Source organism: Enterobacter sp. GD03975 (assembly GCF_029838645.1).
Lineage (GTDB): Bacteria > Pseudomonadota > Gammaproteobacteria > Enterobacterales > Enterobacteriaceae > Enterobacter > Enterobacter quasihormaechei.
The window spans coordinates 113,310-226,311 of sequence record NZ_JAOBZC010000005.1 but is presented as its reverse complement, the minus strand read 5'-3'; the positions used below and the strand labels follow the sequence as shown (position 1 = coordinate 226,311).

112 protein-coding genes, 4 tRNA genes and 1 pseudogene (2 of these 117 only partly in view) are annotated in these 113,002 nt (G+C 56.2%); 51 read left to right on the top strand and 66 right to left on the bottom strand.

Going from position 1 to position 113,002, the window contains the following annotated elements; all coding sequences use genetic code 11:
* On the bottom strand, positions 1–69 hold the 5' end (the start) of the coding sequence (locus tag N5C09_RS12010) for a lipase (RefSeq protein ID WP_279749113.1). 474 nt of this gene lie to the left of the window's left edge; only the first 69 of its 543 coding nucleotides appear in the window; the start codon lies at positions 67–69; its stop codon lies off the left edge, out of view.
* Positions 70–229: 160 nt separating this feature from the next.
* On the opposite strand from N5C09_RS12010, the gene tag reads away from it, so the two are divergent.
* A complete protein-coding gene (gene tag, locus N5C09_RS12005) occupies positions 230–811 on the top strand; it encodes a DNA-3-methyladenine glycosylase I (protein WP_193032465.1) in 582 nt (193 codons plus the stop codon).
* Complete coding sequence (locus N5C09_RS12000) at positions 789–1,229, top strand: N-acetyltransferase (RefSeq protein WP_279749112.1); 441 nt, start codon at positions 789–791, stop codon at positions 1,227–1,229. Before tag ends, N5C09_RS12000 begins: the two co-directional genes overlap by 23 nt.
* On the opposite strand, the gene N5C09_RS11995 is transcribed toward N5C09_RS12000, so the two are convergent.
* Positions 1,198–3,525, bottom strand: a complete 2,328-nt coding sequence (locus N5C09_RS11995; RefSeq protein ID WP_279749111.1) for a molybdopterin guanine dinucleotide-containing S/N-oxide reductase — start codon at positions 3,523–3,525, stop codon at positions 1,198–1,200. The genes N5C09_RS12000 and N5C09_RS11995 overlap by 32 nt on opposite strands.
* Positions 3,526–3,689: 164 nt before the next feature.
* Here N5C09_RS11995 and N5C09_RS11990 point away from each other — a divergent pair, with 164 nt between their 5' ends.
* The 6 genes from N5C09_RS11990 to ghrB all read left to right on the top strand — a co-directional run bounded on the left by N5C09_RS11990 (position 3,690) and on the right by ghrB (position 9,677).
* On the top strand, positions 3,690–4,352 hold the full coding sequence (locus N5C09_RS11990; RefSeq protein WP_063868886.1) for an OmpA family lipoprotein: 663 nt from the start codon (positions 3,690–3,692) through the stop codon (positions 4,350–4,352).
* 114 nt (positions 4,353–4,466) lie between these two features.
* Positions 4,467–5,483, top strand: a complete 1,017-nt coding sequence (locus N5C09_RS11985; RefSeq protein ID WP_279749110.1) for a LacI family DNA-binding transcriptional regulator — start codon at positions 4,467–4,469, stop codon at positions 5,481–5,483.
* Positions 5,484–5,585: 102 nt separating this feature from the next.
* Positions 5,586–6,335: a xylose isomerase gene (locus tag N5C09_RS11980; protein ID WP_107534439.1), complete on the top strand. Its 750-nt coding sequence runs from the start codon at positions 5,586–5,588 to the stop codon at positions 6,333–6,335.
* Between the two features lie 3 nt (positions 6,336–6,338).
* Positions 6,339–7,277: a sugar kinase gene (locus N5C09_RS11975; RefSeq protein ID WP_279749109.1), complete on the top strand. Its 939-nt coding sequence runs from the start codon at positions 6,339–6,341 to the stop codon at positions 7,275–7,277.
* Between the two features lie 117 nt (positions 7,278–7,394).
* Positions 7,395–8,675 (top strand): MFS transporter, encoded by a 1,281-nt coding sequence (locus N5C09_RS11970; protein WP_001089079.1) that lies wholly within the window; start codon positions 7,395–7,397, stop codon positions 8,673–8,675.
* Between the two features lie 27 nt (positions 8,676–8,702).
* A complete protein-coding gene (gene ghrB, locus N5C09_RS11965) occupies positions 8,703–9,677 on the top strand; it encodes a glyoxylate/hydroxypyruvate reductase GhrB (protein WP_279749108.1) in 975 nt (324 codons plus the stop codon).
* Between the two features lie 58 nt (positions 9,678–9,735).
* Here the strand turns inward: ghrB and cspA are convergent, their stop codons facing one another.
* Positions 9,736–9,948, bottom strand: coding sequence for an RNA chaperone/antiterminator CspA (gene cspA, locus N5C09_RS11960; RefSeq protein ID WP_003860775.1), 213 nt, complete (start codon positions 9,946–9,948; stop codon positions 9,736–9,738).
* A gap of 244 nt (positions 9,949–10,192) precedes the next feature.
* A complete protein-coding gene (locus N5C09_RS11955; RefSeq protein ID WP_063452198.1) occupies positions 10,193–10,903 on the bottom strand; it encodes a DUF3053 domain-containing protein in 711 nt (236 codons plus the stop codon).
* Between the two features lie 331 nt (positions 10,904–11,234).
* Between N5C09_RS11955 and N5C09_RS11950 the strand changes: the two genes are divergently transcribed.
* The gene (locus N5C09_RS11950; RefSeq protein WP_063452196.1) at positions 11,235–11,522 is read left to right on the top strand and encodes an HTH-type transcriptional regulator; all 288 of its coding nucleotides are present in this window, start codon (positions 11,235–11,237) and stop codon (positions 11,520–11,522) included.
* 38 nt (positions 11,523–11,560) lie between these two features.
* On the opposite strand, the gene N5C09_RS11945 is transcribed toward N5C09_RS11950, so the two are convergent.
* The 3 genes from N5C09_RS11945 to ubiD all read right to left on the bottom strand — a co-directional run bounded on the left by N5C09_RS11945 (position 11,561) and on the right by ubiD (position 15,622).
* On the bottom strand, positions 11,561–13,180 hold the full coding sequence (locus N5C09_RS11945) for an ABC-F family ATP-binding cassette domain-containing protein (RefSeq protein ID WP_279749107.1): 1,620 nt from the start codon (positions 13,178–13,180) through the stop codon (positions 11,561–11,563).
* A 216-nt stretch (positions 13,181–13,396) separates the two neighbouring features.
* Complete coding sequence (gene fre, locus N5C09_RS11940) at positions 13,397–14,098, bottom strand: NAD(P)H-flavin reductase (protein WP_006812340.1); 702 nt, start codon at positions 14,096–14,098, stop codon at positions 13,397–13,399.
* Between the two features lie 39 nt (positions 14,099–14,137).
* Positions 14,138–15,622, bottom strand: coding sequence for a 4-hydroxy-3-polyprenylbenzoate decarboxylase (ubiD, locus tag N5C09_RS11935; RefSeq protein WP_279749106.1), 1,485 nt, complete (start codon positions 15,620–15,622; stop codon positions 14,138–14,140).
* Positions 15,623–15,803: 181 nt separating this feature from the next.
* On the opposite strand from ubiD, the gene rfaH reads away from it, so the two are divergent.
* Complete coding sequence (gene rfaH, locus N5C09_RS11930; RefSeq protein WP_063452193.1) at positions 15,804–16,295, top strand: transcription/translation regulatory transformer protein RfaH; 492 nt, start codon at positions 15,804–15,806, stop codon at positions 16,293–16,295.
* Here rfaH and tatD read toward each other — a convergent pair.
* The 9 genes from tatD to udp form a co-directional block, all read right to left on the bottom strand.
* Entirely contained in the window at positions 16,292–17,074 is a 783-nt protein-coding gene (gene tatD / locus N5C09_RS11925; RefSeq protein WP_279749105.1) for a 3'-5' ssDNA/RNA exonuclease TatD, read from the bottom strand. The two genes, rfaH and tatD, sit on opposite strands and share 4 nt — an antisense overlap.
* 41 nt (positions 17,075–17,115) lie before the next feature.
* On the bottom strand, positions 17,116–17,886 hold the full coding sequence (gene tatC, locus N5C09_RS11920) for a Sec-independent protein translocase subunit TatC (protein ID WP_063452191.1): 771 nt from the start codon (positions 17,884–17,886) through the stop codon (positions 17,116–17,118).
* Positions 17,887–17,888: 2 nt separating this feature from the next.
* Positions 17,889–18,431, bottom strand: a complete 543-nt coding sequence (tatB, locus tag N5C09_RS11915) for a Sec-independent protein translocase protein TatB (protein WP_003860783.1) — start codon at positions 18,429–18,431, stop codon at positions 17,889–17,891.
* A 3-nt stretch (positions 18,432–18,434) separates the two neighbouring features.
* Positions 18,435–18,689 carry a Sec-independent protein translocase subunit TatA gene (gene tatA / locus N5C09_RS11910; RefSeq protein WP_063452190.1) on the bottom strand — a complete coding sequence of 85 codons (255 nt, stop codon included), beginning with the start codon at positions 18,687–18,689 and terminating at the stop codon, positions 18,435–18,437.
* A 76-nt stretch (positions 18,690–18,765) separates the two neighbouring features.
* The gene (gene ubiB, locus N5C09_RS11905; protein WP_063452189.1) at positions 18,766–20,406 is read right to left on the bottom strand and encodes a ubiquinone biosynthesis regulatory protein kinase UbiB; all 1,641 of its coding nucleotides are present in this window, start codon (positions 20,404–20,406) and stop codon (positions 18,766–18,768) included.
* A complete protein-coding gene (locus N5C09_RS11900; protein WP_107534433.1) occupies positions 20,403–21,008 on the bottom strand; it encodes an SCP2 domain-containing protein in 606 nt (201 codons plus the stop codon). The genes ubiB and N5C09_RS11900 overlap by 4 nt, the downstream gene beginning before the upstream one ends.
* A 13-nt stretch (positions 21,009–21,021) precedes the next feature.
* Positions 21,022–21,777: a bifunctional demethylmenaquinone methyltransferase/2-methoxy-6-polyprenyl-1,4-benzoquinol methylase UbiE gene (gene ubiE, locus N5C09_RS11895; RefSeq protein ID WP_063452187.1), complete on the bottom strand. Its 756-nt coding sequence runs from the start codon at positions 21,775–21,777 to the stop codon at positions 21,022–21,024.
* Between the two features lie 66 nt (positions 21,778–21,843).
* Positions 21,844–23,301 carry a DNA recombination protein RmuC gene (gene rmuC, locus N5C09_RS11890; RefSeq protein ID WP_279749103.1) on the bottom strand — a complete coding sequence of 486 codons (1,458 nt, stop codon included), beginning with the start codon at positions 23,299–23,301 and terminating at the stop codon, positions 21,844–21,846.
* 140 nt (positions 23,302–23,441) lie between these two features.
* Positions 23,442–24,203: a uridine phosphorylase gene (gene udp, locus N5C09_RS11885; protein ID WP_045417628.1), complete on the bottom strand. Its 762-nt coding sequence runs from the start codon at positions 24,201–24,203 to the stop codon at positions 23,442–23,444.
* 259 nt (positions 24,204–24,462) lie between these two features.
* On the opposite strand from udp, the gene N5C09_RS11880 reads away from it, so the two are divergent.
* Positions 24,463–25,269, top strand: a complete 807-nt coding sequence (locus N5C09_RS11880) for a dienelactone hydrolase family protein (RefSeq protein WP_279749102.1) — start codon at positions 24,463–24,465, stop codon at positions 25,267–25,269.
* 81 nt (positions 25,270–25,350) lie between these two features.
* Here the strand turns inward: N5C09_RS11880 and metE are convergent, their stop codons facing one another.
* The gene (gene metE / locus N5C09_RS11875) at positions 25,351–27,612 is read right to left on the bottom strand and encodes a 5-methyltetrahydropteroyltriglutamate--homocysteine S-methyltransferase (protein WP_279749101.1); all 2,262 of its coding nucleotides are present in this window, start codon (positions 27,610–27,612) and stop codon (positions 25,351–25,353) included.
* 116 nt (positions 27,613–27,728) lie between these two features.
* Between metE and metR the strand changes: the two genes are divergently transcribed.
* Positions 27,729–28,682 carry an HTH-type transcriptional regulator MetR gene (gene metR, locus N5C09_RS11870; RefSeq protein ID WP_063868862.1) on the top strand — a complete coding sequence of 318 codons (954 nt, stop codon included), beginning with the start codon at positions 27,729–27,731 and terminating at the stop codon, positions 28,680–28,682.
* On the opposite strand, the gene N5C09_RS11865 is transcribed toward metR, so the two are convergent.
* The 3 genes from N5C09_RS11865 to pldB all read right to left on the bottom strand — a co-directional run bounded on the left by N5C09_RS11865 (position 28,570) and on the right by pldB (position 31,375).
* Complete coding sequence (locus N5C09_RS11865) at positions 28,570–29,469, bottom strand: carboxylate/amino acid/amine transporter (protein ID WP_107534428.1); 900 nt, start codon at positions 29,467–29,469, stop codon at positions 28,570–28,572. The two genes, metR and N5C09_RS11865, sit on opposite strands and share 113 nt — an antisense overlap.
* Positions 29,470–29,551: 82 nt before the next feature.
* Positions 29,552–30,352 carry a sugar/pyridoxal phosphate phosphatase YigL gene (gene yigL, locus N5C09_RS11860; protein ID WP_279749100.1) on the bottom strand — a complete coding sequence of 267 codons (801 nt, stop codon included), beginning with the start codon at positions 30,350–30,352 and terminating at the stop codon, positions 29,552–29,554.
* Between the two features lie 30 nt (positions 30,353–30,382).
* A complete protein-coding gene (pldB, locus tag N5C09_RS11855) occupies positions 30,383–31,375 on the bottom strand; it encodes a lysophospholipase L2 (protein ID WP_063452180.1) in 993 nt (330 codons plus the stop codon).
* Positions 31,376–31,486: 111 nt separating this feature from the next.
* On the opposite strand from pldB, the gene rhtB reads away from it, so the two are divergent.
* Positions 31,487–32,107, top strand: coding sequence for a homoserine/homoserine lactone efflux protein (rhtB, locus tag N5C09_RS11850; RefSeq protein ID WP_028014786.1), 621 nt, complete (start codon positions 31,487–31,489; stop codon positions 32,105–32,107).
* Here rhtB and rhtC read toward each other — a convergent pair.
* From rhtC to pldA, 3 genes are all read right to left on the bottom strand, one after another.
* Entirely contained in the window at positions 32,104–32,724 is a 621-nt protein-coding gene (rhtC, locus tag N5C09_RS11845) for a threonine export protein RhtC (RefSeq protein ID WP_010426287.1), read from the bottom strand. The two genes, rhtB and rhtC, sit on opposite strands and share 4 nt — an antisense overlap.
* A gap of 61 nt (positions 32,725–32,785) precedes the next feature.
* Complete coding sequence (gene recQ / locus N5C09_RS11840) at positions 32,786–34,615, bottom strand: ATP-dependent DNA helicase RecQ (RefSeq protein WP_063868856.1); 1,830 nt, start codon at positions 34,613–34,615, stop codon at positions 32,786–32,788.
* Between the two features lie 90 nt (positions 34,616–34,705).
* Positions 34,706–35,575, bottom strand: coding sequence for a phospholipase A (pldA, locus tag N5C09_RS11835; protein ID WP_063452178.1), 870 nt, complete (start codon positions 35,573–35,575; stop codon positions 34,706–34,708).
* 160 nt (positions 35,576–35,735) lie between these two features.
* Here pldA and yigI point away from each other — a divergent pair, with 160 nt between their 5' ends.
* Positions 35,736–36,203, top strand: a complete 468-nt coding sequence (yigI, locus tag N5C09_RS11830) for an acyl-CoA thioesterase YigI (RefSeq protein WP_006812366.1) — start codon at positions 35,736–35,738, stop codon at positions 36,201–36,203.
* A 51-nt stretch (positions 36,204–36,254) separates the two neighbouring features.
* Complete coding sequence (gene rarD, locus N5C09_RS11825; protein WP_193037142.1) at positions 36,255–37,151, top strand: EamA family transporter RarD; 897 nt, start codon at positions 36,255–36,257, stop codon at positions 37,149–37,151.
* A gap of 83 nt (positions 37,152–37,234) precedes the next feature.
* On the opposite strand, the gene corA is transcribed toward rarD, so the two are convergent.
* From corA to N5C09_RS11785, 8 genes are all read right to left on the bottom strand, one after another.
* Complete coding sequence (gene corA / locus N5C09_RS11820; RefSeq protein WP_063868853.1) at positions 37,235–38,185, bottom strand: magnesium/cobalt transporter CorA; 951 nt, start codon at positions 38,183–38,185, stop codon at positions 37,235–37,237.
* 150 nt (positions 38,186–38,335) lie between these two features.
* Positions 38,336–38,392, bottom strand: coding sequence for a YsgD/CorL family protein (ysgD, locus tag N5C09_RS11815; RefSeq protein WP_212743980.1), 57 nt, complete (start codon positions 38,390–38,392; stop codon positions 38,336–38,338).
* Positions 38,393–38,541: 149 nt separating this feature from the next.
* The gene (gene uvrD / locus N5C09_RS11810; protein ID WP_063868850.1) at positions 38,542–40,704 is read right to left on the bottom strand and encodes a DNA helicase II; all 2,163 of its coding nucleotides are present in this window, start codon (positions 40,702–40,704) and stop codon (positions 38,542–38,544) included.
* 79 nt (positions 40,705–40,783) lie between these two features.
* A complete protein-coding gene (yigB, locus tag N5C09_RS11805; RefSeq protein WP_279749099.1) occupies positions 40,784–41,500 on the bottom strand; it encodes a 5-amino-6-(5-phospho-D-ribitylamino)uracil phosphatase YigB in 717 nt (238 codons plus the stop codon).
* Positions 41,500–42,402 carry a tyrosine recombinase XerC gene (xerC, locus tag N5C09_RS11800; RefSeq protein ID WP_063868846.1) on the bottom strand — a complete coding sequence of 301 codons (903 nt, stop codon included), beginning with the start codon at positions 42,400–42,402 and terminating at the stop codon, positions 41,500–41,502. Before xerC ends, yigB begins: the two co-directional genes overlap by 1 nt.
* Positions 42,399–43,106: a DUF484 domain-containing protein gene (locus N5C09_RS11795; RefSeq protein ID WP_063868844.1), complete on the bottom strand. Its 708-nt coding sequence runs from the start codon at positions 43,104–43,106 to the stop codon at positions 42,399–42,401. The genes xerC and N5C09_RS11795 overlap by 4 nt, the downstream gene beginning before the upstream one ends.
* On the bottom strand, positions 43,103–43,927 hold the full coding sequence (gene dapF / locus N5C09_RS11790; protein ID WP_022646661.1) for a diaminopimelate epimerase: 825 nt from the start codon (positions 43,925–43,927) through the stop codon (positions 43,103–43,105). Before dapF ends, N5C09_RS11795 begins: the two co-directional genes overlap by 4 nt.
* 35 nt (positions 43,928–43,962) lie before the next feature.
* The gene (locus N5C09_RS11785; protein ID WP_006812373.1) at positions 43,963–44,166 is read right to left on the bottom strand and encodes a lipoprotein; all 204 of its coding nucleotides are present in this window, start codon (positions 44,164–44,166) and stop codon (positions 43,963–43,965) included.
* A 135-nt stretch (positions 44,167–44,301) separates the two neighbouring features.
* On the opposite strand from N5C09_RS11785, the gene cyaY reads away from it, so the two are divergent.
* Positions 44,302–44,622, top strand: coding sequence for an iron donor protein CyaY (gene cyaY, locus N5C09_RS11780; protein ID WP_279749097.1), 321 nt, complete (start codon positions 44,302–44,304; stop codon positions 44,620–44,622).
* A 128-nt stretch (positions 44,623–44,750) separates the two neighbouring features.
* Here cyaY and cyaA read toward each other — a convergent pair whose 3' ends face one another.
* Positions 44,751–47,294 (bottom strand): class I adenylate cyclase, encoded by a 2,544-nt coding sequence (gene cyaA, locus N5C09_RS11775; RefSeq protein ID WP_063452171.1) that lies wholly within the window; start codon positions 47,292–47,294, stop codon positions 44,751–44,753.
* Positions 47,295–47,644: 350 nt separating this feature from the next.
* Here cyaA and hemC point away from each other — a divergent pair, with 350 nt between their 5' ends.
* The 4 genes from hemC to hemY are packed head-to-tail and all read left to right on the top strand — an operon-like array spanning position 47,645 to position 51,739.
* Positions 47,645–48,586 (top strand): hydroxymethylbilane synthase, encoded by a 942-nt coding sequence (hemC, locus tag N5C09_RS11770; protein WP_279749096.1) that lies wholly within the window; start codon positions 47,645–47,647, stop codon positions 48,584–48,586.
* On the top strand, positions 48,583–49,323 hold the full coding sequence (hemD, locus tag N5C09_RS11765) for a uroporphyrinogen-III synthase (protein WP_279749095.1): 741 nt from the start codon (positions 48,583–48,585) through the stop codon (positions 49,321–49,323). Before hemC ends, hemD begins: the two co-directional genes overlap by 4 nt.
* Positions 49,324–49,343: 20 nt before the next feature.
* Entirely contained in the window at positions 49,344–50,537 is a 1,194-nt protein-coding gene (hemX, locus tag N5C09_RS11760) for a uroporphyrinogen-III C-methyltransferase (protein ID WP_112792052.1), read from the top strand.
* 2 nt (positions 50,538–50,539) lie between these two features.
* On the top strand, positions 50,540–51,739 hold the full coding sequence (gene hemY, locus N5C09_RS11755; protein ID WP_063452167.1) for a protoheme IX biogenesis protein HemY: 1,200 nt from the start codon (positions 50,540–50,542) through the stop codon (positions 51,737–51,739).
* Between the two features lie 538 nt (positions 51,740–52,277).
* Here hemY and N5C09_RS11750 read toward each other — a convergent pair.
* From N5C09_RS11750 to trxA, 17 genes are all read right to left on the bottom strand, one after another.
* A tRNA-Pro gene (locus N5C09_RS11750) sits at positions 52,278–52,354 on the bottom strand.
* A 44-nt stretch (positions 52,355–52,398) separates the two neighbouring features.
* Positions 52,399–52,485: transfer RNA gene (locus tag N5C09_RS11745), tRNA-Leu, on the bottom strand.
* A gap of 21 nt (positions 52,486–52,506) precedes the next feature.
* Positions 52,507–52,582: transfer RNA gene (locus tag N5C09_RS11740), tRNA-His, on the bottom strand.
* Between the two features lie 67 nt (positions 52,583–52,649).
* Positions 52,650–52,726 (bottom strand) — tRNA-Arg (locus N5C09_RS11735).
* 102 nt (positions 52,727–52,828) lie between these two features.
* Positions 52,829–54,214: an amino acid permease gene (locus N5C09_RS11730; protein ID WP_279749094.1), complete on the bottom strand. Its 1,386-nt coding sequence runs from the start codon at positions 54,212–54,214 to the stop codon at positions 52,829–52,831.
* A 198-nt stretch (positions 54,215–54,412) separates the two neighbouring features.
* Complete coding sequence (gene wecG / locus N5C09_RS11725) at positions 54,413–55,153, bottom strand: lipopolysaccharide N-acetylmannosaminouronosyltransferase (protein WP_063868829.1); 741 nt, start codon at positions 55,151–55,153, stop codon at positions 54,413–54,415.
* A gap of 12 nt (positions 55,154–55,165) precedes the next feature.
* Entirely contained in the window at positions 55,166–56,518 is a 1,353-nt protein-coding gene (wzyE, locus tag N5C09_RS11720) for an ECA oligosaccharide polymerase (protein WP_063868827.1), read from the bottom strand.
* On the bottom strand, positions 56,515–57,594 hold the full coding sequence (locus N5C09_RS11715) for a TDP-N-acetylfucosamine:lipid II N-acetylfucosaminyltransferase (RefSeq protein ID WP_279749093.1): 1,080 nt from the start codon (positions 57,592–57,594) through the stop codon (positions 56,515–56,517). Before N5C09_RS11715 ends, wzyE begins: the two co-directional genes overlap by 4 nt.
* On the bottom strand, positions 57,591–58,841 hold the full coding sequence (wzxE, locus tag N5C09_RS11710) for a lipid III flippase WzxE (RefSeq protein WP_102750778.1): 1,251 nt from the start codon (positions 58,839–58,841) through the stop codon (positions 57,591–57,593). Before wzxE ends, N5C09_RS11715 begins: the two co-directional genes overlap by 4 nt.
* 1 nt (position 58,842) lies before the next feature.
* Positions 58,843–59,973: a dTDP-4-amino-4,6-dideoxygalactose transaminase gene (gene rffA, locus N5C09_RS11705; RefSeq protein WP_063452161.1), complete on the bottom strand. Its 1,131-nt coding sequence runs from the start codon at positions 59,971–59,973 to the stop codon at positions 58,843–58,845.
* 4 nt (positions 59,974–59,977) lie between these two features.
* A complete protein-coding gene (gene rffC, locus N5C09_RS11700; protein WP_204643720.1) occupies positions 59,978–60,655 on the bottom strand; it encodes a dTDP-4-amino-4,6-dideoxy-D-galactose acyltransferase in 678 nt (225 codons plus the stop codon).
* On the bottom strand, positions 60,652–61,914 hold the full coding sequence (gene wecC, locus N5C09_RS11695) for a UDP-N-acetyl-D-mannosamine dehydrogenase (protein ID WP_279749091.1): 1,263 nt from the start codon (positions 61,912–61,914) through the stop codon (positions 60,652–60,654). Before wecC ends, rffC begins: the two co-directional genes overlap by 4 nt.
* A complete protein-coding gene (wecB, locus tag N5C09_RS11690; RefSeq protein ID WP_063452158.1) occupies positions 61,911–63,041 on the bottom strand; it encodes a UDP-N-acetylglucosamine 2-epimerase (non-hydrolyzing) in 1,131 nt (376 codons plus the stop codon). The genes wecC and wecB overlap by 4 nt, the downstream gene beginning before the upstream one ends.
* Positions 63,042–63,097: 56 nt before the next feature.
* Complete coding sequence (wzzE, locus tag N5C09_RS11685) at positions 63,098–64,144, bottom strand: ECA polysaccharide chain length modulation protein (RefSeq protein ID WP_063868815.1); 1,047 nt, start codon at positions 64,142–64,144, stop codon at positions 63,098–63,100.
* A 13-nt stretch (positions 64,145–64,157) separates the two neighbouring features.
* Positions 64,158–65,261, bottom strand: a complete 1,104-nt coding sequence (gene wecA / locus N5C09_RS11680; RefSeq protein ID WP_001050933.1) for a UDP-N-acetylglucosamine--undecaprenyl-phosphate N-acetylglucosaminephosphotransferase — start codon at positions 65,259–65,261, stop codon at positions 64,158–64,160.
* 242 nt (positions 65,262–65,503) lie between these two features.
* Positions 65,504–66,763, bottom strand: a complete 1,260-nt coding sequence (gene rho, locus N5C09_RS11675; protein ID WP_001054528.1) for a transcription termination factor Rho — start codon at positions 66,761–66,763, stop codon at positions 65,504–65,506.
* 341 nt (positions 66,764–67,104) lie between these two features.
* Entirely contained in the window at positions 67,105–67,434 is a 330-nt protein-coding gene (trxA, locus tag N5C09_RS11670) for a thioredoxin TrxA (protein ID WP_006812392.1), read from the bottom strand.
* Between the two features lie 144 nt (positions 67,435–67,578).
* Here trxA and rhlB point away from each other — a divergent pair, with 144 nt between their 5' ends.
* Together rhlB and gppA are read left to right on the top strand one after the other, a co-directional pair.
* Complete coding sequence (rhlB, locus tag N5C09_RS11665) at positions 67,579–68,847, top strand: ATP-dependent RNA helicase RhlB (protein WP_063452156.1); 1,269 nt, start codon at positions 67,579–67,581, stop codon at positions 68,845–68,847.
* 6 nt (positions 68,848–68,853) lie between these two features.
* Positions 68,854–70,338 carry a guanosine-5'-triphosphate,3'-diphosphate diphosphatase gene (gene gppA / locus N5C09_RS11660; RefSeq protein WP_203465469.1) on the top strand — a complete coding sequence of 495 codons (1,485 nt, stop codon included), beginning with the start codon at positions 68,854–68,856 and terminating at the stop codon, positions 70,336–70,338.
* Between the two features lie 51 nt (positions 70,339–70,389).
* Here gppA and rep read toward each other — a convergent pair whose 3' ends face one another.
* Positions 70,390–72,414, bottom strand: a complete 2,025-nt coding sequence (gene rep / locus N5C09_RS11655; RefSeq protein ID WP_279749090.1) for a DNA helicase Rep — start codon at positions 72,412–72,414, stop codon at positions 70,390–70,392.
* An 85-nt stretch (positions 72,415–72,499) separates the two neighbouring features.
* On the opposite strand from rep, the gene ppiC reads away from it, so the two are divergent.
* Positions 72,500–72,781, top strand: a complete 282-nt coding sequence (ppiC, locus tag N5C09_RS11650) for a peptidylprolyl isomerase PpiC (RefSeq protein ID WP_006812396.1) — start codon at positions 72,500–72,502, stop codon at positions 72,779–72,781.
* 54 nt (positions 72,782–72,835) lie between these two features.
* Here ppiC and cysE read toward each other — a convergent pair whose 3' ends face one another.
* From cysE to N5C09_RS11625, 5 genes are all read right to left on the bottom strand, one after another.
* Positions 72,836–73,657 (bottom strand): serine O-acetyltransferase, encoded by an 822-nt coding sequence (gene cysE, locus N5C09_RS11645; protein WP_008502718.1) that lies wholly within the window; start codon positions 73,655–73,657, stop codon positions 72,836–72,838.
* 75 nt (positions 73,658–73,732) lie between these two features.
* Positions 73,733–74,752, bottom strand: coding sequence for an NAD(P)H-dependent glycerol-3-phosphate dehydrogenase (gene gpsA / locus N5C09_RS11640; protein WP_006812398.1), 1,020 nt, complete (start codon positions 74,750–74,752; stop codon positions 73,733–73,735).
* Positions 74,752–75,219 carry a protein-export chaperone SecB gene (gene secB / locus N5C09_RS11635; protein WP_003860835.1) on the bottom strand — a complete coding sequence of 156 codons (468 nt, stop codon included), beginning with the start codon at positions 75,217–75,219 and terminating at the stop codon, positions 74,752–74,754. Before secB ends, gpsA begins: the two co-directional genes overlap by 1 nt.
* Positions 75,220–75,250: 31 nt before the next feature.
* Positions 75,251–75,502 carry a glutaredoxin 3 gene (grxC, locus tag N5C09_RS11630; protein ID WP_003860837.1) on the bottom strand — a complete coding sequence of 84 codons (252 nt, stop codon included), beginning with the start codon at positions 75,500–75,502 and terminating at the stop codon, positions 75,251–75,253.
* Between the two features lie 11 nt (positions 75,503–75,513).
* Entirely contained in the window at positions 75,514–75,945 is a 432-nt protein-coding gene (locus N5C09_RS11625; protein ID WP_003860840.1) for a rhodanese-like domain-containing protein, read from the bottom strand.
* Between the two features lie 248 nt (positions 75,946–76,193).
* Between N5C09_RS11625 and gpmM the strand changes: the two genes are divergently transcribed.
* The 5 genes from gpmM to N5C09_RS11600 are packed head-to-tail and all read left to right on the top strand — an operon-like array spanning position 76,194 to position 82,141.
* Positions 76,194–77,738, top strand: a complete 1,545-nt coding sequence (gpmM, locus tag N5C09_RS11620; RefSeq protein WP_063868806.1) for a 2,3-bisphosphoglycerate-independent phosphoglycerate mutase — start codon at positions 76,194–76,196, stop codon at positions 77,736–77,738.
* A 33-nt stretch (positions 77,739–77,771) separates the two neighbouring features.
* Positions 77,772–79,031, top strand: coding sequence for a murein hydrolase activator EnvC (gene envC, locus N5C09_RS11615; RefSeq protein WP_230373043.1), 1,260 nt, complete (start codon positions 77,772–77,774; stop codon positions 79,029–79,031).
* A gap of 3 nt (positions 79,032–79,034) precedes the next feature.
* The gene (locus tag N5C09_RS11610) at positions 79,035–79,985 is read left to right on the top strand and encodes a divergent polysaccharide deacetylase family protein (RefSeq protein WP_279749088.1); all 951 of its coding nucleotides are present in this window, start codon (positions 79,035–79,037) and stop codon (positions 79,983–79,985) included.
* A 20-nt stretch (positions 79,986–80,005) separates the two neighbouring features.
* Positions 80,006–81,211, top strand: coding sequence for a glycosyltransferase (locus N5C09_RS11605; RefSeq protein WP_279749087.1), 1,206 nt, complete (start codon positions 80,006–80,008; stop codon positions 81,209–81,211).
* A gap of 15 nt (positions 81,212–81,226) precedes the next feature.
* Complete coding sequence (locus N5C09_RS11600; RefSeq protein ID WP_279749085.1) at positions 81,227–82,141, top strand: hypothetical protein; 915 nt, start codon at positions 81,227–81,229, stop codon at positions 82,139–82,141.
* Positions 82,142–82,168: 27 nt separating this feature from the next.
* Here the strand turns inward: N5C09_RS11600 and tdh are convergent, their stop codons facing one another.
* Both tdh and kbl read right to left on the bottom strand, forming a co-directional pair.
* Complete coding sequence (gene tdh, locus N5C09_RS11595; protein ID WP_006812404.1) at positions 82,169–83,197, bottom strand: L-threonine 3-dehydrogenase; 1,029 nt, start codon at positions 83,195–83,197, stop codon at positions 82,169–82,171.
* Between the two features lie 9 nt (positions 83,198–83,206).
* Entirely contained in the window at positions 83,207–84,403 is a 1,197-nt protein-coding gene (gene kbl / locus N5C09_RS11590) for a glycine C-acetyltransferase (protein WP_279749084.1), read from the bottom strand.
* A 215-nt stretch (positions 84,404–84,618) separates the two neighbouring features.
* Between kbl and rfaD the strand changes: the two genes are divergently transcribed.
* The 6 genes from rfaD to N5C09_RS11560 are packed head-to-tail and all read left to right on the top strand — an operon-like array spanning position 84,619 to position 90,804.
* On the top strand, positions 84,619–85,551 hold the full coding sequence (gene rfaD / locus N5C09_RS11585; protein WP_041911658.1) for an ADP-glyceromanno-heptose 6-epimerase: 933 nt from the start codon (positions 84,619–84,621) through the stop codon (positions 85,549–85,551).
* Between the two features lie 2 nt (positions 85,552–85,553).
* Positions 85,554–86,600 (top strand): ADP-heptose--LPS heptosyltransferase RfaF, encoded by a 1,047-nt coding sequence (rfaF, locus tag N5C09_RS11580; protein ID WP_279749083.1) that lies wholly within the window; start codon positions 85,554–85,556, stop codon positions 86,598–86,600.
* Positions 86,601–86,603: 3 nt separating this feature from the next.
* The gene (gene rfaC, locus N5C09_RS11575) at positions 86,604–87,587 is read left to right on the top strand and encodes a lipopolysaccharide heptosyltransferase RfaC (protein WP_063868798.1); all 984 of its coding nucleotides are present in this window, start codon (positions 86,604–86,606) and stop codon (positions 87,585–87,587) included.
* Positions 87,588–87,590: 3 nt separating this feature from the next.
* Positions 87,591–88,700, top strand: coding sequence for a glycosyltransferase family 9 protein (locus N5C09_RS11570; RefSeq protein ID WP_279749082.1), 1,110 nt, complete (start codon positions 87,591–87,593; stop codon positions 88,698–88,700).
* A 5-nt stretch (positions 88,701–88,705) separates the two neighbouring features.
* On the top strand, positions 88,706–89,605 hold the full coding sequence (locus tag N5C09_RS11565; protein WP_131637240.1) for a glycosyltransferase family 2 protein: 900 nt from the start codon (positions 88,706–88,708) through the stop codon (positions 89,603–89,605).
* Entirely contained in the window at positions 89,593–90,804 is a 1,212-nt protein-coding gene (locus tag N5C09_RS11560) for an O-antigen ligase family protein (protein ID WP_279749081.1), read from the top strand. The genes N5C09_RS11565 and N5C09_RS11560 overlap by 13 nt, the downstream gene beginning before the upstream one ends.
* 23 nt (positions 90,805–90,827) lie before the next feature.
* On the opposite strand, the gene N5C09_RS11555 is transcribed toward N5C09_RS11560, so the two are convergent.
* Positions 90,828–91,784, bottom strand: coding sequence for a polysaccharide deacetylase family protein (locus N5C09_RS11555; RefSeq protein WP_279749080.1), 957 nt, complete (start codon positions 91,782–91,784; stop codon positions 90,828–90,830).
* Positions 91,785–91,934: 150 nt separating this feature from the next.
* Between N5C09_RS11555 and rfaQ the strand changes: the two genes are divergently transcribed.
* The 7 genes from rfaQ (at position 91,935) to coaD (ending at position 98,827) form a co-directional block, all read left to right on the top strand.
* On the top strand, positions 91,935–93,005 hold the full coding sequence (rfaQ, locus tag N5C09_RS11550; RefSeq protein WP_279749079.1) for a putative lipopolysaccharide heptosyltransferase III: 1,071 nt from the start codon (positions 91,935–91,937) through the stop codon (positions 93,003–93,005).
* Positions 93,002–94,129 carry a glycosyltransferase family 4 protein gene (locus tag N5C09_RS11545; RefSeq protein WP_107534404.1) on the top strand — a complete coding sequence of 376 codons (1,128 nt, stop codon included), beginning with the start codon at positions 93,002–93,004 and terminating at the stop codon, positions 94,127–94,129. The genes rfaQ and N5C09_RS11545 overlap by 4 nt, the downstream gene beginning before the upstream one ends.
* Before the next feature lie 2 nt (positions 94,130–94,131).
* Positions 94,132–95,232 (top strand): glycosyltransferase, encoded by a 1,101-nt coding sequence (locus N5C09_RS11540; protein WP_064910019.1) that lies wholly within the window; start codon positions 94,132–94,134, stop codon positions 95,230–95,232.
* A gap of 11 nt (positions 95,233–95,243) precedes the next feature.
* Positions 95,244–96,233 carry a glycosyltransferase gene (locus tag N5C09_RS11535; protein WP_279749078.1) on the top strand — a complete coding sequence of 330 codons (990 nt, stop codon included), beginning with the start codon at positions 95,244–95,246 and terminating at the stop codon, positions 96,231–96,233.
* A 66-nt stretch (positions 96,234–96,299) separates the two neighbouring features.
* The gene (gene waaA, locus N5C09_RS11530) at positions 96,300–97,574 is read left to right on the top strand and encodes a lipid IV(A) 3-deoxy-D-manno-octulosonic acid transferase (protein WP_003860874.1); all 1,275 of its coding nucleotides are present in this window, start codon (positions 96,300–96,302) and stop codon (positions 97,572–97,574) included.
* Entirely contained in the window at positions 97,574–98,344 is a 771-nt protein-coding gene (locus N5C09_RS11525) for a glycosyltransferase family 2 protein (RefSeq protein ID WP_107534403.1), read from the top strand. The genes waaA and N5C09_RS11525 overlap by 1 nt, the downstream gene beginning before the upstream one ends.
* A 3-nt stretch (positions 98,345–98,347) precedes the next feature.
* Complete coding sequence (gene coaD / locus N5C09_RS11520; RefSeq protein WP_279749077.1) at positions 98,348–98,827, top strand: pantetheine-phosphate adenylyltransferase; 480 nt, start codon at positions 98,348–98,350, stop codon at positions 98,825–98,827.
* Positions 98,828–98,829: 2 nt separating this feature from the next.
* Here the strand turns inward: coaD and mutM are convergent, their stop codons facing one another.
* The 4 genes from mutM to radC form a co-directional block, all read right to left on the bottom strand.
* Positions 98,830–99,639 (bottom strand): bifunctional DNA-formamidopyrimidine glycosylase/DNA-(apurinic or apyrimidinic site) lyase, encoded by an 810-nt coding sequence (gene mutM / locus N5C09_RS11515; protein WP_003860879.1) that lies wholly within the window; start codon positions 99,637–99,639, stop codon positions 98,830–98,832.
* Positions 99,640–99,711: 72 nt separating this feature from the next.
* Positions 99,712–99,879 carry a 50S ribosomal protein L33 gene (gene rpmG / locus N5C09_RS11510; RefSeq protein WP_003024094.1) on the bottom strand — a complete coding sequence of 56 codons (168 nt, stop codon included), beginning with the start codon at positions 99,877–99,879 and terminating at the stop codon, positions 99,712–99,714.
* Between the two features lie 22 nt (positions 99,880–99,901).
* Entirely contained in the window at positions 99,902–100,138 is a 237-nt protein-coding gene (gene rpmB, locus N5C09_RS11505) for a 50S ribosomal protein L28 (RefSeq protein ID WP_002436699.1), read from the bottom strand.
* A 217-nt stretch (positions 100,139–100,355) separates the two neighbouring features.
* Positions 100,356–101,021 carry a DNA repair protein RadC gene (gene radC / locus N5C09_RS11500; protein ID WP_279749076.1) on the bottom strand — a complete coding sequence of 222 codons (666 nt, stop codon included), beginning with the start codon at positions 101,019–101,021 and terminating at the stop codon, positions 100,356–100,358.
* A gap of 172 nt (positions 101,022–101,193) precedes the next feature.
* On the opposite strand from radC, the gene coaBC reads away from it, so the two are divergent.
* From coaBC to slmA, 3 genes are all read left to right on the top strand, one after another.
* Positions 101,194–102,405, top strand: coding sequence for a bifunctional phosphopantothenoylcysteine decarboxylase/phosphopantothenate--cysteine ligase CoaBC (coaBC, locus tag N5C09_RS11495; RefSeq protein WP_102750810.1), 1,212 nt, complete (start codon positions 101,194–101,196; stop codon positions 102,403–102,405).
* A complete protein-coding gene (gene dut, locus N5C09_RS11490; RefSeq protein WP_015570042.1) occupies positions 102,383–102,841 on the top strand; it encodes a dUTP diphosphatase in 459 nt (152 codons plus the stop codon). The genes coaBC and dut overlap by 23 nt, the downstream gene beginning before the upstream one ends.
* A gap of 121 nt (positions 102,842–102,962) precedes the next feature.
* Positions 102,963–103,559: a nucleoid occlusion factor SlmA gene (slmA, locus tag N5C09_RS11485; RefSeq protein WP_063868771.1), complete on the top strand. Its 597-nt coding sequence runs from the start codon at positions 102,963–102,965 to the stop codon at positions 103,557–103,559.
* Positions 103,560–103,641: 82 nt separating this feature from the next.
* Here slmA and pyrE read toward each other — a convergent pair whose 3' ends face one another.
* Positions 103,642–104,283: an orotate phosphoribosyltransferase gene (pyrE, locus tag N5C09_RS11480; RefSeq protein WP_193527510.1), complete on the bottom strand. Its 642-nt coding sequence runs from the start codon at positions 104,281–104,283 to the stop codon at positions 103,642–103,644.
* Between the two features lie 67 nt (positions 104,284–104,350).
* Entirely contained in the window at positions 104,351–105,067 is a 717-nt protein-coding gene (gene rph / locus N5C09_RS11475) for a ribonuclease PH (RefSeq protein ID WP_013094888.1), read from the bottom strand.
* Positions 105,068–105,192: 125 nt separating this feature from the next.
* On the opposite strand from rph, the gene N5C09_RS11470 reads away from it, so the two are divergent.
* Entirely contained in the window at positions 105,193–106,056 is an 864-nt protein-coding gene (locus N5C09_RS11470; RefSeq protein ID WP_003860907.1) for a YicC/YloC family endoribonuclease, read from the top strand.
* Positions 106,057–106,264: 208 nt separating this feature from the next.
* Positions 106,265–106,882: a trimeric intracellular cation channel family protein gene (locus N5C09_RS11465; RefSeq protein WP_063868767.1), complete on the top strand. Its 618-nt coding sequence runs from the start codon at positions 106,265–106,267 to the stop codon at positions 106,880–106,882.
* Between the two features lie 26 nt (positions 106,883–106,908).
* Here N5C09_RS11465 and N5C09_RS11460 read toward each other — a convergent pair.
* Positions 106,909–107,040 (bottom strand): annotated as a pseudogene (locus N5C09_RS11460) (hypothetical protein); the annotation flags it as partial.
* Positions 107,040–108,710, bottom strand: a complete 1,671-nt coding sequence (gene ligB / locus N5C09_RS11455) for an NAD-dependent DNA ligase LigB (protein WP_279749075.1) — start codon at positions 108,708–108,710, stop codon at positions 107,040–107,042. The gene ligB and the pseudogene N5C09_RS11460, both read right to left, overlap by 1 nt.
* A 249-nt stretch (positions 108,711–108,959) precedes the next feature.
* On the opposite strand from ligB, the gene gmk reads away from it, so the two are divergent.
* The 5 genes in view from gmk to recG are tightly spaced (at most 54 nt apart) and all read left to right on the top strand, a layout consistent with a single transcriptional unit that may run on beyond the window.
* Positions 108,960–109,583, top strand: a complete 624-nt coding sequence (gene gmk, locus N5C09_RS11450) for a guanylate kinase (RefSeq protein WP_006177710.1) — start codon at positions 108,960–108,962, stop codon at positions 109,581–109,583.
* Positions 109,584–109,637: 54 nt separating this feature from the next.
* Positions 109,638–109,913, top strand: a complete 276-nt coding sequence (rpoZ, locus tag N5C09_RS11445) for a DNA-directed RNA polymerase subunit omega (RefSeq protein WP_000135058.1) — start codon at positions 109,638–109,640, stop codon at positions 109,911–109,913.
* Positions 109,914–109,932: 19 nt separating this feature from the next.
* Positions 109,933–112,047, top strand: coding sequence for a bifunctional GTP diphosphokinase/guanosine-3',5'-bis pyrophosphate 3'-pyrophosphohydrolase (gene spoT, locus N5C09_RS11440; RefSeq protein WP_279749074.1), 2,115 nt, complete (start codon positions 109,933–109,935; stop codon positions 112,045–112,047).
* A 4-nt stretch (positions 112,048–112,051) separates the two neighbouring features.
* Complete coding sequence (gene trmH / locus N5C09_RS11435) at positions 112,052–112,741, top strand: tRNA (guanosine(18)-2'-O)-methyltransferase TrmH (RefSeq protein WP_063868761.1); 690 nt, start codon at positions 112,052–112,054, stop codon at positions 112,739–112,741.
* A gap of 3 nt (positions 112,742–112,744) precedes the next feature.
* Positions 112,745–113,002, top strand: the 5' portion of a protein-coding gene (gene recG, locus N5C09_RS11430; protein ID WP_279749072.1) for an ATP-dependent DNA helicase RecG. Its footprint extends 1,824 nt past the window's final position; the window shows 258 of its 2,082 coding nt (coding positions 1–258); it begins with the start codon at positions 112,745–112,747; the stop codon falls past the right edge of the window.

Sequence of the window (113,002 nt, the reverse complement as noted above, 5' to 3'; positions counted from 1 at the left end):
AAGCAGGCAGGCTGAGACACTCACCAGGCCAGAAGCAGCATGGCGACCACTGATTTTTTTTATCATCATCAAAGCGACTCCAGAAAGAGCCGAGTTCGGCGATATATGTCATTGTTCGAAGAGGTATTAGGGCGTATAGCCCTGTATTAACTATTGTCTCTTTAGCAGACACGTCAAGCCGGGCAGATTGAAATTTTTGCGTTTACCGTATCAGGAAGGGAGATGACCTATGCAACGTTGCGGCTGGGTAAGCCAGGATCAGCTTTATATCGATTATCACGACAAGGAATGGGGCGTACCGGAAACCGACGGTAAAAAACTGTTTGAAATGATTTGCCTTGAAGGCCAGCAGGCCGGGCTGTCGTGGATCACCGTTCTGAAAAAGCGTGAGAACTACCGCAATGCCTTCCACCGGTTCGATCCGGCTGCGGTGGCCGCCATGACCGAAGACGACGTGGAAAGGCTGGTTCTGGACCCCGGTATCATCCGCCATCGCGGTAAAATTCAGGCCATTATTGGTAACGCGCGCGCTTATCTGGCGATGGCGCAAAACGGCGAACCCTTCTCAGCATTTGTCTGGTCGTTTGTGGATAACGAGCCAAAGGTGACGCGGGCCGCCACGCTTGCGGAGATCCCAACCTCGACCCCCGCCTCGGATGCCCTGTCGAAAGCGCTGAAAAAACGCGGCTTTAAGTTTGTGGGCACCACCATCTGTTACTCCTTTATGCAGGCCTGCGGGCTAGTCAACGACCATATTACGGGCTGCATCTGCCACCCGGAGGGCCACCATGATCCGCAAATGGCACAGTGAGAATACCACTCAGCTCCTGAAACTGTGGCTTGAGAGCACTACCGAGGCGCATCCGTTTATCGACGCTGGCTACTGGAAAGCGAACGAAGCGCTGGTGCGGGATGAATACCTTCCCGCCGCCGAAACCTGGGTCTGGGAGGAGAACGGCACGCTGCGCGGCTTTATCAGCGTCATGCAGTCCCAGTTCGTGGGGGCGTTGTTTGTCGCCCCGGCGTTCATCGGAAAGGGGATCGGGCGTGCGCTGCTGAACCACGTTCAGCAGCACTACCCGTATTTAACTCTGGAGGTGTATCAGAAAAACGTGCGGGCGGTGAATTTCTATCATGCTCAGGGTTTTCGCATTGAAGACAGCGCCTGGCAGGATGATACCCAACACCCGACGTGGATCATGAGCTGGCAGGCGGATCAAACGCCGTAAGGGTAAGCGCCGGCCCCTCATATTTCTCCACCCATGCCAGCGCCGTATTCCCCGCGCAGCCATTCCCCAGCTTCGAGCTGGGGAGATCTTTGGTCAGCACGTTTACGGCACCGTTCTTACAAATACCGCCCTCGTCCAGCGCCAGATCCGGCCATGCGCCCTGATGAATGCAGAACACGCCAGGGCGGATCCCGTCGCTCACCACGGCGCCAGCCAGCACCTGCCCGCGCGCGTTCCAGACGCGCACGAGATCGCCGTCGTTAATTCCCCGCGCCTTTGCGTCATCGCTATTCAGCGCGATCGGCTCGCGTCCAGCCACCGCATACTGCTCGCGCAGAGCCGAATAGTTAAGCTGGCTGTGCAGGCGATGGGCAGGATGGGCAGACAGCAACTGAAGCTGCCCCGGCTGCGCATTGCCATGCCATTCGTCCGGCTCCAGCCACGCCGGGTGCGGCGGGCAGTCCGCGTAGCCAAAGCTGGCGATACGTTCGCTGTAGATCACAATCTTCCCGCTCTCGGTCTTAAGCGGGTGATTTTCCGGGTCGCGACGGAAGTCAGCAAAGCGCACAAACCGCGCGTTCTGCTCGCTTTCCGGCATTTCGAAGAGTTGATTCGCCTCCCAGAATTCAGCAAATGGCGGCAGCGTCACGCCCTGCGCAGCCCCGCGCTGGCTGGCTATCTGGTAAAACGTTTCGAGCCATTGCAGATCCGTTTTGCCCTCGGTGAAACGCTCGCGCCCGCCCGCTTCCCATAATTCACTCAGGTCAGCAAAGACGTCAAAATCATCACGCGCTTCATCCCGGGGGGCCACGACGCGCTTCATCGGCACCATGTGCTGGTTGCTGTAATCCCCGGTCATGGTGAGATCGTTACGCTCGAACGAGGTCGTGGCGGGCAACACGATGTCGGCATGTTTCGCTGACGCGGTCCAGAAGCACTCCGAGATCACCACCAGCTCCGGCTTCTGCCAGGCGCGGATCAGGCGGTTGGTATCCTGGTGATGGGTGAAGTTGGCCCCGCCCGCCCACCAGACAAACTTAATATCCGGAAAATGGCGATCCTGACCGTTGTGCTGATAAAACCCGCCCGGATTCTCCAGAGCCTCAACAATGCGCGCCACGGGAATTTTATCCACCGCGTCCACGCCACCCTGCACTGAGCCCTGCATGGACGCCAGCACCGCCGCTTTACGCGTTGGGTTACCGCCGTTGGCAAAGTGATAGGAAAGCCCAAAACCGCCGCCGGGCGTGCCAATCTGCCCAAGCATCGCGGCGAGCGTCACCAGCATCCAGTGTTTTTGCTCGCCAAACTGCTGGCGCTGCATTCCCCAGCCGGACATCAGCATCGTGACGTTGCTATGGAATAACGCCGCCAGATCGCGGATTTTAGCGGCATCAACGCCGCAAACCGCAGCGGCCCACTCTGCGGTTTTGGCGACACCGTCGGTTTGGCCCGTCAGGTAGTCGGCAAATCTATCGAAGCCCGTGGTGCAGCGCGTAAGGAATTCCGTATCGTGCCAGCCGTTCTCCACAAGGGTATGGGCGATACCCAGCATCATCGCCACGTCGGTGCCCATATGGGGCGCGATCCACTCGGCGCTGTCGCCGAAGAAATCCAGGGTTTCAGAACGCATCGGATCGATACAGATGATGCGCTTGCCGCTTTTGCGCAGCGCGTCGAAGTAGGAAACGCCCTGCTCGTCGGACGCATTCCAGGCAATTTTCAGGGTGTTGAGCGGGTTGGCGCTCCACAGCACCACCACGTCGGTATGCTCCAGCACCAGCGGCCAGCTGGTCTGCTGCTGATAAACCTCATTGCCGCCCACGACGTAAGGCATGATCGCCTGCGCTGCGCCGGTTGAGTAATCACCCAGATGGCCGGTATAGCCCCCGGCCAGGCTCATGTAGCGTTGCAGCAGGGTTGCGGCCTTATGCAGCACGCCGTTCGAGCGCCAGCCATAGGAGCCGGCAAAAATGGACGACGGGCCATAGCTGTCGCGGATGCGTTTATGCTGCGTATGGATCAGCGCCAGCGCATCGTCCCAGCTCACGCGAACGAACTCATCCTGCCCGCGCACACCCTGCGGTTTATCCGGTGACGCCAGAAAGCCTTTACGCACCATCGGCCAGCGTACGCGGGTTTTGCTGTGTACCTGATCGCGAACGACGGTCTGTAAAGAGTTGAGATGGCGCGAAGGCAAAGCCCCGCGAGACGACAGCACTGTGTCGCCATCAATTTCGACCAGCATCGGCCCCCAGTGGGCGGCGGTCAGAATGGTTTTTGTTGAGGTGCTCAAAGCGTGCGCTCCTGGTTGCGTGCAGGTATGACGGCCTTTCGTTGAGGCAGTTTATCGTTTGTGACAAATTTCAGAGTTATACACTGAATTTTCTCCGTATTCGGACGTCATAATCCACTGCCACGTCCGTCGTGGCAAAGAATAAAAAGGATTAAGGAAATAAGATGAAAAAACGCGTACTCGTAATTGCCGCTCTGGTAAGCGGCGCACTGGCTGTTTCAGGCTGCACAACCAACCCTTATACCGGCGAACGCGAAGCGGGTAAATCCGGTATTGGCGCGGGTATTGGTTCCCTTGTCGGCGCTGGCGTTGGCGCGCTCTCCTCCTCCAAGAAGGATCGCGGCAAAGGCGCGCTGATTGGCGCAGCGGCAGGCGCAGCCCTGGGCGGTGGCGTAGGGTATTACATGGATGTGCAGGAAGCGAAGCTGCGTGACAAAATGAAAGGTACGGGCGTGAGCGTGACGCGCAGCGGTGACAATATCATCCTGAACATGCCAAACAACGTGACCTTTGACAGCAGCAGCGCGACGCTGAAACCCGCGGGCGCGAACACCCTCACCGGTGTGGCCGCGGTGCTGAAAGAGTACAGTAAAACTGCCGTGAACGTGATTGGCTACACCGACAGCACCGGTAGCCAGGATCTGAACATGCGTCTGTCACAGCAGCGCGCTGATTCCGTGGCCAGCTCGCTGATCGCCCAGGGCGTAGAAGCGAACCGCATCCGCACCAGCGGCATGGGCCCTGCCAACCCTATCGCCAGCAACAGCACGGCGGAAGGTAAAGCGCAAAACCGTCGCGTAGAGATTACGTTGAGCCCGATTCAGTAATCCCCGAGGGAGAGGGCCGGGGTGAGGGCAACAGACCGCACACCCCGGCATGAACCACTTGCCATCGTTGATTTTCCCGCTAAGGTATTCTCACTAAATTCAGGGAAATCAGCGATGAGCAAACCAGCCCGGGCCACCATCAGCGACGTGGCGAAAGCCGCCAAAACCGGTAAAACCAGCATTTCGCGCTACCTCAACGGCGAGAAACACCTGCTTTCCAATGCGCTGCTGGCGCGGATCGAACAGGCCATTGCCGATCTCGACTACCGTCCCAGCCTGATGGCGCGCGGCCTCAAGCGTGGTCGCACCCGCCTGATTGGGCTTATCATCGCCGATATCACTAACCCCTACTCCGTTAACGTACTCAGCGGCATCGAAGCGGCGTGCCGGGAAAAAGGCTTTACCCCGCTGGTCTGTAACACCAATAACGAAGTTGATCAGGAGCTGCATTACCTTGATCTGCTGCGCAGCTACCAGGTGGAAGGGATCGTGGTCAATGCCGTCGGGATGCGCGAAGAGGGGCTAAATCGTCTGCAACAATCGTCTCTCCCGATGGTGCTTATTGACCGCAAAATCCCGGAATTTGCCTGCGATGTGGTCGGGCTGGATAACACCCAGGCCGCCACCACCGCCACCGAGCACCTTATCGAACAGGGTTTCGAAGCCATTCTGTTCCTGAGCGAACCGCTTGGCATGGTTAACACCCGTCGCGACCGCCTGGCTGCATTTCGCGCTACGCTGGCGCGATATCCCGGCGCGATCGCCGAAAATGCCGAAATTCCCCTGCACGAAGCCGGGCTGCTGGATAACACCCTGCGCCAGTTCCATACCCGCCATCGGGGAATGCGTAAGGCGGTGATCTCCGCGAACGGGGCGCTCACGCTACAGGTTGCCCGCTCGCTTCAACGCATCGGCCTGCACTGGGGCAGCGACATCGGCTTACTCGGCTTTGATGAACTGGAGTGGGCAGAACTTGCAGGCGTGGGCATTACCACCCTCAAACAACCCACCTGGCAAATCGGCTATGCCGCGGTTGAGCAAGTGGTTCGCCGTATTGAAGGCACCCGCGATGCCGTACGCGAACAGGTTTTTTCCGGCGAGCTGATCGTTCGCGGCTCTACCGCTCGCTAAATTCCCCTTCGTGACAGCGATCATAAATTCAACATCCCATTCTTTTCTTTGGAACCGGTTCCATCTAGCGTAATACTATCGATTACGCGTTGGAGTCAGGAAATGAGCAGGAAAATAATGGTGGTCACCGCCGCGTATGGCGCGGATCGGGTGCGACAGGCAGGCGGGCAACGGGCGATGCTTCCCGTTATTGCTGGCGCAGGGGCTGATGGCGTTGAAATCCGCCGCGAGCTCTTCAGCAGCGACGAGTTAATGGCGCTGCCTGCGCTCGGCGAGTCCATTGAGCTGCTGGGTTTACTGGCATGCTACTCCGCCCCGGCCCCCCTGTTTATGCCCGACGGCACGCTCAACCCGGATCTCCCCCGCTACCTCCGCGAAGCCAGCATCCTGAACGCGCTATGGCTTAAGGTCTCGCTGGGTCATTTCAGCGACAAACACCCCCTTGAAGATCTGCGGACATTGCTGGATGAAAGCGGCATGACGCTGGTGGTGGAAAACGACCAGACCGACTGCGGGCAGCTCGCCCCGATGCAGCGTTTCAAAGCCGCCTGTCGGGTGATGGCGCTGCCGGTAACGCTGACGTTCGATATGGGCAACTGGCTGTGGGTCGGGGACTCCCCGGAAGAGGCTGCGCGTCAGCTGGCACCCGCCGTGAGCTATATTCACGTGAAAGCCGCGGTCCCGCATAAGGCGCAGTTCCGCGCCGTCGCGCCGGATCAAACCGATTCTCGCTGGCAGGATCTGCTTAATCAACTGCCTGCCGACGCGCCGCGCGGTATCGAATTTCCGCTCGAAGGGACGGATCTCACCGCCGTCACCCGCCATTACGTCAACCTGCTGCGCGAGGAGTAAACCATGCACAAGACGCTGGACGTTATCACCATCGGCGAGGCCATGGCGATGTTTGTCGCCACCGAAACGGGCGAGCTGAGCGCAGTAGAACACTTTATCAAACGCGTGGCAGGCGCCGAGCTGAATGTCGCTACCGGCCTTGCGCGGCTGGGGCTGAATGTCGGCTGGGTGAGCCGCGTGGGCAATGACAGCTTTGGCCATTTCGTTCTCGACTCGCTGAAAAAAGAGGGCATTGATGCCGCAGGCGTCACGCTCGACGGACGCTTCCCGACGGGCTTTCAGCTGAAATCGAAAGTTGAAAATGGAACCGATCCCACCGTTGAGTATTTCCGCAAAGGCTCAGCAGCAAGCCATCTCTCCGTCGATGATTATCATGCCCCTTATTTCTCCTCCGCGCGCCATCTGCACCTGAGCGGCGTGGCGGCGGCGCTTTCGGCCGGTTCGTACGATTTACTGGATCATGCTGCGTCGGCGATGAAAGCGCAGGGCAAAACGATCTCCTTTGATCCGAACCTTCGTCCGGTGCTGTGGAAAAGCGAAGCGGAGATGGTTGAGAAACTCAACCGACTGGCGTTTCAGGCGGACTGGGTACTGCCGGGCGTAAAAGAGGGAATGATCCTCACTGGCGAGACCACACCGGAAGGCATTGCGGATTTTTACCTCAACCGAGGGGTAAAAGCTGTAGTGCTGAAAACCGGTGCCGACGGCGCGTGGTTTAAAACCGCCGACGGTGAGCAAGGCGCTGTCGCAGCGGTAAAAGTCGACAACGTGGTCGATACCGTGGGCGCGGGCGATGGGTTTGCCGTCGGAGTCATTAGCGCCCTGCTGGAAGGCGAACCGCTGTCGCAGGCCGTGGCGCGGGGCAACAAAATTGGTTCGCTGGCGATCCAGGTGCAGGGCGATAGCGAAGGATTACCGACACGAGCAGAGCTCGGCGTCTGAATTCCCTCTCCCGGTGGGAGAGGTCCAGGGTGAGGGCAGCAATCCGCACCAGATAATTAAGCCACCGTGTACCCTACAGACAACGGCGGTAACAACCTCAACAACAGAGGCAAGCCTATGAACAGTTCGACCAATGCAGTCAAACGCTGGTGGTACATCATGCCCATCGTGTTTATCACGTACAGCCTGGCGTACCTTGATCGTGCCAACTTCAGTTTTGCATCCGCCGCCGGGATCAACGAAGACCTCGGGATCACCAAAGGGGTTTCCTCCCTGCTAGGCGCCCTCTTCTTCCTGGGCTATTTCTTCTTCCAGATCCCCGGCGCGATTTACGCTGAACGCCGCAGCGTGCGAAAGCTCATTTTCATCTGCCTGATCTTATGGGGTGCCTGCGCCTCCCTCACCGGCGTGGTGAATAACATTCCTGCACTGGCTGCCATTCGCTTTATTCTCGGCGTGGTGGAAGCGGCAGTGATGCCGGCAATGCTGATTTACATCAGCAACTGGTTCACAAAATCTGAGCGTTCACGTGCCAATACTTTCCTGATACTCGGTAACCCGGTCACGGTGCTGTGGATGTCGGTGGTGTCCGGCTACCTGATCCAGTCCTTCGGCTGGCGCGAGATGTTCATCATCGAAGGGGTTCCCGCAATCATCTGGGCCTTCTGCTGGTGGGTGCTGGTGAAAGATAAGCCAGCCCAGGCGAAATGGCTTTCAGAGGACGAAAAGGCTGCACTTCAGGCACAGCTGGATAAAGAACAGCAGGGGCTGAAAGCGGTGCGTAACTACGGTGAAGCCTTCCGCTCCCGCAACGTGATCCTGCTGTGCGCGCAGTATTTTACCTGGAGTATTGGCGTGTACGGCTTTGTGCTGTGGCTGCCGTCAATTATCCGCAGCGGCGGTGAAAACCTTGGCATGGTGGAAGTGGGCTGGCTGTCATCGGTGCCTTATCTGGCTGCGACCATCGCAATGATTATCGTCTCCTGGGCATCGGACAAGCTGCAAAACCGTAAGCTGTTCGTCTGGCCGCTGCTGCTGATCGCTGCTTTTGCCTTCATTGGCTCCTGGGCCGTGGGCGCGAACCACTTCTGGGCCTCGTATACCCTGCTGGTGATTGCGGGTGCAGCCATGTATGCCCCGTATGGTCCGTTCTTTGCCATCATTCCGGAAATGCTGCCGCGTAACGTCGCAGGGGGCGCGATGGCCTTGATCAACAGTATGGGCGCGCTGGGTTCGTTCTTCGGCTCGTGGTTTGTTGGCTATCTGAACGGCGCAACCGGCAGCCCGTCGGCCTCTTACATCTTTATGGGGGTGGCGCTTTTTGCCTCGGTATGGCTTACTCTGATCGTTAAGCCTGCTAATAATCAACAGCTACCCGTCGGCGCACGCCACGCCTGAATCCTTTTAAAATCAACGGAGATTAGCATGAAGCCGTCCGTCATTTTGTACAAAGCACTGCCTGAAGATCTGCAAAAACGCCTGGAGGAACACTTTACCGTTACCCGGGTGAAGAACCTCAGCCCGGAAACCGTGGCACAGCACGCCGACGCGTTTGCCAGCGCCGAAGGCCTGCTGGGTTCAAGCGAAAAGGTGGATGCAGCGCTGCTGGAGAAAATGCCGAAACTTCGTGCCACCTCAACCGTTTCTGTGGGATACGATAATTTCGACGTGGATGCGCTTAACGCGCGCAACATTCTGCTGATGCACACGCCTCATGCCCTGACGGAAACCGTCGCCGACACGCTGATGGCGCTGGCGCTCAGCACCGCCCGTCGCGTGGTGGAGGTGGCCGAGCGCGTGAAAGCGGGCGAATGGACGAAAAGCATTGGCCCGGACTGGTTCGGCGTGGACGTACATGGCAAAACGCTGGGGATTGTGGGGATGGGGCGTATCGGCCTGGCGCTGGCACAGCGCGCCCATTTCGGCTTCAGCATGCCCATTCTGTATAACGCACGCCGTCATCACGCTGAAGCTGAAGAACGTTTCAACGCCCGCTACTGCGAGCTTGATACGCTGTTGCAGGAAGCCGACTTTGTCTGCCTGATCCTGCCGCTGACGGATGAAACGCGTCATCTCATCGGCAAAGCGGCGTTTGAAAAGATGAAGAAATCGGCCATTTTCATCAACGCGGGTCGCGGCCCGGTGGTAGATGAAAAGGCGCTGATTGAGGCACTGCAAAACGGTGAGATCCACGCCGCCGGGCTGGACGTGTTTGAACAGGAGCCGCTGCCGGTGGATTCACCGCTGCTGACCATGCCCAACGTCGTTGCCCTGCCTCACATCGGCTCTGCGACACACGAAACACGCTACAACATGGCGGCGACCGCAGTGGAAAACCTGATTGCCGCGCTTAGCGGTAAAGTGGATAAGAACTGCGTTAACCCACAGATACAACAGTAGAAACGAAAAAACCCGCCAGAAGGCGGGTTTTTGAATTTTGTGCTACTGGGTTGGAAGCTTACAGGCTTACAACGTTACCAGCTGCTGGGCCTTTAGCGCCGCTTTCGATGGTGAAGGAAACTTTCTGACCTTCATCCAGAGATTTGTAGCCATCGTTCTGGATAGCAGAGAAGTGTACGAACACGTCTTTAGAGCCATCGTCAGGAGTGATGAAGCCGAAACCTTTATCAGCGTTGAACCATTTTACCAGACCAGTCATTTTAGCAGACATAGAAATTACCTTATTAACAAATATATTGTGCCTTCCGGCTTGATGGATTGCGTTACAGATTTTTAAGCGATGAAGGAAGGGTCACTACGAAGGGTATCTATGGATAACAATCTGGACTGCTTTACTAAACTGCTTTAGGTCTGTGTAACAAACCGACGAACATAGTTATACCGATGTGGTAGATGAATGACAAGCGTTATTTTCATTAAGCATAAAAAAACCCCGCCAGAAGCGGGGATTTTTCTTATTCGGTTGCAGCGACCGCTGCGCTCCACGCCTGGCTAAAGGCCTGGTGCTGGGACGCGAGCGGCCCGATCAGCGTATTGTACTGGCTCGCCTGCTGGGAGGTCGGGAACTGAATACCGTTAGAGACGAAGCTCACCTGCGTACCCTGCTCACTGATAAAGTCACCCACCTGAACCAGCTGCTGAGTAAAGACCTGCGCCGCTGGGATCAACGGCTGCAAGGCGTTTGACGGTTTAGTCACCACTTTCTCATACACCTGGTCATAAACCGGCTTCAGATCTTCACCCTGCTTCAACGCGGAACGCGAGGCATCAGCCTGCATTTTGGCATTTTGCAGCTGCTGGCTCAGCACCCCGAGCGCGCCGTTGGACTGGCGCAGCGGTTCACGCTGGGTCACATAATCCTGTGGAACGCGGATGGCGTTCACGCTATCCACTACCGGGCGGATACCGGAATCCATCGCCTGGCTTACCTGCTGTGAATAGCCATACAGAATGGCGTAATCCGACACGAATGGACCAAACTGTTTTTTCTGATCCGCAGTCAGCGTTGGTAAACGCTCGCCGCTACGCATCACTGTATTCTGTAGAAAATCGATAAACGCTTTGCGCTGATCGCCTTCTTTATCGAAACACCCACTCAGGCTAACAACCATCAACAACGCCGCAATAGGCGCAAACCAGCGAGAGCAGGACTTTCCTGTCGCCATTTTATTACTCCTTTCACCCAAAAAAGCGCACACCGGCACACGCGTGCCCAACGCTGACAAGGATAGTCCAGGTCAGCCTTGCAAGATAGAGTTTTCATGCAAAACGGGTATTCCCGTTTTTGTACTGACTATTTACAAAAAAATACCTGTTCATTCCTACATATGACTAATCAGGTAATTAGCATAACTATCCATATAGCTGAAACGGGTAAAGCGATCGTGATCGCACAATTAATCACAGCCGTGACGATCCTGTGTTTGGTTTAGGGACTATTCTTAACATGCTCTCTGATGTTCATGATCCCGATGTGTGATTTATGAGGAGTTCTCAATGGAATTAAAAGATCCTGAGTTTGAGCTGCTGAGCAGCCTGGAACAGATTATTTTTAAAGATGTACCGCCGACGATTACCCTGAATCAAAAGTCCAATCCTTTTAGTGAATTTGAGCGTTTACGTAAAGGGTCGGGCCTGAAAACAGATGAATTCGCAAGAGCGATGGGTGTCAGCGTAGCGATGGTGCTGGAGTGGGAGTCAAAACGTGAAAAACCTACCCCAGCCGAGCTAAAGCTGATGCGCCTGATCCAGGCAAACCCTGACCTTCGCAAGCAGTTAGCCTGATTAAGTTTGTTTGCCCCCGCCCTTGCGGGGGCTTGTGTTTAGAGCCTTTCACATCGCCATCCCGACTCCTCCCACACCAGCTCATGCGTCAGCTTTAATCCTGCCAAAAACGCTTCATCATGGGACACTACCAGCAGCGCGCCGGGGAAATCGGCCAGGGCCGCTTCAATGGCCTGCACGGAGGCCAGATCGAGGTGATTGGTCGGTTCATCCAGCAGCAACAGCTGCGCCGCCTCTTCACGCCACAGCGCGCAGGCCAGCGCGGCCTTCAGGCGCTCGCCCCCGCTTAGCGCGGCCAGAGGCAGCGTCACTTTCTCCGCGCCCAGCTGAAGCTGCGCTAAACGGGTACGCAGCGCCCCCTCTTCGAGCGGCGTATTGCTAAGGCTGAGGTGCGTCATTACCGACTGCGACAGATCCAGCCGGGAAAGATGCTGATCGAGACAGGCGTGCCTGACGGAGACCTTACAGGTTCCCGCAACAGGGGCGGTTTCGCCCAGGATCACTTTCAACAGCGTGGATTTTCCACAGCCGTTCGGCCCGCGTAGCGCCACACGCATCGGGCCATCCATTCGCCAGCCGATCGGGGGGACAGGCACGTGCGGAAGCACCAGTTCTTCCAGCACCAGCACCTGTTTCCCTTCCGGAATTTGACTGCCCGGCAGGGTAAACATCACCGCGTTATCCTCTTCAACCCGCTCGCGTGCCTGGTTAACCGCAGCGTTCAGGGCATGATTTTGATCGCTATGCTGTTTTTTCCAGGAACCAATACGCTCTTTCGCCGCTGCTTTGTATTTGACCCGTTCAAACGAGGCAATGTTAAGGCTGTCGACCTTACGAAGCGTTTTGGCTGAACGCCGCTGGCTGTCGTCATGCTCTTTATGCATGCGGGCTCGGGTACGTTTGCGCTCGGTGGCAGCATGCTCCAGCGCGGCGCGGGCGGCCTGCTGCTCGGCATCACGCTGGGTTCGATAGTCAGCATAATTCCCGCCGTAGCTGCGCAAGCCCGAAGCACTCAGTTCAAGTATACGCGGCACCTGCGCCAGCAATTCCCGATCGTGAGAGGCCACCAGCACCCCGCCCTGATACCGGGCAAGCTGCTCGTAGAACCACATGCGGCCTTGCCTGTCGAGGTGGTTGGTCGGTTCGTCCAGCAACAGGTAATCAGCATCTGCGGTGAATGCACCGCACAGCAAGGCACGAATGCGCTCGCCACCGCTCAGCTCTGCTGCGGGTTTATTCGGGTCAAAAGGTGGAAGCGAGGCCGCGATAAAAGCCTGGCTCAGCCGTTCAGCCAGATCCCAGTGCCCGTCGAGCGTGTCCAGATCGTCGGGTTCATAATGACCGCTGTCGATGCGCGTGCGCGCCGCAAAGATCGCGCCGTAGCCAAGCAGTTCGGCAAGCGTGGTATTCGCAGAAATATCCTGCTGCTGCGCCACACAGGCGTGTGTAGCAAAGCGCTCAATGTGACCGCTGGCGGGCTCATCAATACCTGCCAGCAGCCGCAGAAGGCGCGTTTTGCCGCTGCCGTTGCGGCCAACCAGCGCGCACACTGACGCATCCAGAGAAAGAGACAGAGGGCCAAAAAGGATATCGCCCGTCGCAAACTGACAGGTGACCTGATGCAAAATAAAAGAGGGGGACTGCGCAAAATGAGCCATAAGCACTCCTGAATGAAATCAAAACATCCCCTGCCGACGCGGTGCGTTTAGCAAGGATCGAAATTCATCAGTCGTGTTTGTTCATTTTTGGGGGCGCTCCTGAGGGCGAAAGTTAACGGGAACAAGAATAACGGCAATGCGCCGCCCGTTTCAAGGTTAAATTTTCACCAACACGATTGTCAGCGTGAAAAAAACCCGCCGAAGCGGGTCTCTCAATCAGATAAACGCAAACGCATCGCCGAACAGACGATCTTCCCGCGCGTCACGCTCGTTGCAGAACAGGTCGCGGGCAATTTTCGCCATTTCGAAGCGACCGGCGATGTAGATATCGTGCCCCGCCAGCGTCCCGTGATCCTGCAATACCGCGGTCAGCACCGTACCGCTGCGCCCGCGCCAGCCCTCTTCCGGCTGCTCGACAACCGGCTCGATGCGCAGGTTTGGATGATTGACGCTCAGCGCTTCCAGCTCAGACAGATCGTAAAGATGCTTCTCTTCACGGCCGCCCCAGTAGATGGTGATATCGCGATTTGGATTACGCGCCAGCGCCGTTAACAGAATAGAACGGACATAGGAGAAGCCCGTACCGCCGGCAATCAGGATCAGCGGACGGTCTTCGTCTTCACGCAGCCAGGCCTCACCGTGAGGAATGTCGACCACGATTTCACGCTCTTTCAGGATGCGGTCCATCACGGCCATCGCGTACAGGTTAAGCTCAGACGCACCAATATGCAGCTCAATAAATTCCTGCTCTGCTGGCGTTGAGGCCATAGAGAAAGGACGCTTATCACGCTCGTCCATCACGACCATCAGGTACTGACCGGCACGGAATGAAAATGCCGCTTCAGGAACCAAACGGACGCGATATACGGTGTCGGTAATAGCATCTACCGACGTCACTTTACAGCTTAAGGTTGTCATTCGCTCTCTCTGTCGGGAAGTCTATAGGGCTAAACGGTCTTATTCTGCCTTACCGTTACTCATTATGGCCAGCTCGTCCCAGATCGCGTCAATTCGCGCGGTCACGGCAGGATCTTTTACGATCGGGCGACCCCATTCACGGTCGGTTTCGCCAGGCCATTTGTTCGTGGCATCCAGTCCCATTTTTGAGCCAAGGCCGGAAACCGGCGAGGCAAAGTCCAGATAATCAATCGGCGTGTTTTCCACTAACACTGTGTCACGCGCCGGATCCATACGCGTGGTGATGGCCCAGATCACGTCATTCCAGTCGCGGGCATTGACGTCATCATCGCAGACAATCACAAACTTGGTATACATAAACTGGCGCAGGAAGGACCATACGCCCATCATTACGCGCTTAGCGTGACCGGCATACTGCTTCTTCATCGTCACCACCGCCAGGCGATACGAACACCCTTCCGGCGGCAGATAGAAATCCACTATTTCCGGGAACTGCTTTTGCAGGATCGGCACGAACACTTCGTTCAGCGCCACTCCCAGCACCGCCGGTTCGTCGGGTGGACGGCCGGTGTAGGTGGAGTGATAGATGGCATCTTCACGCTGGGTAATGTGCGTGACGGTGAATACCGGGAAGTTATCCACTTCGTTGTAATAGCCGGTGTGGTCGCCGTACGGCCCTTCGGGTGCCAGCTCGCCCTGTTCAATGTAACCTTCCAGCACGATCTCCGCGCTGGCGGGCACTTCCAGGTCATTGGAGATGCACTTCACCACTTCGGTTTTGGTGCCGCGCAGCAGCCCGGCAAAGGCATATTCAGACAGCGTATCCGGAACGGGCGTCACTGCGCCCAGAATCGTTGCCGGATCGGCACCCAGCGCGACGGATACCGGGAAGCGTTCGCCCGGACGGGCCGCGCACCACTCCTGGAAATCCAGCGCGCCGCCGCGGTGGGACAACCAGCGCATGATGAGCTTGTTCTTGCCAATCAGCTGCTGACGATAAATGCCGAGGTTTTGACGCTCTTTATGCGGCCCGCGCGTCACGGTGAGGCCCCAGGTGATCAGCGGTGCGGCATCTTCAGGCCAGCACTGCATGATCGGAATTTTGGTCAGATCAACCGCATCGCCTTCCAGCACTTTTTGCTGGCACGGCGCACCGCGCAGGCGCTTAGTTGGCATGTTCAGCACCTGCTTAAACTGCGGCAGCTTGTCGAACAGGTCGCGGAACCCTTTTGGCGGCTCCGGCTCTTTCAGAAAGGCCAGCAGTTTGCCCACTTCACGCAGCGCCGTGACATCTTCCTGCCCCATGCCCATCGCCACGCGGCGAGGTGTGCCAAACAGGTTGCACAGTACCGGCATGACGTAGCCTTTTGGGTTTTCAAACAGCAACGCCGGGCCGCCCGCGCGCAGGGTACGGTCGGCGATCTCTGTCATTTCCAGATACGGATCAACAGGAAGCGTAATGCGTTTGAGTTCGCCCTGCTTTTCCAGCAGCGCCAGGAAGTCGCGTAGATCGTGGTATTTCATGCAGTTAATCATGGCCTCTCTGTAAGCGCTTCATTATACGGCGTAAGACCGCGTGATGCTGTAATTTTGTTAAATTAGCGTGAACTTCCACGACTTACTCTCTTTTTCGCCATTATAATCACCTTAGCGATCCCGCCAGGGTTTTGGTATGCTTGCGCCCCGAACAATGGGAAGAGTGATTATGCAGGCCTGGTATTTACTGTATTGCAAACGCGGGCAACTTCAGCGCGCGCAGGAACATCTTGAACGTCAGTCTGTTAACTGCCTGACGCCCGTGATCACGCTTGAAAAAATGCAGCGTGGAAGACGCACGACCGTCAGTGAGCCTCTGTTCCCGAACTACCTGTTCGTTGAGTTCGACCCCGAAGTGATCCACACCACGACGATCAGCGCTACCCGCGGCGTCAGCCATTTTGTGCGTTTTGGCGCCCATCCGGCAAGAGTACCGTCATCGGTTATTCATCAGCTTTCTGTCTATCAGCAGCCTGACGATATTACCGATCCTGAAACCCCGTACGCCGGAGACAGCGTGGTGATCACCGAAGGTGCCTTTGAAGGGTTACAGGCCATCTTCTCTGAGCCGGACGGTGAAGCGCGTTCCATGCTGCTGCTCAACCTGCTCAACAAAGAGGTGTTGCAGAGCGTTAAAAACACCGATTTCCGCAAAGTTTAGAACTGCACGCCGAACAGACGACGCACGTTATCATCGGTTTGTGCTGCCAGCCACTGCGCATCTTCTCCGCGCCAGTGCGCCACTCGCTCAGCAATATGCCCCAGATAAGCCGGTTCATTACGTCGTGATGCCGGTTTGGGCTGCATATCCCGGGGCAACAGATACGGCGCATCCGTTTCCAGCAGCAAACGATCGGCCGGGATAACGGGCAACAGCTCGCGCAACTCCAGCCCACGCCGCTCATCGCAAACCCAGCCCGTGATACCCAAATAAAGCCCGCAGTTCAGGCAATCCAGCGCCTCCTGACGGGAGCCCGTAAAGCAGTGCAATACCGCACCGGGCAGCTTCTCCAGCCAAGGTTCCAGCAGCGCCAGAAAACGTTCATGCGCATCGCGACAGTGCATAAACACCGGCATCCCCAGCTCTGCGGCCAGCGCGAGTTGGGCGGTAAATGCCCTCTCCTGGTCTTCAGGCGTCGAGAAATTACGGTTGAAATCAAGCCCGCATTCGCCAATGGCAACCACTTCTGGCGTTTGTGCCAGACGATGAAGCACCTCAGCGCTTTCATGCGTCCACTGGCTGCTGTCATGCGGATGCACGCCGGCGGTGGACCAGCAGTGTTGATAGCGATGCGCCAGCTGCCGTGCCTGCTCGCTCTCATGCAGGTTCGTTCCCGTCAGTAACAGCCCGTTCACGCCGGCGGCAAAGGCGCGCGCCACCACCTCATCGCGGTCTTTCGCAAACTGCGCACTGGTCAGGTTAAGCCCGATATCAAACATACGTATCCCCATATGACAACCGCCCTGACGGGCGGTTGGTTTTATTCTTTGGTGGTCTCTTCAGACGGCTCGTCTTCTTCGTCCCCGGTACGTCCCTTTCCTACGTAGAAACGTGCGAAGAACACGCCGACCTCAAACAGGCAGTACATGGGTATCGCCAGTAAGGTTTGCGAGAAAACGTCCGGTGGCGTCAACAGCATACCTACGACAAACGCACCCACCAGGATATAAGGACGCTTCTTGCGCAGGTCGTCAGGCGTGGTCACGCCCACCCAGCAGAGCAGGACAATCGCGACGGGCACCTCGAAGGCGACACCAAAGGCCATAAACAGCGCCATGACGAAGCTGAGGTAGCTGGCGATGTCCGTCGAAACCTGTACCCCTTCCGGCGCGGTATGCGTCAGGAAGCCAAAGGCCAGCGGGAAGACCACGAAGTAGGCGAACGCCATGCCGATGTAAAACAGCAGCGAGCTGGATACCAGCAGCGGAATAACCAGCTTACGTTCATGCCTGTACAGCGCGGGCGCCACAAATGCCCAGACCTGATACAAAATGACCGGTGCAGATGCAATCAACGATACCCAGAAGGTCAGCTTGATGGGGGTAAAGAACGGTGAAGCAACGTCCGTTGCAATCATCGTCGCGCCCAGCGGCATCTGTTTAATCAGCGGCGCAGAAACCACCTGATAGATATCGTTGGCGAAATAGACCAGACATAAAAAAATGAGGAAAACCGCAATAATGCAGTTTAACAGGCGCTTACGCAGCTCAATGAGGTGCGCAATCAGCGGTTGAGTATCATCTACTGCCATGTTTACGCTTTATCACTCGACGAGGGGGATGATTCGGAAACAGGCGCGGCGGGTTTTACCTCAGCCGTTTTGACCACGGGCTCTTCCGGCGGCACCTGCTTTTTCACTTCGGGCTCCTGCGGCGATTGCTCTGGCGAAGCGGCCTGATGCTCCGCGCTGGAAGGCGTCACACCCTCGCGCTGCTCTTCGCTGCCCTTCACCACCGGATTATGGATGGTGTTTGCTTCATCGCTCGCCTTCTCAGGATCGTTAATGCTGTATGAGCGCTTCATGGATTCAGCCGCTTCGCGCAGCTCATCCATCGACGCTTTCAGCTCCGGCGTCAGGTTGTCCATGCTCGCCTTTTCAACCTTTTTCAGGCTGTCCTGAAATTCCTGAAGCTTCAATTCCTGCGCCAGCTCGTTCTGCACGGTCGTTGCCAGCGAGCGGAGCGCCCGCACCCAGCCCACGACGGTTTTCACCGCAACGGGTAAACGCTGCGGCCCCAGCACGATCAGACCAATCACAAAGACCAGCAGTAACTCACCAAAACCAATGTCGAACACGAATTACACCTGCTCTTTATCGTGACGTTTGGCCTCTTCCTTTTTGGCTTCGTCCTGCTTATCGGCGATAGATTTAGCGGTAAAATCAGCATCCTGACCGGTTTTTTCCTGCTTATTCTCATCATCGCTCATGGCTTTCTTGAAGCCTTTGATTGACGCGCCCAGGTCGGAACCAATCGATCCCAGTTTTTTCGTGCCGAACAGCAGCACAACGATGACGGCAATGATCACTAACTGCCAGATACTGATACCACCCATGCGTGTTCCCCAGTGATAGACGATTAATTAGTCAGATCGCATTATACGTATGCAATCCATCGATAGCGACGCTAATTCAGCGCGTTTTTCGCCAGCCAGCAAGCCAGACAACCACGCCGGCAGCCATAATCCAGGCTGGCATCATTTCCCAGTCCGGACGATTGATCAACAGCAACGTGCCGCTTATCAGCAGCGTCGCGCCAATTCCGAAGAGATAGCGGGACTGCCCCTGACGCACGCGACTGGATTGAAGCTCGTGCGCGATTTTATCCATGCTGTGCTGAAGGTTCTTGCTCTGACGCAAACTGTCGTAAACCAGTTCAGGAATTTCAGGCATTTTTTCAATCCAGAACGGGCCTTTCTCTTTAAGCGAACGAACCAGCGCAGGAATACCGACCTGATCCTTAATCCAGGACTCAAGGAACGGTTTCGCGGTTTTCCACAAGTCTAACTGAGGATAGAGCTGGCGGCCTACGCCCTCAACGTAAAGTAATGTTTTCTGAAGTAAAACTAATTGTGGCTGCACTTCCATATTGAAACGGCGTGCGGTGTTGAACAGGTTCAGTAAAACGTGACCGAAGGAGATCTCCGACAGCGGCTTTTCAAAAATCGGCTCGCAGACGGTACGGATCGCAAACTCAAACTCTTCCACGTTGGTATCTGGCGGAACCCAGCCTGAATCCACATGCAGCTCGGCCACCTTACGGTAGTCGCGGTTGAAGAAAGCGATAAAGTTCTCGGCGAGATAACGCTTGTCCTCTTTATTCAGCGAGCCAACAATTCCGCAGTCGATGCCGATGTATTTCGGATCTTCCGGGTGCTCGTAGCTGACGAAAATATTGCCCGGATGCATGTCAGCGTGGAAGAAGCTGTCGCGGAAAACCTGCGTGAAGAAGACCTGCACGCCGCGCTCGGCCAGCAGCTTCATGTTGGTGCCCTGCTTTTCCAGCGCCGCCACGTCCGAGACCGGAATGCCGTAGATACGTTCCATCACCATCATGTTCTGGCTGCAATAGTCAGAGTAGACTTCAGGAACATACAGCATCGGGCTGTCTTCAAAGTTACGACGCAGCTGAATGGCGTTCGCCGATTCACGCAGCAGGTTAAGCTCGTCAATCAGCGTTTTTTCGTATTCACGCACCACTTCCAGCGGACGCAAACGGCGGCCATCCGGCAACAGACGCGGCACCCAGCGGGCCAGACGATAGATCAGCTTCATGTCCGCTCTGATAACCGGCAGGATATCCGGGCGAATCACCTTAATGACCACCTCTTTGCCATTTTCCTTCAGGCGCGCGGTGTGAACCTGCGCAATAGACGCTGAGGCCAGAGGCTGGATGTCGAAATCATCAAACCAGGTGTCGATGGGAATATTACCCATCGCCTCTTCGATTTGTTGCTTTGCTCTCTCCCCGTCAAACGGGGCGACGCGGTCCTGTAACAGCGCGAGCTGATCGGCAATCTGCGGCGGGAAAAGGTCGCGACGCGTTGAGAGCATCTGCCCAAACTTGATCCAGACAGGACCGAGCTCCTGCAACGCAAGACGCAGGCGTGCGCCCAGCTCCTGATCCTTATGGCGATTCGGCATCCAGAACAGCGTGCGCCGCCAAAGCCGAAGCGGCAGGGTGATACGCATTCTGGGGATAAGCTCGTCGAGCCCGTAGCTCAAAAAGGTGCGAACGATAAAGTAGAGGCGCCGAATTTCACCAGGCGTCATTTGCCCTCCAGTTTTTCCAGCCGTTTGGTTAACGCATCAACTGCGCGCTCAACTGCCGCGGTCTCTTCAGCAAACCAGGCGACCTCTAAAGGCCCCGGCGCCATACGCCACTCTTCGGTCAGCACCTCGGCAGCATAGCGCTGTTGACGGAGCAGACCTTTGCGCAGGAAAGCGGAGCCCGTGCGCAGCGTTTTGCTTATCCCTTCGGCCGCGATGTCGCCGATATAGGGTGCCAGAAGTTCCGCCGGGTCGAATTCGGCCTGATCGCTGAGTGCAACGAAGTTCTGCACCACCTGAATGTCGCCTTCGACCTCCAGCTCACCGCTGCGAATAAGCGCCGTCATCTGCTGACGGTCACGCAGTTTTGGCAGTACGCTCATGTGCGTAATCACCGAGCAGTCAGCCGTGCCTTCCCATTCTCCCAGAACGTCAAGCTGGCGTTCGCTAAAGACCAGCACAAGCGGCGTCGAGAACTCCTTTAATACAATACGCAGTACCTTCCCGTTAAGCCGCTGACGTGCGGTTTTCAGCGCCGGTGCGCGATACAGAAAGGCATTCAGTACATTCTCGATGCCAGCGGTGACTAAGGGTTTAATGGGCACGGGAAACCTCCACTCAGAACTTGTAACCACGATGCAGCGCGACGACACCCGCCGTCAAATTGAAGTATTCCACGTTTTCAAACTCCGCATCCTGCATCATCGCTTTCAGCGTGTCCTGATCCGGGTGCATTCGGATGGATTCGGCCAGATAACGGTAACTTTCGGCATCGTTCGCCACCAGCTCGCCAATGCGCGGCAGAACGTGGAAGGAATAGGCATCGTAAGCTTTGCTCAACGGGTCGATAATGGGTTTTGAGAACTCGAGAACCAGCAGACGACCGCCCGGCTTCAGCACGCGGTACATGGAGCGCAGCGCCTTGTCTTTATCGGTCACGTTACGCAGACCGAAAGAGATGGTGATGCAGTCGAACGTATTGTCCGGGAACGGCAGCGCTTCGGCGTTCGCCTGAACATATTCCACGTTCCCCACCACGCCGATGTTGCGCAGCTTTTCGCGGCCCATTTTCAGCATGGAGTCGTTGATATCCGCCAGCACCACGCGGCCCGTTTCGCCTACCAGACGGGAGAATTTTGCGGTCAGATCGCCCGTGCCTCCGGCTAAATCCAGCACCGTTTGTCCACGGCGCACGCCGCTGCAATCAATAGTAAAGCGCTTCCACAAGCGATGAATGCCGAATGACATCAAATCATTCATCACATCGTACTTCGCCGCCACGGAATGAAATACGTGGGCCACCATGTCAGCTTTCTGCGCTTTGGCGACAGTCTGAAAGCCAAAGTGCGTTGTGTCTTGTGAATCGTCAACCATCTCAGAGCCTGCTAATCAGTCAAATGTTCGTGAAGTGTAACAGATTGGGCGCATTTGCCCTACGTTTCAACCACCGTGAAAGAAACGTGCCGGCTGCTCATCTGGCGATAAACTCGCCGCTAAATCGTTGTCTTCATTGCGGGAATTTTGCTCAACGTCGCCTTCGCGCAGGCGGAACTCTTCGTCCTGAGCGGTCGCCTGCTCCACCAGTTCCGGATTAATCTCGCGCTTCACCTCCACGCCCAGGCTGCGGAACGCCTCCGCCTGTGCCAGCAAATTGCCGCGCCCGGAGGAGAGCTTTTTCATCGCCTGGCGGTAATTATCCTGGGCGCGATCCAGGCTTTGCCCCACCGAGGACATATCGTCAACGAAGAGCCGCATTTTGTCGTACAGCTTGCTGGCGCGATCGGCAATCTGCTGCGCGTTACGACTTTGGTGCTCATAGCGCCACAGGTTGGCAATGGTACGTAACGCCACCAGCAGCGTGGTAGGACTGACCAGCATAATGTTATTTTTCAGCGCTTCGGTAATAAGCTCAGGCTGTCTGTCGAGCGCCAGCAGGAATGCAGGCTCGACAGGAATGAACATCAGCACGTAATCCAGCGATCGCAGCCCCGGCAGCTGCTGATAATCTTTCCTGCCCAGCAGACGAATATGGTTACGCACGGAGGCGATATGCTCCTGCAACGCTGATTCTCGGGTGTAGTCATCGTCAGCGTTGAAGTAGCGCTCATAGGCGACGAGCGTCATTTTGGCGTCGATAACCACATCTTTGCCCTGAGGCAGACGCACAATCACATCCGGCTGCATTCGCGAGCGCGCGTCGTTTTCAATGCTGACCTGCGTCTCATATTCATACCCTTCGCGCAGGCCCGAGGCCTCCAGCACGCGAGTTAAGACCACTTCGCCCCAGTTTCCCTGCGCTTTGTTATCGCCTTTGAGCGCCCGCGTCAGGTTGATTGCCTCCTGCGCCATCTGCGCATTCAGCTGCTGGAGGTTACGGATCTCGTGCGCCAGGGTGTGGCGCTCGCGCGCTTCCTGTCCAAAGCTGTCCTGCACCTGACGGCGGAAACCGTCCAGCTGTTCGCGCAGCGGCGTCAGCAGGCTGTTCAGGCTCTGGCGGTTTTGTTCATCCACGCGGCGGTTGCTGTGCTCAAAAATACGGTTCGCGAGGTTTTCGAACTGCTCGCTGAGGCGCTGCTCGCTGTTGATCATCTGGCGGATTTTGTCTTCGGCGTGCAGCTGGGTGGATTCAAGGCGGGTGGTCACTTCGCGGAGATCGGCCTCCAGCGAGGTATTGATGTCGCGCAGGTTACGCAGTTCGTTATTGAGCAGTTCACACTCTTCGCGCCAGTGGTCGCTCAGCGCAAGCTGCTGTTTGGTCGCGCTGAGTTCAGCCACGATCTCTTCGCGCTCTGCCAGCTGTTCGGCTTTCTGCTGCGCGTGCTGGTAGCTGGAAATGAGCCAGCCAATCCCCACGCTCGCCAGCGCCACTACCGCATAAACCAGGATTGAGATATCCACAATGCCCCCCTGCATCCACGTATAACCCGCACAAAATAGAATTGTGCTGTATAAACGTCCAGTTTGAAAGGGTTTTCCTGCGAGGCGCTACGCAAAAAATAAAGGCCGAACGCGTCGGCCTTTTATCTCAAAGGAGAGGATTAGAGGAGACGACGAGCCGCTTCAACCACGATTTTCACCGCATGACTTTCGGTCTGCTTCATGGTTTCGGCGTTCGGGATCTCCTGCTGGGTACGGTTGACGATCACGCCCGCCACCATACCGGCACGCAGACCCTGGCTTGCGCACATGGTCAGCAGCGTTGCAGATTCCATTTCATAGTTCATCACGCCCATGGACTGCCACTCTTCCATTGAGCCTTTGAAACGGCTCACCACGCGGCCAGAAAAGGTGTCGTAACGCTCCTGGCCCGGATAGAAGGTGTCGGAGGAGGCCGTCACGCCCACGTGGGTGGTTGCGCCAACGGATTTCGCCGCTTCTACCAGCGCGGTGGTGCACTCGAAGTCAGCCACTGCCGGGAATTCCATCGGTGCAAAGTGCAGGCTTGCGCCGTCCAGACGCACGGATGCCGTCGTGACCAGCACGTCGCCCACGTTGATGTGCGGCTGAATGGCGCCCGTGGTGCCGATACGCAGGAAAGTACGAATGCCCAGCTGCGCCAGCTCTTCAACGGCGATTGAGGTAGACGGACCACCGATACCGGTAGAGCACACGATCACCGCTTTGCCGTCCAGCTCTGCGCGCCAGGTGGTGAATTCGCGATGGGCTGCCAGCTTAACCGGCTTATCCATCAGCGCGGCGATCTTTTCCACACGCTCAGGATCGCCAGGGACGATAGCCAGCGTAGCCCCTTGTAAATCGTTTTTAGTGAGGCCGAGATGAAAAACATCAGACTTAGACATAGGTGACTCCTCTGTGGGTCGGTTAGTCAGAAGAAGTAAAAAGGTACTTTACAGAAGCAATGTGCATTATTTCGTGACGCATCTCACCATGAATGAAAATGATTGCAGTTAATTTCCATCAAATAGTGATTCACATCACATTAACAAGTTATATCGACGGGTGCTGCACAAAAGATAGACGCTATAAGGCACTGTGGATTGTTAACCTGGTGTCTATATTTATCTTTGCGCTAATCCATTCATTGGTACGGAGAATGCCATGACTGAAAAAACCGGTTTTGCACCTGCTGCTGTCCCGCATGCCTCAACCATTGTCTCAACCCCTGAAGAGGCCATCACCGCAGGCGAAACGTCGATTCCCTCTCAGGGAGAGAACATGCCGGCGTACCACGCGCGGCCAAAATCCGCCGAGGGCCCGCTGCCTATCGTGATTGTGGTTCAGGAAATATTTGGCGTTCATGAACATATTCGTGACCTCTGCCGCCGCCTGGCGCTGGAGGGTTATCTGGCCGTTGCGCCAGAGCTCTATTTCCGCCAGGGCGATCCGAACGATTACAGCGACATCCCGACGCTGTTCAGCAACCTGGTCAGCAAGGTGCCGGACGCGCAGGTGCTTGCCGATCTTGACCACGTTGCCAGCTGGGCGGCGCGCAACGGCGGCGATCCGCACCGTCTGATGGTGACCGGCTTCTGCTGGGGCGGGCGCATTAGCTGGCTGTACGCCGCGCATAACCCGCAGCTGAAAGCCGCCGTTGCCTGGTACGGCAAGCTGGTGGGTGAAAAGACCCTGAACTCGCCGAAGCATCCGGTTGATATCGCTACCGATCTCAATGCCCCGGTGTTAGGGCTGTATGGCGGCCAGGATACCGGCATTCCGCTTGATACCGTCGAGACCATGCGCCACGCGCTGCGGGCGGCAAACGCGAAGGCCGAAATCGTGGTGTATCCCGATGCCGGACACGCCTTTAATGCCGATTATCGTCCGAGCTATCACGCGGAATCGGCGAAAGATGGCTGGCAGAGAATGCTGGCGTGGTTTAGCCAGTACGGCGGGAAGAAAGCATAAAAAAGCCCGGTGGCGGCTGCGCCTTACCGGGCCTACAGGCAGGCCGGGTAAGCGATAGCGCCACCCGGCAATCCAGCACCACTACGCCTGACGCAGATTCTGCGCTGCCTTTACCATATTCGCCAGCGCGGCGCGCGTCTCCGGCCAGCCGCGGGTTTTCAGGCCGCAGTCCGGGTTTACCCACAGGCGTTCCGCCGGGATGCGCTGGGCGGCTTTCTTCAGCAGCCCTTCAATCCACTCCACGCTCGGCACGTTCGGGGAGTGAATGTCATACACGCCCGGCCCAATTTCGTTCGGATAGTCGAACTCTTCAAACGACTCCAGCAGCTCCATGTCTGAACGCGAGGTCTCGATGGTAATGACGTCGGCGTCCAGCGCGGCAATGGAGTCCATGATGTCGTTAAATTCGCAGTAGCACATGTGGGTGTGGATCTGCGTGTCATCCTTCGCAACGGCGGCGTTAATGCGGAAGGCTTCCACGCCCCACTGTAAGTACGCATCCCAGTCGCTGCGACGCAGCGGCAAACCTTCCCGCAGCGCCGGTTCGTCGATCTGAATGATGCCAATCCCCGCCGCTTCCAGATCCGCCACTTCATCACGCAGCGCCAGCGCGATCTGTTTGGCAATCGTCTCGCGCGACACGTCTTCGCGCGGGAACGACCAGCAGAGAATGGTCACCGGGCCGGTCAGCATGCCTTTTACCGGTTTATCGGTCAGAGACTGGGCATACTTCGCCCACTCCACGGTAATCGCCGCCGGGCGGCTGACGTCACCGATCACTACCGGCGGCTTCACGCAGCGGGAGCCGTAGCTCTGCACCCAGCCGTTCTGGGTAAAGACGAAGCCGTCCAGGTGCTCACCAAAATATTCCACCATGTCGTTACGCTCGGCTTCACCGTGCACCAGCACGTCCAGCCCGAGGCGTTCCTGCTCGATGATCGCCTGCTTGATGTGTTCCGCAATGCCGGTGCGGTAATGATTCGCGTCCAGATTGCCCTTTTTGAAGTCCAGACGCAGGCCGCGGATCTCGGTAGTCTGCGGGAATGAACCGATGGTCGTGGTCGGCCACGCGGGCAGGTTGAAGCGGGCACGTTGGGCTTCGGCACGTACCTCGTACGGGCTCTGGCGTTGGCTGTCCTGGGCGGTAATGGCCGCCAGACGCTTTTCCACCGCCGGGTTGTGCACGCGAGCCGAGTGACGACGCGCCTGGATTGGGGCGCTCCAGTCGGCAATCGCCGCCGTATCGCCGCCGTTGAGCGCATCGCGCAGCAGCGCCAGCTCTTCACATTTTTGCAGGGCGAAGGCAAACCAGCTTTTCACTTCTGCGTCCAGGCGGGTCTCCACACTCAGATCGATCGGACTGTGCAGCAGAGAACAGGACGAAGCCACCCACAGCTCGCGTTTACCGACGATGTCTTTAATTTGCGCGTATTTCTCGGTCAGATCGGCGCGCCAGACGTTACGACCGTTGACCAGACCGGCGGAGAGCAGCCAGTCCGCAGGCAGACGCTTATGCAGCTCCACCACGTCGTCTTTACCGTGAACGAGGTCCACGTGCAGGCCCTGAACCGGCAGCGCGGTAATGGTGTTGAGGTTCGGCGTCACGCCTTCGAAATAGGTGGTCAGCAGCAGCTTCACCTGGCCGGTGAGCGCATCATACGCTGGTTTAAAGGCATCCAGCCACGCCTGCGGCAGCTCAAGCACCAGCGCCGGCTCGTCGATTTGCACCCACTGGATGCCGCGTTTGCCCAGCTCGATCAGCACCTGCTTATAAACCGGCAGAATATCGTTCAGCAGGCTGAGGCGGTCAAACGGTTCGCCTTTCACTTTGCCCAGCCACAGGTAGGTTACCGGCCCCAGCAATACGGGCTTCACCTGATGGCCCAGCGCCAGCGCTTCGTCCACTTCATCCAGAAGCTGCGTCCAGGTCAGCGCAAACTGCTGGCCCTTAACGAACTCCGGCACCATATAGTGATAGTTGGTATTAAACCATTTGGTCATTTCCGCCGCTGCCGCGGGCTCACCCGTTGGCGCGCGGCCTCGGCCGATGCGGAACAGGGTGTCGATATCTACCGATCCATCGCTGTTCTGATGACGAGCCGGCACGTTGCCAAGCAGCAGGCTGGTGGTCAGAACATGGTCGTACCAGGCGAAATCGCCCACCGGCAGCAGGTCAACGCCCGCCTGTTTTTGCTGATCCCAGTGACGGGCGCGCAGCTCGCGGCCCACCGCCAGCAGTTCTTCACGGGTGGCGTTACCCGCCCAGTAGCTTTCTTGCGCTTTTTTCAGCTCGCGACGCAGGCCAACGCGAGGGAAACCGAGAGTGTGAGAGCGGATTGTCATGGCATACCCCTTGTAGAAATTCGTCATTTAGACGTCCAGATGTTTACACTTCTATAATTGGCAGGTACTGTATATTCCTCAAGCGCAAAATGTTCATGGCGAAGTGAAGGACTTTCATGATCGAGATAAAACACCTGAAAACGCTACAAGCGTTGCGGAACTGCGGTTCTCTTGCGGCGGCAGCGGCCACGCTGCACCAGACTCAGTCTGCCCTTTCTCACCAGTTCAGCGATCTGGAACAACGCCTCGGTTTTCGTCTTTTTGTGCGTAAGAGCCAGCCCTTGCGCTTTACGCCGCAGGGCGAAATTTTGCTTCAGCTGGCGAACCAGGTGCTGCCGCAGATTGCCAGCGCGTTGCAGTCCTGCAACGAGCCGCAGCAGACCACTCTGCGCATCGCCATTGAGTGTCACAGCTGTATTCAGTGGCTGACCCCCGCGCTTGAGAACTTCCGCCAGAAGTGGCCGCAGGTGGAGATGGACTTTAAATCCGGCGTTACGTTTGATCCGCAGCCGTCGCTTCAGCAGGGTGAGCTGGATCTGGTGATGACCTCAGACATTCTGCCTCGCAGCGGCCTGCACTATTCGCCGATGTTTGATTTTGAGGTGCGTCTGGTGCTGGCTCCGGATCATCCGCTGGCCGCCAAAACGCGCATTACGCCGGAAGATCTTGCCAGCGAAACGCTGCTGATTTACCCGGTACAGCGCAGTCGTCTGGATATCTGGCGCCATTTTCTGCAACCCGCGGGCATCAGCCCTCAGCTGAAAAGCGTGGACAATACCCTGCTGCTGATCCAGATGGTGGCAGCCAGAATGGGGATCGCGGCGCTGCCGCACTGGGTAGTCGAGACGGTTGAACGCCAGGGTCTGGTGGTCACCAAAACCCTGGGTGAAGGACTGTGGAGCCGGCTGTACGCTGCCGTGCGCGACGGCGAGCAGCGTCAGCCGATTACGGAAGCGTTTATTCGCTCAGCGCGGAACCACGCGTGCGACCATCTTCCGTTTGTGCGGAGCGCGGAGCGACCCAGCGGCGATGTACCCACAGCGAAGCCAGGATCACCGTTCCCCCAATAAGGAAGCTCGGCCAGTGCGGCTGTTCCTGCCAGATGGCGAGGTTTACCAGCAGCCCCGCCGGGACGTGTACGTTGTTCATGATCCCCAGCGTTCCGGCGTCTACCTGCGTAGCGCCGTAGTTCCACATAAAGTACCCCAGCCCCGACGCCACCACGCCCAGCCAGACCAGAACGCTCCACTGCACGGTAGTGGTCGGCAGCCTTTGCGGATTGCCGAGCAGAAACCACGCCGCCACCGCGACAATCGCCGCGCCCACATAGAACCATGCAAACGCGTTATGCTGCGGCATCGGGCGGGTTTCCATCAGGCGTTTGTAACCCACCATCCCGATGGCGAAGCTGATATTGGCGAGCTGGACGAACATCAGCCCGGTCCAGAAGTGATCGCTCACCTTGTCGTAGCGAATGATCGCCGCGCCAATCACCGCCAGCGCGGCGCTCAGCAGATATCCCCAGCGCAGGCGGCGCTTGCTGAGCAGGTCGTAAATCAGCGTGATATAGAGCGGCGTCAGGACGGTAAAGAGCAAGAATTCCGAGACGGACAGGTAAACGTAAGCCCGAAAGCTGAACAGATACATGATGCCGAGCTGCATCGCGCCCACCAGCATGTACAACAGAATGGTGTTCAGCGATTGCCCGCGGGTGCGCAGGAACGGCAGGAATACCAGCGCCGCCAGCCCTACGCGCATCAGCACCGAGAAGTAGCTGTCGACCGATCCGGCAAGGTATTCGCCAATCAGGCTAAAGGAGAAGGCCCACAGGATAGTGGTGATAATGAGTAGCGCCACAATGCTTGTCTCTCAGAAAGAAGGACAGGCATTGTAGCGAACTCTTTAGTTGACATCTGAGCAATAAACAATCAAATGAAGATTATTCAAGGAACAGCTTGCGCAAATACTTAGGCACCGCGTTATCGGCGTTGGTGCCGATCACTTCCAGCTCCGGGTGCAGGTCTTTGAGGCGCTGGTGCGCGTTCTGCATGATGCAGCCTTTGCCCGCCATGGAGAGCATCTCGGCATCGTTCATGCCGTCGCCGAACGCGATGCAGTCTTTCAGGTCAAAGCCCAGACGTTTTGCCACCGCTTCCAGGGCGTGACCTTTGGACACGCCGCCCGCCATCACTTCCAGACAGGTCAGCGTGGAGAAGCTCACGTTGACGCGGTCGCCCCAACGGGCGTTGATCGCCTGCTCCAGCGGCAGCAGCGCTTCGTGGCTTTCGCAGGTAAAGAACACCTTGCTGATCCCCTCCGGATCCAGCAAACCCGGCTCATACAGCGAGTAGTTGAATACCGCTTCCTTGAAGAAGCGCATTTCGTCCGGCCGATGACGGTTCATAAACCATTCGTCGTCACGGTAAACGTTGGTGACGATATCCGGGTTGTTATGCACCACGCCGAACAGATCGGCGGCGATATCACGATCCAGGTTATGGGTGAAAATGAGGTTGCCGTCCGTGTCGTGTACGCGAGCACCGTTGGAGGTGATCATGTACGATTTGATTTCCAGGTTATCGCGGATCTGCCCCACGTCCACGTGGTGGCGGCCGGTGGCGAAGACAAAGTTCACGCCGCGGGCGGTCAGGAGTTTTAAGGTCTCTTTCGCGTAAGGCGACAGGGTGTGGTCGGGGGAAAGCAGCGTGCCATCTAAATCAGATGCAACAACCTGGTACATAGGGATTTAAACCTCTGGTGAAAACAGTAATCAGTTATGCCTGTTGAAAAATTCAACAATAGCGTTGAGCGCGACTGAGCGCATAGCGTCCTTTTCGAAAAGGATCTCATGGTACGCGCCGTTGATGACAAGCGGTTTACCCCCTTCACACGGGTGGCCCGCCGCGGCGCGCAATTCACAGTATCGATCGTGCATGCGGTTATCCACCACACGCTCTTCCTCCGCCTGAATCAGAAGCGTCGGCGTGTCATCATCACCCACGCCCGCCAGCACCTGCTCGCCGGCGTGAATGCCTTCCCGCACCCAGTGCCAGGTCGGGCCACCGACGCGTAAGCGCGGCTCATCGGCATAGAAGCGCAGGTTACGGCGATAGCGCTGCCGACTGTGGGTTAACACGTTGATGGCAAACGGTAGCGCCCGCCAGCGCCCTGTCCCGATGGCATAATTTTCTCGAATGCGCTGATGGCCCTCAGCCCAGTCGAGAAGATGGCGTACCATCCAGTCAGGGAAGCGAATCACAATGCCATACATCGGCGCGGTAAGCGCGATGGCATCGCACTGGTGATCGTAGCGCTGCAAAAACAGCGTGGAAATGGCACCGCCCATGGAGTGCGCCAGTATATAGCGCTTGCGCCACGGGCCTGGCTGCACTTCCTGCTCCCAGAACGCGGCGAAATCGTCGACGTAATCGCTGAAGTTATCCACGTGGCCGCGATGGGTATCCGGCAGCAACCGGCCTGAAAGCCCCTGCCCGCGATGGTCGATAATTAATACGTCGAAGCCCAGATGGAACAGGTCATACGCCAGCTCGGCATATTTGACGTAACTTTCGATACGGCCGGGGCAGACCACAATCACCCGGTCATTTTTTTCATCACGGAAACGAACGAAGCGTACCGGGATCCCTCCGACGCCCGTAAATTCATCTTCCTCTCGCTGGCGCCAGAAATCGCTCAGCGGCCCCATGGAGAAAGCCGCAAATGCGTTTTCTCGTGTTTCCCAGTCCTTTTTCTGCTGAAACATTGGGTTTCCACCCCCCGTAATCCAGGGAATATAGTTTTTTTCGTCATCGGTCACAAAATGACTCAACAATAGCGTATTGTGGCATAAAAACAGACGATCCGGGAGTTTCAAATGACCTTCGAGTGGTGGTTCGCTTACCTGCTGACATCCATCATCCTCAGCCTTTCACCCGGCTCCGGGGCCATCAATACCATGACCACCTCCATCAACCACGGCTATCGCGGCGCGGCGGCGTCGATTGCCGGTTTACAGACCGGGCTTGGCATTCACATTGTGCTGGTGGGGATTGGCCTGGGGACGCTGTTCTCCCGTTCGGTGCTGGCGTTTGAAGTGCTGAAGTGGGCCGGTGCGGCGTATCTGATTTGGCTGGGCATTCAGCAGTGGCGCGCGGCAGGCTCAATTGACCTGAATACGCTCTCCCGGACGCAAACACGCGGCCATCTGTTTAAGCGCGCGGTGTTCGTTAACCTGACCAACCCAAAAAGCATCGTGTTCCTCGCCGCCCTGTTCCCGCAGTTTATCGTGCCGCATCAGCCTCAAGTCATGCAGTATGTGGTGCTCGGCGCGACCACCATTATTGTCGATATCATTGTGATGATTGGTTACGCGACGCTGGCGCAGCGAATTGCGGCGTGGATCAAAGGGCCTAAGCAGATGAAGGCCCTGAACAAAGTCTTTGGTTCGCTGTTTATGCTGGTTGGCGCGCTGCTTGCGTCAGCGCGTCATGCTTAGCGAGAAATAATGAGATGAATACCGAAGCCGGCGAACAGCGCGCCGGCAAAGCCGTCGATCCACTTCGCGATGCGCTGGTAGCCGCGACGCATTGCCGGTAAGGCGAACAGGCTGGCGACGATAGTAAACCAGGCGAACGTCTCAACCACGATCAGCAGGAAGATCCCCCAGCGCGCGCCCGCGCCGACGCTGTCACCCACAAACAGCGAGAACACGGAGCCGAAATAGATAATCGCTTTCGGGTTCGCCAGGTTGGTCAGGAGCCCTTTCACAAAGCTGCGTCCGCCCGTTGCCAGCTCAACCTTTGGCTCTTCCGGCTTTTTCTCTTCTTTCTTCAGCGCCCCGCGCAGCATCTGATAGCCCATCCAGCACAGGTACAGTCCACCGCCGACCATGATGATGTTATGCAGCCACGCCATCTTCGCCAGGATCAGGTTCAGACCGAGCAGCGCAACAGCCGCCCAGACCATAACGCCCATGGTAATACCGAGCACACCCATCATCGCCTCTTTACGGGAGCGGCTGACGGCCGTTTGTGACACGAAGAAAAAGTCAGGGCCAGGGCTCATCAGCGCAACGATGTGCACTAACGCCACGGTGAGAAATAGCATTAACATAATTAGCTCGCGGGGAAATAATTCAGTGAGTCATCATCCTGGCACTTTTTCGCCCGGCTGACTACTCCTCATCATCACCATCGGCGTGAGAGCGGATGAGCGCCATAAATTCTTTACCAAAGCGCTCCAGCTTGCGCGTACCGACGCCGTTGACGCTGAGCATTTCGCTGGCGCTGAGCGGCATCTGCTCGGCCATTTCAATCAGCGTCGCGTCGTTGAACACCACGTATGGCGGGATGTTCTCTTCATCCGCAATGGCCTTGCGCAGCTTACGCAGCTTGGCGAACAGCTTGCGATCGTAGTTGCCGCCGTAGGATTTTTGCATCACCCGCGGCTTGAGGGCGACGACGCGCGGAACGGCGAGCTTCAGCTCCACCTCGCCGCGCAGGACCGGCCGCGCCGCTTCGGTGAGCTGAAGCGCAGAGTGCTGGGCGATATTTTGCGTGGCAAAGCCGAGGTGGATCAGTTGGCGAATGATGCTCACCCAGTGCTCGTGGCTCTGGTCTTTACCGATGCCGTAAACCGGCAGCTTGTCGTGACCCATGTCGCGGATACGCTGGTTGTTGGCACCGCGCAGCACTTCCACCACGTAGCCCATCCCGAAGCGCTGGTTCACGCGTCCGATAGTCGAGAGCGCTTTGCGCGCGTCCATCAGGCCATCGTACTGCTTTGGTGGGTCGAGGCAGATATCGCAGTTGCCGCACGGCGCCTGTCGTCCTTCACCAAAGTAGTTGAGCAGCACCAGACGGCGGCAGGTTTGCGCTTCGGCAAAGGCCCCCATCGCGTTGAGCTTGTGGCGTTCGATATCCTGCAACTGCCCCTGCGGTTTTTCCTCCAGACAGCGGCGCAGCCACGCCATATCCGCCGGATCGTAAAACAGCATCGCTTCCGCTGGCAGGCCATCACGCCCCGCGCGGCCGGTTTCCTGATAGTAGGATTCAATGTTGCGCGGAATGTCGAAGTGCACCACAAAGCGCACGTTGGGCTTGTTGATCCCCATCCCGAACGCCACCGTCGCGACGACGATTTGCAGGTCGTCGCGCTGGAATTTCTCCTGCACCTCGGCGCGAATGTGGTTCTCCAGCCCGGCGTGATAGGCCGCGGCGCTAAAGCCGCGGTTTTGCAGACGCGCGGCGGTGTCTTCCACCTTCGCGCGGCTGTTGCAGTAGATAATGCCGGACTTGCCGCGCTGCTCCTGCACGTAGCGTAAGAGCTGATCCAGCGGCTTGAATTTTTCCATCAGCATATAGCGGATGTTCGGCCGGTCGAAGCTGCTGACCTGGATATACGGATCTTTCAGCCCCAGCAGGCGAACGATATCCAGACGCGTGGTGTCATCCGCCGTGGCGGTAAGCGCCATAAACGGCAGCTCGGGGAAGCGCTGACGCAGCTGGCCGAGCGCGGCATATTCCGGACGGAAGTCGTGCCCCCACTGGGAGATACAGTGCGCTTCATCCACCGCCAGCAGGACCGGGTTCCAGTGCGCCAGGTTTTCGAGGAAGTTGTCCAGCATCAGGCGCTCTGGCGCGATATACAGCAGACGAACCTGTCCAGTGCGGCACCCGGCCATCACCTCTTGCTGCTGCTCGCGGGTTTGCGTTGAGTTAAGACAGGCCGCCGCCACGCCGTTGGCGAGCAGCTGGTCGACCTGGTCTTTCATCAGGGAAATAAGGGGCGATACTACGACCGTCAGGCCGTTAAGCACCAGCGCGGGCACCTGATAGCAGAGGGATTTACCGCCGCCGGTCGGCATCACCACCAGGCAATCGCGGCCTTCCAGCACGGTTTCAATGATGGTTTCCTGGCCAGGACGGAACTGCTGGTAGCCGAAGGTTTCATGCAAAACCTGTTTAGCCAGCGATTCCTGATTCAATACTTCCGCCTGCGCCACGTTAACCCCATATGCCAGAAATGAAACAGGCGCTATTTTCAGCGCCTGAGAGAGAAACTTCAACGTTTAACGCAAAAACATTCGAGCAGCTTAGAAAATATCGTTCAGCATGACGCCCACACCGACGCGGGTCTGGTTGAAGTTGTAGTCGATCAGCGATTCGCCGTAGCCGCTATACACCTGGGTATAGAGACGCACGTGTTTCGTCACCGGGTAGCTCAGGCCCAGCTCAGCGCCGCCGTATCCGGTGTTCCAGTTATACTGACCTTTGGCGCTCAGCACCGCGTCACCCAACTGATAGCCCACCTTGAGCTGATAGTAGCCCATGTATTTGGTGATATCCGGGTTGTCATCGGTGCTGCCCACCACGTACCACGGCTTCACTTCCACCATGAAATTGCCGTTCTGCGCCATCAGACGCGTATAGACGCGGTTCCAGCTGCGTGAGGTTGGGTCGGAACGACCGTTGGAATCGTGGTTATAACCCACCTCTACGTCGCGCAGCGTCCAGCCTGCAAACTCATAATCGGTGGCGAAACCGAGGAACAGCTGCGGCTCATAGTTGGTTTCGCGGAACGGTGAAGATTCGCCGCTGTTGGAGAGCTGCCACCATGACTTCTGCGTGTAGGACGCGCCAAGCACCGAGTTCGGCCCCAGGATGCCGCGCCAGAACGGGAAGGCGAGGCTGAGCTGGAACTTCACTTCATCTTTACGCGCATTATCAGACCAGTTATAGGAACTTATCGCCTCTTTGTTGAGATCGCTGGTCTGGGTGTAGATCACGTAGTTTGTGTCATAGGGGTACAGCGTGAACGGATTGTCATGCTCCTGAAGCATATTGGCGATGATGCTGCCCTGAACGGCAGGTTTATCATGCACTTCTTTGATCGTCGCTTCCTGCGCATATGCTGTGAGGGGCAGCGCAACCGCCGCCAGTAACCAACCCAGATACGTCCGCATCGGTGGTGTTCTCCTGAAATTGTGACATTTAATGAATAGTTTTGTCTGCGCATTCTACAGACTTCTGCGATAACTTCCGCTTCCTCGTTTCTTAAAGTGGCATTCCTTTATCCTGAAGCATAAAATCAACATTTTATTAACAATAAGGATGCCACGTCTGATGTCAGCCACGCTAACCGCCGAAGAAACATTAAAACTCGTGGGCGAGATTTTTGTGTACCACATGCCGTTTAACCGTGCACTGGGTCTTGAGCTGGAACGATACGAAAAAGACTTTGCTCAGCTTAGCTTCAATAATCAGCCAATGATGGTGGGCAACTGGGCGCAAAGCATTTTGCATGGCGGGGTGATTGCCTCTGCGCTGGACGTGGCGGCCGGTCTGGTATGCGTGGGCAGCACGCTGACGCGCCACGACACTATCAACGAAGATGAGTTACGCCAGCGCCTGTCGCGCATGGGAACCATCGATTTACGCGTCGACTACCTGCGTCCAGGACGAGGAAACCGCTTTACCTGCACCAGCAGCCTGCTGCGTGCCGGGAATAAAGTTGCCGTTGCCCGCGTTGAGCTGCATAACGAAGAGCAGGTTTATATCGCCAGCGCAACCGCCACTTATATGGTGGGTTGAGGCGGCAAATTCGGGTAAAATTGATTCACTTTTTTGTAACGGATTTTCCCGATGGATGCTAAACAGACGCGGCAGGGCGTTTTACTCGCCCTTGCCGCTTATTTTATTTGGGGTATCGCGCCGGCGTACTTCAAGCTTATCGCCTATGTCCCGGCGGACGAAATCCTCACCCACCGCGTCATCTGGTCGTTTTTCTTTATGATCGCGCTGATGAGCATCAGCCGTCAGTGGTCAGGCGTCAAAACGCTGCTGAAAACGCCGAAGAAGGTCTTCCTGCTCGCGCTTTCCGCAGTGCTGATCGGCGGCAACTGGCTGCTGTTCATCTGGGCGGTGAATAACCATCATATGCTCGAAGCGAGCCTGGGGTACTTCATTAACCCGCTGGTGAATATCGTGCTGGGGATGATTTTCCTCGGCGAGCGCTTCCGTCGGATGCAGTGGGTGGCGGTGATTCTGGCCTTCTGCGGCGTGCTGGTGCAGCTGTGGACCTTTGGCTCGCTACCGATTATCGCCCTCGGCCTGGCGTTCAGCTTTGCCTTCTACGGCCTGGTGCGTAAGAAGATTGCGGTGGAAGCGCAGACGGGCATGCTGTTTGAAACCTTGTGGCTGCTGCCGGTCGCGGCAATCTATCTGTTTGGTATTGCCGACAGCGCCACCAGCCACATGGGCAGCAACCCATGGTCGTTAAACCTGATGCTGATGGCCGCAGGCGTGGTCACGACGATTCCCCTGCTGTGCTTCACCGGCGCGGCAACACGTCTACGCCTCTCCACGCTGGGCTTCTTCCAGTACATTGGCCCGACGCTGATGTTCCTGCTGGCGGTGGTATTTTACGGCGAAGTGCCGGGTGCGGATAAGATGGTGACCTTCGCCTTTATCTGGGTAGCGCTGGCCATCTTTGTTGCGGATGCGATCTATACCCAGCGCAGGACCCGCAGAGGGATGTAGTGCTTTTTTGCCGGATGGCGGCTGCGCCTATCCGGCCTACAAGAGCTGTAGGCCCGGAAAGCGTAGCGCCACCGGGCGAATTCTCAAAGCCAGTTCTTCCGCTTAAAGTACAGATACGGCGCCAGCCCGGCGAGGATCATAAAGATAATCGCCCCCGGGTAACCAAAGCTCCACTTCAGCTCCGGCATAAACTCAAAGTTCATTCCGTAGCTGGACGCCACCAGCGTCGGCGGCAGGAACACCACGGAGACCACCGAGAAGATCTTGATGATGCGGTTCTGCTCGATGTTGATAAAGCCCATCGCCGCCTGCATCAGGAAGTTGACCTTCTGGAACAGGGATTCGTTGTGCGGCAGCAGGGATTCGATATCGCGTAAAATCTCACGCGCCTGCTCCAGCTGACCGCCAGGCAGACGCGCCTTGCGCACCAGGAAGTTCAGCGCGCGCTGGGTATCCATCAGACACAAACGCACCTTCCAGCCGATATCTTCCAGCTCTGCCAGCGTGGACAACGCTTCGTCGTATTCATCGCCCTGATGGCCTTCCATGATCACGCGGCTCAGCTTTTCCAGGTCGCTGTAGATGTTTTCAATTTCATCCGCCAGCTGTTCGATTTTGGTTTCGAACAGATCCAGCAGCAGCTCATAGGCGTTTCCGTCTATCATCGCCTGACTGCGGGCGCGCATGCGGTAGAGACGAAACGCCGGCAGTTCGCGCTCGCGCAGGGTGAACAGGCGGCCATCGCGGATGGTGAACGCCACGGTAGAGTTCCCCGCGTGGTCTTCGGCATCTTCAAAAAAGAAGAAAGAGTGAATGTGCAGGCCGTCTTCGTCTTCAAAAAAACGGGCGGATGCTTCGATGTCTTCCAGTTCCGGGCGTGTCGCCAGGCTTTGCCCCAGTTCAGATTGTACGCGAAGGCGTTCATCGTCGTCCGGCTCGACCAGATCCACCCATACGGCATCAATGAGGGGCTGTGACTCTTCGGCTTCAAGCCGAGTCAGTCGGTTATTTTCGAGTTGAAATGCGCTCAACATGACCGGGACTCCCAATGCAAAAAATATCGGACAGTTCGGTGGGCACACAGAAACAAATTGGGTTTCAGACCATTAAACAGCCTGACTCAGCGCGACGGGAAAAATGCAGTCGCTGACAACCACTAAGGCCATCAGCAAGAGGAGATAGCCTTAGGAGTTGTTCCTGGATGACAGGGAATTGAGCCAGTATCTACTGGGTGTGTCCAAGGCGAATGTCCTCTTAGCGTAATCGTGCGCGCATGTTACGCCAGCAATAACTGTGGCGTCAACACGCAACGGAACGCTGAAGGGCATTAATTGACCTTCAGCGTATAAGGCTAGCAGAATATTACAAAATAGTGATATTTTTCTGAAAGTTACACACTTTCCAGCCTGGCATAGGCTGCCACCAGCCATTTGATCCCCTGCCCCTGGAACGCCACCTGCAAGCGGCTGTGCTCGCCGCTGCCTTCCAGGTTGACGATGGTGCCTTCGCCAAATTTAGCGTGGCGCACGCGCTGGCCCAGCTTGTACCCGGTGTCGGTTTCAGAGATCGGCGACCCCATACGCTGATGGCTGACCGGACGGCTGATGCTGGCGCGCAGGCGCACCTCTTCCACGCACTCTTCGGGCAGCTCGCCGATAAAGCGCGACGGACGGTGATACACCTCTTTCCCGTACAGGCGGCGGGTTTCCGCGTAGGTCAGGGTCAGCTTCTGCATCGCACGGGTCACGCCCACGTAGGCCAGACGGCGTTCTTCTTCCAGACGCCCGCCTTCATCCAGCGACATCTGGCTCGGGAACATGCCTTCTTCCATCCCGACGATAAACACCTGCGGGAACTCCAGACCTTTGGCAGAGTGCAGGGTCATCAGCTGAACCGCATCCTGCCAGGTATCGGCCTGCCCTTCTCCCGCCTCCAGCGCGGCGTGGGAGAGGAATGCCTGCAACGGCATCAGATCTTCGTCTTCTTCGTTGTAGCTGAACTGGCGCGTTGCCGTGACCAGTTCCTCTAAGTTCTCTATACGGGTCTGCCCCTTTTCGCCTTTTTCCTGCTCGTACATGGTGCGCAGGCCGGAATCTTTGATCACCCGGTCGGTCTGTACGTGCAGCGGCATGTCGGCGGTTTCCTGCGCCAGCGCGTCAATTAACTCCAGGAAGCGCTGCAACGCGCTGGCGGCGCGTCCGGCGAGGGCTTTTTCCTGCAACAGCTCGCGGCACGCCTGCCACAGCGTAAGCTGACGATCGCGCGAGGCCTGGCGCACCACGTCCAGCGTGCGATCGCCGATGCCGCGCGTCGGCGTGTTCACCACGCGCTCAAACGCCGCATCGTCGTTACGGTTGGCAATCAGACGCAGATACGAGAGCGCATCTTTGATCTCCTGACGTTCGAAGAAGCGCATACCGCCATAAATACGGTACGGCATGCTCACCTGCAACAGCGCCTCTTCCAGCACGCGCGACTGGGCGTTGCTGCGATAGAGAATGGCGCACTGCTCCAGCGCGCCGCCGTTGTCCTGCCAGGTTTTAATGCGGTTCACCACGAAGCGCGCTTCGTCGAGTTCGTTGAAGGCGCAGTAAATCGAAATAGGTTCGCCGTCGACGCCGTCGGTCCACAGCTTTTTACCCAGGCGCCCGTTGTTATTCTCAATCAGGGCGTTGGCCGCGCTCAGAATATTGCTGGTTGAGCGGTAGTTCTGCTCCAGACGGATGGTTTGCGCGCCGGGGAAATCGTTGAGGAAGCGCTGGATGTTTTCCACCTGCGCGCCGCGCCAGCCATAGATAGACTGGTCGTCATCGCCGACGATCATCACCTTGCCGGTATCACCGGCCAGCAGGCGGATCCACGCGTACTGGATGTTGTTGGTATCCTGGAATTCGTCCACCAGGATGTTGGTGAAGCGTTCACGGTAGTGTTGCAGGATATGCGGTTTGTTGAGCCACAGCTCATGGGCGCGCAGCAGCAGCTCGGCGAAATCCACCAGGCCGGCGCGGTCGCACGCTTCCTGATAGGCCTTGTAGACGTTCTGCCAGGTCTGCTCGACCGGATTACCGAAGCTCTGGATATGGTGCGGACGCAGCCCTTCGTCTTTCTGACCGTTGATGTACCACATCGCCTGACGCGGAGGCCACTGCTTCTCGTCGAGGTTCATCGCCTTGATCAGGCGCTTCAGCAGGCGGAGCTGATCTTCACTGTCGAGGATCTGAAAATCCTGCGGCAGGTTAGCGTCCATATGGTGCGCGCGCAGCAGACGGTGCGCCAGGCCGTGGAAGGTGCCAACCCACATGCCGCCCTGGCTGGTGCCCATCAGCTGTGCGATACGGTGGCGCATCTCTGCCGCTGCCTTGTTGGTAAACGTCACGGCCATAATCGAGTACGGCGAGCAGTTCTCCACGCTCTGGAGCCAGGCGATACGGTGAACCAGCACGCGCGTCTTACCACTGCCCGCTCCAGCCAGTACCAGCAGGTTTGTACGCGAGGCGGCAACCGCATCACGTTGTTTATCATTAAGGCTGTCGAGCAGGTAAGAAACGTCCATTGGCACCGTCACGTCATGTCGGGCAGGCAAATGTTTCCATTCGCCAAAACCCTGTTAATTTATACAGAACAATTGATGATTATATCAGCGTCGTGAGGGATGCCAACCGTGAAATTTCCACGTGCGGCAGAAGACGGCTGTCCAGGGTGGTCATCAGATCGGCGTTTTCCGGCTTGATCCAGCAGGCCTGCATGCCGCAGCGGATCGCCCCGGCGACGTCCGTGGTCAGGTCATCGCCCACGTGCAGGATTTCGCCGAGCGGCAAATCCAGTTTTTCCGCCGCCAGGTGATACATATCGTTAAACGGCTTCGAGCGCCCGTGCGGGCCCGCGCGCAGCACGAACTGAAAATAGTCACCTAAGCCGAACAGCTCGGGCTGAGCGTTGCCGTTGGTGATGGCAACCAGCGGCCACTTACTGGCCAGTTTCGCCAGCGTGTCGTGTGTCTCCTGCGGCACATCGATGCGGCTGCGCCATTTGGCGAAGTTTTCCATGGCCGCTTCGGCCCCCGTGGCCGCATCCTGCGCGCTCAGGCCGGCGTTGAGCATCGCCTGCTCAACCGCCCGGCGACGCCATTCGGTCACGTCGTGGTAAATCTCCGGTTCGGTTTCCCGCAGGGACTGACGCAGCTGCTGGAAGTCTTTGTTCTGCATCGCTTTCAGCGCAGGATGGTAGTTCTGCACAAACGCCAGCGACTCCTGCTCGGTACGCAGGATCACCGGACGGTTATCGTAAAGAGTGTCATCAAGGTCAAAGGTCAGGGCTGAGATCTGACCGAGTGGGCGGTAAAAACGCATTATTTCCCCCGTTTGGCGCGTGGATGCGCCGCGTCATACACCGAGGCAAGGTGTTGGAAGTCTAAATGGGTATAGATTTGGGTGGTCGACAGATTCGCGTGGCCGAGCAGCTCCTGCACGCCGCGCAGGTCGCCGCTTGATTCCAGCATGTGCGTCGCAAAGGAGTGGCGCAGCTTGTGCGGATGCACGTGGCTGTTCAGCCCCTGCTTGATGCCCCACTCCGCAAAGCGTTTCTGCACGTTACGCGCGGAGATCCGCTTGCCAAGCTTCGACAAAAACAGCGCATCTTCTTCGGCGCCAAACAGCCCGCGCAGATCCAGCCAGTGCTCAATCCAGGAGACGGCGTTGCGGCCAATCGGCAGGCGGCGCTCTTTGCTGCCCTTGCCCATTACCCACACTTCGCCCGTTTCCAGGTCGAGATGTTTTATATCGAGATTGACCAGCTCGGACAGACGCAGCCCGGCACCGTACATCACCTCCAGCATCGCGCGGTCGCGCACGGCCAGCGGATCGTTAAGATCGATATCCAGCAGGCGGTTTACGTCGTCGACGTCGATATTTTTCGGCAGATGGCGTGGGGCTTTTGGCGTGGCGATCCCTTTTGCCGGGTTAGCTTTCAGCTTGCCCTGACTGACCAGCCAGTCGAAAAAGCTGCGCAGGGCAGAGAGCCGGAGCGCCAGGCTCGCCGGGCTTAAGTTTTTTTTACGGCTACGCACGACGAACCCGCGTACCGTGGCGGCGTCACATTGTTGCCAGCTTTTCAGGCCGATTTCATCGGCAATCTGCATGATGGCATCAAGCTGACGCTGATAGTTGAGCAGCGTAATGGGGCTAAGCTGGCGCTCTACGCCCAGATAGCGCAGAAAGCGCGAGACGTCAGTGGCGAGCAGTGCGTCCGTCATACGCGCTCAATCCAGCGCTCCAGCAGCTCAGGCAGCATCAGGGCGATTTCCTGTAGCAGCTGCGTGCCCTGCCCCTGCTCATAATGATGCGCGTCGCGGCTGGTAAATAACATCACGCCCAGGTCACCATCACGCCCCATCAGCGACATCGCCACCGAGCCAATAGCTTTGGCTTCCGGCAACACCACCAGCAACTCTGGTCCATTAAGCGGCCCCAAATAGTGGTGCTCATGGCCCAGACGCTGAATGCGCAGCGGCTCAAACGCCTGACGGCTAAGCGCCAGATGGGTAAACCCGGACGGCGCGCCAATGCGCCAGCGGTCAGGGAACAGGCGGAGAGTTGCGCCTGCCAGCCCCAGCTCCCGCGCCCAGCGGTGGAAGCGATTGAGAAACTCTTCGAGACTGTGCGCAGACGCCAGACGCGCCTGGAGGTGCAGAAGACGGTGGAACAGGCTTTCGTTATTGCTGGCCTGCTCCATCAGCAGCGTCATGTTCTCTTCGAGCTGATGGATGTGATTGCGCGAGCGCGCCATGTGCCATTCAACCAGCGACACGGTCTCGCGAACCGGATGCGGCACGCGCATCCGTTCGACGACGCGTGCATTGCGGATAAAAAACTCAGGATTGTGCAGCAGGTAATCCACAACGGCGCTGTCGTCCAGCTCCGTTAAGGGTTCCCGCAGTTCTTCCCCTGGTTGCTTCATAGATGGATAAACCCGTCATAAACATGTGTCGCCGGGCCAGTCATGTACAGTGGATGACCCGCTCCTTTCCAGGCGATATCAAGACGCCCGCCCGGTAATTCCACGCGAACCTCTTCTGCCAGTAACCCCTGCGAGATGCCCACGGCCACCGCCGCACAGGCACCGCTTCCGCAGGCCTGGGTTTCGCCCGCGCCGCGCTCGTAAACCCGCAGGCGAATGTGTTCACGCTTCACCACCTGCATGAAACCGATGTTCGCCCGCTCCGGGAAGCGCTCGTGGCTTTCCAGTACCGGGCCGAGCGTTTCGACCGCGGCAGTTTGCACATCATCCACCTGAATCACGCAGTGCGGGTTACCCATTGAGACAACGCCGCACAATACTGTCTGCTCGGCGGCGCGCATAATATAGGTCTTTTCCGCTTTGTTGGCGCGAAACGGCACGGCAGAAGGCTCGAAGTTTGGCTCGCCCATGTTCACGCGCACCAGTTCGTCGTCGGTGACGCTGAGCACCATCCTGCCGTTGGCGGTGCTGACGCGGATATCGCGCTTGTTGGTGAGCCCTTTTAGCCGAACAAAGCGGGCAAAACAGCGCGCGCCATTGCCGCACTGGGACACTTCGCTGCCGTCGGCGTTAAAAATGCGGTAGTGAAAGTCCAGGTCAGGATCGTAAGGAGGCTCCACCACCAGCAGCTGGTCAAACCCGACGCCCACGTGTCGATCCGCCAGACGACGGATCAGCTCCGGGGAGAAAAAGACATTCTGCGTTACCGCGTCGACGACCATAAAGTCGTTGCCAAGGCCATGCATTTTAGAGAACTGCATCATTTGCTCCATTGCGCGGGTACAGAACGTAATCGTCAGAGATTGACCTGAGTCGGGCCACCGTTATTGCCGCGATCGTTGGTATCCGGCGTAGATGACTCGATACCACTTTGCACCGGTTTTGTCGGCGGTGGTGCGTTTTTATCCTCTGGCGGGAAGTAAAGTGGTCCCTTCAGTCCACAGCCGGTCAGGCTAAACAGAGTGACAAGAACGGCAAGCGTTCGAAAGACGTTTTTCATGTAGAGGTTGCCCGTAAGTTCAAATCTGTTTCTATCATCGCAGGAGAAGACACAAAAGCAAGAGTTTGCCGCTTTCCTGCAACGGGAATTATTTAGCGTTATACTGCCGCCATCACGAAAAACAGGAATAAAACCATGAACGACAGTGAATTTCATCGCCTCGCCGATACCCTGTGGATGACCATCGAAGAGCGTATCGACGACTGGGACGGCGACAGCGATATCGATTGTGAAATCAACGGCGGGATCCTGGCCTTAAGCTTCGAAAACGGCAGCAAAATTATTATTAACCGTCAGGAGCCGCTTCACCAGGTGTGGCTGGCGGCTAAACAGGGCGGTTATCACTTTGACCTGAAAGGTGACGAGTGGGTTTGCGATCGCAGCGGCGAAACGTTCTGGGATCTGCTGGAACAGGCTGCAACCGCGCAGGCGGGAGAGAACGTGAGTTTCAGGTAGTTTTGTTGCCCGGTGGCGGCTACGCCTTACCGGGCCTACAACGGCTCGGACCGTAGGCTGGGTAAGCGTGAGCGCCACGGCTCAGGACCGTAGGCCGGGTAAGCGTGAGCGCCACCCGGGATAAAGGCTCAGGAGAAATACTGCTGCAACAGCGGTGCGGTATCCTGATTCGCAGGCGCCGCAGGGGTAATTGCCTGCGTACGGAACGGGATCACCTGCGCCCGGCCATCTACGTTCACAATCTGGTAGAACTGCGGCAGGTTGAAGTTGATAAAGCTTGAGCCGTAGGTAAAGCGATCGTGCGAGGACGAATAGAAGCGGCTGACGTCGCGCACCAGCTCCTCTTTACTGCCTTCACAGTGGTGATACACCTCGGCGCGGTTGGTTTCATCCAGAATGTAGATATTAAACCCGGCGTTATCGCCCGACTCTTCAAAGAAGAACTGAATGATCCCTTCACTCGCAAAGCCATCCACCACCTGTGGCAGCTTAACGTGGTTGGTTTCCACCTGAACCGACAGGCCATGCAGCTTGTTGTGCGAAATCGCGCCGTAGAATTCAATGGCGTTTTCCAGCTTCTGGACCGACACGTTCAGGCGCTCAAAGAACAGGCCCCAGGTCTGGCCGGAGACGCGCAGCGCTTTAAAGCGCCCGGTTTCCTGGCGGGTGCTGGAGAGGCGCAGTTCGATGCACTCAGACACCAGCTGCTGCACGCGGGTACGAATCAGGCCGCGCAGGTGCTGGCTGTAGCAGAACACTTCCACGCTGTCCGGCGGCGCGGCGTCCTGGTGCATCTTGCCGAGAATGGTTTTCAGCGCTTCGATCATCGCCTGCTCGCCGTTGAAGTGCAGGGTTCGCACTTCGTTCCACGAGTTGCGGTACAGCAGATCCACGCTGCCCACCAGGCAGTTTTGCTGCTCGCCGAAGCTAAATACGTCCAGCTTGCGGAAGTCAAAGTGGACCACCTGATTGCGGAAGGCCGCCGTCGGGTCGTACTCCAGGTTGACGATGATCGCCAGATGGCGGATCTCACACGGGCTGTAGAGCGCTTTTGGCGTCGGCGCAGGCAGACGCAGCGGGAAGTGGTGCGAGACATCCGCCACCATCTCCTGCAACTTGGCTAAATCGACTACCTCGTTGCCCTTGATAAACAACCGGGTGCGTGAGGTGAGGAGGCCGTTAAACCAGGCCCAGGCCACCAGCTTGTTCAGGTAGCGGTTATATTCCAGCGGCTGATGGCTGATGATTGAATCCATGCTTGGCGCACGGTTGTACAGATACCACCCGGTGCGGTTTGCGCGGCCCGGCGGCACGTAGATAAAGGTCAGATTCGGCTCAGACAGGTCAGGCGAAATCTGTGGGTTAACCAGCGTAACCTTGCCCGGCAACGCTTCAAACGCGGCGTACAGCTTACGGGTTAACACCCCGATATCCTGTGGGCTGGCAGAAACGCTAAGGTTGTTACGGCGGGCAAAGCGGATCAGGTTGCGGTAGCTCTGCATCATCGCATCAAGCAGCTCGTTGTGCGCCTCACGCACCTGATCGATCTTCCAGTTGGCGCGGTTGTCGAGCATGGCGAGACGCGCTTCGTCCCATCCCCATTCTTTGACTAACTGGCTGACCACTTCACGACGCCAGCCAACGCAGGCGCGCTCACGGCTCAGTTTTTCACAGACTTTGAGATAGAAACATCGACGCACCAGGTCAAGACGCGTGGTGTCATCAATGGCCGTCAGGTATTCGGTAACGCGTTCCAGCATCATGCAGTAGGCATCAAGCCCGTAGGAGACGATCTCCCCGTCGTGCAGACGCTGCTTAATGTCTTTCGCCAGCAGACGCGGCGTAGGGTATTCCCAGGAGTAGGCTTCCAGCAGCAGGGTTTTCAGCACCGCTTTGTACGGTGAATCAATGCTCTTATAAAGCTGCCAGAGGCTTGCACCAAAGTACTCTTCGGCGGACAGGGAGCTCAGGCCGCCCAGATCCAGCCACTCGTTTGGCGTCAGAACGCCCTGCGAGTAAAGCGACATGACGTAGTCGTCATAATTCTCTTCTTCATCGCACGGCACCATATTCCACAGAATACGTTTCCCCGCCAGGCGAACGGCGGTACGGTAAAACTCATCCAGCAGCAGAATGTGCTGAGTCGAGCCGCAGTCTTCACCACCCAGACTGCCGCTTTCGTTATGGCGGAAACGGTTTTCATCAATCAGGAAGAAGCTCACTTCCACGCCGAGCGACGCCGCCCAGCTCTCCAGCAGGCTGCATTTACGCTGCAACAGCTGGCGCTCTTCATTGTCGAGCCAGGACTGATGGCAGACCCAGATATCCAGGTCAGAAGAACAGCTTTGCCCAACCGATGAGGTGCTGCCCATGGAGTAAACCCCGGTAATCGGCAGCTCGCCTTTCGGCGAATCCTGCGGCGGCATACCACGGTAGAGCTCAAGTTCGGTCAGGTAATGCTGTTGGGTTTCATCAGGCGTGAAGAGGCAAATGCCCTGGGGAACGTTACCATCGAGGTAACCCGGCATTAGCGGATGGTGATAGTGCAACAATGTCGGCAGTAGACTGTATACCTGCTGGAAAGCAGGGCCCATGGCAGCAAGCGCGCGATCCACGCGCAATTGATTGATGGCATCCAGTCTCTGTTTCAGAGTCTCAATATAGAGGTACAAGACGTATCGCCTGATGTTTCCGGGTGTCGCACGCCAGTCAAAACAGAAAAAGCAGCGGACCCGCAGTATTTCAAAAAATAACCGTTACCCTTCTTTCGTCTTTTGCTTTTCTGGTGGTACAGACGAAAAAATGGTCTAAAACGTGATCAATTTAACACCTTGCCGGTTGACCGTAAAGAAAGATGCGCTACATACAAGTGTAGCACCGTTCTGTACGTGTAAATTCCTGAATACGGCGGTGGCTGACGCGTACGCCGCCCTGTCCCTCTCGCGCTTCATCAACCGTAAAACTGCCATCCGAGTGTCAACAATGTTAGGATGGTTAGCGATTGATAATGACGGTAACAAGCATGTTAGACAATGTTTTGAGAATTGCCACACGCCAAAGTCCCCTTGCGCTCTGGCAGGCACATTATGTTAAGCAGCGCCTGGAAGCCTGCCACACCGGATTACGCGTTGAGCTGGTACCAATGGTCACGCGCGGTGACGTAATCCTCGATACGCCGCTGGCGAAAGTGGGCGGCAAGGGCCTGTTTGTCAAAGAGCTGGAACTGGCATTGCTTGAGAACCGCGCCGATATCGCCGTGCATTCGATGAAAGACGTGCCCGTTGAGTTCCCCGAAGGGCTGGGGCTGGTGACCATCTGCGAGCGCGAGGATCCGCGTGATGCGTTTGTCTCTAACCGCTATGCGTCGCTCGACGCGTTGCCAGAGGGCAGCGTGGTCGGCACGTCAAGTTTACGCCGCCAGTGTCAGCTGGCGGAGCGTCGCCCGGATCTGGTGATTCGTTCGCTGCGCGGTAACGTCGGCACGCGCCTTGGCAAGCTGGATAACGGCGACTACGATGCCATTATTCTTGCGGTTGCGGGCCTGAAACGCCTGGGGCTGGAGGAACGCATTCGCGTGGCGTTGCCGCCGGAGCTGTCGCTGCCCGCCGTCGGTCAGGGTGCCGTCGGCATTGAATGCCGTCTGGATGATGCGCGCACCCAGGCCCTGCTCGCGCCGCTGAATCATGACGACACCGCCATTCGCGTAAAAGCCGAGCGTGCGATGAATACTCGTCTCGAAGGCGGCTGTCAGGTGCCCATTGGCAGCTATGCTGAATTAACCGACGGTGAACTGTGGTTGCGTGCGCTGGTCGGCGCGCCGGACGGCTCGCAGATGGTTCGCGGTGAACGTCGCGGCAGGCCGCAGGATGCCGAAGCGCTTGGCGTATCGCTGGCGGAAGAGCTGCTGAATAACGGCGCGCATGAAATTCTGGCCGAGGTCTATAACGGAGAACCCCCTGCATGAGTATTCTTGTCACCCGCCCTTCTCCCGCAGGAGAGCAGTTAGTGAGCCGTCTGCGCGCACTGGGGCAGGTGGCCTGGAGTTTTCCGCTGATTGAATTCTCCCCCGGTCGCGAGCTGTCTATGCTCGCTGACCAGATGCGTGCCTTGCAGGAAGGCGATCTGCTCTTTGCCCTGTCGCAGCATGCCGTTGAGTTTGCCCATGCGCAGCTGCAACAGCAGGGCGCTAGCTGGCCCTGTGCACCCCGCTATTTCGCCATCGGGCGCACCACCGCGCTGGCCTTACACACCGCCAGCGGAATTGACGTTCGTTATCCGTTAGATCGGGAAATCAGCGAAGTCTTGCTACAATTACCTGAATTACAAACCATTGCCGGAAAGCGTGCGCTCATTTTGCGCGGCAACGGTGGCCGCGAACTGCTGGGTGAAACGTTGCGGGAACGCGGTGCAGACGTGACGTTTTTGGAGTGCTATCAGCGCTGTGCGAAACATTACGATGGCGCGGAAGAAGCAATGCGCTGGCACGCGCGCGGCATTAATACGCTGGTGGTCACCAGCGGTGAAATGTTACAACAGCTTTGGTCGCTGATCCCGCTTTGGTATCGCGAAAACTGGTTACTCCGCTGTCGGCTTCTGGTCGTCAGCGAGCGTCTGGCGAACCACGCCCGGGAACTGGGCTGGCAGGATATTCGGATCGCTGATAACGCCGACAACGATGCGCTGCTGCGCGCATTACAATAACTCTCAAATGGGAAGCCATAATGACGGAACACGAAAAATCCTCCGCCGTGGTTGAAGAGACCAGGGAGACTGTGGACACCACGTCACAGCCAGAGACGACAGACAAAACCGTTGAGAAGAAAAACGGCAGCAACAAAACCAGCCTTACGCTGAGCGTGATTGCCATCGCGATTGCGCTGGCCGCAGGCGTGGGACTTTACGGGCTGGTGAAGAAACAGGGCACCAACCAGACGGCCACCAGCGACGCGCTGGTTAACCAAATCACCGCCCTGCAAAAAGCGCAGGAGACGCAAAAAGCCGAGCTGGAAGGCGTGATTAAGCAGCAGGCTGCCGCCCTCGCCGACGCGAACAGCAAGCGTGAAGCGTTGACCAAACAGCTGAGCGAAGTGCAGGAAAAAGTCGCCACGATTTCCGGGACCGATGCCAAAACCTGGCTGCTTTCACAGGCCGATTTTCTGGTGAAGCTGGCCGGACGTAAGCTCTGGAGCGATCAGGATGTCACCACCGCCGCCGCGCTGCTGAAAAGCGCCGACGCAAGCCTGGCCGACATGAACGATCCGAGCCTGATCGGCGCACGCCGCGCCATTACGGAAGATATCGCCAGCCTGTCTGCGGTTTCTCAGGTCGATTACGACGGTATCATTCTTAAGGTGAATCAGCTCTCGAACCAGATTGATAACCTTCAGCTGGCCGATAACAACGACGACGACTCCCCTATGGATTCCGACGGCACCGAGCTGTCCAGCTCCCTGAGCGAGTGGCGTATCAACCTGCAAAAGAGCTGGCAGAACTTTATGGACAGCTTCATTACCGTTCGCCGCCGCGATGAAACTGCCGTGCCGCTGCTGGCGCCGAACCAGGACGTCTATCTGCGCGAAAACATTCGCTCCCGCCTGCTGGTGGCTGCTCAGGCCGTACCGCGTCATCAGGAAGAGACCTACAAACAGGCTCTGGATAACGTATCCACCTGGGTCCGCGCTTACTACGATACCAATGACGCAACCACGACCGCGTTCCTTGAGGATATCGACAAGCTGAGCCAGCAAAACATCACCATGAACGTGCCGGACAAACTGGAGAGCCAGCCGATTCTGGAGAAGATCATGCAGACGCGCGTGCGTAACCTGCTGGCCCAGCCGGGCGTTCCGGCAGAGCGCCCGGCTGAAGCACCTGCCGCCGCGCCAGCGCCTGAAAGCGCGCCGCAAGGAGAGTAATGATGCTAAAAGTCTTCTTACTCTTCATCCTGCTGATCGCCGGGATTGTGCTGGGGCCGATGCTCGCGGGTCACCAGGGTTACGTACTGATCCAGACCGATAACTACAACATCGAAACCAGCGTGACCGGGCTGGTGATTATCCTGATCCTGGGCGTGGTAGTCCTGCTGGCCGTGGAGTGGATCCTGCGTCGTATTTTCCGTACCGGCGCGCATACCCGCGGCTGGTTCGTTGGCCGTAAGCGCCGTCGCGCCCGTAAGCAGACCGAGCAGGCGCTGCTGAAGCTGGCCGAAGGCGATTATCAGCAGGTTGAAAAGCTGATGTCGAAAAACGCCGACCATGCAGAACAGCCGGTTGTGAACTATCTGCTGGCCGCTGAGGCGGCGCAGCAGCGAGGCGATGAGGCCCGCGCCAATCAGCATCTTGAACGCGCCTCTGAGCTTTCTACTAAGGATCCGATTCCGGTTGAGATCACCCGCGTTCGTCTGCAACTGGCGCGGAATGAAAACCATGCGGCACGCCACGGCGTTGACCGCCTGCTGGAAATTACGCCTCGCCATCCGGAAGTGCTGCGTCTTGCTGAGCAGGCATACATTCGGACCGGTGCGTGGGGATCGCTGCTGGACATTATCCCTTCCATGGCGAAAGCCGACGTGGGCGACGATGAACACCGTGATGAACTTCAGCGTCTGGCGTGGATTGGCCTGATGGATCAGGCGCGTGCCGATCTTGGCAGCGACGGGCTGAAGGCCTGGTGGAAAAACCAGAGCCGTAAAACGCGCCAGCAGGTCCCTCTCCAGGTGGCGATGGCCGAACATCTGATTGAGTGTGACGACCATGACACCGCGCAGGAGATCCTCCTCGACGGTCTCAAGCGACAGTATGATGACCGCCTGGTAATGGTGATCCCGCGTCTGAAGACCAATAATCCTGAGCAGATCGAAAAAGTACTGCGCCAGCAGATCAAAACCGTCGGCGATCGTCCGCTGCTGTGGAGTACGCTGGGCCAGTCTCTGATGAAACACGGCGAGTGGCAGGAGGCGAGCCTCGCCTTCCGCGCGGCGCTGAAGCAGCGCCCGGACGCATTTGACTACGCCTGGCTTGCTGATTCGCTGGACAAGCAGCACAAGCCGGAAGAGGCCGCAGCCATGCGACGTGATGGACTTCTGTTGACGCTACAGAACAACGGAACGCAGCAGTAATTCACAAGGAGGCCAGATGGCCTCCTTTTTTTAGGCATAAAAAAACGCCTGCTATAAAAGCAGGCGTTAAAACAGGTCTGTAAGACAACATATGTGGTGCTTCACTCAACGTTGTGTCCATGGTGTTTGATGAGGCCGAAGCGACATCTGTCAGTGGACGATAAGCACCGTAAACGGCTCTGCGTCATTCCTGAGTTTATGAGGCCCTGAGGCGAGCATAAGAGATGGAATGAGCATCTACCCCTGTATTATTGCACGTATTGTGCCAGGTTTACACACAGAACTTTTACATCACGCAACATTTTAAGATAAAAGGAAATTATGCTGTTAAGAACCGCCTTACGCCGTACAACATTGCGTTGAGGGCGGCGATCTGTCGTCAGCAGGAGACGCTTAAAGTGACAAAATAAAATTTTCTTTATTATTAATAATTTATATGTCGCTGAATCGCGACAAGGATGCAGGGTGTTGTCGGGGGATGGCTACAGGATAAAAAAGCGCAGAAAACAAAAAACCCCGCCGAAGCGGGGTTCAAAATTGGTCGGCGAGAGAGGATTCGAACCTCCGACCCACTGGTCCCAAACCAGTTGCGCTACCAAGCTGCGCTACTCGCCGATGTACTGCTTTTTTGAATTTTTAGTTCAATTCATTAAAAGTCGTGGTGCGAGGGGGGGGACTTGAACCCCCACGTCCGTAAGAACACTAACACCTGAAGCTAGCGCGTCTACCAATTCCGCCACCTTCGCAATTCACAACTCTTTCAATAATGGGGTGGCTAATGGGATTCGAACCCACGACAACTGGAATCACAATCCAGGGCTCTACCAACTGAGCTATAGCCACCACTGTATTCTTTCACGCGGTTCTGACTACTTCTCAGACCACCGCAGCTCTAGCGCCGGGACTAAAATGGCGCGCCCGACAGGATTCGAACCTGAGACCTCTGCCTCCGGAGGGCAGCGCTCTATCCAGCTGAGCTACGGGCGCTTAGCGCCGTTGCGGGGCTGGATATTACGTACCTCCGCCCCCGCTGTCTAGTGCTTTTTTGAAAAAAAAGCGTGTTTGGTTATGGTTTGCACATTTTGCCGCTTATTCCTCCACTTTATGGGCGGAGCCGCGGCGACCCAGGCCAAAAAGCTTATAGGCAGCCGTCACGGCGGCCAGGAAGATCATCCCGACAAACAGCGACATGCGGGTATCTTCATTAAAGTACATTCCAATTAATACGCAAATCAGGAACGCCATCGTTAAATAGTTTGCATACGGGAACAAAATGGAGCGGAACGGATGGCTGGCAATCGCCTGCCTGTGCGCCTGGCGAAAACGCAGCTGGCTGATCAGAATCACAAACCACGGCACCATCCCCGGCAGCACGCTGGCGCTGTAGACGTAAATGAACACGCGCTGCGGATTGGGGATGATGTAGTTCAGGCAAGAGCCGATCAGCAGAATGACAATCGATACCGCCACACCCGCCACGGGGACACCCACGCGGGAGACTTTGCCCATCACTGCCGGCAGCTGTTTGTTTTGCGAGAGCGCGTAAAGCATGCGCCCGCAGCTGTACATCCCACTGTTACAGCCGGAAAGCGCCGCCGTCAGCACCACAAAGTTGATAATCGCGGCCGCCGCCGTGATGCCAATCTTTGCAAAGGTTAAAACAAACGGGCTGCCGGTCGTGCCAATTTCGTTCCACGGGAAAATGGTCACGATAACGAAGATGGCGCCTACATAGAAAATCAGGATACGCCACAGCACCTTGCCTACCGCGCTACGCAGCGTCACCTGCGGGTTTTTCGCTTCACCTGCGGTGATCCCGATTAGCTCTACGCCCTGATAAGATGCCACCACGATACAGAGCGCCGTCAGGAAGCCCTTCCAGCCGCCCGCAAAGAAGCCGCCGTGCTCGGTCAGGTTACCAAAACCGATGGCGTGCCCGCCGTTATCGAAGCCAAAGAAGATGACCCCGAGGCCAACGACAATCATCACGATAATGGTGGTGACTTTGATCATCGCAAACCAGAACTCGATTTCGCCGTAAAGACGAACGGCGGCAAGGTTCGCCAGCGCCACCAGCCCTACGGCAATAAGCGCGGGTATCCACTGGGCCATCTCCGGGAACCAGAACTGCACGTAGACCCCGATGGCGGTGATCTCCGAAATCCCCACGGCCATCCACATAAACCAGTACGACCAGGCCGTGAGATAACCAAAGAACGGGCTCATATAACGGTGGGCGTAAACGGCGAAAGAGCCCGTCACCGGCTCCAGGAACAGCATTTCGCCCATTGAGCGCATGATGAAGAAGACGAACAGCCCGGCAATAATATACGCCAGCAGGACGGAAGGCCCCGCCCACTTCAGCGTGCTTGCCGAGCCCATAAACAGGCCAACTCCGATAGTCCCGCCCAGCGCAATCAGTTCAATATGTCGAGCTTCCAGCCCACGCTGAAGCTCCGGTTTTTTCTCTGCCATAATTCCTCGGTTGTGTTTGCTGTTTCCCGACTTGTTGCCGGTTATTATTTTTGAGGGGTACTGAAATACGGAGCGAATGGTTTCTTAAATTCTGGCAAATGGCAAACAATGCATTAAAAAAATGAATGCATTGCACATAAACTCAGCAGTTTTGCGGGGGGCGTTGCAGCGCGAACGGTAGATCGCGCTGCATATTGATTACATTTTCCCGGTGTAGTGCCAGGCGAGGTAGCGCAGGAGGCGAATCTGTCGTTTGATACGCGTCGGTTGGGAAAGCAGGCGGTACAGCCACTCCAGCCCCAGGTTTTGCCAGACTTTCGGCGCACGCTTAACGTGGCCGGTAAAGACGTCGTAGGTGCCGCCAACGCCCATATAGAGCGCATCCGGGCTGACCAGACGGCAATCGCGCATCAGTATTTCCTGGCGCGGCGATCCCATGGCAACGGTGACGATTTTCGCCCCGCTGTCGCGCACGCGCTCATATAACGCCTGGCGATCTTCCGGCCTGAAGTAGCCATCCTGACTGCCCACGATGTTGACATTCCACTGGCTACGCAGCTTTTGTTCGGTCTGTGCCAATACCTCGGGCTTGCCGCCAATCAGAAATACCGGCGTGCCTTCAGCGCCTGCGCGCTCCATAAGCCGCTCCCAAAGATCGGCTCCCGCCACACGAGACACATTAGCGTCAGGAAACTTTTTCCGGATCGAACGCACCACGCTAATACCGTCTGCGTATTTAAACTCCGCGGCTTCGATCAGGCTTTTCACTTCCGCGTTATCTTCAACCGCCAGCATTTTTTCTGCGTTGATGGCCACCAGCGTGCCCGACTTCATCTGCCCGTCCGCGAACAGAAAATCCAGCGCGTGCTGCATGTCACGCCAGCCAATCAGCTGTAGCCCACGCAGCGCATAACGCGGGGCTGAAGTTTTATCCGTCATGATAATCCCTACTCAGACTTGCGACAGCGTTGTGCTGCCCTGTGGCTCACGTCTGTGCACAAGCCCTGCGCTGTCAAACAGCCAGTACAGGAGTTTTGCCAGCAGCAGACAGACGCCGAAAACAACCATAAAGAACACCACGCGCGAGACGAACGAATCCAGCCCCTCGCGCGCCAGAACGATCATATTGAAAATGGCACCGAAACAGAAACTGTGCAAAACAGCGGCTTTGTAGCGGTTGGTCTCTTCGTTACCCAACGTGTACAGCCAGTCGAACCATTTTATTATCAGTCCGACCGCGATGGCGCCGGGCAGGATAAACCACGTTCCGCCCATCACCACCAGCGAGCCAATCAGGGTGGGGGAAATCGCCAGGCCCGAGTGATTATTCAGCACTTCCCAGGTGAAGTAGTTTGCCGTGTTCAGGACAATGCCGGGACGGTCAGGCCACAGCCACGTCGGAATAAAGACATAGAAATCGCGAACAATCGGCGCCAGCCCCTGGAATTCGATCTTGTCGTAGTTTTGCAGCAGCAATGCCAGGTTTTCCCACGGCGAGAAGGTATCGCGCGTCAGATACAGGAAGGTATAAAACGCTTCGTCACCGGCTACGTTAAGACCGTAGCGCTTCAGCGCCAGCCAGAACATCCCCACAATCCCAAAGACGCCTGCCGCCGCCAGCATCCACAGGGAGATCCAGCCGCGAATAATGCCGATAAACAGGAAAATCGCGAAGGCGATAATGATGTTGGCGCGGGTACCGCCGACGATCATGTAGGTCAGAATGCCAAACGCGACGGTGCTGACCAGGAAGAACAACCAGGCTTTGCTGTCCTGGCGCAGGAAGAAGACCACCAGCATCGCCGGGATGAAGAAATAGAAGAAGCGCTTGAGCGCGACGCCGGAGACTTCGGCAGAAAAAATCTGGCTATAGGACTGCAACTTAAACAGTAAAAAACCGTTATGCATGAAGAAAATCGCCACGCTGACCAAGGCGATGGTCATCAGCATAACCCACGTCAGATGGGTCTCTACCCGGTTCATGGTAAACAGCGGTCGACGGGGCGCGGTGTCTTTCGCCGCGCGCAGGCGCGTTTTATAGGTAACGTAGTACACCGCGTAGAAGCAGGTCGCAGAGAGCAGCGCCTGCAACAAGATTTCCGGCGGAGCGACGCCCACATCAAAGCGGAACACGAGGATGCTGGTCAGCGGGAAACCAAAGAAAAAGGTCAGCAAAAACAGCAGCGAGAAGAAGACGTTGAAATTAAAACGTACGCGCCGGAACTCAAACCAGGTGAGCGTGGCGATAAACAGCGTGCTCAGCAGCCAGACCACGAGCAAGCCGCTAAACTGCAACTGGCTCATGCGTTGTCTCCTGAAGCAATACGCAGCGCGCGGTGCCACGGCGTAAGGTAGTTCGGGCTGAAAAAGTCGATGCTATTTTTATCCACCAGCGCGAGCTGGCGCTGTGCTTCCCGTACCACCCCGACATTAAGCGTGTCAGAGGTAAACAGCACCGGAATGTGCTGCTCGGCCATGTCCTGCCAGAACGGGTTTTCGCGGTTGAGCACGCACGGTACTCCCGCCTGAATCAGCAGACACAGCGTGCCAATCCCCTGCTGACGGGCAAAGATGAAATAGCCCAGATCGCATTTTCGCAGCAGCGCGAGATAGTCATCAAAATCCAGCTTATCCCTGAGAATGTGCAGATTGTCTGCGCTAAACAGCGCAAGCCCCTGCTGGCGGACCTCGTCGATGTAGGCGTCGTTATTGGCGGGATAGCCCATCGGCACCACCACGTTCACCGTGTCGCCAAACTGCTGATGCACAGCCCGGAGCGCCGCGACATGCTCGTTGCTGCTATCGCCGGAATTCCCCACCAGGATGGTCAGCTTGCCCTCACGAACCGCGTCATTCGCCATCGTATTCAGCGCCGGATCCATGCGGGTCGGGAAATAGAGCAGCTCGCCGCGCACCTTCGGATGCTGTTTAGCAAAATAGGTGAGATCGCCGCGGGTGGCAAAAACGCAGCCCACGCGCGCCTGCGCCAGGCGGCGCAGCGGGTAGAACAGGCGGAATTTCCAGCCGTGGGAGACTTCATAGAGATCCGCTCCCCAGATATGCCAGCTGAACTGGGAGGGTTTGATCCCGCCGCTCAACAGCGCCAGCCACAGGCCGGTATTGAACTGCCCGTGGAAGAAGAAACGCTGGCTTCGATCCGCTTTGGCTTTCGCGACAACGGCTTTGGTCAGGGCCGCTTTGTCTGGCCAGAAAGTCATGTTCAGTGCCGGACAGGCCGCGCTCAGGCCATTATCTTTTCCAACAACCATAAACTCGCGCGCGTCGGGCGTACCGGATGCCAGCTCATCGTTGAAAAACCGCAGAACGGTCTGGTTATGATGCGGGATGTCCGATCCCAGAATGTGTATCAGTGCAGTCATGCGCGTTTACGCCAAAGTAAAAATACGCCGCAACAGGCAGCGAAATAAACGATATAGGTTGCCATATAGGCCTGAGCCGCCCCCAGCGCTCCGTGGGTAGGGATCAGCCAGTGAGAAAATGCCGTCAGCAACGCAAACTGGCTAATCTCTGCCAGGATATACAGCCGCAGCGAGGCCTTCGCAATTACCAGATAGCCGAAAACGTACGCCCCCACTTTCAGCACATCGCCGACCAGCTGCCAGGCAAACAGATCGCGCATGGCGGTAAACTTCGCCGAAAACAGCAGCCAGATAGCGAAGTCACGCAGCAACCAGACGGTAAAGCTGGCGACAGCAACAGCCGGCAACACAAAACGCAGGGAGCGAAAAATCTCGCGGGTAATATCCTGCCTGGACGTCAGGCGCGATAAGGTTGGCAGCAAATAGACGCTAAAGGAAGCCGTAATAAATTGGAGGTAGGCATCGGAAATGCTGCTCACGCCCTGCCAAATCCCCACTTCTTCCCAGCTGTAATGCGCCGCCAGCAGGTTTCGCATCATCACGTAGGCTACCGGAATGGTGACGGAAGTGATGAGGGCCATCAGCGTAAATTTCGCCAGCTGGCCTGCCAGTAACTTGTCCCACTGCGGTTTCAGGTAACTCAGCGGAACATCGCCTCTGCGCATCAGCATAAACGCCGCCGGGATGACAACCAGGGCAGGCACCAGCGCCAGCCCCAGCAGTGCGCCTTCATAGCCGCCCAGCCGGTAGCAAAAGTAGTAGGCGATAACGCCGATGACGCTGCCGAAGATCAGCGCCAGTGCATTCCCGGCGGCATCACGGAAGCCTTTCATCAGCGCCAGCAACAGGTTCGCCCAGGCGATGCCCATCTGAACCAGCGCCACCAGGCGTACCAGCCCCTGATAGTGCGTATGTCCGAACAGCCCCTGGCTGATGGGTGCCGCCGCCAGCAAAAAGACGACGGCCAGCAGCGTAGAGAAGCCCAGCACCATTGCAGATGAGGTACCCACCACCGTGCGGAGCTTTCCGGCATCGTCATGATGCTGCGCTACGTATTTGGTGACGCCGTTGAATATCCCGGCCCCCGCCAGCACGCCAAGCACCGTGACCAGCTGGCGGAAATTCCCGGCCAGCCCAACGCCTGACGGACCAAATGAGACGGCCAGCAGCTTGACGACCAGTAACCCGGCGCCAATTTTTACAAGCGTGGACGCTGCCGTCCACACCGACGCTTTTGCCAGAGACATATCAGGCGAAATAACTCAGAAGCGAATTGATCACCGTACGCTGGTTCACCGGCGCGAGGTTGTAGAACAGGGGCAGACGGAGCAGACGTTCGCTCTCTTTGGTGGTGTAGCGGTCTTCACCGGCAAACGCGCCGAAGGCTTCCCCCGCCGGGCTGGAGTGCAGCGGAATATAGTGGAATACCGCCATAATTTCCGCTTCTTTCAGCCAGGCAATCAGCTTGCTGCGATCGTCGTTATCGCGCAGCTTGATGTAGAACATGTGGGCGTTGTGGACGCAGTCGGCCGGTACGGTCGGCAGCTCAATACGCCCTGCCTTAGCCAGCGGCGCCAGCGCGTCGTAGTAGGTTTGCCACAGGGAGAGGCGGTGCAGATTGATTCGCTCTGCCGCTTCCAGCTGCGCCCAGAGGTATGCGGCCTGCAAATCCGCCATCAGGTAGCTTGAGCCGATATCGCGCCAGGTGTACTTATCCACCTGGCCGCGGAAGAACTGGCTGCGGTTGGTCCCTTTCTCACGGATCACTTCCGCACGCTCTACCAGAGCGCGATCGTTAATCAGCGTCGCGCCACCCTCACCGCCTGCGGTGTAGTTTTTGGTTTCGTGGAAGCTAAAGCAGCCGATATGACCGATGGTGCCCAGCGCGCGTCCTTTGTAGGTGGACATCACGCCCTGCGCGGCGTCTTCCACCACGAACAGGTTGTGCTTTTTGGCGATGGCCATGATGGTGTCCATTTCGCAGGCCACGCCCGCGTAATGCACCGGGACAATGGCCCGCGTTTTGTCGGTGATCGCCGCTTCAATCAACGTTTCGTCAATGTTCATGGTATCCGGGCGGATATCCACAAACACGATTTTCGCCCCGCGCAGGACAAAGGCGTTCGCCGTGGAGACGAAGGTATAGCTCGGCATGATCACCTCATCGCCGGGCTGGATATCCAGCAGCAGCGCCGCCATCTCGAGCGATGCGGTACAGGACGGCGTCAGCAGAACTTTGGCACTGTGGAAGCGTTGCTCCATCCACTGCTGGCAGCGACGGGTGAACCCACCGTCGCCACAGAGCTTGCCGCTGCCCATAGCAGACTGCATATAATCAAGTTCAGTGCCCACGACCGGAGGCGCGTTAAATGGAATCATCTTGTCACCTGTATAACCAGTAGGCGGTGGCGTCGATGCTGGCACCACTCGCAATATAACGTTTAAGCGCAGCGGTGTTGCCCATCTGGGTCGCGACCCGCAGCGTTGATACTCGCTGTTGCTCCGCCCAGTGCAGCGCCGCCTGCATGAGTTTTTCGCCCATGCCGCGTCCGGCTAATAAACCGATGCGCGCCTCGTGCTCGTTGAGCCTGCGAAGCGAAACAAAACCTTCAATCGGACCTTCCGCCGCACGAAACACCAGACAGACGTGGTCAAACGTGCCCTTTACCGCATTCTCAATCCACTGGGCATAAAAACGGCCGCTGTCATCGGGCGCATACCAGGGCGCCCGGAAACGGCTCTGAGCGAATGCCAGCGCCGCCATGTTGCGCAGCGTGGGAATATCCTGCTCTGATGCAATTTCCGCGCCCGGTGAGTCGTGGCGGGCCACGGTAATAGAGAGATCAACCTCACCCTCAACCAGCCGGAATCCGTGCTGCTGGAGCGCGTCCAGCATATCGGCCCGGTCTGCCGGGATCTTAGCCTGCACGCGCGGCCAGGCGCCGAAGTCTGCTTCCCGCAACGCAGGGGCATTTTCGCGCAGACGCACTATCGCTGAGGGGCGCGCAAAGAATGTGCTTTCCCACTCAAGGGGCTCCAGCACGCCGTTGAGGATACTCAACGCCACACGCCTTTAGTATCAACAACATACTGCTGACGTACGGCATCAGCGGAGACCGCTTTAAACGCATTGTGATCTACCAGCAGTACCAGCACATCCGCCGTCGCCAGCGCGTCATCCAGTGCGGTAAGGGTGCAGTGACCGGCAAGCTTTGCCGGTAACGCATGAATATTCGGCTCAACCACCAGTGTTTCACCGCTGTGCCAGTCAGCGATCATCCCGGCAATTTCCATCGCCGGGCTTTCGCGCAGATCGTCAATATTCGGTTTGAATGCCAGACCAAAGCAGGCGATTTTCAGCTCGCTGGCGCGTTTGCCGCTGTCGGCCAGGCAATCCGCGACCGTGGCTTTCACCTGGTTGATCACCCAGTGCGGTTTGTGGTCGTTCACTTCGCGCGCGGTGCGAATCAGGCGTGCCTGTTGCGGGTTTTGCGCCACGATAAACCACGGATCGACTGCGATACAGTGCCCACCCACGCCCGGCCCCGGCTGAAGAATGTTTACGCGCGGGTGACGGTTGGCAAGGCGGATCAGTTCCCAGACGTTAATTCCCTGATCGGCGCAAATCAACGACAGTTCATTCGCAAACGCGATGTTGACGTCGCGGAAGCTGTTTTCGGTCAGCTTGCACATTTCGGCGGTGCGGGAGTTGGTCACCACGCATTCGCCTTCAAGGAAAATCTTATATAACTCGCTGGCGCGCGCGGAGCAGACCGGGGTCATGCCGCCAATCACGCGGTCATTTTTAATCAGCTCAACCATTACCTGGCCCGGCAGCACGCGCTCAGGGCAGTAGGCGATATTGATATCAGCCTGCTCGCCCGCCTGCTGCGGGAAGCTGAGATCGGGGCGCGCCTCGGCCAGCCACTGGGCCATCTGCTCGGTGGCTCCAACAGGTGAAGTGGACTCAAGGATAACCAGCGCCCCTTTCTTCAGCACCGGCGCAATGGATTTTGCCGCCGCCTCGACGTAAACCATGTCAGGCTCATGATCGCCTTTAAAAGGGGTTGGTACCGCAATCAGGTACGCGTCGGCTTCTACCGGCGTCGTGCTGGCGCGCAGGAAGCCACCGTCCACCGCTTTTTTCACCACGCGATCGAGGTCAGGCTCCACGATATGAATTTCGCCACGGTTGATGGTTTCCACCGCGTGCGCGTTGATATCTACGCCAACAACCTGCTTTTGACGAGAGGCAAAGGCCGCCGCAGTAGGCAGTCCGATATAGCCAAGACCAACAACAGAGATGGTAGTAAAACTCATAGCGTTACCCGATTGTGTTTAAGTGCGTGCAAAATACGGCCACAAGCCTGCCCGTCCCCGTACGGGTTATGGGCGCGGCTCATCGCCTGATACTCTTCATCGTCATGCAGTAAGCGCGTGACCTCTTCGACAATACGACGCGGGTCTGTTCCGACCAGACGGACGGTCCCGGCAGTTACCGCTTCCGGACGTTCGGTGGTTTCGCGCATCACCAGTACCGGCTTGCCAAGAGAAGGCGCTTCTTCCTGAATGCCGCCAGAATCGGTCAGGATCAGCCAGGCGTGGTTCATCAGCCAGACAAACGGCATATAGTCCTGCGGCTCAATCAGGAGCACGTTTTCCACGTGGCCGAGGATACGGTTGACCGGTTCGCTGACGTTAGGGTTGAGGTGTACCGGATAGACAATCTGCACATCCTCGTTCTGCGCGGCAATTTCAGCCAGCGCGTGGCAGATTTGCTCAAAACCACGGCCAAAACTTTCGCGACGGTGGCCCGTCACCAGGATCGTTTTCTTGCCGTTATTCAGGAACGGATAACGCGCAGCGAGTTCTGCCTGAAGTTCGCCGTTAGCCAGCACGCGGTCACGCACCCAAATCAGCGCATCAATAACGGTATTGCCGGTGACGAAAACTTTGCTGTCGCTGATATTTTCTCGCAGCAGGTTCTGACGTGAGTTCTCGGTAGGCGCAAAATGGTACATCGCCAGGTGGCCGGTGAGGGTACGGTTGGCCTCTTCCGGCCAGGGAGAATAGAGATTGCCGGTACGCAGCCCCGCTTCGACATGGCCTACAGGGATACGCTGATAGAACGCGGCCAGGCTGGTCGCCACGGTGGTAGTGGTGTCGCCATGCACCAGGACCACATCAGGCCTGAACGACTCCAGAATAGGCTTTAACTCTTGCAGAATACGGCAGGTAATTTCCGTCAATCCCTGTCCCGGTTTCATTATATTGAGATCGTAATCCGGGACGATAGAAAAGAGGGTTAAGACCTGATCGAGCATCTCACGGTGCTGGGCAGTTACGCACACCTTCGCTTCAATGTCAGGATCTCTGGCCAGCGCATGAACCAGAGGTGCCATCTTGATGGCCTCCGGCCTGGTGCCAAATACGGTTAGTACTTTCACATCGATTCTCTTCGATTAGACGATGAAGGCCGCAGCCTTCATCGTAGACGGCGTTCTTAGTTTGTGCGGCGACGCAATAACGCTACGCCAGCGCCAGTCAGTGCGCCCACAATCCCCCACATGATCATCAGGAAGGCGCGACGCGGACTATCGCGTTTTACAGGCTCTTCAGGCGTTCTCAAATAACGATAGGTCTGAAAACGCGGGTCCAGCGTTGGACCGACGTTGAGCGTATTGAGCATGGCGCGGTTTTGGTCGTAATCAAGGTCAAAGTCAGGGCCAACCGCCTGGATATTTTCCAGACGTGCCTGAAGCATTGGGCGACCCAGGAGGAACATTTCTGAATCCGGGAGTTCGTCAGCCGGAACATCCGTTTCGCTACGGGAAATATTGTGCTGTTCCGCAATCTTCAGCGCCTGCTCAATATTATGCACGCGTCGCGCGAAGATGGCCTTTGCGACCTCTTCCTGACGTTTTACCTGTGCCTTCATCTGGATTGTACGTGCCGCCCAGGCGCCTTTCAGCTCGTCATTCAGATGGCTCGCCGCGCGCTGGCTGGCAAAAGCAACGTACTGACGCAGCAGGTTATTGGCGTCCGGCGCCGTTTCCGCAATCAGCTTCACGCTGTCGCTAACATTACGGAGCATATCGCCAGGCATAAACTGAATGTTATTAATTAAATCATCCAGCAGCGCGGCATCCGCTTTGCTGTTCCCGACCATGCGCTGCTTGTAGTAGTCCGTCTGGGACCAGAAATCGCGACGTGTATCCCACGACGCCAGCTGCATCACAAACTCTTTGTAGGATTCATCCATCACCGAGGCCTGATCCGGGGTCGCCAGATTGGCCTTGATATCAAGATTACGCAGGAATTGCTGCTGGGAGTAGTAGCCTCCAAGCATATTCACCGTTGGTCGGTCTGTAATTGCCGTGGCGCTCCACTCTTGTTTTGCAAAGAAGGTGTAGGCAAGCGCTAACAGTGCGAACCCCAATGCAATACCCACAATCCACAGTTTGCCTTGCCATAACACTCGAAACAAACCACGAATATCCAGCTCGTTCTCAGTGCCCACTGATTTCGCTCCCGCCAACGGTTGAGTCATCATAGTCCCGGTTTTACTTAGTTAATGTTGTGTTTTTGCCACTGTTCCGACGCATCCTGCGTTTTAAACGTTTAATAAAACGCGCGACTTTCCATGCACGCTTAATGCAGTAACCGTACATGAAAAATGCTAGCAAGAATAATACCAACATTACCCATTCAGGAATGAAATGTGCGTATTCTGCGGCAACGCCAATCGCAGCCAGAATAGCAGCCGCAAGCGTAATCAGCACAAATGCCTGACGAGACGTGAAGCCAGCACGCATAATCAGATGATGAATATGCTGGCGATCGGGAGAGAACGGGCTCATCCCTTTACGCAGACGGCGGTACATAATGGCGACCATGTCCATCAGCGGGATGGCGATAATCCACAGAGCCGTTACCGGGCTTATCGGGTGAGTTTTGCCCTGGGTGGTCTCCAGCAGAACCCAGATCACCGTAAAGCCAATCAGGGTGCTGCCCGCATCGCCCATAAACACTTTATAGCGACGCCCTAACACACCTAGGTTCAGGCAGATATAAGGCAGGATGGCGGCGATCATGGCAAAGCACCACATTGACAGGCTGTACTGGCCGTCAAACCATAAAATGATGCCGATAGCGCCAAATGAAACAGAGGACAGCCCACCGAGCAGGCCGTCTATGCCGTCAACCATGTTAAAGGCGTTGATGGCCGCCCAAACGGCAAACAGCGTCAGGAAGAAGCCGAATGGCCCAAGCACCAGCTCCCAGGGACCAAACACGTAGCCCAGACTTCTGAGATAGAGACCGCCCACCACCATCATAATGATGCCGATAGCCGCCTGTACCGTCGCGCGGAACTTCACGCTGATATCAAAACGATCGTCAAGGGCGCCGACCAGTACCAGCACACCGGCACACGCCAGGTAGAGTGCGGCATGAGGGATATAGTAATCCGCGATCCCGAATGTGAAACAGATGCCTGCGTATACCGAAATGCCGCCCACCAGCGGAATAAGCCCCTGATGACGTTTACGGAAATTCGGTTTGTCCACTAACCCAATTCTTTTTGCTACCTTGCGCGCAATGAACAAAAAACAGGTTGTGAATAAAAAAATACTGATCAGCTCAGTTACTGCAGTGAGTAGATTCACAATGGATTGCTCTCAACAAATGTTAGTCCCGGAAGTATAACCATGAAGCCTCTGCCTCAGAAGGATTAAAGATGGCTTCTCACAACTCCCTTTGTATGTTTTTCAATCAATTATTTCTTTGACTGTGCAAACCTTCTTATTGTCGCACCGACAGGTCTAAATTGGGAGTGTGTGGTAATAGCGTATAGTCCATAAATAAAAAACGCCACGTAAAAACGTGGCGTTTACTGGGATTATTTGCGTTACGAGCGTTTCATCATGTCGAAGAAATCGTCGTTCGTTTTGGTCATCGCCAGTTTGTTAATGAGGAATTCCATTGCGTCGATTTCGCCCATTGGATGGATGATTTTGCGCAGGATCCACATTTTCTGGAGCTCTTCCTGAGTGGTAAGCAGCTCTTCTTTACGGGTACCGGAACGGTTGTAGTCGATGGCCGGGAAGACGCGTTTCTCTGCGATCTTACGAGAAAGGTGCAGTTCCATGTTGCCTGTACCTTTAAACTCTTCGTAGATAACTTCGTCCATTTTGGAGCCGGTATCGATCAGCGCCGTCGCGATAATGGTCAGGCTACCGCCCTCTTCCACGTTACGCGCCGCACCGAAGAAACGCTTCGGACGGTGCAGGGCGTTGGCGTCCACACCACCGGTCAGTACTTTACCGGAAGCCGGCACCACGGTGTTATAGGCACGAGCCAGACGGGTAATGGAGTCGAGCAGGATGATCACGTCTTTTTTGTGTTCAACCAGGCGTTTCGCCTTCTCAATAACCATTTCCGCAACCTGAACGTGGCGAGAAGCCGGTTCGTCGAAGGTAGACGCAACCACTTCACCTTTCACCAGACGCTGCATCTCGGTTACTTCTTCCGGACGTTCGTCAATCAGCAGCACCATCAGCACACAGTCTGGATGGTTGTAAGCAATGCTCTGCGCAATGTTTTGCAGCAGCATGGTTTTACCGGCTTTTGGCGGTGCCACAATCAGACCACGCTGACCACGACCAATTGGCGATGCCAGATCCAGCACACGAGCGGTTAAGTCTTCAGTAGACCCGTTACCACGCTCCATGCGCAGGCGAGAGTTCGCGTGCAGCGGCGTTAAGTTCTCGAACAGGATCTTATTGCGGGAGTTTTCCGGTTTGTCGTAGTTAACTTCGTTAACCTTCAACAGCGCAAAGTAGCGTTCACCCTCTTTAGGAGGACGAATCTTACCTGAAATGGTGTCACCAGTGCGGAGGTTGAAACGGCGGATTTGGCTAGGGGATACGTAGATGTCGTCAGGGCCGGCGAGGTAGGAGCTGTCTGCGGAGCGGAGGAAACCAAATCCGTCTTGCAGTATCTCCAGCACACCGTCGCCAAAGATATCTTCGCCACTCTTAGCGTGCTGCTTCAGGATGGCGAAAATGATGTCCTGCTTGCGCATACGAGCCTGGTTTTCCAGTCCCATATTTTCGCCGAGAGTGATCAGCTCAGAAACCGGCGTATTCTTTAATTCGGTAAGATTCATAATGGTGTGGGTTCTTAAACTCGGGGTGATTCTCGAACTTAATGTTGTGAATGGTATGGCAGGGTCATCCATGCCTGTTTAGCGGCCATCACCTCATGTCTGTTCGCTGTCTGGTCACAGGGAAAGAACGCAGAACTGAAACGACAAGACGGATTGAGTGACAAGCCCGGAATCTAGCAACTTCACGCACTGTTTACATTAACAACGGGAAGTATCGGGTAAAACAAGATTCAAACAACAAGATATGTTTAAAACGTAGTCATAGCTAACTTAGCACGACTAAAGCCGGGCGTCCAGAGCTCGCCATTAATTAGGCGCTCTGAACGCTCAGCTGAGAAACCTTACGCCAGATTAGCGTCCAGGAACTCTTTCAGTTGACCTTTGGACAGTGCGCCCACTTTGGTCGCCGCCACGTCACCGTTTTTGAACAGCAGCAGGGTCGGAATGCCACGGATACCGTATTTTGGCGCGGTGCCCGGGTTCTGGTCGATGTTCAGCTTGGCAACGGTCAGTTTGCCCTGATATTCGTCAGCGATTTCATCCAGAATCGGAGCGATCATTTTGCAAGGACCACACCATTCAGCCCAGAAATCAACGAGGATCAGCCCGTCAGCTTTAAGTACGTCCGTGTCAAAACTGTCGTCAGTCAGGTGAATAATTTTATCGCTCATATATAACTCCACAGGAATAAGCCTGGTACGTTGGTTTTGTCACCACCAACGACGTGTTGATGTCGCATTAACCAACTAAAGGTTGACTTTATTTCACCGGATACGCTTTCGTAAAGCAATAGTAAGCTGATATTCTACCACACTATGAGCAAAACACATTTAACAGAACAGAAGTTTTCCGACTTCGCCCTGCACCCAAAGGTGATCGAAGCCCTTGAAACTAAAGGGTTTCATAACTGCACGCCCATTCAGGCTCTCGCCCTGCCGCTGACGCTGGCCGGTCGCGACGTTGCAGGGCAGGCGCAAACCGGTACTGGCAAAACGATGGCGTTTTTAACGTCAACGTTTCATTATTTACTTTCTCACCCAGCGATTGCAGACCGCAAAGTTAACCAGCCGCGCGCGCTAATTATGGCCCCGACGCGAGAACTGGCGGTACAGATCCACGCAGACGCTGAGCCTCTGGCGCAAGCCACCGGCCTGAAACTCGGCCTGGCCTATGGCGGCGACGGCTACGATAAGCAGCTTAAGGTGCTGGAAAGCGGCGTGGATATCCTGATTGGAACCACCGGCCGTCTTATCGACTACGCCAAACAGAACCATATCAACCTCGGCGCAATCCAGGTTGTCGTGCTTGATGAAGCAGACCGCATGTACGATCTGGGCTTCATTAAAGATATCCGCTGGCTGTTCCGTCGTATGCCTGCCGCAAACCAGCGTCTGAACATGCTGTTCTCCGCAACCCTGTCATACCGCGTGCGTGAACTCGCCTTCGAGCAGATGAACAACGCCGAGTATGTGGAAGTGGAACCGGAGCAGAAAACCGGGCACCGCATTAAAGAAGAGCTCTTCTATCCCTCTAATGAAGAGAAAATGCGCCTCCTGCAAACGCTGATCGAAGAAGAGTGGCCGGATCGCGCGATCATCTTCGCGAACACCAAACATCGCTGTGAAGATATCTGGGGCCACCTGGCGGCAGATGGTCACCGCGTAGGTTTGCTGACCGGCGACGTGGCGCAGAAAAAACGCCTGCGCATTCTTGACGAATTTACCCGTGGCGATCTCGATATTCTGGTCGCGACCGACGTGGCGGCCCGTGGCCTGCACATTCCAGCCGTGACGCACGTCTTTAACTACGATCTGCCAGATGACTGTGAAGACTATGTACACCGTATCGGTCGTACCGGTCGTGCCGGCGCAAGCGGTCACTCCATCAGCCTGGCGTGTGAAGAGTATGCGCTGAATCTTCCGGCCATTGAGACCTACATCGGTCACTCTATTCCACAGAGCAAATACAATCCGGACGCGCTGTTAAGCGAACTGCCGCCGCCTAAGCGCCTTACCCGCCCACGCCCCGGCAATGGTCCGCGTCGTTCCGGCGGCGCACCGCGTAACCGTCGTCGTTCAGGTTAAGAAAATATGCTCAGCTCCACCTCGCTCTATGCGGCAATCGATCTCGGCTCCAACAGTTTTCATATGCTGGTTGTGCGCGAGGTGGCGGGAAGCATACAAACGCTGACGCGCATTAAGCGCAAGGTCCGCCTCGCGGCGGGCCTGAGCAGCGACAACCACCTCTCCCCTGAAGCCATGGAACGTGGCTGGCAGTGCCTGCGTCTGTTTGCAGAACGTTTGCAGGATATCCCGCTCAGTCAAATTCGCGTTGTTGCCACGGCGACCCTTCGTCTGGCGGTTAACGCTGGCGATTTCATTGCCAAAGCGCAGGAAATTCTGGGCTGTCCGGTGCAGGTCATCAGCGGTGAAGAAGAAGCGCGTCTGATTTATCAGGGCGTGGCGCACACGACCGGTGGCGACGATCGCCGTCTGGTGGTGGACATCGGTGGCGCCAGTACCGAACTGGTCACGGGCACAGGCGCACAGGCGACCTCGCTCTTTAGCCTGTCGATGGGCTGTGTGACCTGGCTGGAACGCTACTTTACCGATCGAAACCTTGCCAAAGAGAATTTCGACGAGGCGGAAAACGCAGCGCGTGAAGTGCTGCGCCCGGTCATGGATGAGCTGCGCTATCACGGCTGGAAAGTCTGCGTCGGGGCTTCCGGCACCGTTCAGGCGTTGCAGGAAATCATGATGGCGCAGGGCATGGACGAGCGGATCACCCTTGCCAAGCTCCAGCAGCTTAAACAGCGCGCCATTCAGTGTGGACGCCTGGAAGAGCTTGAAATTGAGGGGCTGACACTCGAACGCGCGCTGGTTTTCCCTAGCGGGCTCGCCATCCTGATCGCCATTTTCACCGAGCTGAATATCCAGTGTATGACGCTGGCAGGCGGTGCGCTGCGTGAAGGTCTGGTTTACGGAATGCTACACCAGTCGGTCGATCAGGACATCCGTAGCCGTACGCTGCGTAACGTTCAGCGACGCTTTATTGTTGATACCGACCAGGCGCAAAGAGTAAGCCAGCTGGCGTCACTTTTTGCCGATCAGGTGAAAAATAGCTGGGATATTGAACCGTTAAGCCGCGATCTGTTGCTAAGCGCCTGTGCGCTACATGAAATTGGTCTAAGCGTGGAGTACAAGCAGGCACCGCTGCACGCGGCCTGGCTGGTACGAAATCTCGATTTACCCGGCTATACGCCCGCACAGAAAAAGCTGCTGGCCACCCTGCTGCTGAACCAGACCAACGCCGTCGATCTCTCTTCACTTCACCAGCAGAACGCCGTGCCGCCGCGCGTGGCCGAGCATCTGTGCCGTCTGCTGCGCCTGGCGATCCTGTTTGCCAGCCGCCGTCGTGATGATTTGCTGCCAGACATTACGCTGGTGGCAGACGATGAGAAACTGACGCTGACGTTGCCGAAAAACTGGCTTGAAAATCACCCGCTTGGCGCAGAACTGGTTGAGCAGGAGTTCCAGTGGCAGAGCTATGTGCACTGGGCGCTTGAGGTGAAGTGACCCTTTGAAGCGTGCCGGGCGGCGGCTTCGCCTTACCCGGCCTACAAACCGTTATCCCTTCTCTTTGGCTTTTGCCAGCATCGCGCGAATGTTTGCCACGTTGGCCTGGCCTTTGTGCATGCGCTCTTCCGCGGTAATGACCTTACGTTGCTGCTCCCAGATAAGATCGTCCTGAGGCAACTCCAGCAGAAAACGGCTCGGCTCCGGGCGCACCAGCTCACCGTACTGACGGCGCTCTTTGCACAGCGTAAATGTCAGCTCCTTCTGCGCACGGGTGATCCCCACGTAGGCCAGACGGCGCTCTTCGTCGACGTTATCTTCATCAATGCTGCTCTGGTGCGGCAGTAGGCCCTCTTCCATCCCCACCAGATAGACATACGGGAACTCCAGCCCTTTGGACGCGTGAAGCGTCATCAGCTGGACCTGGTCGGCCTCTTCTTCGCTTTCGCCGCGCTCCATCATATCGCGCAGCGTGAAGCGGGTGACGACCTGCGTCAGGGTCATCGGCTCGTCTATCTCTGAACCTTCAAGCATTTCGGTCATCCAGCTGAAGAGCTGGTTAACGTTTTTCATGCGCATCTCAGCCGCTTTTGGGCTGGCGGAGGTTTCATAGAGCCAGGATTCGTAATCAATGCCGTGGATCAGATCGCGTACCGCCGCCACCGGCTCGCGCTCGGCCAGACGCTGCACTTCACCCAGCCAGTGGGTGAAGCGGGTTAAGGCATCATAGCCGCGCCCGGTCAGGGTCTGGCTCAGCCCCATATCGAAGCTGGCGGTGAATAGGCTTTTGTTGCGGGTCATCGCCCACTCGCCCAGCTTTTGCAGCGTCGCAGAGCCAATTTCGCGTTTCGGCGTATTCACGATGCGCAGGAAAGCGCTGTCGTCATCCGGGTTGGTCAGCACGCGCAGGTAGGCCAGCAGATCCTTGATTTCCGGACGCGAAAAGAACGACGTGCCGCCGGAGATTTTGTAGGGAATGCGGTTTTGCATCAGCATCTTTTCAAAAACGCGCGACTGGTGGTTACCGCGATAGAGGATCGCGTAGTCTTTATAGTCGGTTTTGTTGACGAAGTGATGGGCAATCAGCTCACCCGTTACGCGCTCCGCTTCGTGCTCTTCATTGCTGGCGCTGAGCACTTTCAGTTCGGTTCCGTAACCCAGCTCGGAGAACAGGCGCTTCTCAAAGACGTGCGGGTTATTGGCAATCAGGATGTTCGCCGCCTTCAGGATGCGTCCGGAAGAACGGTAGTTCTGCTCCAGTTTGATCACCTGCAACGCCGGGAAGTCTTTGCTCAGCAGCACCAGGTTTTGCGGACGTGCGCCGCGCCAGGAGTAAATGGACTGATCGTCATCGCCAACAACGGTGAAACGCGCACGCTGTCCTACCAGCAGCTTCACCAGCTCGTACTGGCTGGTGTTGGTATCCTGATATTCATCCACCAGCAGGTAGCGGATTTTGTTCTGCCAGCGCTCGCGCACCTCTTCATTCCGCTGAAGCAGCAGCGTCGGCAGCAGGATCAGATCGTCGAAATCCAGTACGTTGCAGGCTTTCATATGCGCGTCATACAGACCGTAGCAGTGGGCAAAGATACGATCGCGCTCGCCTTTGGCACTCGCCGCTGCCTGGGCCGGCGTCATGAGATCGTTTTTCCAGTTCGAGATCGTCGAGATCAGCTGTTGCAACAGCACTTTGTCATCTTCGATCAGCCCTTCCGTCAGCTCTTTAAGCAACGCCACCTGGTCGGTGTCATCGAAGAGCGAAAAGTTGGCCTTCATGCCCAGCGCCGCGTACTCACGCTTAATGATATCCAGGCCCAGCGTGTGGAAAGTGGAGATCATCAGCCCACGCGCCTCTTTACGGCCCAGGGTCTGGCCGACGCGCTCTTTCATCTCACGCGCCGCTTTGTTGGTAAAGGTGACCGCCGCGATATGGCGCGCCTGGTAGCCACAACCGCGAATTAAGTGGGCAATTTTGTTGGTGATCACACGTGTTTTACCGGATCCCGCTCCCGCCAGCACCAGGCAGGGTCCGGTGACGAATTCGACAGCTTGTTGTTGTCCGGGGTTTAAACGCATAAGTGATCGCTCAATGAAAGTGGGGAGAGGAGGAAAAACGCGTGGTAGTATACCGATCGTAAACTCGTTGACTCAAGGCACGATCATGGCAAAAACAGCAGCAGCACTGCATATCCTTGTTAAAGAAGAGAAACTGGCACAGGATCTTCTCGAACAGATTAAAAACGGCGCCGATTTCGGCAAACTGGCGAAGAAACACTCGATTTGCCCGTCAGGCAAACGCGGCGGTGACTTAGGCGAGTTCCGCCAGGGCCAGATGGTTCCGGCGTTTGATAAAGTGGTTTTCTCCTGCCCGGTGCTGGAGCCAACCGGTCCCCTGCATACGCAGTTCGGCTATCACATTATCAAAGTGTTATACCGCAACTAATCAAAAGCCCGGTGCATTGACTCACCGGGCTTTTTTTATCTGGCTATTCCGCGTTTAAATGCCGTCGCCGTATTCGAAGGTGTGGTGAATACCGTTGAAGTGCTGATCCATATCCATCGACGGTTTATCGCTGTCTGGCTTACCGACGATGCGCGCCGGGACGCCAGCGGCGGTGGTATGCGGCGGTACGGGCTGGAGTACAACCGACCCCGCGCCAATCTTCGCGCCGCGTCCGACTTCAATATTGCCGAGAATTTTGGCGCCTGCGCCAATCATCACCCCTTCACGAATTTTCGGATGGCGATCGCCGCTGGTTTTACCGGTACCGCCCAGCGTAACTGATTGCAGGATCGACACATCATCTTCAATCACCGCCGTTTCACCGACAACAATGCCGGTGGCGTGATCGAGCATGATCCCACGGCCAATTTTCGCCGCCGGGTGAATATCGACCTGGAAAGTCACAGAAACCTGGTTTTGCAGGAAGATAGCCAGCGCGCGGCGTCCCTCATTCCATAACCAGTGGCCGATGCGGTACGCCTGTAAGGCGTGAAAACCTTTGAGATACAGCAGCGGCGTGGAATATTTATCCACCGCCGGATCGCGCGTGCGTACGGCCTGAATGTCGCAGGCGGCAGAGGCGATCATTTCCGGGTCTGCGGCGTAGGCCTCTTCCACCACCTCACGAATGGCGATAGCAGGCATGATGGAGGAAGCCAGCTTATTGGCGAGCATATAGCTCAGGGCGCTGCCGAGGTTTTCGTGCTTGAGTAGCGTCGCGTGATAGAAACTGGCCAGCATAGGCTCACAGTCGGCCAAAGCGCGGGCTTCGGCTTTAATATTATTCCAGACGATATCCAGTTCTTCACACGGCATTGCTTGCTCCAGACGATAGTTAATGACCAGCCAGTTCTGCGCTGGCTGGGTCATTCAGGTGACGATACTTCCCGGCTAATTGCTGCTGCGCTCGTCCTTGCGCGCACGACCTAATAGGGTCAATGCTGCCTCGCGCGCATTTTTTCCGCAATACAATACCTGATAAATTTCCTCGGTTATTGGCATTTCGACACCGAAACGGTGCGCCAATTCGCGGACTTCTTTGGTATTGCGATAGCCTTCAACCACCTGACCAATCTTCTCCTGCGCGCTTTTTACATCGCTGCCCTGTCCGAGCATCATGCCAAAGCGGCGGTTACGCGACTGGTTGTCGGTGCAGGTCAGCACCAGGTCGCCCAGCCCAGCCATCCCCATAAAGGTGGCCGGATCGGCACCCAGCGCTTCGCCCAGACGGGACATTTCGGTCAGACCACGGGTGATCAGCGCCGTACGCGCATTCGCGCCGAAACCGATGCCGTCAGACATCCCGGCCCCGATGGCAATGACGTTCTTCACCGCACCGCCCAGCTGTACGCCGATAAAATCAGGGTTGCTGTAGACGCGGAAGCTCTTGCCGCAGTGCAGCAGTTGCTGAAGATCGTCGGAAAATGCCTGGTCGGTGGACGCCAGCGAGATCGCCGTCGGCAGACCGGCAGCCAGCTCTTTGGCAAACGTCGGCCCGGAGATCACCGCCAGCGGGATCGCCGTTCCCAGCGCTTCGCGGGCAACGTCCTGCAACAGACGTCCGGTTTCGGCTTCCAGCCCCTTCGTCGCCCACACAATACGCGCATCCGCACGCATCAGCGGCTTAATCTGACGCAGGACTTCGCCAAACACATGGCTCGGCACCACAATCAGAATATTGCGGCTGGCCGCCAGCGCGGTCGCGAGGTCGCTTTCCAGATAGAGAGAGTCAGGGAACGGAACGTCCGGGAGAAACGCCACGTTGCAGCGGTCGTGTTGCAACGTCGCGATATGTTTTGGATCGTGGCCCCACAGGACCACGTCGTGACCATTTCTTGCCAGCGTGATGGCAAGAGCGGTGCCGTAAGAGCCGGCACCGATCACAGTCATTGACGCATTAACAGTGCTCATCAGGCATCCTGATGTTGTTCGGCACCTTCGCCAGCCTGCTGCTGCAAATAGTTCATGAACAGCGCATCAAAGTTAACTGGCGCAAGGTTCAGTTGCGGGAATGTACCGCGAGAAACCAGGCTGGTGATGCATTCACGCGCATACGGGAACAGGATGTTCGGGCAGTATGCACCCAGGCAATGCGCCATCTGGTTGCCTTCGATGCCGCCGATGGAGAAGATACCGCCCTGCTGTACTTCGCACAGGAATGCAGTTTCTTCGCCCAGAGAGGCGGTCACGGTGACACGCAGTACGACTTCATACACGTCATCCGCCAGCTGGGTGGATGCGGTATCCAGATCAAGTTTAACCTCTGGCTGCCAGTCTTTCTGGAAAACGTGCGGCGCGTTTGGCGCTTCGAAAGAGACATCCTTGGTGTAGATGCGCTGGATCTGGAAAGTCATCTCGGTGTTGTTTTGTTCTGACATGGAAAAACCCTTTTTAATTGTCCTAAAGTCTCTAGCTCAGCAGCGGATCGAGTCCACCGCGGGCGTCGAGCGCATACAAGTCATCACAGCCGCCAATGTGCTGCGCATCAATAAAAATCTGTGGAACCGTTGTGCGACCACTGCGTTGGATCATCTCTTCGCGTTTAATCGCGTCACCATCGATCGGCAGTTCCTTGAACGTTACGCCTTTGCTGGACAGCAGCGCTTTCGCTCGGTGGCAGAACGGGCACGTTGCTTTGGTGTAGATCTCAATATTGGCCATCACTTAACTCCTTATTTACCGCGCACTAAAGGAAGATTCTCCCCGCTCCAGCCGGAGATGCCTTCTTTCAGCACCGTTACGTTTTCAAAGCCTGCTTTATGCAGTGCGTTGGCAGATTCCTGCGCCTGCATGCCTGTGCCGTCAACAACGATAATCGGCTGGGCTTTATGCTTCTCCAGCTCACCAATGTTGTTCGCTTTGATTTCCGCTGGCAGCAGGTTGATAGCACCTGCGATATGGCCCTTGCGGAAATCGTCGCGCTGACGCAGATCAACCACAACGGCGTCCTCTTTGTTGATCAGACGTGTCGCTTCACCGCGGGTGATCACCTTAATTTTAGACGTCAGTCCCTTAAATGTGGTGAACAGTACAGCGACCAGCAGGCCAATCCACGCGATGCTCAGAACCGGGTGGCGGCTAACGAATTGCATAATTTCTTGCATGGGGGGTAACAACTCCCGACTAAGTGATTAAAAAAACCAGGACAGGAGTATACCTGTGCGCTGTGGCAAATACAGCCAGCGACATAAAGCTAATCTATTTTCTGCGGCATGCCACGAAAAAAAAGCCTCAAAATGGCCCGAGAACGGCCTTGCCTCCACGCTTTCTTTGATCTTCTGCGGCTATTTTATCGATTCAGCTGTAGTAAAATTACGCAAATTTTTTGTCTCTTGAGCATGAGGTTGTCGCAATGTCGGTTTCTAAAAAACCTATGGTACTGGTGATTCTGGATGGCTATGGCTACCGTGAAGATCAGCAGGATAACGCCATTTTCAACGCCAAAACCCCGGTAATGGATGCGCTATGGGCAAAACGTCCCCACACCCTGATTGACGCGTCTGGTCTGGAAGTCGGGCTGCCGGACCGTCAGATGGGCAACTCTGAAGTGGGTCACGTGAACCTGGGCGCAGGCCGTATCGTTTATCAGGACCTGACGCGCCTGGACGTTGAAATCAAAGAACGTACATTCTTTGCCAACCCAACGCTCACCGGAGCAGTGGATAAAGCTGTCGCCGCAGGCAAGGCCGTTCACATTATGGGCCTGCTCTCTGCGGGCGGCGTTCACAGCCACGAAGATCACATCATGGCGATGGTTGAACTGGCCGCTGAACGCGGTGCGGAAAAAATCTATCTGCACGCCTTCCTGGACGGTCGCGATACGCCGCCACGCAGCGCTAAGGGCTCGCTGCAAGCCTTTGAAGAGAAATTCACCGCACTGGGCAAAGGCCGCGTGGCGTCCATCATTGGCCGTTACTATGCGATGGACCGCGATAACCGCTGGGACCGCGTTGAGCAAGCCTACGATCTGCTGACCCTGGCAAAAGGTGAATTCCAGTTCCCGACCGCCGTCGAAGGTCTGGAAGCGGCTTACGCGCGTGATGAAAACGACGAATTCGTGAAAGCAACCGTGATCCGCGCTGAAGGCCAGGCCGATGCCGCCATGGAAGATGGCGATGCGCTGATCTTCATGAACTTCCGCGCTGACCGCGCGCGCGAAATCACCCGTGCTTTCGTCAACAGTGATTTCGACGGTTTCGCCCGTAAGAAAGTGGCGAAGCTCGATTTCATCCAGTTGACCGAGTATGCAGCGGATATCAAGGCCCCCTGCGCGTATCCACCAGCGTCGCTGGAAAATACCTTCGGCGAGTGGATGGCGAAAAACGATAAAACCCAGCTGCGTATCTCTGAAACGGAGAAGTATGCGCACGTGACCTTCTTCTTTAACGGCGGCGTAGAAGAGCCGTTCAAAGGCGAAGACCGCATCCTGATCAACTCGCCGAAAGTCGCGACTTACGATCTCCAGCCAGAAATGAGCTCTGCGGAGCTGACCGAAAAACTGGTGGCCGCGATCGAAAGCGGTAAATACGACACCATCATCTGTAACTATCCGAACGGTGACATGGTAGGTCACACCGGCGTGATGGAAGCCGCCGTTAAGGCGGTTGAGGCGCTGGACCACTGCGTAGAGCAGGTCGCAAAAGCGGTTGAATCCGTGGGAGGCCAGCTGCTGATCACCGCCGATCACGGTAACGCAGAACAGATGCGTGACCCGGCAACCGGTCAGGCGCATACCGCCCATACCAACCTGCCTGTTCCACTGATTTATGTGGGTGATAAATCAGTGAAAGCAGTGGAAGGCGGCAAGCTTTCCGACATCGCGCCAACCATGTTGTCGCTGATGGGTATGGAAATCCCTGAAGAGATGACTGGCAAGCCGCTGTTCATCGTGGAATAATCGCTCCCCATGAGGGGAAAGGCGATTTTTTCAATCACATGGGTCGTGAAGCCGCTTCGGTTATCAGTCAGACCTCTGCTTTGCGCCAGCGCACTCAGCGCTGGCGTATTGCTGTGCGCCGCATCCGCCCACGCGGATGACCGCGACCAGCTCAAATCCATTCAGGCCGATATCGCCGCTAAAGAGCGTGCGGTACGCCAGCAGCAGCAGCAGCGTTCTGCCCTGCTTGCCCAGCTTAAAAAGCAGGAAGAGGCCATTTCCGCCGCTGCGCGTAAGCTGCGTGAAACGCAAAACACCCTTGCCCAGCTCAATAAGCAAATCGATGAAATGAACGCATCGATTGCGAAACTGGAGCGCCAGCGTGACGCCCAGGAACGCAACCTGGCTGCACAGCTTGATGCCGCTTTCCGTCAGGGTGAACACACTGGCCTTCAGCTGATCCTCAGCGGTGAAGAGAGCCAGCGCGGTCAGCGTTTACAGGCCTATTTCGGCTATCTCAACCAGGCTCGTCAGGAGACCATTGCGCAGCTGAAACAGACGCGCGAAGAAGTCACCACGCAAAAAGCCGAGCTGGAAGAGAAGCAGAGCCAGCAGCAAACGCTACTCTACGATCAGCAGGCGCAGCAGGAGAAGCTTGAGCAGGCGCGCAATGAGCGTAAGAAGACGCTCGCCGGGCTGGAGTCCTCTATCCAGGCAGGACAAAGCCAGCTGAGCGAAATGCGCGCCAACGAATCGAAACTGCGTAACAGCATCGCCCGGGCAGAAGCCGCAGCCAAAGCGCGCGCCGAAAAAGAAGCGCGCGAAGCGCAGGCGGTGCGTAATAAGCAGCAGGAAGCCTCCCGGAAAGGCACCACCTACAAGCCGACTGAAAATGAACGTTCCCTGATGTCGCGCACCGGCGGCCTCGGTTCCCCTCGTGGTCAGGCCTACTGGCCCGTTCGCGGTACGATCCTGCATCGCTATGGCGAACAGTTGCAGGGTGAGCTACGTTGGAAGGGGATCGTTATCGGTGCGTCTGAAGGTAGCGAAGTGAAAGCCATCGCCGATGGCCGCGTGATCCTGGCCGACTGGCTACAGGGTTACGGGCTCGTGGTGGTGGTCGAGCATGGTAAAGGCGACATGAGTCTTTACGGCTACAACCAGAGCGCGCTGGTCAGCGTCGGCACTCAGGTGCGCGCCGGTCAACCCATTGCCCTTGTGGGCAGCAGTGGCGGTCAGGGCCGCCCGTCACTCTATTTCGAAATTCGTCGTCAGGGTCAGGCGGTCAATCCACAGCCGTGGTTGGGAAGATAAGTTTTGCTTCAATTTCGTCGAATTGTTTTTTCCGTCGTCAGCGCACTGGCGCTGGCTGCACCGGTTTATGCAGGCAAACTCGCGATTGTGATTGATGACTTCGGTTATCGACCACACTATGAAAATCAGGTGCTGGCGATGCCGTCAGCCATCTCTGTTGCCGTCCTGCCGAATGCGCCTCACGCGCATGAAATGGCGACCAAAGCACACAATGGCGGCCATCAGGTGCTCATCCATCTGCCGATGGCTCCCCTCAGCAAGCAGCCGCTGGAAAAAGATACCCTGCGCCCGGACATGAGCAGCGACGAGATCGATCGCATCATCCGCGATGCGTACAATAAAGTGCCGTATGCCGTGGGTCTGAATAACCATATGGGCAGCGCGATGACCTCCAGCCTGTACGGTATGCTGAAGGTGATGCAGGCGCTGGAGCGTTACAATCTCTATTTCCTCGACAGCATGACCATTGGCAACAGCCAGGCGATGCGTGCCGCTCAGGGTACGGGGGTGAAGGTCATCAAGCGCAAAGTCTTCCTGGACGACTCCCAGAACGAAGCGGATATCCGCGTGCAGTTCAACCGCGCGGTTCAGCTGGCGCGCCGTAACGGTTCGGCGATTGCCATCGGGCACCCGCATCCGTCTACCGTTCGCGTTTTGCAGCAAATGTTACCGAGCTTACCCGCCGATATCACGCTGGTGCGTCCGAGCGATCTGCTCAACGAACCTCAGGTGGATACCTCTCGCCCGGGTAGTGCGCAACCGCCCGCAACGCAGCCGCGTAACCCGTTCCGTGGCGTGAAGAACTGCACGCTGAAGCAGCCGCCTGAACCGGTGTATGCCACCCGCTTCTTTACGGTAATTGGCGAAAGCGTAAGCCAGAGTACGCTGGTGCAGTACTTCCAGCACCAGTGGCAGGGCTGGGGGGAAAAAACAGCAGCGAGCCCAACCCAGTGACAGGCGATTAAGGTAGAAAGATGCCGCAACGACACAAAATTCTGCTCCTCGATACCGGTAAAGAGTGGGGAGGAGGCACCAACAGCATGCTCGAGCTTCTGAAGCGGATTAACCGCGAGAAGTTTGATATTACCTGTTGTTTTTACAGCGATTACAGCCGGGCCGGAGGGGAAACCATCGGCCAGGTGTTGAACGGCATTGGCATCCCGTTAATTGTCATTCCGCAGAAAAAGCAGCCCGGTTGGGCGAAGGTTGCGAAAGAGCTGGGCCGTGGCCTGCTGTTTTTCTCGCGCAGCGCCCGCAAGGCGTTTACCCGACATATTGATACGCTCTGGCGCATCCGGCCCAACGTCAGCAAGATCGAGACGATTTTCAGGGAAGGCGGTTTCGATACGCTGTACATGAACAACCAGCCGGGCTCTAACGAAGAAGGGTATCTGGCGGGCGCGAACCTGCATGCGCGGATAATCCAGCACTGCCGGATTGAACCGGTGCTGACCCCGCCGCTGGTGAAGCTGGTGAATGCCCACGCCACAAAAATCATCGCCGTCTCGCACGGCGTTGAACGCGTGCTTCTTCAGCATGGCGTCCGGCCAGCGCTGTGCACCACGGTCAACAACGCCATCGACATCCACCAGCCCTTGCCCGACCGACGCGCCATGCGCCAGCGTCTGAACATCGATGACGACACGTTTGTGTTCGGCAGCATTGGATCGTTAATCCCCCGCAAGGCCAACCACCACACGCTGGAGGCGCTGGCCCAGTTCAACCAGAAGCACCCGCAGGCAAAATGGAAGATGGTGCTGGTCGGTGAAGGGGCTGAACGCGGCGCGCTGACGGCGCAGGCTGACGCGCTGGGGATTGCTGAGCACGTCATTTTTACCGGTTTCCAGAATACGCCTTTTGACTATCTCGCCACCTTTGACGCGTTTATTCTGGCTTCAAAGAGCGAAGGTTTGCCCCGCGTCGTGCTGGAGGCAATGCTGCTGAACATCTCGGTGATTGGCTCAAAGGTGACCGGCACGGCAGAATTGATCGACCATGAGTCGACCGGGCTTCTGTTCCCGTGGAGCGATGTGTCGCAACTTGCTCAACATCTGGATAATATCTGGCAGGATCCTGCTCTGCGCGCCCGGCTCGCCGCAGCCGCGCACCAGAATGTCTGCAACGCGTATGCAATTGAAAGCTATGTTAACGGTGTCGAGGCCGTTCTTGGCGCGCAATAACCAAACGAGAAGAACATGTTTAAATTCCTGAATGCTCGCTACCGCCACATTACCGGGCGTCATAACATTCCTTACGCTTCCCTTCCGGCCACGCGCGATCTCGTTGCGGTTGATTCCATTGTGATCCCCTGTACGGGCGCGGATTTCGTCGAAGAAGCGTTATTGTCAGCGACCTTTGCAGCGCGTTACGCCACCGACGTCAGCGAGATTGTTATCGTCAGCGATCAGCCTGAATCCGCTTTCGGCGAGCTGCCGCCAAAAACCCGCGTTGTGACCCTCACGCTGCCAAAACGTGAAGAGGGATACCGCTATAAGCAGATCTACCTCAGCCGTCTGGTGAAGCTTAACGCTCCGCTTCAGGCGCGCGGTGAAGGGGTGCTGATGATCGACTCCGATCTCAACCTGCTGAAGATGCCCCAGATCAACATGGCGGATATGCACATCTACTCCAGCTTCCGTCAGGGCAAAATGATTGCCAAGCTGGACGGCGCCCCCGCGGAAAAAGTGCCGGCCTATTACAAAGAAACGGTGCGCCCGTATCTGGTCGATCACGTTAACGGCGCGTTTCTTGCCGCAACCCAAAAAACCTGGCGCCGCATCTGCCCGCTGTGGCTGACGCTGTTCCAGGATACCTGGGAGCTGATGGACGACACGCAGCCGCCGACCGATCAGCTGCCGCTCGCTGCGCTGCTGGACATGCTGGATGTAAAAACGGTTAACCTGGGCGACTGGATGAACTGGCCGGTCTCCAAGAAGATCGGCGGACAGGAAGCCGTTGTGCCGAAAGAGGTGATTGGCGCGCACGGGGGTTTCCCGCTTTCCGAATGGCAGAAGTATCTTGAATCGCCAGATAATAAGCTGCTGTTCAAAGGCCAGGATTACACCCGCAAGGTGCGCTACCTGACGGATGAAGAGAAAAAGAATCAGTAAAAAAAGGGGCCTGAGGCCCCTTTTTGTTTACTTATCCCAGCTCAGGATCACTTTCCCTGACTGGCCGGAACGCATCGCGTCAAAGCCCTGCTGGAACTCATCGATGGAGAATCGGTGAGTGATAATCGGGGACAGATCCAGGCCGGACTGGATCAGCGCCGCCATCTTGTACCAGGTTTCGAACATCTCGCGGCCATAGATGCCCTTGATGAATAGCCCCTTGAAGATGACTTTGTTCCAGTCGATGGACATATCTGACGGCGGAATGCCCAGCATTGCGATACGGCCACCGTGGTTCATGGTGTCGAGCATGGTGCGGAACGCCGGCGGCGCGCCGGACATCTCCAGACCGACGTCAAAGCCTTCGGTCATACCCAGCTCTTCCATCACGTCGGTCAGGCTCTCTTTCGAGACATCCACCGCGCGGGTGACGCCCATTTTGCGCGCCAGCGACAGGCGGTATTCGTTCACGTCGGTGATCACCACGTTGCGCGCACCCACGTGTTTCGCCACGGCTGCCGCCATAATACCGATTGGGCCAGCGCCGGAGACCAGCACGTCTTCACCGACCAGGTCGAAGGAGAGCGCGGTGTGTACCGCGTTGCCGAACGGGTCGAAGATGGAGGCCAGATCGTCAGAGATATTGTCCGGGATTTTGAAGGCGTTAAACGCCGGGATCACCAGGTATTCTGCGAAGCAGCCCGGACGGTTCACGCCCACGCCGACGGTGTTGCGGCACAGGTGGGTGCGACCGCCGCGGCAGTTGCGGCAGTGACCGCAGGTAATATGGCCTTCACCCGAGACGCGATCGCCAATGCTAAAGCCTTTTACTTCCTGGCCTATGCCGACCACTTCACCAACATATTCGTGACCGACAACCATTGGGACAGGAATGGTTTTTTGCGACCACTGATCCCAGTTGTAGATGTGAACGTCAGTACCGCAGATGGCGGTTTTACGAATTTTGATCAGCAGATCGTTATGACCGACTTCCGGCTCCGGCACGTCGGTCATCCAAATCCCTTCTTCCGCTTTCAGTTTGGATAACGCTTTCATCACACGTCCTCAGGCAATTACGCCCAGCTGTTTGCCGATGCGGGTAAAGGCTTCCACCGCACGCTCAATTTGTTCAGGCGAATGCGCCGCAGACATCTGGGTGCGGATACGCGCCTGACCTTTTGGTACCACCGGGAAGAAGAACCCGGTCACGTAAATCCCTTCTTTCTGAAGCTCGCGGGCAAACTGCTGCGCCACAACTGCGTCGCCCAGCATCACCGGGATGATCGCGTGGTCAGCGCCGGCCAGGGTGAACCCTGCGGCGCTCATTTTTTCGCGGAACAGACGGGCGTTTGCCCACAGGCGGTCGCGCAGCTCGGCGCCGGACTCCACCATCTCCAGCACTTTGATGGAGGCGGCCACAATCGCCGGCGCCAGGGAGTTGGAGAACAGGTACGGGCGGGAGCGCTGGCGCAGCCACTCAACCACCTCTTTACGCGCAGCGGTATAACCGCCGGACGCGCCGCCGAGCGCTTTGCCCAGCGTCCCGGTGATGATGTCCACGCGGCCCATCACATCACAGTATTCGTGGGAGCCGCGGCCGTTTTCGCCGACAAAACCGACCGCGTGGGAGTCATCGACCATCACCAGCGCGTCATATTTATCCGCCAGGTCGCACACGCCCTTCAGGTTGGCGATCACGCCGTCCATGGAGAACACGCCGTCGGTCGCGATCAGCACGTGGCGGGCCCCCGCTTCACGGGCCTCTTTCAGGCGGGCTTCCAGCTCAACCATATCGTTGTTGGCGTAGCGGAAACGCTTCGCTTTACACAGGCGAACACCGTCGATGATGGAGGCGTGGTTCAGGGCGTCGGAGATAATCGCATCTTCTGCGCCGAGCAGGGTTTCAAACAGACCGCCGTTGGCGTCGAAGCAGGAGGAGTACAGAATCGCGTCTTCCATTCCGAGGAAGTTCGCCAGCTTTTGTTCAAGCTGCTTGTGGCTGTCCTGGGTGCCGCAGATGAAGCGCACGGAGGCCATGCCGAAGCCGTGGGTGTCCATGCCGTTTTTCGCGGCGGCAATCAGCTCAGGGTGATTCGCAAGACCTAAGTAGTTGTTCGCGCAAAAGTTGATCACCTTGCTGCCGTCGGCAACGGTGATGTCCGCCTGCTGGGCAGACGTGATAATACGCTCTTCTTTGAACAACCCTTCCGCACGTGCGGTGTCGAGGTCGCTGTTTAACTGTTTGTAAAAATCACCACGCATTGCAATTCTCCAGACTCGGCAAATTTTGGCACATATTACCCAAACCTATAGTTCATGACGAGATGACGCCGTATCTCTTCTCGTTTTTGCAGCATAAATCACGTGTACCCCTGCTGCATATCGGTGAATGGCTGAAGACCGGGCATTGTGATGATATGATATGACTATTAGCGTCCGGGATTGTCCCCGGGCTCAACACTTCAAAGGTTACAGTTATGATCATCGTTACCGGCGGCGCGGGCTTTATCGGCAGCAACATTATTAAGGCCCTCAATGATAAGGGCATCACCGACATTCTGGTGGTGGACAACCTGAAAGACGGCACCAAGTTCGTTAACCTGGTGGATCTGAACATCGCTGACTACATGGATAAAGAAGACTTCCTTATCCAGATTATGGCGGGTGAAGAGTTCGGCGAGATCGAAGCCATCTTCCACGAAGGTGCGTGCTCTTCCACCACCGAGTGGGACGGCAAGTACATGATGGATAACAACTATCAGTACTCTAAAGAGATCCTGCACTACTGCCTGGAGCGTGAAATTCCGTTCCTGTATGCCTCTTCAGCAGCAACCTACGGCGGGCGCACCTCGGACTTCATCGAATCTCGCGAATACGAGCAGCCGCTGAACGTCTACGGCTACTCCAAGTTCCTGTTTGACGAGTACGTGCGTCAGATCCTGCCGGAAGCGAACTCGCAGATTGTCGGCTTCCGCTACTTCAACGTTTACGGGCCGCGCGAAGGGCACAAGGGCAGCATGGCGAGCGTGGCGTTCCACCTGAACACGCAGCTGAATAACGGTGAAAGTCCAAAACTGTTCGAAGGCAGCGACGGCTTCAAGCGCGACTTCGTCTACGTGGGCGACGTTGCAGCCGTAAACCTGTGGTTCCTGGAAAACGGTGTCTCCGGCATTTTCAACCTGGGCACGGGCCGCGCGGAATCCTTCCAGGCGGTGGCTGACGCAACGCTGGCGTACCATAAGAAAGGCAGCATTGAGTACATTCCGTTCCCGGATAAGCTGAAAGGCCGCTACCAGGCGTTCACGCAGGCGGACCTGACCAACCTGCGCGCCGCAGGCTACGACAAGCCGTTCAAGACCGTTGCCGAAGGCGTGACGGAATATATGGCCTGGCTGAACCGCGACGCATAAGCATGAAGATTCTGGTGATCGGCCCGTCATGGGTGGGCGACATGATGATGTCGCAAAGTCTCTATCGCACGCTCAAGGCGCGTTATGCCCAGGCGATAATCGACGTGATGGCACCCGCCTGGTGCCGACCGCTGTTATCGCGCATGCCGGAAGTGAACGAGGCGATCCCGATGCCGCTCGGCCACGGGGCGCTGGAAATCGGCGAACGCCGCAAGCTCGGCCATAGCCTGCGTGAGAAGCGCTACGATCGCGCGTACGTGCTGCCTAACTCCTTCAAATCTGCCCTTGTGCCCTTCTTTGCGGGCATCCCGCACCGTACCGGCTGGCGCGGCGAAATGCGCTACGGCCTGCTGAACGATGCCCGGGTGCTGGATAAAGAAGCCTGGCCGCTGATGGTGGAGCGCTACGTGGCGCTGGCCTACGACAAAGGCGTCATGCGCAGCGCGAAAGACCTGCCTCAGCCGCTGCTGTGGCCGCAGCTTCAGGTTAACGACGGGGAGAAATCCCACACCTGCAATGCGTTTGGCATTTCCTCTGAACGCCCGATGATTGGCTTCTGCCCCGGCGCGGAGTTTGGCCCGGCTAAACGCTGGCCGCACTACCACTACGCCGAACTGGCGAAACAGCTGATCGACGAGGGCTATCAGATTGTGCTCTTTGGCTCGGCGAAAGATCACGAGGCGGGCAATGAAATCCTCGCCACGCTCAGCACCGAGCAACAGGCCTGGTGCCGCAACCTGGCTGGAGAAACGCAGCTTGAGCAGGCGGTTATCCTGATTGCCGCCTGTAAGGCCGTGGTAACGAACGACTCCGGTTTAATGCACGTCGCCGCCGCGCTGGATCGCCCACTGGTCGCGCTGTATGGCCCGAGCAGCCCGGACTTCACGCCGCCGCTGTCGCACAAGGCGCGCGTTATCCGTCTCATTACCGGCTATCACAAAGTCCGCAAAGGCGATGCGGCAGAAGGTTACCATCAGAGCCTGATCGACATTACGCCGCAGCGCGTTCTCGAAGAACTCAACGAACTGCTGTTGAGCGAAGAAGGATAACGGATGCGGGTATTGATCGTTAAAACCTCCTCAATGGGTGATGTTCTGCATACGCTGCCATCGTTGACGGACGCGATGCGGGCCATCCCCGGCATCCGTTTTGACTGGGTGGTGGAAGAAGGCTTCGCGCAAATCCCCACCTGGCATGAAGCCGTTGACCGCGTGATCCCGGTGGCCATTCGCCGCTGGCGCAAAGCGTGGTTCTCCGCACCGATTAAAGCCGAGCGTAAAGCCTTCCGCGAAGCGGTACAGGCGCAGCGTTACGACGCCATCATCGACGCCCAAGGGCTGGTGAAAAGCGCGGCGCTGGTCACGCGTCTGGCGCACGGCATAAAGCACGGCATGGACTGGCACACCGCCCGCGAACCGCTGGCGAGTCTGTTCTATAACCGCCGCCACCACATCGCAAAGCAGCAGCACGCCGTAGAACGCACCCGCGAGCTGTTTGCGAAAAGCCTCGGCTATGCGAAACCGGAAGCGCAGGGCGACTACGCTATTGCGCAGCACTTTTTGCGCGAAACGGAGAAGGATAGCGAGCCGTATCTGGTCTTCCTGCATGCCACAACGCGCGACGACAAGCACTGGCCGGAAACGCACTGGCGAAGACTGATTGAACTAATGCAACCTTGCGGTATCCATATTAAACTCCCGTGGGGTGCTGAACATGAGCGGCAGCGCGCGGAGCGTCTGGCAGCAGGCTTTTCCCACGTCGAGGTGTTACCCAAACTCACGCTGGCGCAAGTTGCCGCACAGCTGGCGGGCGCTAACGCCGTCGTTTCTGTGGATACAGGGTTAAGCCATTTAACCGCCGCACTGGATCGTCCTAATATCACGATTTTCGGCCCGACCGATCCGGGGTTGATCGGGGGTTACGGTAAAAACCAGCATCAGATGGTCAGCCCTACGCAACAAACGAAGGATATTAGCGCAGATGCTATTTTTTCATTTTTACAGGGCAGCCATCGGCTTTCCAACAGGGATATTTAACCCATGAGTTATGTATTTCTGCTGATTTTACTCTTTCCGGTGAAGCTCCTCCGGAAGCTGTTTCGGAAAGACACGGGCAAAAACCTTGTCATTCAGACAGCCAAAATCGGTGACTTTATTAATGCGACACCTCTTCTGGCACATCTGCAAAAAAGCGATGTGTTGGTCAGTCGCAGCGTTGGCGCGCTGGCGAAGCATGATGAGACTATCGAGCAGATCTATTTTATTGAGCAGCATAAGCGCAGCCTGTGGCGTAAGCTCTGCTTCGCTTGCAGGATAATGAACCGCTACGACAACGTCTACCTTCTACAGCCCAACAGCGTGAACCTCTTTTTTGCCGCCGTCTGTAATGCAAAAAACAAACAATTTCTAAGCATTTACACTCGCAGGTGGTATCACGGGATTTTCTATCTCGCGGCCGACGGTACCGTTGAGCATGGCAAAAAAACGCTTTCGGTGACGAACTACCTGAAACTGGCCGACCGCTCGCTCACCTGGCAAGACTCTCCCAAGCACGCCACAAAGCCGCTCTTCAAACCGACGACTTACCCGGCCATTCTTGATAAACCAGACGTTATCCGCATCGGCATCAGCATTGCGGCGGGTAATAAAGCCAAAACGGTGCCGCCTGCTATCTGGAAGCGGATTGTGGATCGTCTCGCCGATTTACCCTGCGAGTTTTATGTCTTCGGCGCGCCAAACGAACAGTCGTGGATGGACGATATCACCCGCCTTTACGGTGACATCCCGAATTTTATCAATCTGATTGGCAAAATTTCGCTCGAAGAGCTTCCCTGGGCCATTTCTAAAATGGACTGCTACATCGCGTCTGATTCGGGCAATGTCTACATTGCAGACGCTGTCGGCGTGCCGGTGGTTCTGCTGTTTGGGCCTTGCTGCCACTATGAACAGCGTCCGCTTGGCAACGTGATGCTGATTGGTAATGACGACAACATTTGCTCTTATGTCTTTGAAACACGTTATTATTTCCCTCAGGAGAGGGAAGAGCTTTTCGCGGTGACTGAACCCGCTTTAGACGAACTCCAGCAGTTTATTCGACGCTTGCCGAAAGCCCGCTCACTGGATCGCGCTACCGACGCTCAAGGAAACTAATTTTTATGGCTTTTTTAAGCGTCATCATTGCTGCGCATAACGCTGAAGATACGCTGCCCGCCACGCTTTCGAGCCTGCTGGCAGCAACAGACCAAGACACAGAAATCATTATTTTTAACGACAGTTCTGAGGATGCCACGCAGGCAATAATTGACGAGTGGTCGCCTAAATTTCCGCAGGTCATAACCCGGACCGTGAACTTTCGTAACGTAGGCCAGGTCCGAAACAGTGCCGTCGCGCTGGCATCGGGAGAGTACATTACGATGCTCGACAGTGACGATTGCTTAAAGCCGGGTAGCCTGAGAGACGCAATCACCTTCCTGAAAGCACAGCGCCCGGACATGCTGCTGACGCGTTTGCTTGAGATTCGCGATCCCCGGAAAATAAGCGCAGAGTGGCGGGGATTTAACCCTATTTCCTTGTCACAGCATGAAGCAATCTCCCGTTTCTTACGCCACAAAGATTTTCAGGCGCATCTCATCGGTCAGTTTGTTCATCGTAAGCTATATGAAAACAATCCGATTCCCTCTCTGCAATGCTATGAGGATTTCGCTGTTTTTCCCGGCATGCTAATGCAGTCGAGTAAAATAGCTTATCAGCGCCAGGGCCACTATTATTATATTAAACGCAGCGACAGTTTATCGAGCGTTCTGGATGCCAGCAAAATATCTACGCTGGTCGAGTGTACGCTACAGATGGAAAACACATTTCCATCCTCCTACAGGCATCTCGTCAATTGCCACTGGTTTGATATCTACAGCAATCATCGGACATATCTTTCAGACCAACACCTGGCGCTCGTTACGCAACGCGTAAAATCCATGTATACATTGTCGTTTTTCCTTTCCACTGATGTTCGTTTTAGCTACAAAAAAAGGGTTATTGAGGCGTTATGGAAAAAATAAGACCACGACTGTATCAACTGACACTCATTTTGAGCCTCATCTCTTTGATGTTGGCATTGGTTAGTTCAGGAAAACAGAGAGAGTTTTTCTATATTGCTATTTACGTCAGCATTATTGGCCTGGCTTTTGAATATAAAAAAATCACGCTGCGTCCCTTTACCATAGCGCTGCCGATTTTATTGATTGGATTACTGAACCTTAGCTGGTATGTCATCTATGAGTACCATAATCAGGGGATGAATCTTTACAGCGATTATCTCGATTCAAGTAAAAAATTAATCCTGGCGAGCGTTCTGATATTCTATATTGACCGTTTTAAATCCTATCTCGATAAAGAGACCTTTAAAAAATATTTCCTTTACGCCTCAGCTGCGGGGTTTGTACTCGCAACGGGATATGGCCTGTGGCAGGCAACGCAAGGGATGGCTCGCGTCGAGATGGCGATTAACCGAGCCACCGTTTCAGCTTATGTGTATTCCGTGTTATCGCTGGCATTCGTATACAGTCTTTACCTACAGAAGAACGTGACGCTTTACGTTGTTGCTGGTTTAACCATTTTACTTTCTTACTTCGTCATACTGCTCACGGGCACGCGCGCTGCAATGGGGCTTTATCTGCTCCTGGCGATAGTGCTGACGCTCTATCACTTCAGGCGTATTCACCTTAAATCCACCCTCATCTTTTTATGTATTGTGGCTGGTATTATCATCGTTAGCTACAAGCCGTTAATATCGCCTAAAATATCGCAAACACAGCTTGAATATCAGAGATATCAACAGGGTATTGACCGCACGTCACTCGGCGCTCGTTTTTCCATGTGGACGGTAGGTATTCAGAATGGACTTGCCCATCCGTTAGGGCAATCACTGGAGGAGCGTGAAGCATGGACGCGGCAGTATATTAAAGACGGACATCCAAACCTTGGCAGCGCGCTCGAATACATCAAAGTCCACCTGCACAACGAATTCATTGAGAAGTTCTCTTTGCAGGGGATCCCCGGCGTGGCGGTAATGCTCTTTTTCTTTGTTTCGATGATTGCGTATGCCCTGCGAAACAGAAATGCGCTGCTGCTAACGTCGATGCTTCTTTTGCTTTTGTATGGACTGACGGATGTCATACTGCTCAGCTCAGAAGCCCTCATCTTCTTTATGATTATCTTTGCGTTGAGTACACCTTTCTCGCAAACAAAGCAGCAATAGCAAATATGCCCGCCTGGCGGGCATTATGCTTTTTTGTACTGGTAAAACTCCGCCAGCGTCATTCCCACCGTTTTATCTGATAACCAGGTAAACAGCTGTTCCAAATCCTGATATAAATCTTCAATCGCCGCCTCATCTTTAAACGTCGGGCTGCCGCCAGGCATAAATTCCGACGAATGAAGCATAAACTCCACGTAGTCATTCCCCTGAGACAAACACTGCTGCGCAACCTTAATCATCTCCGCCGCGTTCCCGCCGGACGGGCGTAACCAGTTAACTGACGGAGAACGGTATTTACCGCGAAGACGATCATAACCCTGCTTCAGGGAATTCAGCCATGCCGGGTGTTTATACTGGATGCTCATCGGCACTTCGAGTAACGGGCTATTTCCAGGACGGGAAATATCGTCTGCGTCCAGAAAGTAAGCACGATCGGGAAAATGCTGGTAATTCGTTCCGCCACTTCCCTGAGGGGCACCTTTCGCGTTGCGCCAGTTCACGCGCGGCGTGACGGAACAATCTACCTGATACCCCAGCTCGATCAGCAGCCTGGCGTAACGGCTGTCAAATGCCCAGCGCCCGGCGCGATGGCTGAGCATTTTTGTCTGGAAGGTCTCTTCCAGTAAGCGGGTCATAAATACCACTTTCTCACGCATCACCTCGTCTGAAAACTCAATCAGATAAGGCTGCCAGCGCCAGTCATCACCGGTAAGATCGTGCTCCGGAGGGCTGTTCCAGGCATGGAGATGCATCCCCACCTCACCCTGGCCGCGGGCTATGACCTCTTTAGCGAACGCAATAAATACCGGTTCGACCGCCATCTCGTAGTTGGTCAGCCAGACGGGCTTAAAGCCGAAACGTTCACAAAGCGCCTGAAACCGCGACAGGTAGCGCGCGTTTTCCGTTTTGATCACCCGGTGGTTCTGCCAGAGATTATCCCCTTCGGTATCGATCGTGATGATAAACGCTGGTTTTTTCATAAGGAGCCCGCAAGACAAAATAGTTAGCGCTATGTTACGCACGCCCGAAAGCAGGAGTAAACCCTTCCAGGGAAATTCCCGACATTATGGAGAAAGAGTGCAAGTCGTTACCAGGTCTATTAGAATTGCCAATAGTACAACGCCGATAAGATGATGATGAATAACTTACCTGACACGCCTGATTTGCGCATTTTACTGATCAAACTTCGCCATCATGGTGACATGTTACTCACTACCCCCGTCATCAATTCATTACGCCAAAAATGGCCTGAAGCCCAAATCGACGTGCTTCTCTATGAGGAGACGCGAGACATGCTCGCCGCGCATCCGGCAATCGGTACGATCTACGGTATCGATCGTAAATGGAAGCAGCTGGGGACGCTGAAGCACCTGCAAAAAGAGTGGCAACTGCTTCGTGCGTTGCGCGCTCAGCATTATCACCTGGTGATTAATCTGGCCGATCAGTGGCGCAGCGCGATTGTCACCCGCTTCACCGGCGCACCGGTTCGGCTCGGGTTTGCCTTTAACAAGCGCAATAATGCATTCTGGCGTTTTTGTCACAGTGAACTGGTCTCTGTGGCCAGCCATCAGTCGCTGCATACCGTTGAACAAAATCTCTCCATACTGTCAGCGCTGCCGGTAGCGTCCAACCCTACCGTCACCATGGCTTACAGCGCGGATGACTGGCACCATGCTCAGCAAAAGCTTATGCAAAAGGGCGTGGGAGAAGGCTTCATCGTTATTCAACCCACTTCACGCTGGTTCTTTAAGTGCTGGGACGAAGGCAAAATGGCGCAAACTATCGCCGCGTTACAGCAGGACGGCTATACCATCGTTCTTACCGCAGGTCCGGATAAAAAAGAGCTGGCGATGATTGACCGCATTCTTGCCGCCTCCCCGCAAACGGGTGTTGTTTCGCTGGCAGGACAGTTAACCCTGCGCCAGCTGGCCGCGCTTATCGATCATGCGAACCTGTTCATCGGCGTTGACTCCGTACCCATGCACATGGCCGCCGCCCTTCAGACGCCCTGCGTGGCGCTGTTTGGCCCGTCAAAATTGACGTTCTGGTCGCCATGGCAGGTTAACGGCGAGGTCATCTGGGCAGGTAACTACGGCCCGCTTCCCAACCCTGACGCCATTGATACAAAAACGACGGAACGTTATCTCGACGCCATACCCGTTGATGCCGTCGTCTCCGCCGCAAGGAGATACCTGCAATGAAACTTCATCGTCTGGCCATCGTGCGCCAAAAATATCGTCCGGATGGGGGGGCGGAACGTTTTGTCTCCAGGGCACTCACCGCGCTGAGTAATCAAAATCTTGAGCTCAACGTCATCACTCGCGAGTGGCAGGGCGAAAAGCAGGACGACTGGCACATTCATATTTGCGATCCACGGAAATGGGGTCGCATCAGCCGTGAACGCGGCTTCGCACATGCCGCGCGCGCGCTCTGGCAGCAACAGCAGTTTGATATTGTGCAGAGCCACGAACGCATTCCGGGCTGTGATATTTACCGCGCCGGAGATGGCGTGCATCGACGCTGGCTGCTACAGCGGTCGCGTATTCTCCCCGCCTGGCGCGCGAAGCTGCTTATGCACGATCGCTATCACCGCTACGTAATGCATGCAGAGCGTGAAATGTATCAGGCGCCCGAGCTGAAAGCCGTTATCTGTAATGCGGAGATGATCAAACGCGAAATCGTCGAAGACTTTGATATTGACGCAAAAAAGATACATGTGATTTATAATTCAATAGATTCCAGCCGCTTCGTTCCGGCAGAAGAGCGTCAGCGTGCTGTACTGCGTAAGCAATTTGGCTTACCCGCTGATGCCGTCATTTTCTGCTTCGTGGGTTCAGGGTTTGAACGCAAGGGTCTGGCAAGCGCTATTCAGGCGATAGCAGGAACATCGGCGTGGCTGATTGTGGTCGGTCAGGATAAAGCGGAAAGCCGCTATCGCGACCTCGCCCGTTCATTAGGCTGTGAGGGGCAAATCCGTTTCCTGGGGATGCAAAAAGAGACGCTGCCATTTTATCAGCTTTCTGATGGTTTACTGCTGCCGACGCTGTATGATCCTTTTCCTAACGTCATACTTGAAGCAATGGCCTGCGGACTGCCCGTCATTACGTCAGAGAGTTGCGGTGGATCAGAATTTATTGCGCAAGGCCAGAACGGGTTTTACTGTGATGCACTTGATATCCGCACATTGAAGGAGGCCGTCGTGTCCATTCCTTCACTGGCAAAAAATAACAATATGGGGCTTGCGGCGCGTGAACGCGTCAGAGAAGCAACCCCTGAAAAACTGTCAAGTCAGCTTATTTCGCTTTATCAAAAATTACTGGATTAATAATGCGCATCCTAATGATTATTGATGGTTTACCCGGTGGAGGAGCTGAAAAAACGGTTCTCACCCTCTCCAGCGGACTGACAGAACTGGGGCATCAGGTTACCCTTTTCTCCTTACGGAAGGTGTGCGACTACGCCATTCCGGAAGGCATCGATTTTCAGGTTGTGCAGGATACCTGTAAAAAACCCTGGCGGAAGCTGACCGAGATCCCGCGTCGCGCCCGTTTGCTGGATCGCGCCATTGAGCAGGCAGAACGCAGCGGTAAATTTGACGTTGTCTTCTCCCATCTGCATAAAACCGACCGTATCGTGGCGCACAGCCGCGCGCTGGATCGGGATAAGGTCTGGTTCTGCGTACACGGGATGTTCTCCTTCTCCTATTTACGCCATCGCAGCGGGCTTTCCCGCTGGTTTAAGCATTATAAAATTCGCCATACCTATGAAAACCGCAATGTTGTGGCGGTATCCGGCGCCGTGCTGCACGATCTCGCTGAAGTACTCGCTATCCCCCTGCGACGCAAAGCGGTTATCCATAACCCCTTCGATATCCCTGAAATTCAGCGTCTGGCAGAAGCGCCCTTTGAGATGCAGGGGCAGGATTACATTATCCACGTTGGCCGTTTTCATGAACACAAGCGACACGACCGGCTTCTGCGCGCGTTCGCGCTGAGCAAGATTGACGCATCGCTGGTGTTAATGGGCAAAGGCTCTGACGCCAAAATAGACCAGCTCAAACAATTAGCCGCTGAGCTTGGAATCGAAAATAAGATTATTTTCCGCCCGTTCGAAACCAACCCCTATCCGTGGATCAAAGGGGCTCGCCTTTTAGTGTTAAGTTCCGACTGCGAAGGTTTTGGTAATGTACTGGTGGAGTCCATTATCTGTCAGACCCCACCGGTGAGTACAAACTGCCCTGGCGGCCCTGCTGAGATCCTTACTGGCCCCCTGGCACGTGGTCTGACAGCGTTAACCGACGAATCACTGGCGAAAACACTGGCAGAACTGTATGCCTCTCCGCCGGTTGTTGATCGCGAAACGATCGCATCGTTTGGTATCAACGCCATTTGCCAGCAATACATTGCTTTGGTCGACAACCAAAAATAATCAGGTTTCATATGCAAAATTCAGCGCCTTTATTAAGCGTGGTGGTTGCCGTTTATAACGGTGAAGATTTTCTCGATCAGTTCTTTACCTGCCTTGTCAATCAACATATCGACAGTATGGAAGTCATCATCGTCAATGATGGCTCTACTGACCGCTCGATGCAGATTGTCGAAAAATGGCGTGAAACGCTGCCACAGATGCAGGTTATTGAACAACCTAATCAGGGCGTGTCCATCGCGCGTAATACCGGCCTGGCCGTTGCGACCGGCCAATATCTCTCTTTCCCGGATATTGATGACGTCTTTAAACCCGGCATGTACCAGCGTCTGCTGGATATGGCCGTCACGCAGAACCTGGACGTCGCCACCTGCAATGGCAACTACGTCTGGGAAAATAACAAAAAACCGTCTCGCCCTATCTTCCCTGAAGATAAGCTCGCCTCAACGGGCGTCATGAATGGCGCGGCATGGCTAAAAAAGGCGCTGGATTCACGTAAGTTCCTCCATGTGACCTGGCTGAATATCTATCGCCACGATTTTATCCGTCAGAACGGTTTCCGCTTCGAGCCTGGCCTGCGCCATCAGGATATCCCGTGGACTACCGAGGTGCTGCTTGCTGCGGAACGCGTTCAATACACCAGCGAACGCTTTTACGACTACTACATACACTCCGCCTCGGTATCGCACACCCCGGATAATGACGACACGCTTATTCGCTCCGCGCGTCATTACATGAAGATCCTGAAGATGCTTGATGCCATTAACCAGCGTTACCCGGATAAAGTGAAAAATATCCCTGCCTGCCACTGGCAAATCGCCAAAGAGGGGCTGGGAATTATTCATACCTTCGACAACATGAAGGATGAGGCGAAGAAATCAATGATAATCAAAGAGTTCTTCGACACCGGGATCTGGAAGCTCATCTGGAAAAGTGCCAAAAGCCCGCGTTTGCGCTGGCGCCTGGGCCGCCGCTACTTCCGTTTAAAACGGTATCTGGCATAAGAGATAGCTTTAGCACGCTTAAATGCTTAGAATTTCCCGGCCGAAACTAAAAAAACGGATAATCGCTTGGAATTGTTGTATACCGCCCTGCTCTACATCATTCAGCCACTGGTGTGGCTGCGACTGTTGCTCCGTAGCCGTAAAGCGCCTGCGTACCGTAAACGCTGGGCCGAACGCTATGGCTACTGCCGCAATAAAGTGGCGCCGGACGGTATTCTGCTGCATTCCGTGTCAGTCGGGGAAACGCTGGCGGCCATTCCGCTGGTGCGTGCCCTGCGCCACCGCTATCCGTCGCTGCCCATCACCGTCACCACGATGACGCCAACCGGCTCAGAGCGTGTGATGTCTGCTTTCGGCAAAGACGTGCATCACGTCTATCTGCCGTACGATCTTCCCTGCGCCATGAACCGTTTCCTGAATACCGTTCGCCCTAAACTGGTGATCGTCATGGAAACCGAACTGTGGCCGAATATGATTTCCGCCCTGCATGCCCGTAAAATCCCTTTGGTTATCGCCAACGCGCGTCTGTCAGAACGCTCGGCGAAAGGGTACGGCAAGCTGGGTAAATTTATGCGTCGCCTGCTCAGCAAAATCACGCTGATTGCCGCGCAGAACGAAGAAGATGCCGCGCGCTTTATCGCCCTCGGGCTGAAACGCAACCAGCTTGCGGTCACGGGTAGCCTGAAGTTCGATATTTCCGTCACTCCAGAACTCGCCGCCCGTGCGGTCACGCTGCGTCGACAGTGGGCGCCGCGTCGCCAGGTCTGGATTGCCACCAGCACTCATGACGGCGAAGAAGCGATTATTCTTCAGGCTCACCGCCAGCTGCTGGAAAAATTCCCTGATTTACTGCTGATTCTGGTTCCTCGCCATCCGGAGCGTTTCAAAGATGCCCGCGAGATGGTGCAAAAAGGCGGTTTCAGCTTCACCCTGCGCAGCAGCGGGGAAATCCCCTCAGGCAGTACGCAGGTGGTGATTGGCGATACGATGGGCGAACTGATGCTGCTGTACGGCATTGCGGATCTCGCCTTTGTCGGCGGCAGCCTGGTAGAGCGCGGTGGCCATAACCCGCTGGAGCCGGCGGCCCACGCCATCCCTGTTCTGATGGGGCCGCACACGTTTAACTTCAAAGATATCTGCGCTAAATTGCAGCAAGCCGATGGCTTAATCACTGTGACCGACGCGGATTCGGTGGTCAAAGAGGTCTCGACCCTTCTGACTGACGAAGATTACCGCCTGTGGTACGGTCGACATGCCGTTGAAGTCCTGCATCAGAACCAGGGCGCACTGACCCGTCTGCTGCAACTTCTGCAACCTTATCTGCCGCAGCGGAGCCACTGATGTCAACGCGTCTGTCGGTCGTGATGATCGCCAAAAACGCCGCCGACCTGCTTCCGGATTGCCTGGCCTCCGTTGCCTGGGCTGACGAAATCGTCATTCTCGACTCCGGAAGTACGGACAACACGGTGGACGTTGCCCGTGCAGCGGGCGCAAAAGTCTTTACCGACACCGACTGGCAGGGCTACGGCATTCAGCGCCAGCGTGCGCAGGGGTTCGCCACGGGCGATTATGTGCTGATGATCGACACCGACGAGCGCGTCACCCCGGAACTCCGGCAGGCCATTCAAACGGTGCTTGCCGCGCCGCAGCCTGGCGCGGTTTACAGCATCGCGCGCCGTAACTATTTCCTGGGCCGCTTTATGCGCCACAGCGGATGGTATCCCGACCGCGTGATGCGCCTCTATGCGCGCGAGCGTTACCAGTACAACGATAACCTTGTTCATGAGTCGCTGGCCTGCGATAACGCTCAGGTGATCCCCCTGACGGGCGATCTGCTTCATCTGACCTGCCGTGATTTCGCCAGCTTCCAGCGCAAACAGCTCAACTATGCCACCGCATGGGCGCAGGAACGCCATCAGCGCGGCAAGAAGGCCACGCTGACGGGTATCTTCACCCACACGCTGGGCGCGTTTCTGAAAACGCTGCTGCTGCGCGGCGGCGTGCTGGACGGCAAACAGGGCTGGTTACTGGCGGTGGTCAATGCCCAGTATACTTTCAACAAATACACCGAGCTGTGGGCGCTGAACCGCGGCTACTCAGAGAAAACGTGAGCCATGAGCACAAAAGCGATTTATCCGGGTACCTTCGATCCAATCACTAACGGTCATCTTGATATCATCACCCGTGCGGCGTGTATGTTCGACAAGGTGATTCTGGCTATCGCCGCCAGCCCGAGCAAAAAGCCGATGTTCGACCTGAACGAACGCGTGCAGCTGGCCACCGATGCGATTTCGCACCTGCCGAATGTTGAAGTCGTCGGGTTCAGCGATTTGATGGCAAACTTTGCCCGTGCTCAGCAGGCCAATATTCTGATCCGCGGTCTTCGCGCGGTAGCAGACTTCGAATACGAGATGCAGCTGGCGCACATGAATCGCCATCTGATGCCGGAGCTGGAGAGCGTATTCCTGATGCCCTCCAAAGAGTGGTCCTTCATCTCGTCTTCGCTGGTGAAAGAGGTGGCGCGCCATCACGGGGACGTTACCCACTTCCTGCCGGTTAACGTCCACCAGGCGTTGATGGAAAAGCTAAAGTAACCTTACTTCTGGCACTGACGGCAGTAGAACGTGGCCCGCTGGGCGTGCTTCGTGGCAATAATCGGCGTTCCGCAGGCCCTGCATGGCTCACCCTTACGGCCATAAACCTGCAACTCCTGCGCAAAATAGCCCGGCTTCCCGTCGCTTTGCAGGAAATCCTTCAGCGTCGTCCCGCCCTGCTCAATTGAGCGCAGCAGTACCGCTTTAATCACTCTGACCAGCAGCTCGCACTCCTGCGCCGACAGCGAAGAGGCCAGCCGATCGGGATGGATCCCGGCGGCAAACAGCGATTCGCTGGCATAGATATTCCCCACGCCTACCACCAGCTTATTATCCATCAGCCAGGGTTTAATCGGGGTCTTCTTCTTCGCACACTTCTCTTTGAGATAATCCGCGTTAAACGCCTCTGAGAGCGGCTCAGGCCCGAGATGCGCCAGCACGTTGTGCCCTTCCAGCTCTTTGGTCCACAGCCATGCGCCAAAGCGACGCGGGTCGGTATAACGCAGCACTTTGCCGTTGCTCATCACCAGGTCAACGTGATCGTGCTTTTCCGCAGGCAATTCTTCGGTGAGGATGCGCAGACTGCCCGACATGCCCAGATGGATAATGATCCAGCCGTCAGGCAGCTCCAGCAGCAGGTATTTCGCGCGGCGCTGCACGCTCAGGACGGGTTTATCGCTTAACGCGTGGATCTCATCGGAAACCGGCCAGCGCAGACGCCCGTTGCGAACGACAGCATGAAGAATAGTCGCGCCGACCAGATGCGGCTCAATACCGCGGCGGCTGGTCTCTACCTCAGGTAATTCAGGCATGGTTCCTCCGTTGAGATGCAGAATGCAAAAAACCCCGCAGATGCGGGGTTTTTCAATACAAGGAGACTAAAATTATTTGATTTTAGCTTCTTTGTACAGTACGTGCTGGCGTACAACTGGATCGAATTTTTTCAATTCCAGTTTTTCCGGCTTAGTACGTTTGTTCTTCGTGGTGGTGTAGAAGTGACCTGTACCAGCAGAAGAAACCAGCTTGATTTTCTCGCGAATACCTTTAGCCATGATTTATTTCCTCTTTAAGTACTTAGTACTTTTCGCCACGGGCACGCAGTTCGGACAGAACTGTATCGATGCCTTTCTTATCGATTACACGCATACCTTTAGCAGATACGCGCAGGGTGACAAAACGCTTCTCGCTCTCAACCCAGAAACGGTGAGAGTGCAGGTTCGGCAGGAAACGGCGTTTAGTCGCGTTCAGTGCGTGGGAACGGTTGTTACCGGTCACCGGACGCTTGCCAGTAACTTGGCAGACTCGGGACATGTCTATTCTCCAAAAATCAAATTAGCTCGAGCTTCGTATGGGGTATCGGCGCCTCGTCAGGCTTTACAGCCCGGTCATCGCATAGTTCTATTGAACTCTCGATTGCCAGGCCCAAATGCCAAACCCGAGATTCTCAAAGGTGGCGTAGTATACGCTGACTCGGCGGTGTGCTCAAGTCCCGAACAGACAAAGATCCCGATGGATCGCGAGAAAAGGCCTAAATCCAGCCACGTTCGGCAAAAGAAATGTACTCTCCGCGGCCAATTATCAGATGGTCCAGCACACGAATGTCCATGAATTGACAGCATTTGATAATACGTTCGGTAATGGCTTTGTCAGCTCTGCTTGGTTCTGCACAGCCAGAGGGGTGATTATGCGCGAGGATCACGCCGGCTGCATTCACTTTTATCGCTTCCCGCACAATTTCACGCGGATGCACCTCAACATGGCTCAATGTTCCCGAAAAAAGGCGGGTATGTTTCAGTACCCGGTTTTTGTTGTCGAGAAAGATCACCATGAAGATCTCCCGCTCCAGATCGGAGAGCTGGCTTTGCAGAAATTCGCGGGTCATGTCCGGGGTCAGGATCGGGTCTTCTTCCTCCATACGCACGTTATAAAATCGCCGGGCAAGCTCCGCAATGCCCCGCAGCTGGGCATATTTCGCCACGCCGATGCCCTCCACGTGCGTAAACGCCTCCAGCTCGGCGGTCAGCAAACCATGCAGTGAACCAAAATGGTCTATCAGGTCTTTCGCCAGCGTAAATACCGTTTTTCCCTGCGTGCCGGTGCGTAAAAAAAGCGCCAGCAGCTCGTCGTCTTTCAGCAACGTGACGCCATGGCGCAGCATTTTTTCACGCGGTAGCAGCAGTTCAGTCTCTTCCATGCCCGGCCTCCTTCTGTTTGCCATTATGCTGCCACAGGCAAATTCGGGGCTCGACGCTGACGTTTCGTTCTTGCGTAACGCCTCGCAAAGTGAATAAAGGACATCATCACCCCGTTTTAGGGATTGTGATAAAATGCCCGCTCTCTGGTGAACCCAACAGGAAAGAATCATGATGAGCCTGGCCGGTAAAAAAATCGTTCTTGGCGTAAGCGGCGGTATTGCTGCCTATAAAACGCCAGACCTGGTGCGCCGTTTGCGCGAGCGCGGGGCCGACGTACGGGTCGCGATCACCGAAGGCGGCAAAGCCTTTATCACCCCGCTAAGCCTGCAAGCCGTCTCGGGATACCCGGTATCCGACAGCCTTCTCGACCCGGCGGCCGAAGCCGCAATGGGCCACATTGAGCTGGGAAAATGGGCCGATCTGGTTATCCTTGCCCCCGCCACGGCAGATGTAATTGCCCGCGTGGCGGCCGGTATGGCGAACGATCTGGTATCGACCATTTGCCTCGCCACGCCTGCGCCCGTCGCGGTTGTGCCCGCCATGAACCAGCAGATGTACCGCAATGCCGCCACCCAGCATAATCTGGAAACGCTGGCCGCGCGCGGCCTGCTGATTTGGGGACCGGACAGCGGCAGCCAGGCCTGTGGCGACGTGGGGCCGGGCCGTATGCTCGACCCATTGACGATTGTTGATATGGCCGCCGCCCATTTCTCGCCTGTCAACGATCTGCAACATCTCAACATCATGATTACCGCGGGCCCAACGCGCGAGCCGCTGGATCCGGTGCGTTACATCACCAACCACAGCTCCGGCAAAATGGGCTTTGCCATTGCCGCCGCGGCGGCCAAACGCGGCGCGAACGTCACGCTGGTAAGCGGCCCGGTGTCGCTTACCACACCGGCGTTTGTGCAGCGTATTGATGTGACGACCGCGCTGGAAATGAACGCTGCCGTACAGGCGCATGCACAACAGCAGCATATTTTTATCGGCTGTGCGGCCGTCGCTGATTACCGTGCTGAAACCATTGCTGACGCCAAAATTAAAAAGCAAGGCGATGAATTAACAATAAAAATGGTGAAGAACCCGGATATCGTTGCCGGTGTCGCCGCATTGAAAACTCATCGTCCTTACGTTGTTGGGTTTGCCGCAGAAACGAATAATGTGGAAGAATATGCCCGGCAAAAACGTACCCGCAAAAACCTCGATTTAATTTGCGCGAACGACGTATCGCTGTCCACGCAAGGATTTAACAGCGACAGCAACGCATTGCACCTTTTCTGGCAGGATGGAGATAAAGTCTTACCGCTTGAGCGCAAAGCACTCCTGGGCCAACAATTACTGGACGAGATCGTTACCCGTTATGATGAAAAAAATCGACGTTAAGATTCTGGACCCGCGCGTTGGCGAGCAATTTCCGCTGCCAACGTATGCCACCTCCGGCTCTGCCGGTCTTGACCTGCGCGCCTGTCTCGACGACGCCGTAGAACTGGCGCCGGGTGCAACGACCCTGATCCCGACCGGACTGGCGATTCACATTGCTGACCCGTCACTGGCAGCAGTGATCCTGCCGCGCTCTGGCCTGGGCCATAAGCATGGCGTCGTGCTGGGTAATCTGGTCGGCCTGATCGACTCTGACTATCAGGGTCAACTGATGGTCTCCGTCTGGAACCGTGGCCAGGACAGCTTCACCATTGAGCCGGGCGAGCGTATCGCGCAGATGGTGTTTGTACCGGTGGTGCAGGCAGAATTTAACCTGGTGGCAGACTTCGACGCCACCGACCGTGGCGAAGGCGGCTTCGGCCATTCCGGGCGCAAATAACCGCCCGACAAACACGCATCTCACAGCGCCATAATGCAATAACAAACCGCAAACGTCAGTTTGCGGGTCGCTGTGTGGTTGCCAGCCTGACAAGTGCTTATTTTCAGGGGTATTTTGTAACATGGCAGAAAAACAAACCGCGAAAAGGAATCGTCGCGAAGAAATACTTCAATCTCTGGCTCTGATGCTTGAATCCAGCGACGGCAGTCAACGCATCACCACCGCAAAGCTGGCGGCCTCTGTGGGCGTGTCAGAAGCGGCGCTGTATCGTCATTTTCCGAGTAAAACCCGGATGTTCGACAGCCTGATCGAGTTTATTGAAGATAGCCTGATCACGCGCATCAACCTGATTCTGAAGGATGAAAAAGACACCAGCGCGCGTCTGCGTCTGATTGTGCTGCTGATTCTGGGCTTTGGTGAACGTAACCCGGGTCTGACCCGTATTCTGACCGGCCACGCGCTGATGTTTGAACAGGATCGTCTGCAAGGCCGTATAAACCAGCTTTTTGAGCGTATCGAAGCCCAGCTGCGTCAGGTTCTGCGCGAGAAAAAAATGCGGGAAGGCGAGGGATATACTACTGATGAGACCCTGCTGGCAAGCCAGATCCTGGCATTTTGCGAGGGAATGCTCTCTCGGTTTGTGCGCAGCGAATTTAAATACCGACCAACGGACGATTTTGACGCCCGCTGGCCGTTAGTGGCAGCACAATTGCAGTAACGCCGCCGCCGGATGGCGGCTTCGCCTTATCCGGCCTACGAACGGGTAGGCCCGGTAAGCGTCGCGCCACCGGGCAACGCAATTAAACCCCGAACGCTTCGCGATACGTTTTTACCGCTGCCAGATGGTCCGCCATCTCAGGCTTCTCTTCCAGATACGCAATCAGGTCTTTCAGGGTAATAATCGACGTGACCTTGCAGCCATAATCGCGTTCCACTTCCTGAATAGCAGAGATGTCGCCGCGCCCGCGCTCCTGACGATCGAGCGAAATCAGCACGCCCGCAAGCGTTGCACCGTTAGCCTGGATAATCTCCATTGATTCACGGATCGCGGTGCCTGCGGTGATCACGTCATCGACCAGCATCACGCGGCCCTGCAACGCACTGCCTACCAGATTGCCGCCTTCACCGTGGGTTTTGGCCTCTTTACGGTTAAAGCAGTACGGCACGTCGCGGTCATGGTGCTCCGCCAATGCCACCGCCGTGGTGGTTGCAATCGGAATGCCCTTGTACGCGGGGCCAAACAGCAGGTCGAAATCAATCCCGGAATCCACCAGCGCTTCGGCATAGAAACGGCCTAACAGTGCCAGGTCGCGCCCGGTATTAAACAGCCCGGCGTTGAAGAAATACGGGCTTTTACGCCCCGATTTCAGCGTGAACTCGCCAAACTTAAGTACCTGCTTGTTAAGCGCAAACTCAATAAACTGGCGCTGATACGATTTCATGGATTTGCTCCTTTAGTTTTTTCTGTCTTACAGGCAAAAAAAAGGCGACTCATTGGTCGCCTTAAAATCAATTTTCTAACGCCGCTTTCTGCGTCGTTACAATGGATTCGATACCCCCTCGGGCCAGCGCCAGCAAGGTAAGCAGCTCTTCGTGGGTGAATGGCTCGCCTTCCGCCGTGCCCTGCACTTCAATGATGCGACCATCTTCGGTCATCACCACGTTCATGTCGGTTTCTGCGGCAGAATCTTCAACGTATTCCAGGTCGCAAAGTGCTTCGCCGTTAACGATACCGACGGAGACAGCGGCAACCATCCCTTTCATCGGGTTGGTTTTCAGCTTACCGGCGGCAACCAGCTTATTCAGCGCATCTGCCAGCGCCACGCAGGCGCCGGTAATGGAGGCGGTACGCGTGCCGCCATCGGCCTGGATCACGTCGCAGTCCAGGGTGATGGTGAACTCGCCCAGCGTTTTCAGGTCAACCGCGGCGCGGAGCGCACGCGCGATCAGGCGCTGGATCTCCATAGTACGACCGCCCTGCTTACCCTTCGCCGCTTCACGGGCATTACGGGTATGGGTTGCACGCGGCAACATGCCGTATTCGGCGGTGATCCAGCCCTGGCCCTGACCTTTCAGGAAGCGAGGCACGCCCTCTTCGATGGACGCGGTGCAAAGCACTTTGGTGTCACCAAACTCAACCAGCACGGAGCCTTCAGCGTGTTTTGTATAGTTACGGGTCAGGGTGACGGGACGCACCTGATTGGCGCTACGACCTGCTGGACGCATGATGGATTCTCCGGCTTGAAACGAATGTGGCTGCGCATTATACGGATAAAGGACGCTTATTCCTATCCTGAGAAGCCCCTGAAAGCTATAATTCCCCCATCTCTCCTTTAAAAACGGGAATGTCTATGATCCGCAGTATGACCGCCTACGCCCGGCGTGAAATCAAGGGTAGCTGGGGTAGCGCTACCTGGGAAATGCGCTCGGTAAACCAGCGCTATCTGGAAACATATTTCCGTATGCCGGAACAGTTCCGCAGCCTGGAGCCTGTGGTGCGTGAGCGTATCCGTACGCGTCTGACCCGCGGGAAAGTGGAATGTAATTTGCGTTTTGAGCCCGATGCCAGCGCGCAGGGTGAACTGATCCTTAACGAAAAGCTGGCAAAACAGCTCGTTAATGCGGCGAACTGGGTCAAAATGCAAAGCGACGAAGGCGAGATCAACCCGGTTGATATTCTGCGCTGGCCTGGCGTGATGGCCGCCGGAGAGCAGGATCTGGACGCGATTACCGCCGAAATCCTCGCGGCACTCGACGGCACGCTGGATGACTTTATCGTTGCCCGCGAAACCGAAGGCCAGGCGCTGAAAGCGATGATTGAACAGCGTCTTGAGGGCGTGAGCGCCGAAGTGGCTAAAGTTCGCGCTCATATGCCAGAAGTGCTGCAATGGCAGCGTGAGCGACTTGTCGCCAAACTGGAAGAGGCGGAAGTCCAGCTCGAAAACAACCGTCTGGAACAAGAGCTGGTGCTGATGGCGCAGCGCGTGGACGTGGCTGAAGAGCTGGATCGTCTGGAAGCGCACGTTAAAGAGACCTACAACATTCTGAAGAAGAAAGAAGCTGTAGGCCGCCGTCTCGACTTTATGATGCAGGAGTTCAACCGCGAGTCGAACACGCTGGCGTCTAAGTCTATCAATGCAGAGGTGACCAATTCAGCGATTGAACTGAAGGTTCTGATTGAGCAGATGCGCGAGCAGATCCAGAATATCGAGTGATCCCTTTCCGGGTGGTGCTGCCTCGCACGCCACCCATTACTTTTTCTAATCCTTATTTAGCCTTACTTTCTCTCTCTCCCGCCTTAAATCAAGCCTGCCCGCCGTGCGCTGATAAATTCCCTTAGGGAAAACCACCTCGCCTTAGAAAATCTCAATCGTGATCTTCCGCGCAAATCGTTAATCTCCCCCTCTTCATTCCGGAGGTTTTATGCTGCTTCACGTACTCTATCTCATTGGCATTACCGCAGAAGCCATGACCGGCGCGCTCGCTGCCGGACGTCGCCGTATGGACACCTTCGGCGTGATCATTATTGCCACAGCCACTGCGCTCGGCGGCGGGTCCGTACGCGATATCCTGCTTGGCCATTATCCACTCGGCTGGGTCAAAAACCCTGAGTACGTCATTATCGTGGCAACGGCAGCCGTACTCACCACGATTGTGGCTCCGGTGATGCCTCATCTGCGCCGCTTATTCCTCGTGCTTGATGCGCTTGGGCTGATTGTTTTTTCCATCATTGGTGCGCAAATCGCTCTCGATATGGGTGAAGGCCCGGTTATCGCCACCATTGCGGCGGTGATTACGGGCGTGTTTGGCGGGGTGCTGCGCGATATGTTCTGTAAACGTATCCCGCTGGTTTTCCAGAAGGAACTGTATGCCGGAATCTCCTTTGCCGCCGCAGTGCTGTATGTTGCCTTGCAGCACTATGTCACCAGTCACGATGTGGTGGTTATCTCCACGCTGCTGTTTGGTTTCACCGCGCGCATGCTCGCATTGCGCCTGAAGCTTGGCCTGCCCGTTTTTCATTACAAACACAATGCGCATTAATGTCAGAACGGGCAGGCGCCGGATTATCAGTTACTCGAATAGGTGTAGCCGTAGTGATGATAGCCGTAGCCGTAAGCGTTGCTTGCCCGCTTAATGACGCCGTTCAGGATAACCCCTTTGGTGTTGACGCCGCTCTGCTCCAGGCGTTGTACGCAGATTAAAATCCACCAATGTGCTGTGCGGCCAGCCACCTCGCCAGCGCATCAATCTGCGGCTGATGCAGCCAGTCTACGATCTGACGGGCCTTCTCCTGTCCGGTACCCGGCAGCCTCCGCCACTCCGCTTCGCTTCGTTGAACCAACGCCTGCCAGGAGCGATCCCCTGCCGCCTTCAGCGTTGACCGGGACAACGGTATTCCCATCGCGGCGATCCAGCGGATAAAAGGACGCTCCCGCGCCAGGTTAAACTGATGCCATAGCGCAGCGCCATGCGTTGCCGATATCCCTGGCGTCGCAGCGAGCTGCGCCTGCGTGAGCTGTAGCCAGGAGAAGAGATGCTCAAACCGATGCGCCTGATAGAGGTTACGCCACCCCGATTCGCCCATCCCTTTGATATCTAACGCCTGGCTGGAGCTTAGCCACGTCAGCCGGGCAAAAAATTGCTCCATGCATTCCGGCGAGGCGTAGAAACAGGTTAAGCCGTTATAGTGCGATGAGGGCGGCTGTGGTTTATGGCGATCCACATTGCGCCATACCACCTTATCCAGCCGGGGAATACCTTGTCCCGCCAGGCTTACCAGCACCTGATCGCCGGGCGCAATATCCAGCATCTGCCAGCGGTTGACCGACCCCAGGTTCACGCGCTGTACACGTTTATCGTCGAGCATAAGCGGCTCAAGCTGCGCAATCGCCGTGATCCGCCCGGTACGGCCAACGGTAAAATGAATGGCTTTGACTTCCGTCACCTGGGCCACAGGACGATATTTCCACGCGATGACCCAGTTCCCTTCACCCGGCAGCCACTGCTCACCCGGCGGCTCTGCCGAGGCGCGAACCACAATGCCATCCGTGGCAAAGGGTAACGAAGCCTTAAACCAGGCCGTCTGCTGCGCTTCCACGTCAGCCGCGTTTTTAACCGGCAAGGTATAACGCGCAGTCAGGGTAAAACCGGCCTTTGCCAGCGCGGAAAGGCGTGCTTTCATCATTTTTGGACCGTTCGGCCAGGCCCAGATAAAAATGCCTGTCTGCTTCAGCGCTGCGCGATCGGTTGCGCGCATCATCGCTCCCGCCACCTTCGCTCGCGCATTCATACCGCCCATCTGCTGTTGAATATGCCCCTCGCGAAGCAGAAAAAGTTCACCCTGCAATACGCTGTTGGCAAGCGGCCCGGAAAGCGTTTGCGGGATAGCGGGGATCATTCGCGCCTGAGCCGTCCAATCTTCCCCCTGCAAACCGTCGCCGCGGCTGATGGCCTGCACCAGCCTGCCGTTTTTGTAGACCAGGGTGACCGCTACGCCATCCACCTTTGGCTGCACCCAGAGATCCTGCTGCGCGGCCATCCAGCGGCTAAGCCCCTGCTGGCTATCTGCCTTATGCACGCCGGTATGGGCGAAGGGGTGCTTCACCGTCCCGCTGGCGGCAGGGAGATCGTCGTGCAGCGGCTCATCGTGAAAACAGCGCTGCCACTGTTTTAATCGGGCGTTAAGCCTGTCGTAAACGTCGTCGCTCACCTCGCTGCTGCCCTGCTTCCAGTAAGCATCATTCCAGCGGGCCAGCTGCGCCTTCAGGGCCGCGATCTCCTGCCCGGCCTTCGATGGCGACCAGACCGGGCAGATTGCCATTGCCCCGCTGCTTAAGAAGAACATCAGTATGCTTATCCATCTCACCATTATCATCCCTCCCGGTTTTGCGAAGGGTATACCCTGCCCAAGAGCCGCAGACCAGCGGCAAAAAGGCATTTTACGAGCGTGCTTCAGCGCATTGTTTTTATTGCAGCAAAAGGAGGGTAAAACCTGAAAACGGCACGCAAAATCAATAATCCAGGGGAAAAAGTGTGACAAAGGCTACGTCACACAGCGGCGACGTGTATAATAAGCCCGTATGTAGGACTTCTTCGTTAACACATACAAAAGACTCTCATGGCTCAAGGCACGCTTTATATTGTTTCTGCCCCTAGTGGCGCGGGTAAATCCAGCCTTATTCAGGCACTGTTAAAAACCCAACCGTTGTACGATACGCAGGTTTCTGTTTCTCACACCACGCGGGCACCGCGTCCGGGTGAAGTGCACGGTGAACACTATTTCTTTGTGAATCACGATGAATTCAGGGCGATGATTGGCAGAGACGCGTTTCTTGAACACGCTGAAGTTTTCGGTAACTACTACGGAACCTCGCGTGAAACCATTGAGCAGGTTCTGGCGACCGGCGTGAACGTGTTCCTGGATATCGACTGGCAGGGCGCGCAGCAAATTCGCAAGAAAATGCCTGATTCGCGCAGTATCTTTATTTTACCGCCATCGAAAGATGAGCTGGATCGCCGCCTGCGTGGCCGCGGCCAGGACAGCGAAGAAGTTATCGCAAAGCGTATGGCCCAAGCTGTTGCAGAAATGAGCCATTACGCGGAATATGATTACCTTATTGTGAATGATGATTTTGATGCCGCGCTGAGCGATCTCAAAACTATCCTTCGCGCAGAACGTCTGCGTATGAGCCGCCAGAAGCAGCGTCATGACGCATTAATCACCAAACTGTTGGCAGACTGAACCCACTTTCAGTATCATGCCCAGTCATTTCTTCACCTGTGGAGCATTTTAAGTATGGCACGCGTAACTGTTCAGGACGCTGTAGAGAAAATTGGTAACCGTTTTGACCTGGTGCTGGTCGCCGCGCGTCGCGCTCGTCAGATGCAGGTAGGCGGTAAAGATCCGCTGGTACCGGAAGAAAACGATAAAACCACCGTTATTGCACTTCGCGAAATCGAAGAAGGTCTGATCAACAACCAGATCCTCGACGTGCGTGAGCGCCAGGAGCAGCAAGAGCAGGAAGCCGCTGAATTACAAGCTGTTACCGCTATTGCTGAAGGTCGTCGTTAATTAAACCTGCGGGTCGCCCTTGTATCTGTTTGAAAGCCTGAATCAACTGATTCAAACCTACCTGCCTGAAGACCAGATTAAGCGTCTTCAGCAGGCGTATCTCGTTGCACGTGACGCTCACGAGGGCCAGACACGTTCAAGCGGTGAACCTTACATCACGCACCCGGTAGCGGTAGCCTGTATTCTGGCCGAGATGAAACTCGACTACGAAACGCTGATGGCCGCCCTGCTGCATGACGTGATCGAAGATACCCCTGCCACCTACCAGGATATGGAACAGCTGTTTGGCAAAAGCGTTGCCGAGCTGGTGGAAGGGGTCTCTAAGCTTGATAAGCTGAAATTCCGCGACAAGAAAGAGGCGCAAGCCGAAAACTTTCGCAAGATGATCATGGCGATGGTGCAGGATATCCGCGTCATTCTGATCAAACTTGCTGACCGCACCCACAATATGCGCACGCTGGGCTCACTTCGCCCGGATAAACGTCGCCGCATCGCCCGTGAAACCCTCGAAATCTACAGTCCGCTGGCGCACCGTTTAGGTATACATCACATTAAAACCGAGCTGGAAGAGCTGGGTTTTGAGGCGTTGTACCCGAACCGCTATCGCGTGATTAAAGAGGTGGTGAAAGCCGCTCGCGGCAACCGTAAAGAGATGATTCAAAAGATCCTCTCTGAAATCGAAGGGCGTTTGCGGGAAGCCGGTATTCCGTGCCGCGTGAGCGGTCGCGAAAAGCATTTGTACTCTATCTACTGCAAAATGGTGCTCAAAGAGCAGCGTTTTCACTCGATCATGGATATTTACGCGTTTCGCGTGATCGTCCATGACTCAGACACCTGCTATCGCGTGCTGGGGCAGATGCACAGCCTGTACAAGCCACGTCCGGGGCGCGTCAAAGATTACATTGCCATTCCAAAAGCGAACGGATATCAATCTTTGCACACCTCCATGATTGGCCCGCACGGTGTCCCTGTTGAGGTACAAATTCGTACCGAAGACATGGATCAAATGGCAGAGATGGGTGTCGCGGCGCACTGGGCCTATAAAGAGCACGGTGGCGAAAGCAGCACTACCGCGCAAATCCGCGCCCAGCGCTGGATGCAGAGCCTGCTGGAGCTGCAACAGAGTGCAGGTAGCTCGTTTGAATTTATCGAGAGCGTTAAATCCGATCTCTTCCCGGATGAGATTTACGTTTTCACGCCGGAAGGGCGTATTGTCGAACTGCCTGCGGGCGCGACACCGGTCGACTTCGCGTACGCCGTGCATACCGATATCGGCCATGCCTGCGTAGGTGCCCGCGTCGACAGACAGCCTTACCCGCTCTCCCAGCCGCTCTTCAGCGGACAGACGGTAGAAATTATTACCGCGCCGGGCGCACGGCCTAACGCCGCCTGGCTGAACTTTGTCGTGAGCTCAAAAGCGCGCGCAAAAATCCGCCAGCTGCTGAAAAACCTCAAGCGTGACGACTCCGTCAGCCTGGGGCGCCGTCTGCTCAATCACGCGCTGGGTGGCAGCCGCAAACTGGCTGAAATCCCGCCAGAGAACATTCAGCATGAGCTGGAGCGTATGAAGCTCGCCTCGCTGGATGACCTGCTGGCTGAGATTGGCCTCGGCAACGCCATGAGCGTGGTCGTGGCGAAGAACCTGCAACAGGGCGAAACGACAGCCGTTCCAGCTAACGCACAAAATCATGGTCACCTGCCGATCAAAGGCGCTGACGGGGTGCTCATCACCTTCGCCAAATGCTGCCGTCCTATCCCGGGCGACCCGATTATTGCGCACGTCAGCCCAGGTAAAGGGCTGGTGATCCACCACGAATCCTGCCGCAACATCCGTGGCTACCAGAAAGAGCCTGAGAAGTTCATGGCGGTCGAGTGGGATAAAGAGACGGCGCAGGAATTTATTACTGAAATCAAGGTGGATATGTTTAACCACCAGGGTGCACTAGCGAACCTGACGGCAGCGATCAACACGGCCTCGTCCAACATTCAGAGCCTGAATACGGAAGAAAAAGATGGCCGCGTTTACAGCGCCTTTATTCGCCTGACCGCCCGTGACCGCGTGCATCTGGCGAATATTATGCGCAAGATCCGCGTGATGCCGGACGTCATTAAAGTCACCCGAAACCGAAACTAGCATTATGAATTCAAAACGTTACGAGCGAATCTGCGAAATGCTCGCCAGGCGTCAGCCTGATCTGACGGTCTGCATGGAGCAGGTCCATAAACCTCATAACGTCTCTGCTATCGTTCGCACCGCAGATGCCGTCGGCGTGCATGAAGTACACGCCGTCTGGCCAGGCGCACGTATGCGTACCATGGCCTCCACCGCCGCAGGCAGCAACAGCTGGGTATCCGTTAAAACGCACCAGAGCATTGGTGAAGCGGTCTCGCACCTGAAAGGGCGTGGTATGCAGGTTCTGGCAACCAACCTCTCTGCTAAAGCCGTGGATTTCCGTGAGATCGACTATACCCGTCCAACCTGTATTTTAATGGGCCAGGAGAAAACGGGGATCACGCAGGAAGCTCTGGAACTGGCCGATCGGGACATCATCATTCCGATGATCGGCATGGTCCAGTCGCTCAACGTGTCGGTCGCCTCTGCGCTGATTCTGTACGAAGCGCAGCGCCAGCGTCAGAACGCCGGAATGTACGAGCGCAGCAACAGCATGCTGCCGGAAGATGAGCAGCAGCGCCTGCTGTTTGAAGGTGGCTATCCGGTGCTGGCTCGCGTTGCGAAGCAGAAGAAATTGCCTTACCCCCACGTCAACGCGCAGGGCGAAATTGAAGCCGATGCCGAGTGGTGGTCCACCATGCAGTACGCAGGGTAAAAGATGAAAGGCCGCCTGCTGGACGCCATACCGCTCAACAGCCTGACGGGCGTGGGTGCGGCACAAAGCAGTAAACTGGCCAAAATTGGCCTGCACACCGTGCAGGATCTCCTGCTCCACCTCCCCCTGCGTTACGAAGACCGCACCCAGCTTTATAAGATTGGCGATCTGCTGCCTGCCATCTACGCCACCGTTGAAGGGGAAGTGCTGAACTGCAACATCACCTTTGGCGGACGCAGGATGATGACCTGCCAGATCAGC

Coding starts and splice junctions, on each gene's coding strand:
- tag (WP_193032465.1), top strand. CDS start 230: ATGCAACGTTGCGGCTGGGTAAGCCAGGATCAGCTTTATATCGATTAT.
- N5C09_RS12000 (WP_279749112.1), top strand. CDS start 789: ATGATCCGCAAATGGCACAGTGAGAATACCACTCAGCTCCTGAAACTG.
- N5C09_RS11990 (WP_063868886.1), top strand. CDS start 3,690: ATGAAAAAACGCGTACTCGTAATTGCCGCTCTGGTAAGCGGCGCACTG.
- N5C09_RS11985 (WP_279749110.1), top strand. CDS start 4,467: ATGAGCAAACCAGCCCGGGCCACCATCAGCGACGTGGCGAAAGCCGCC.
- N5C09_RS11980 (WP_107534439.1), top strand. CDS start 5,586: ATGAGCAGGAAAATAATGGTGGTCACCGCCGCGTATGGCGCGGATCGG.
- N5C09_RS11975 (WP_279749109.1), top strand. CDS start 6,339: ATGCACAAGACGCTGGACGTTATCACCATCGGCGAGGCCATGGCGATG.
- N5C09_RS11970 (WP_001089079.1), top strand. CDS start 7,395: ATGAACAGTTCGACCAATGCAGTCAAACGCTGGTGGTACATCATGCCC.
- ghrB (WP_279749108.1), top strand. CDS start 8,703: ATGAAGCCGTCCGTCATTTTGTACAAAGCACTGCCTGAAGATCTGCAA.
- cspA (WP_003860775.1), bottom strand. CDS start 9,948: ATGTCTGCTAAAATGACTGGTCTGGTAAAATGGTTCAACGCTGATAAA.
- N5C09_RS11955 (WP_063452198.1), bottom strand. CDS start 10,903: ATGGCGACAGGAAAGTCCTGCTCTCGCTGGTTTGCGCCTATTGCGGCG.
- N5C09_RS11950 (WP_063452196.1), top strand. CDS start 11,235: ATGGAATTAAAAGATCCTGAGTTTGAGCTGCTGAGCAGCCTGGAACAG.
- N5C09_RS11945 (WP_279749107.1), bottom strand. CDS start 13,180: ATGGCTCATTTTGCGCAGTCCCCCTCTTTTATTTTGCATCAGGTCACC.
- fre (WP_006812340.1), bottom strand. CDS start 14,098: ATGACAACCTTAAGCTGTAAAGTGACGTCGGTAGATGCTATTACCGAC.
- ubiD (WP_279749106.1), bottom strand. CDS start 15,622: ATGAAATACCACGATCTACGCGACTTCCTGGCGCTGCTGGAAAAGCAG.
- rfaH (WP_063452193.1), top strand. CDS start 15,804: ATGCAGGCCTGGTATTTACTGTATTGCAAACGCGGGCAACTTCAGCGC.
- tatD (WP_279749105.1), bottom strand. CDS start 17,074: ATGTTTGATATCGGGCTTAACCTGACCAGTGCGCAGTTTGCGAAAGAC.
- tatC (WP_063452191.1), bottom strand. CDS start 17,886: ATGGCAGTAGATGATACTCAACCGCTGATTGCGCACCTCATTGAGCTG.
- tatA (WP_063452190.1), bottom strand. CDS start 18,689: ATGGGTGGTATCAGTATCTGGCAGTTAGTGATCATTGCCGTCATCGTT.
- ubiB (WP_063452189.1), bottom strand. CDS start 20,406: ATGACGCCTGGTGAAATTCGGCGCCTCTACTTTATCGTTCGCACCTTT.
- ubiE (WP_063452187.1), bottom strand. CDS start 21,777: ATGGTTGACGATTCACAAGACACAACGCACTTTGGCTTTCAGACTGTC.
- udp (WP_045417628.1), bottom strand. CDS start 24,203: ATGTCTAAGTCTGATGTTTTTCATCTCGGCCTCACTAAAAACGATTTA.
- N5C09_RS11880 (WP_279749102.1), top strand. CDS start 24,463: ATGACTGAAAAAACCGGTTTTGCACCTGCTGCTGTCCCGCATGCCTCA.
- metE (WP_279749101.1), bottom strand. CDS start 27,612: ATGACAATCCGCTCTCACACTCTCGGTTTCCCTCGCGTTGGCCTGCGT.
- metR (WP_063868862.1), top strand. CDS start 27,729: ATGATCGAGATAAAACACCTGAAAACGCTACAAGCGTTGCGGAACTGC.
- yigL (WP_279749100.1), bottom strand. CDS start 30,352: ATGTACCAGGTTGTTGCATCTGATTTAGATGGCACGCTGCTTTCCCCC.
- pldB (WP_063452180.1), bottom strand. CDS start 31,375: ATGTTTCAGCAGAAAAAGGACTGGGAAACACGAGAAAACGCATTTGCG.
- rhtB (WP_028014786.1), top strand. CDS start 31,487: ATGACCTTCGAGTGGTGGTTCGCTTACCTGCTGACATCCATCATCCTC.
- rhtC (WP_010426287.1), bottom strand. CDS start 32,724: ATGTTAATGCTATTTCTCACCGTGGCGTTAGTGCACATCGTTGCGCTG.
- pldA (WP_063452178.1), bottom strand. CDS start 35,575: ATGCGGACGTATCTGGGTTGGTTACTGGCGGCGGTTGCGCTGCCCCTC.
- yigI (WP_006812366.1), top strand. CDS start 35,736: ATGTCAGCCACGCTAACCGCCGAAGAAACATTAAAACTCGTGGGCGAG.
- rarD (WP_193037142.1), top strand. CDS start 36,255: ATGGATGCTAAACAGACGCGGCAGGGCGTTTTACTCGCCCTTGCCGCT.
- corA (WP_063868853.1), bottom strand. CDS start 38,185: ATGTTGAGCGCATTTCAACTCGAAAATAACCGACTGACTCGGCTTGAA.
- uvrD (WP_063868850.1), bottom strand. CDS start 40,704: ATGGACGTTTCTTACCTGCTCGACAGCCTTAATGATAAACAACGTGAT.
- yigB (WP_279749099.1), bottom strand. CDS start 41,500: ATGCGTTTTTACCGCCCACTCGGTCAGATCTCAGCCCTGACCTTTGAC.
- xerC (WP_063868846.1), bottom strand. CDS start 42,402: ATGACGGACGCACTGCTCGCCACTGACGTCTCGCGCTTTCTGCGCTAT.
- N5C09_RS11795 (WP_063868844.1), bottom strand. CDS start 43,106: ATGAAGCAACCAGGGGAAGAACTGCGGGAACCCTTAACGGAGCTGGAC.
- dapF (WP_022646661.1), bottom strand. CDS start 43,927: ATGCAGTTCTCTAAAATGCATGGCCTTGGCAACGACTTTATGGTCGTC.
- N5C09_RS11785 (WP_006812373.1), bottom strand. CDS start 44,166: ATGAAAAACGTCTTTCGAACGCTTGCCGTTCTTGTCACTCTGTTTAGC.
- cyaY (WP_279749097.1), top strand. CDS start 44,302: ATGAACGACAGTGAATTTCATCGCCTCGCCGATACCCTGTGGATGACC.
- hemC (WP_279749096.1), top strand. CDS start 47,645: ATGTTAGACAATGTTTTGAGAATTGCCACACGCCAAAGTCCCCTTGCG.
- hemD (WP_279749095.1), top strand. CDS start 48,583: ATGAGTATTCTTGTCACCCGCCCTTCTCCCGCAGGAGAGCAGTTAGTG.
- hemX (WP_112792052.1), top strand. CDS start 49,344: ATGACGGAACACGAAAAATCCTCCGCCGTGGTTGAAGAGACCAGGGAG.
- hemY (WP_063452167.1), top strand. CDS start 50,540: ATGCTAAAAGTCTTCTTACTCTTCATCCTGCTGATCGCCGGGATTGTG.
- N5C09_RS11730 (WP_279749094.1), bottom strand. CDS start 54,214: ATGGCAGAGAAAAAACCGGAGCTTCAGCGTGGGCTGGAAGCTCGACAT.
- wecG (WP_063868829.1), bottom strand. CDS start 55,153: ATGACGGATAAAACTTCAGCCCCGCGTTATGCGCTGCGTGGGCTACAG.
- wzyE (WP_063868827.1), bottom strand. CDS start 56,518: ATGAGCCAGTTGCAGTTTAGCGGCTTGCTCGTGGTCTGGCTGCTGAGC.
- N5C09_RS11715 (WP_279749093.1), bottom strand. CDS start 57,594: ATGACTGCACTGATACACATTCTGGGATCGGACATCCCGCATCATAAC.
- wzxE (WP_102750778.1), bottom strand. CDS start 58,841: ATGTCTCTGGCAAAAGCGTCGGTGTGGACGGCAGCGTCCACGCTTGTA.
- rffA (WP_063452161.1), bottom strand. CDS start 59,973: ATGATTCCATTTAACGCGCCTCCGGTCGTGGGCACTGAACTTGATTAT.
- wecC (WP_279749091.1), bottom strand. CDS start 61,914: ATGAGTTTTACTACCATCTCTGTTGTTGGTCTTGGCTATATCGGACTG.
- wzzE (WP_063868815.1), bottom strand. CDS start 64,144: ATGACTCAACCGTTGGCGGGAGCGAAATCAGTGGGCACTGAGAACGAG.
- rho (WP_001054528.1), bottom strand. CDS start 66,763: ATGAATCTTACCGAATTAAAGAATACGCCGGTTTCTGAGCTGATCACT.
- trxA (WP_006812392.1), bottom strand. CDS start 67,434: ATGAGCGATAAAATTATTCACCTGACTGACGACAGTTTTGACACGGAC.
- rhlB (WP_063452156.1), top strand. CDS start 67,579: ATGAGCAAAACACATTTAACAGAACAGAAGTTTTCCGACTTCGCCCTG.
- gppA (WP_203465469.1), top strand. CDS start 68,854: ATGCTCAGCTCCACCTCGCTCTATGCGGCAATCGATCTCGGCTCCAAC.
- rep (WP_279749090.1), bottom strand. CDS start 72,414: ATGCGTTTAAACCCCGGACAACAACAAGCTGTCGAATTCGTCACCGGA.
- ppiC (WP_006812396.1), top strand. CDS start 72,500: ATGGCAAAAACAGCAGCAGCACTGCATATCCTTGTTAAAGAAGAGAAA.
- cysE (WP_008502718.1), bottom strand. CDS start 73,657: ATGCCGTGTGAAGAACTGGATATCGTCTGGAATAATATTAAAGCCGAA.
- gpsA (WP_006812398.1), bottom strand. CDS start 74,752: ATGAGCACTGTTAATGCGTCAATGACTGTGATCGGTGCCGGCTCTTAC.
- secB (WP_003860835.1), bottom strand. CDS start 75,219: ATGTCAGAACAAAACAACACCGAGATGACTTTCCAGATCCAGCGCATC.
- grxC (WP_003860837.1), bottom strand. CDS start 75,502: ATGGCCAATATTGAGATCTACACCAAAGCAACGTGCCCGTTCTGCCAC.
- N5C09_RS11625 (WP_003860840.1), bottom strand. CDS start 75,945: ATGCAAGAAATTATGCAATTCGTTAGCCGCCACCCGGTTCTGAGCATC.
- gpmM (WP_063868806.1), top strand. CDS start 76,194: ATGTCGGTTTCTAAAAAACCTATGGTACTGGTGATTCTGGATGGCTAT.
- N5C09_RS11605 (WP_279749087.1), top strand. CDS start 80,006: ATGCCGCAACGACACAAAATTCTGCTCCTCGATACCGGTAAAGAGTGG.
- N5C09_RS11600 (WP_279749085.1), top strand. CDS start 81,227: ATGTTTAAATTCCTGAATGCTCGCTACCGCCACATTACCGGGCGTCAT.
- tdh (WP_006812404.1), bottom strand. CDS start 83,197: ATGAAAGCGTTATCCAAACTGAAAGCGGAAGAAGGGATTTGGATGACC.
- kbl (WP_279749084.1), bottom strand. CDS start 84,403: ATGCGTGGTGATTTTTACAAACAGTTAAACAGCGACCTCGACACCGCA.
- rfaD (WP_041911658.1), top strand. CDS start 84,619: ATGATCATCGTTACCGGCGGCGCGGGCTTTATCGGCAGCAACATTATT.
- rfaF (WP_279749083.1), top strand. CDS start 85,554: ATGAAGATTCTGGTGATCGGCCCGTCATGGGTGGGCGACATGATGATG.
- rfaC (WP_063868798.1), top strand. CDS start 86,604: ATGCGGGTATTGATCGTTAAAACCTCCTCAATGGGTGATGTTCTGCAT.
- N5C09_RS11570 (WP_279749082.1), top strand. CDS start 87,591: ATGAGTTATGTATTTCTGCTGATTTTACTCTTTCCGGTGAAGCTCCTC.
- N5C09_RS11565 (WP_131637240.1), top strand. CDS start 88,706: ATGGCTTTTTTAAGCGTCATCATTGCTGCGCATAACGCTGAAGATACG.
- N5C09_RS11560 (WP_279749081.1), top strand. CDS start 89,593: ATGGAAAAAATAAGACCACGACTGTATCAACTGACACTCATTTTGAGC.
- N5C09_RS11555 (WP_279749080.1), bottom strand. CDS start 91,784: ATGAAAAAACCAGCGTTTATCATCACGATCGATACCGAAGGGGATAAT.
- rfaQ (WP_279749079.1), top strand. CDS start 91,935: ATGATGATGAATAACTTACCTGACACGCCTGATTTGCGCATTTTACTG.
- N5C09_RS11545 (WP_107534404.1), top strand. CDS start 93,002: ATGAAACTTCATCGTCTGGCCATCGTGCGCCAAAAATATCGTCCGGAT.
- N5C09_RS11540 (WP_064910019.1), top strand. CDS start 94,132: ATGCGCATCCTAATGATTATTGATGGTTTACCCGGTGGAGGAGCTGAA.
- N5C09_RS11535 (WP_279749078.1), top strand. CDS start 95,244: ATGCAAAATTCAGCGCCTTTATTAAGCGTGGTGGTTGCCGTTTATAAC.
- N5C09_RS11525 (WP_107534403.1), top strand. CDS start 97,574: ATGTCAACGCGTCTGTCGGTCGTGATGATCGCCAAAAACGCCGCCGAC.
- coaD (WP_279749077.1), top strand. CDS start 98,348: ATGAGCACAAAAGCGATTTATCCGGGTACCTTCGATCCAATCACTAAC.
- mutM (WP_003860879.1), bottom strand. CDS start 99,639: ATGCCTGAATTACCTGAGGTAGAGACCAGCCGCCGCGGTATTGAGCCG.
- rpmG (WP_003024094.1), bottom strand. CDS start 99,879: ATGGCTAAAGGTATTCGCGAGAAAATCAAGCTGGTTTCTTCTGCTGGT.
- rpmB (WP_002436699.1), bottom strand. CDS start 100,138: ATGTCCCGAGTCTGCCAAGTTACTGGCAAGCGTCCGGTGACCGGTAAC.
- radC (WP_279749076.1), bottom strand. CDS start 101,021: ATGGAAGAGACTGAACTGCTGCTACCGCGTGAAAAAATGCTGCGCCAT.
- coaBC (WP_102750810.1), top strand. CDS start 101,194: ATGAGCCTGGCCGGTAAAAAAATCGTTCTTGGCGTAAGCGGCGGTATT.
- dut (WP_015570042.1), top strand. CDS start 102,383: ATGATGAAAAAAATCGACGTTAAGATTCTGGACCCGCGCGTTGGCGAG.
- slmA (WP_063868771.1), top strand. CDS start 102,963: ATGGCAGAAAAACAAACCGCGAAAAGGAATCGTCGCGAAGAAATACTT.
- pyrE (WP_193527510.1), bottom strand. CDS start 104,283: ATGAAATCGTATCAGCGCCAGTTTATTGAGTTTGCGCTTAACAAGCAG.
- rph (WP_013094888.1), bottom strand. CDS start 105,067: ATGCGTCCAGCAGGTCGTAGCGCCAATCAGGTGCGTCCCGTCACCCTG.
- N5C09_RS11470 (WP_003860907.1), top strand. CDS start 105,193: ATGATCCGCAGTATGACCGCCTACGCCCGGCGTGAAATCAAGGGTAGC.
- N5C09_RS11465 (WP_063868767.1), top strand. CDS start 106,265: ATGCTGCTTCACGTACTCTATCTCATTGGCATTACCGCAGAAGCCATG.
- ligB (WP_279749075.1), bottom strand. CDS start 108,710: ATGGTGAGATGGATAAGCATACTGATGTTCTTCTTAAGCAGCGGGGCA.
- gmk (WP_006177710.1), top strand. CDS start 108,960: ATGGCTCAAGGCACGCTTTATATTGTTTCTGCCCCTAGTGGCGCGGGT.
- rpoZ (WP_000135058.1), top strand. CDS start 109,638: ATGGCACGCGTAACTGTTCAGGACGCTGTAGAGAAAATTGGTAACCGT.
- trmH (WP_063868761.1), top strand. CDS start 112,052: ATGAATTCAAAACGTTACGAGCGAATCTGCGAAATGCTCGCCAGGCGT.